This is a genomic window from Enterococcus ureasiticus, assembly GCF_001730285.1.
GTDB lineage: Bacteria > Bacillota > Bacilli > Lactobacillales > Enterococcaceae > Enterococcus_L > Enterococcus_L ureasiticus.
In genome coordinates this window covers 115343-230685 of sequence record NZ_MIJZ01000016.1, presented here as the reverse complement: position 1 = coordinate 230685, position 115343 = coordinate 115343, and the positions used below count along the sequence as shown (strand labels likewise).

Genomic DNA, 115343 nt, shown 5'->3' with positions numbered 1-115343 from the left:
AAGAGATGGAGGTACTTGGTTAACCCTAGATTTAATTGAAGAAGCACAAAATATTGAACGTGAAAAGGTAATCGAGTATTCAAAGTCTCTGAAAATCAATTGTGATATATATACATGGGATCAATTGGAGTCCGTGTTTAACAGGAAAGTATTCAGTTTTAATCTTTAAATAATTTGATTTGAAAATGAGAAACCTTTTAGAATGATATCAATAGGGTGCTGTGCTATCAGGAAACAGGGAGCAACCAATTTCAAGGGTACGCTCTATCCAAAACGAAATTGGAAAACAGGGGAAATAAAAAATGCTTCTTTTAGAAAAGATAATATTTAGGCGATTATTTAAAAAATGAGCTAGGAATTAAAATGTAGGAAATTAAAGTATATTAGAGTATATTTTTATTGCAAAAATACACACAGAGCATCAAGCCTGTTAAAGGAAAAACAGACTTGACGCTCTTTCATTTTTTACAGTCCCATCAAAACAGATAAAAGAACCCCCGTTAAACCCAAACCATCAAGTTGTCTGCCCCTGAATTAATTTTACAGGCAACAGATAATGTTTCTCCAATTTTTTTTCAGGATTTTGTATCCTCTGCAATAAAAGATCAACTAAAATATCCGCATAATCAGCCATTGGTTGAGCGATCGTCGATAATTGGGGAAAATAGTTCTGAACAAATTTTGTCCCATCATAGCCAATGATCTTCAGCTGTTCAGGAACATTTATCTGTAATTGCTGACATTGATTATAGGCAAGAATAGCAGTTAGATCATCTGTACAAAATAAACTATCAATATCTTCCGTCTCTAAAATATGCTTGATCTCTAAGTTTTTTAGCGTTGTTGAGCGAGCCGTCGTTTGAATATGAAAAATTTTAGGGGCTAAGTCATGTTCTTCTAAAAAGTTTAAATACCCGTTTAAACGAAAATTTGTTGGGGAGTTCGATTCGTGTGAACCTGTCAGGATCGCGATTTTTCTGGCTCCTCTAACATATAAGGTCTCAGTCGCTAAATACCCGCCTTGGAAATTATCACTGCCGATAATCGGAATAGTATTGCCTAAAAAGCGGTCAAAAGAAACAATCGGAAGTTCAACATCCTCATATTCTGTGATCCCTAAGTTGTGGGCACCAGCAATAATGCCGTCAACTTTATTTGCTGCAAGCATATTTATATAATGACGTTCTTTTTCCTTATTATTGGCACTATCACACAAAATAACCCGATACCCCAAATCAAAAAGTTTTTGTTCGATTCTTTCCACCAACTCCCCAAAAAAGGGATTCGCAACAGTTGGGAAAATAAGCCCGATTAATTGTGTGTTTTTTCCTTGTAGTGAACGAGCTAAAGAGTTTGGTTGGTAATTAAGCTCTTTCATCGCACGATTTACCTTATCAATTGTTTTTTTGCTTAATGAGCCGTAATTATTAATAACACGGGAAACAGTCGTAGGGGAGACACCAGCTTTTTTTGCTACATCTGTTAGTTTGACGACCATACAATTCCATCCTTTATTGGTTAGTTTTCCGCAGTTGCCAAAATTGTCCTTGATAATCTCCGTCACATGTTAAATGAAATCCTGTGTGACCTGTTCCTGGGAATGCTCGCATGGTTGCTACTTTTTCACCATCGTTGATGAAAAGTTCAACAACGGAAGAATCGACAAATATTTGTAAATTCAATGGTTTTTGTTCGATAGAAAATGATCGTACAACGCCATAATCTTCTCCAAAAGGAACACCAGCATGACTGCGGTCTATTGTCATTTTACCACGTTGGGAATCAAAATGAATCGTTAATCCTTGATTCTGTTCTTTATCTGCATATAAGGTAAGGGTTCCAGTGGATAGAGAATCAAATGATAGGGCTAATTCATAATGATTTGTTGCAGTCTCATGATAAGAATCTTTGCTGTTATCAAAATGTATTCCTTCGTCTATACGTAGTTGTTTCATCTCTGCAACAGGACGTTGATATAATTTTTTATCCTCTACAATCAATTCCTTCACGATGCTCAAACAATGTGCCCATTCTTCTTGGTCAGTGGGATAATCAATTTCCGGCAATCCGATCCAGCTGATCGATAATAAGCGCTCGTCGGGTGCTTTAAATGCTTGTGTAGCGTAAACATCAAAGCCTTCATCTAAGTTTTTCAAGCTAGAAGGGTTTGTTAAGCGGTTTGATTCAGACTGATAAGAATCGCCAATGACATACATATTTGGGTAGATATTTTGGTAAGGGCAAACGTCAGGGTCTAACCCTTGCGGACAAAAAATAAGTAGAGCGAATTCGTCCGTTAAAAGTAAATTTGGGCATTCGATCATAAATCCCATGTCCTGATCAGTAAACCCTAATTCACCGATACAATGCCAAGAAAGTAAGTCAGAACTTTGATAGGTTAGAATTTTGCCTTTTTCTGCTTCATCTTGCGCTCCAATCGTCATTAGATAGCCAGATTTATAACGAAAGACTTGAGGGTCTCTGAATTCAGACGTATAACCAGCTGGAGGTGCAGCAACCAGCGGCTCTTCGACTTTTTTAATGCTACCTGATTGATCCATCCAGGCACCTAATTGATACGAATGACGAGTCCAATCATCATCACGAACGTTACCCGTATAAGCAAGAAATAACTGATCAGACATCGGCAGAGCAGTTCCTGAATAAACGCCATGGCTGTCGTATAAGCTATCTGGGAATACTTTTGTTCCCTCTTCTTTCCAATCAATCAAATTATCAGAGGTCATGTGATACCAAGATTTTATACCGTGAACGGGGCCCATCGGATAAGACTGATAAAAAACATGCCACTGATTATTGAAAAATGAAAAACCGTTTGGGTCGTTTAATAAACCTGTAGCAGGTTGAATATGATAGCCTAAACGCCAGGTTGACGCATCTATTTTTTGTTTTAGTGAGGAAAGGTGCTCGGGCCCCCATTCTTGATAGGGCTGATAACGTTCTTCTCTAGACCAAACTTTTTTTTCGGACATATATATTCTCCTCGTAAGCGTATTCTCACATATAGTGTAACTATTTAGTGTTTGAATGTCAAACGTATAACAATTAATTAGTTTGTTAATATAAGTATTTTTTTGTTTCATTCGTTAAAATTGATAAACGTTTGACAATTAATCAGAATCGTGGCATACTTTGTATGTGAAAAAGCGATTACATTTTTGAAACACAATACAGTTTCTTCTATTATTTTAGTAGCGCTTAAATGACAATTAGGGGGAAAGAAGATGGATTACAAAAAAGTAGCAAAGGAAATCAATGAAGCACTTGGAAAAGACAATATTCAGGCTGCCGCACACTGCGCAACTCGTCTAAGGCTTGTTCTAAAGGATTCAAGTAAAGTGGATCAGAAAGCTTTAGATAATAATGATGCTGTGAAAGGAACGTTTGAAGCTAACGACCAATTCCAAATTATCATAGGTGCTGGCGATGTAAATAATGTATACGATGAACTTATAAAAATCACCAATGTGAAAGAAGCGTCTACTGCTGACTTAAAAGCAGTCGCATCGAATGGTAAAAAAAATAATCCTATTATGGCATTTATTAAGGTATTATCTGATATTTTTGTTCCGATTGTCCCGGCATTAGTCGCCGGTGGATTATTAATGGCATTAAACAATGTCTTGACTGCTCAGGATTTATTTGGTCCTCAATCAGTCGTAGAACTATTTCCGAATGTAAAAGACTTTGCGAGTATCATCAATTTACTGGCGTCCGCCCCGTTTGCATTCCTACCGATCTTAGTCGGTTTTTCTGCTACTAAGCGCTTTGGTGGAAATCCTTATTTGGGAGCTGCGATGGCAATGGCGATGGTTATGCCAGATTTAGTTAATGGCTATGGTGTAGCAAATGCAATCGCAGATGGAAGTATGCCCTATTGGCATATTTTTGGAATGGATGTTGCGCAAGCAGGCTATCAAGGTTCTGTGTTACCAGTATTAGCGGTTTCGTGGATTTTAGCATCTTTAGAAAAATTTTTCCACAAACGTATTCCCAACGCGTTTGATTTTACATTTACACCAATGCTAGCCATTATTATTACTGGTTTTTTAACATTTATCGTTGTGGGTCCGATGATGAGAATTGTATCAGACGGTCTGACGAATGGACTTGTTTGGTTGTATGATACAACAGGAGCACTCGGCTTAGGTGTCTTCGGTCTATTTTACTCACCGATTGTCATCACAGGATTGCATCAAAGTTTCCCAGCCATTGAAACGACACTATTAGCAGACGTAGCACGAACTGGCGGATCATTTATTTTTCCAGTCGCTTCTATGGCCAATGTAGGGCAAGGGGCAGCAACGCTTGCCATCATGTTATTAACGAAAAATAAAAAACAAAAAAGCTTAGCAACGTCAGCAAGTATTTCTGCTATGTTAGGCATTACTGAACCAGCCATTTTCGGGGTCAATTTAAAACTTAAATTTCCATTTATTTGTGGCATGATTGCCTCAGCTGTGGCTTGTCTATTTATCGGCGCTTTCCATGTGCTTTCAGTAGCGATGGGACCAGCAAGTGTGATCGGATTTATTTCAATCGCACCAAAATCAATTTCCTATTTCATGATCGGTATCGTTATCAGTATCTGTGTAGGATTCGTGACAACGTATGCATACGGAAAACGTCATATGGAGGTTTTTATAGGTGATGATGGAACAGCTGGAGAAGTTGCCGTTGAAATCAATGAAGATCCTGAAGCAAGTGTAGCGGCTGTTCAAGATGAGGTATTAGCATCGCCCGTAAGTGGTACTCCTATTTCACTAAAAAAAGTAAATGATCCTGTATTTGCACAAGAAATGATGGGAAAAGGGATTGCAGTGATTCCGGAAGAAGGCACTATTTATGCACCTGCTGATGGAGAATTAACCGTTGTTTATGATTCAAAACATGCGTATGGACTTAGAACAACGAATGGTGCAGAGGTATTGATTCATATCGGAATCGACACAGTTGGATTAAAAGGCGAAGGCTTTGAAACCACTAGAAAATACGGTGAATTAGTAAAAAAAGGAGATATTTTAGGGATAGTTGATTTAGAGAATCTTAAACAAGCTGGTTTAGATAGCACCGTAATGATGATTATTACAAATACGGATGCCTATGCTGCTGTCGAAGCGATTAATCTACCGAAAGTGGATGGAGGCCAAGATCTATTGGCGTTAAGTGCGCATTATGAAAACTAATTGGTGGAAGAAAGCCACGATCTATCAAATTTATCCACGCAGTTTTCAAGATACAAACGCTGATGGCATTGGGGACATAAAAGGGATTATCCAGCGTTTAGATTATCTGGCATTACTAGGAATAGAGGCGATTTGGCTCAGCCCTGTTTACCAATCGCCCAATGAAGATAATGGCTACGATATCAGTGATTACGAAGCGATTGGTTCAGAGTATGGCACCATGGAAGATATGGATAAGTTAATCGCTGAAGCACAGAAAAGAAACATCAAGATTATTATGGATCTGGTCGTGAATCATACGTCATCAGAACATCCGTGGTTTCAGTCCGCACTGCAAAATCCTGCAAGTGAGTATCATGATTTTTATATTTGGAGAAAAGGAAACGAAAGCGAAAAACCCAATGAACTTCAATCAAATTTTGGTGGTTCTGCGTGGACTTTTGTCCCGACGCTCGGGGAATATTATTTTCATTTACATGCGAAAGAACAGCCTGATTTGAATTGGGAAAATCCTGTGATGCGTCAAGAAATTTATCGTATGATGAATTATTGGATTGAAAAAGGTGTTGGCGGTTTTCGTTTAGACGTTATTGATTTGATAGGAAAAGAACCAGATCAGTTGATTACTAAAAACGGACCAAAGCTTCATGAACTTTTACAAGAAATGAATCGAAATACATTTGGAGACTATGACTTAGTTACAGTCGGTGAAACATGGGGCGCAACGCCAGAAATCGCTCAGCTTTATTCTGATGAGAGCCGAGAAGAGTTATCAATGGTTTTTCAATTTGAACACATCAATTTAGATAAGCAAACAGGCAAAAGAAAATGGGATATCAAAAAATTAGATCCTAAAGAATTGCATCAAGTGTTTTCTAAATGGCAAACGGAGTTAGCTGGAAAAGGGTGGAACTCGCTGTTCTGGAATAATCATGATTTACCTCGGATTATCTCTCGTTGGGGCGATGATCAGAAGTATCGCGTGATTAGTGGGAAAATGCTAGCCATCTACCTTTATTTTCTTCAAGGAACACCTTATATTTATCAAGGAGAAGAAATCGGCATGATCAATTATCCGATTAAAACGATTGATGAAGTTGATGATATAGAAAGTCGCAGAATGTATGATGAACGTATCAATTCTGGTTATACGGAAGAAGTGATTATAGCATCAATCAATGCAAAAGGACGGGATAATGCACGTCACCCGATGCAGTGGGATAATTCTGAACAAGCAGGTTTCACAAAAGGGCTTCCTTGGCTTCCAGTAGGGAATTCAAATGAAATCAATGTGGAAGCAGCGTTAAATGATCCAAACTCTTTATTTTATACGTATCAAAAACTGATTCAGCTTCGTAAAGAAATGCCGATTATTATAGAAGGAATATTTGAAAGCATTCCGACTGCGGATGCAACAGTTTTAGCTTATATTCGCGAGTATCAAAGTGAAAGGGTACTCGTTGTCGTCAATTTCTCTGATCAACCAGCACATTTTGCGCTAGGAAGAACACGAGTACTAAAAGAAACGATCATCCATAACTATGAAAAAGAGATTACAGACGAGTTGCTAGCTTATGAAGCGTATGCAGTATCTCTAAAATAAGCAAGAGAGAAAAAGTATATAGCTCAGAAAAATAGACCAACGTCTGCAAGGATAGTAAAAATGTTCTTGTAGATGAAGGCTTATTTTTCTGAGCTATTTGGACTCTGAAACATTATTAGAGACTATTTAGTTAGTTCATCAAGCACAGTCCAATGTTTGTAAAAGCATTGGAAATCGCCTTTTATTCTTGGAACCAGTATGCCGGCATGATTTAATTCACTACCGCTGTATATATTTCCCGTTTCCGTGTCTTTGTAGTGTGCAGATGCGTCTAAATAGTTTGTCTTTACATATTGAACAGGTTGAGCAGGTTGTGCAAGGCCATTGGAGTAAACAAGTAATGCCTCTGTTTCATTTTTAAATAACCACGCTGTAGCATAAGTGGAATCAATTTCTTTGACCCGGTAGAATTGCCCAAATTGCAATAATCTTCGATGCTTTTTATAAAAAGTAATTTGCTCCTTTATTTCTGCCAATGCTTGTGGAGACTGTTTTTCTATTGCTAGTTCATAACCGAAATTCCCACTCATTGCAATTAGGAATCGGCTTTCTAATGGTGTATTTCTGCCAACTTGATGGTTAGGGCTATCAGAAACATGCGCACCCATCATGATAGGTGGGTAAAGATAGCTATATCCGTATTGGATTTGTGTCCGACATAACGCATCTGTATTGTCACTTGTCCATGTTTGAGGCATATAGGCGACCATCCCAGGATCAAATCGTCCACCACCGCTTGAGCAATTTTCGAATAATACATGTGGAAATTGTTTTGTTACTTCGGATAAAATATGATACAGCCCTAAAACATATCGATGACTTACTTCTTTTTGTTGATCATTCGGCAAAATAAAACTGCCAACTTCAGTTAAGTGTCGATTCATATCCCATTTTATATAATCGATTTTATTTGAAGAAAGATAATTGCTTAATACCTGAATAAGATAATCTTGAACTTGGGGTAAACTTAAATTTAAAACAAGTTGTTGTCTTCCTTGTGTTTGAGGATAGTCAGGTACTTGTAAACTCCACTCAGGATGCACTTCAAACAGATGACTTTTCACAGAAATCATTTCTGGTTCAAACCACAAACCAAATTTCATGTTTTGTTGATGTAGAATATCTGCAACATGTTCAATGCCATTGGGCAGTTTGGTTTTATTGACAACCCAATCGCCTAAAGACGTGGTATCATCTTCTCGTTGACCAAACCAACCATCATCTAAAACAAACAATTCAATCCCTAAATCATGTGCCTGTTTTGCTTGGCTAATTAAGTCCTCTTCTGTAAAGTCAAAATAATTTCCTTCCCATGAATTAAGTAAAATTGGTCGTTCCTGTTCTTGCCAATATTCAGGTATTAAATAATTTTGGTACAGTTTATGAAATGTTTGAGACAGTTGGTTAAATCCCTGCTCACTAAAATTTAGCACGACTTCTGGTGTTTGAAAACTAGATTCAGGAATCAATTTCCACTCGAAAGTTTCGGGATTGATTCCCATCTGAATGCGTGTGCTACCATATTGCTCTACCTCGGCTTGGGCAACAAAATTCCCGCTGTAAATAAAATGAAATCCATAAACCTGTCCTTGATCTTCATTTGTATAGCGATCGGCAAGTCCTAAAAACGGATGATGCTGCGGACTGCTCGTTCCTCTGGTCGAACTTATTTTTTGGATACCTGGATGAAGTGGCTGCCGATGAATCGTCGCTTCATTGGTATGTGAACCATTAAGTGTTAATAGATCAAAATCAGAACGTGGCAAGTCTAGCAACATGGAGCCTGCATTTTCCAAATAAATAGGCTGTACTCCATTATTTTGATACTCAACATTGCGCGTAATGACTGGGAGATCATCATATATTGTATAACGAAGAACCATTTCAAGGGATTGGACAGGATCTATAAGGTAGATTTCTAACGTCTGCTGTGTTTCTCCTCGTAGTGAAGGTAACTCTTTTAAAGGAGACTTCCCTTGTAAAATTTCAAAACGATCATACACAAAATCTGTGATTCGAAACCCCTCTGAATTTCGGAACTGATAATTACTCACCCGATAATCCAAACTTCCTTGTGTGCTCGTTTCAAGAGGCAATGTGTTTAAAGAAAATGTTCGTTCTTCACTGATCGGATTTGTAGCAAAACCGCGATCGATATGTTGTAACTGGTTGACTTGATGATAGCTGTTTAAATACGGACCAAAATATCTATGGGTAAGATATTTTTCTTTTTCGATACCTATAATATAACTTATTGTATTGTTGCTTAGATGGAAAATATTTTGCGAATCATCAAAAAAGATAGTCATATAAGTCATTCCTTTTCATTTATTATATACATAGTATCGAGTATAATAGGAATCAACAAGATGAAATAATTTTAAGGAGGGTAATAAATTGCAGAATTTTGTTCGTCAATTCCATTATACAGATGATCACCATTTGCCGATTATTCGTGGAGTTGGTATAGGTGAGGGCAGTAGTACTTATAATTGGGATGCTCGTATTCGAAAAGAACAGCTGATTGTTTTGCAGGTGACATTAACGGGTGAAGGTTTCTTAGAAATGGGCGGGAGAAAAATTGCTCTCAGGGAAAACAACGCTTTTTTTGCTAAAATACCTGGGAACTATCGCTATTTTGGTGAGAAGTGGCGTTTTTTATTTATCGAATTTTCCACTATAATGACGCAATGGCTGGATACATCGATTTCTGTTATAGAATTATCAATGGATTTGATTGAAAGACTTAAAAGCATTGTGATTGATCTAAAAGATCGTGAGTTGAGTGCAGTACAAAATGCTAAAATATCATTTGCGCTTTTTTTGGATATTAAGGAAGCAATTCAGAAAGAAATTCAACAAAAAACGGATGGAATTCAGGCAGTAAAAAAATATATTGATACCCATTATTTTGAAGACATAAGTTTAGATTTCCTATCTGAGAGATACATGATATCAAAGTATACATTGATTCGTCAGTTTGAAGAAGTCTACAAGTCATCCCCCATAAACTATTTAAAACAGGTACGAATTATTCAGTCCCTGTCTTTATTATGGGAAGAAGAAGCAATTGGGCAAGTCGCAAAAAAAGTAGGGTTTTCAACGGGAAATTATTTTAGTAAAGTGTTTAAAAAGGAGATGGGGATGTCTCCAAGTGAGTACAGAAACCAAAAAGAAATTTATTTTCCGCGATAATCCATGAATCGGAAAGAGACTGCTATAAAATTAAGTGGTAGCGAACGATTTTCTTATTTTTTCATAAATAAAGTAATTTTTACCAAAAAGAAATGCAAATTCCCCCAACTTTCGCTATAATAAAGAAAATAACCAAAACAGGAAGTGTAAACGAAACATGAAAAAAACAGACCGACAACGGTTGATCAAGCAATTGATCACAGAAAATGAAATAGAAACTCAAGACGATCTGATTGCTCGTCTTGAACAATCAGGTGTCAAAGCAACCCAAGCGACTGTTTCAAGAGATGTGCGCGAGATGAGTATCGTTAAAACCCACGGCTCTGATGGTCGAGTGAAGTATGCTTTATTCTCTCAACAACAAGCATCAAGCAGTGAAGATAAGCTAAAAGAATCCGTAAAAGATTCAGTGACTCGCATGGAACGTGTTCAATTTATGGTAATCGTCCATACAGATATGGGCGCAGCAGATGTGGTAACAAATTTTTTAGATGAAGTTAGTTATGAAGAAATTGCAGGAACTGTGGCAGGAGTGGATACAATCATTATCATTGCTCGTTCAGAAGGTGACGCAATCGCTGTCGTTGAACGCTTTGAAGCGATGATGGATTAAAATAACCAATCAAAAAATGAAGGGAGATTTGGTTACATGGAATTGAAAGCGTTACAAAACGGGTCGGATATAAGAGGAATAGCAGTAGATCATGAAGAAAAAACAGCGAACTTAACACCAGCGCAAGCCGGGGAAATTGCAGTAGGAATGGTTCATTGGCTTCGTGATAAAAAAAATTTAGCTGAAAAACATCAAGCAGGAAATTTAAAAATCGGCATCGGCCACGACAGTCGTATTTCAGCAGAAAGCCTAAAACAAGCATTGATCGACAGTTTCGTTGAGCAAAACATAGAAGTTTTAGATTTTGGTTTAGCGACAACGCCAGCAATGTTTATGGCAACTCAATTTCCGCAATATGACTGCGATGCAGCGATTATGATCACCGCTAGCCATTTGCCTTATTATTTTAATGGGTTGAAGTTGTTCACTAAATCTGGTGGAGCTGAAAAAGCGGATATTGCCTATATCTTGGCACATGCTGAAAAACCTGCACTTGTAGCCAAAGGAACAGTTACAAAAAACTCGATTTTAGATGATTATTCCGCTGATTTAACAGATAAAATTCGAAAAGGTATGAAAACGACAGAAGAAAAACCTCTAGCTGGTTTTCATATTATAGTAGATGCTGGGAATGGAGCTGGGGGCTTTTTTGCGGGAAAAGTCTTAGCCAAACTTGGAGCAGACATCACAGGTTCACAATTCTTAGAACCTGACGGCATGTTCCCTAATCATATTCCAAACCCTGATAATAAAGAAGCGATGGCAAGTATTCAACAAGCTGTTTTGAAAAATAAAGCGGATTTAGGTGTGATTTTTGATACAGATGTGGATCGCTCGGCGGTGGTGGATGCATCTGGTGAAGTGATCAACCGGAATAATCTGATTGCTGTCTTGGCAATGATTGTTCTGGCTGAATATCCAGGTAGCAGTATTGTGACAAACTCACCAACTTCAAGTCATTTGAAAGATTTTATCGAATCTATTGGCGGCAAACAAGTGCGCTATATTTCTGGTTACCGCAATGTAATCAATAAAATGATTGAGCTAAACGATGAAGGAATCGATACACAATTAGCGATTGAAACAAGCGGACACGCAGCCTTTAAAGAAAACTATTATTTGGATGACGGTGCCTACGTTATCGCTAAAATCTTGATGCTGTTGCCTAAACTAAAAAAAGAAAACGAAACATTAGGTGATTTGATCAGCTCATTAAAACAGCCAACTGAAACCCAAGAATTACGATTTGAAATTCTAGCAGAAAATGTCCGTGATTATGGTGAACAAGTGATTCGGGATTTAAGCGATTTTGTTTTGAGTCAACGAGGCATGAAAATCGATCCTGAAAATCATGAAGGAATTCGAGTGAATGTTTATGATGAGTATGGTAGTGGCTGGTTTTTGTTGCGGATGAGTCTGCATGAGCCCTTGTTAGTCTTACAAGTGGAAAATGATATAATAGGGACGAATCAAAAAGTCTTAGCTGCACTTGCTGGATTTTTTGAAGGATATAAACAGTTAGATTTAGCTATACTTGATGAAGCATTGAAGAAATAATAAAAGCTGGGAAAGAACAAGAAGTTCTCTCCTAGCTTTTTAGCTTACCATAAACTTGGATCAGCAATTGCCACAATCACTTCTCCAGTAAATGGATGGGTCAGATGTAGCTCATAAGCATGAAGCATCAAGCGCCCGATAGGCTTTGGATGATATAAAGGATCACCAACGATTGGATGCCCGATACTTGCCAGATGCACGCGGATTTGATGGGTTCTCCCAGTTTCCAAAACGCAATAAACGGTTGTATGATTTGTCTTTTTCAGATAAGACGCAACATCAACATGAGTAATTGCGACATCACCACGACGCTCATCAATCACTCGTTTTCGGCGGTCATGTCGATCACGTCCAATTTTTTTATGAATGGTCAAAGACTCTTTTAGGTGACCGGAAACCACCGCTTGATAGCGCCGATAAATTTGCTTACTTTCTAGTAATCGACCTAAAATCGGTAATACAAAAGGATTTTTAGCAAATAAAATCGCACCACTTGTCTCTTTGTCTAATCGATGAACTACATACGGGATTTGATTTTTAGGTGCCAAGTAAGCTGCTAAATGATTAAGTAGGGTATCAGTTTCATCCGGTTGATTAGGATGGGTTTTCATTCCAATTGGTTTATTCAAAATAATCAAGTGCTCATCTTCAAATAATACATTAACGTTAGACTCGTCGCCTAAAAGAATCGTAGGTGTTGGATAATCTTCTGATTCAAACTGTAAAGTAATAACATCACCACTTTTTACAAAAAAATGGAATAAAGCATTCTCTCCATTGATCGAAACATTTTTTCGAGTTCGCAAAAAATGTCGTACTTTACGAGGAACTAACCATTCTTGTTCGAGTAATTCTCGGACGGTTTGTTCTTTAAAATTCTTAGGTAATTGGATGGATAATTCCATTTGTTTTCCACCTTTTCAATAGCGTTCTATCTTAGTTTAACAAATGGAAGAATAAGTTCAAGTAGTTAGGTGGAATTAAAGTAGGAGTGCCAAATATAGTGGTGTTGATTTTTTGCTCAGCACTTTTTAGAAAAGTATAAAAAAACATAGCCAAAATAAAATTGGCTATGCTCTAAATCAATGACACATTTTTTTCTTATTGTTCAGTGATTTTAACTGCAAAACTCACATCTACAGTTTTATTGTCTTTATCCAAAATAGTAATATTCGTCATGCGGAAGTCTTTTGTTTGGTTGCGAATGAATCCTTGCATTCTCTCTACATCTTGACGATCTTTTATAGCATGAACACGGAAGCCATAAACTTCAGAGATTTTACCATAAATATCGTTATAGTGCCATGTTGCTCCTTTAGGTATAGTGACAGAAACAGCATAGTCTTCTTCAATGATAGAGATTTTAATATCTACGGTTTTAACTTTTTGATCGTTTGTTTTAACCTTGATATTTTTCAATGTAAAATTCTTCACTTGATATGTTTCAGCTGTATTAAGTTTTTCAAATTCAGCAGCGGGCATATCTAAAATTGAAAAACCTAATGTACTTTTAATGTTATTAAATAAGTCATCACGCGTCCATTTTGTTTTAGTTTTGAATTCTAAAGAGTGTTCTAGCTGTGCAGAATTTGAATTTATTTTTACAGCTAGGTTGATTCGTTGTTTTTTGTTTTGACGATCTGTAACGTCGATATTTTCAAGGGTAAATTCACTTGCTTGTGCGTTTAACAAGCTATGCATTTTTTTGACTTCTTCAACACTTGAAATCCCGGCAATTGTTAAACCATGAGATTCAGACATTGCATTATAGATATCATTAAATGTCCATTTTGCACCATCTTCTAAGGTAATAGTCACTTTTTTAGTTGTTACATTTCCTACTAGATTAGTCGAGATACCTAAATCCTTTTTTTCTTGGGCTGATGCATTTTGAGGGGCAACTGATACAAGTAGGCTCAAACTTAACATTACCAATCCAACACTAATTTTTTTCATTTTTTCCTCCAGTTAAACTTATTTTTTATTAAGTTGTTTTTATGTTACCTTTTGATTATAGTATTGTTCTTTTTAGATTGCAAGGTGTTTTGAGGGAAAAAAGAAATAAAAATGATTTATGTTCAATATATATATACGATAAATACAAACTATTTTTGAACAAAAAAAGACCCACTCTTTGGGGAAGAGTGGGAAAAGGAGTTAAAAATGAAAAAGTGTTTTGTTAGGGTTGTTTGTTGGTATACATATATAATACAAAACAAATATGAATTTTTTGTGTATTAATTTACCCAAAACTGTAAAGCTTTTCTAAAGAAGTGTTTAAGATTCAAACAAAATCCTCTAACTAGTTGTTCTTCATCGAATTGCTTAAGCGATTGGTCCAACTAAAATCGGTTTTTGTGATCGTATCATCACCAAATTGTTTGCCATCCCGATCGATTGCATAAACGAACATACCGCCTTTTTGGCCATCTTTTGGATTCCATTTCGCATAAGAGTATGCGCGACTTGTTTCATAAGGTTCTACAGTATCGTTCCAACGATTATTATCTTGTTCTTCTGGGAAAGAGACACCTGGAAGAAACTGTTGTGGCGTAACCGAAGTCTTGTACGTATTCCATGTATTATCTAAAGAACTAGCTGAGCGCCCGTATGCTTGGATAAATAGATAGTCAACGTAAGAAGCAACTTTTTTGAATAAGGAATGATTATCTTTATTTGTATCATAAATCAACAACTTCCCAGTATTAGAATTCGGACCTAATTTTTTAGATAACGCTTTGAACGTACCCGCAGCCATTTCTTCTTGTTTAGCAGTCAAACTAGACTCCATATCAATATCCAATCCATCCAAATTCCAAGGAGTCAGATAAGTATCAATCAGTTGTTGTGCGTATTTATCATATTCTGCTGTGGTTGGTGTTGTCCCTGTATGAGGAACATTCCAAACTTCTCTAATATCGATCGTCCGAATGACACGAGTTCCTCTAGCATGTAATGTTGGAACGTAAGTGTCTTTCAAGGTATTCCAAAATTTCTGTTGATCTGTCCCAGGATTGACATAATGGAAAACAGAGACAATGTCCACGCTATCTGGGATATCGGTCATCGCAGTGACGTTTTGATCAGGTAATGTAGAATTTGCATCGTGAGGCATCGTAACATCTCGCCATGTACGGTAATAAGCCATCATGATTGGATCTTTTGAGTTTGCTTGTGCTGCATTTGACAGATTGGGTATCAGACTAAAACTTAGTAAAAAGAAAATCGGAATAAGTAAAAATGTTAACTTTTTAGACATAAAAATTCTCCTCTTCTATCTTTTGTAAAACGGTTACATTCCAGAGCAAGTGTAGCATAAAAAAATCCGTAATAACAATTAGAGAGGCTCTAAAAAATGATCTAGGTAGAAGTTTCATGTCTGGGAGTTTTAGTTGAAAATTTTCTCAGAACAAAAAGAGACCCACTCTTTGGGGAAGAGTGGGAAAAAGGAGTTAAAAAATGAAAAAGTGTTTTGTTAGGGTTGTTTGTTGGTATACATATATAATAAAGGGGAAATATGAATTTTTTATGATCAATTTCATGTTAAATTAGCATTTTTTTGCAATGAAAATAAGAAATTATTACTCGAATCAGTATTTAAACCTTTAAAATCGTCTATTTCTTGACAGATTCTTAAACTTTTCTACATAAAAATAAAAGAAAAGCATGGTAGAATAAGCAAAACAAAATCTATGCCCATTATTCATGCTAAAGCCGTATGAATAAGAGCAGCAATTTATGTTAAAATGACTTAGAAACTTTTATATAAAGAGGGAGCACTATGGACTTTAAAACAACTATGGGAAAAATAAAATCTGGTTTCCAAAGCTTCTGGACTTGGATCAAACCATATCTTATTCGTTTTCATCACTGGAGAAAGCGAATTTGGAAGAAATATCAAATCAATAAGATTATTTTGCTTTTAGGGATGGTCGTCATATTAGTGACAAGCATCTATCTATTTACCTTAGCAAAATCAGCGAATGTTGGTGCCTTGAAAAAAGGGTTAGAAGAATCAACAGTCATTTATGATAAAAATGGAGAAGAAGCAGGAAAGCTGTTTGGGCAAAAAGGAACATTTGTCACAATAGATCAAATTTCTCCACACGTCAAAGATGCCCTGATCTCAACTGAGGATAGAAATTTTGAAACCCATCATGGTTATGATATCAAAGGACTTTTACGAGCAGTGGTTGGGAAATTGAGTCTCGGTATGATTGGTGGCGGTGGTGGAGGTAGTACGATTACACAACAACTAGCTAAAAATGCCTATCTTACCCAAGAACAAACAATGACTCGTAAAGCAAGAGAGTTATTTTTAGCCATTGAAATTGAGAAAAAATACGACAAACAGCAAATCTTAGAAATGTATCTCAATAATTCGTATTTCGGTAACGGGGTTTGGGGAATTGAAGATGCGTCACATAAATACTTTGGGGTCAGTGCCAGTGAATTATCAGTGGGTGAAGCAGCAACGTTAGTCGGTATGCTAAAAGGTCCTGGTATCTATAATCCGCTAGACTATATTGAAAATGCCGTTAATCGCCGTAATACGGTTTTACAGTTAATGGTAGATAATGGTAAATTATCTCAAGGAGAAGCCGATGCTCAAGCGGGTGTCGATATGAATAGTATATTGACGGACAATTATTCTGACCAAAATTCGGATTACCGATATCCTTATTATTTTGATGCGGTCATCGACGAAGCAGTTAATAAATATGGCTTAAAAGAAGAAGATTTACTGAATAAAGGGTATAAGATCTACACAGCATTAGATCAAAATTATCAAAAAGCGATGGAACAAACCTATGCCAATGATGCATTATTCCCGCCAAACGCAGAAGATGGTGCAATGGTTCAAAGTGGTTCCGTCGCACTTGATCCAAAGACTGGTGGAGTTCAAGGTGTTGTAGGAGGACGTGGCGAACACGTGTATCGTGGCTTTAACTTTGCGACTCAAACCAAACGTTCACCAGGATCATCATTGAAACCAATTTCGGTGTATACACCGGCATTAGAATCAGGAATGAAACCAAATAGTATATTAGAAGATAAACCGCAAAATTATTATCCAGCTGAAAACTATAGTCGGACAAACAGCGGTGAAGTACCGATGTACCAAGCCTTAGGTGAAAGTTTGAATTTACCTGCTGTTTGGACATTGCATAAAATAGGTTTGGATAAAGGCTTTGAGAAAACAGAGAAATTCGGTATTCCTTTGGCGAAAGAAGACAAGTATTATGGATTAGCACTTGGTGGCTTGAAAACAGGTGTTTCTCCAATGACGATGGCGAATGCATATAGCCCATTTGCAACAGGTGGCTCCCAGTCAGAAGCACATTTGATTACAAAAATCGTTGATTCTACAGGGGCAGTGATTGTAGATAATACCAATGCTAAAACGAAACAAATTATTACAAAAGATACCGCAGATCAAATGACAAGTATGCTTTTAGGTGTATTTAGCTCAGGAACTGGAATCAATGCCGATCCAGCAGGCTATGTCATGGCTGGGAAAACCGGAACGACAGAAACTAACTTTGATACAGATAAAACCAATGACCAATGGGTTGTTGGGTATACGCCAGATGTGGTAGTTGCAACATGGTTAGGCTTTGAACAAACGAGTGAAAGCCATTATCTACAAGGTAGTAGTGCTACACATGCTTCGACCGTTTTCAGTAGCCAAACCCAAGGAATTTTACCTTACACAGCGCAAACACCTTTTACAGTAGCAGATGCCTATGCAACAGGTGGCGTTGTACAACCAGCAAGTGAAGTGCCAACAACTGAAAATGATGATGCCTGGAAAGACAGTGTCAAAGATATCGGTGGTCAAGTCAAGGAAGGCGCTAAAGATATCGGCGGTAAAATCAAAGAAGGCTGGGACAAAACGAAAAATGGACTGAAAGACTTCTTTGGCGGTTTGACAGGAGAATAATCGGTTTGAAAACGAATCAAAGAATGGTACAATCAAAGAGAAGAATTTATAGAAATGAGGGAGATTGAATGAGCAATATTTATGATACAGCCAATCAAGTAGAACGCGAAATACGTGAAATGGAAGAATTTAAAGCCTTAGAACAAGCCTATGCTGAAGTAAAAGCAGATGAAGAAGCGTACAAATTATTTAAAGAATTCCAAACGTTCCAACAAGGATTACAAGAAAAACAAATGCGTGGCGAAGAATTTTCAGAAGAAGATGCTGAAAAAGCACAAGCTTTAGCAACTGAAGTTCAACAAGCAGAAGTGATCAACCAATTGATGCAAAAAGAACAAGCATTTAGCATGATCGTGAACGATTTGAACCGTATTATCATGACACCGATTCGTGATCTGTATAACGATTAAGAACTCTAAAATATAATGAATATAAAAAGTCTTTAGAGATAGTTGAGAAGAAATATCTTTCACTATTTTTAAAGACTTTTTGCATAAGTATACTAATTATATGAAACGGAAACGATTTTCAGTGTTAAAAAACACATGGAATCTTAAAAAATATCCCAAATTCTCCTACTTTAATGATATAGTAATACTAAAAGAAAAAAAGGATTGGGGAACAAAAGGTATGATTGGTATTTATGATTACACAGTAATTCTAACTTATGGAAACGCAGTTTTTTCTATAGTCGGAATGTATTTAGCGTTGACTCAGCATGTTGTTGAAGCGATTTTTTGTTTGGCACTTTCTGGCATTTGTGATATGTTTGATGGTTTTGTTGCGAACATGAAAGAGCGCACAAAAAGTGAGATGTGCTACGGTATTCAAATTGATTCACTTGCTGATTTGATTAGTTTTGGGGTTTTCCCAACAGTTTTAGGCTATGCATCTGGACTTAAACAAGGAATTTATTTGCCATTATTTGTCTTTTATATTTTAGCAGCGTTGATCCGTTTAGCACACTATAATGTGACGGAAATGGAACGAAAAGAACACACTGAAGGATGTCGAGAATATTACGAAGGATTGCCGGTAACGAGTAGTGCAGCATTGATTCCGTTGTTGTTCTTTATTGCAGGTCGTTTCCATATTGCAATTACACTCGTTTACCCAGCAGCATTATTGACCATTGGATTCTTGTTTATTTCAAAGGTGAAAATCAGAAAGGTCGATCCTAGAAAATTAGCTTTCGGAGCCTTTGTAGGTGCGGTCGTTGCTTTTTTTGTTCGGTAAATTTCTCAAAGGGGTAAATAGATGGAGACGCGTTTTAGAACAAAGCTTATCACAGAAAATGATAGCTGGTCATTAAATTTTTTATATAAAAATCCGATTGGACGTTTTATTTTAAAGGGGCTTATCCAACCACCACTTACAAAAGTGGCTGGAGCCTATTTAAATAGCTCTCTTTCAAAAGGAATGATCAATCGATTTATTAAGCAAAATAAACTTCAAATGGACGAATATGAACCTATGACTTATCGTTCTTTCAACCATTTTTTTATGCGAGAAATCAAACCGGAAGCGCGCACACTCTCCGAAGACAAAACATTGTTGAGTGCGCCGTGTGATGGCAAAGTCACAGTCTATCCAATCAGCGCAAATCAAACGTTTAAAGTGAAGCATTCAGAATATGCTCTTTCAGAGTTACTTGATAGCACAAGCCTTGCAAAAGAATGGCAAGGCGGCTGTGCTGTCATTTTTCGTTTAACACCAGATGATTATCATCATTACTATTTTATTGATGAAGGAACTATTCTAGCGCATCAGAAAATAGCAGGTGTGTTTCACACTGTACAGCCGATTGCGATTCATAACGAACCCGTTTTTTCAAGAAATTCAAGAGAAGTAACGGTCATTGAAACGGAAAATTTCGGGAAAATAGCTCAAATCGAAGTCGGTGCCCTAATGGTAGGGAAAATCAAAAATCTAAAAAATTCGGGAAACTGTGAGCGTTTTGAAAAAAAAGGTTGGTTTGAATTTGGTGGTTCAACAGTGATACTACTATTCCAAGAAAATCAAGTCACGATCGACCCAGAAATTTGGCTGAATACCGAAAATAATCTCGAAACAATCGTGAAATTTGGACAAATCGTTGGCGAAAAAATGGAGGGAAGGCATGAATAAAGTAGCATTTTTAATAGTTGGCTTATTATTCCTTTTGAGCAATTTTTACATCGGTAGAAAATTCCTTTCTATACTAGAACAGTTTTCGTTTTTTAAACACCCGCTTATTTTGTGGGGGATCATTGGCTTATTTGCGATTTCATCGATGCTGACGATGCTAATGTTTGATGCGAATGTGGGTGGTTTTGTTGGGAAAATAGGTAGCTACTGGTTATCATTTTGGTTTTTATCTCTGGTTATTTTTGGGTTGACAGATTTGATCTTGAAAATTACAGGTAAAATCACGATACTTCAATCGAAGACAGAACTATTTGTTTGGTTAGGTTCAACGATATTGATTGTTGTGTTATTCTGCTATGGTTCATGGCAAGCACAGCAAATCAGAACGGTGAACTATCAAGTGACGATCGATAAATCAGCTGATAATAAGCAAAAAAAGCTAAAGGCTGTATTGATCAGCGATTTACATTTAGGTTATGTAAATGACGTGAAGAAGCTAGAAAAGATCGTGACTAAAATCAATCAAATGCATCCAGATATTGTGTTTATTTCAGGTGATTTGTTTGATGGGAATTATAAAGCTTTGCAAGATACGTTGGGCATGGAAAAACAATTCAAACGACTTTCCTCTACTTATGGAACGTATATGAGTTGGGGCAATCATGACGCTGGAGAAACTTTTGGTAAGATGAAGGCACTTGTTGAAGCATCAAATATTACGTTGTTGGAAGACCAGATAACGGTTATTGGTGAGGAGATTCTAGTAGTCGGCAGAAAAGACAGCCGACCGATTGGGTCGCAAGATGGCAGTAGAAAAAGCATGCAAGAGCAATTCAAAAAAGTGGGCAACAAACTTCCCAAAATCATCCTAGATCATCAGCCATCAAATATTGATGAATATGAGCAGGCGAATGAATTGATTCTTTCAGGACATACGCATCAAGGTCAAATTTTTCCTTTTAATTTAGTCACAAAAGCGTATTTCACTGTGGATTACGGTTATTATCGTAAAAATGAAAATAGCCCTCAAGTAATTGTTTCTTCTGGCGTTGGCACATGGGGACCACCGATGCGAATCGGAACTCAAAGTGAGATTGTTCAAATTGAAATCTCGACAGAATAAAGTTTAGCAAATAGAGGCTGGAATGAAACTCATAGAGTTGAATTTTAGTTTCTTTCTTTTTATATCGTCAAAAAAATGAAAAACGAACAAATTTTCGTATATTTTTACTGACCGTTTCTAAATAAAATGATATGATTAAAGAAAACAATTAGGGCGGATAGGAGGATCTAATGAAAGTATTGCATACGGCAGATTTACATCTGGATCGGTCTTTTGAAGGCCTCAAAAATAGTCCGAAACAAATCGTTGAAAAACTACAGCAAGCCAATCAAAAAGTCATCACAGCGATTGTTGATATAGCACTAAAAAATCAGGTAGATGCAGTTATTTTTGCAGGAGACACCTTTCACCAAAGTCGAACATCGATCAAAACGCAAGCATATTTTATCGACGAAATGAAGCGTTTAGATCAAGCGGGAATTCCTGTGATCATGACATTTGGTAACCATGATTATTATCTAGCCGAGCGTTATTGGTTTGATTTTCCTGAAAATATGTTTCTTTTTCAGAAAGAACAAGTTGAAACGCATTATTTTATGACGAAGAATCAAGAAAAAGTAGCAGTCACAGGTTTTAGTTATGAGCATCCTTGGATCAATGAGGATAAACTATCAGATTTTCCAACAAAAGATCAGGCGGCGGACTTACATATTGGAATTTATCATGGGGATACGACGAATAATGGTCAGCAGAATTATGCACCATTTTCGTTCAACCAGATGAAAAACAAAGGCTATGATTATTGGGCATTAGGGCATATTCATCAGCCGCAAGTAGTGAGTGCATCGCCTTTGATCGTATATCCAGGAACACCGCAAGGGCATACGAAAAAAGAACGGACGGTTCAAGGTGTGGCGATCGTTTCGATAGAATCAGGGCATGCGACAGTTCGATTTGAACCAGTAGCTCAAATTAATTGGCAAGTGGAGAAGTATTCATTGCGCCAAGCGTTAAGTCTACAAGAAGCATTGACCATTCTTACTGGGCATCTTTTAGAGGGTGAAGTAAATGAAAAACAAGTGGTTTTAAAGGAGGTGCAGTTAACTGATACACAACATCTGGGTGAAGAATTTCGCCTATCCTATGAAAACGGTGAATTACTTCAATATTTGCAAACAACCATATTGCAACAATCAAATCAATCACTGTTTTTATTCCAAGTAGAGGTGCTGAACGACAGTCTTGACAAGAAAGTAATGATTGCCGCTGCACCAGAATTATTAAATCAATTAGAAAAAAACTATTTACAATCAGATATATTTTTGAATACCTTGCAGGAACTTGTTCAAAATCCATTATTTTCTTCAGTTGTACAGATCAATGAAGAGTGGCGTGAGCGTAGTGTTGAACAGGCAGATCAAAAGATCAAAGAAGATTTTGTCATTCAGGAGGATCAATCATGAAACTCATTGCAATAGAACTTGTTGGATTTGGCAAATGGCAGCAACACAAAATTGAATTTTTACCAAAAAACCAATTATTATTTGGCGCAAATGAAGCGGGTAAATCAACGATTTATCAATTTATTCAAGCAATGCTTTTTGGTTTTCCAGCCAAAGGTAAACGGAAAAAAGATTATCAGCCGAAAAATGGTGCAGCCTATGGGGGACGTTTGTGGTTTGCACATCCAGTTTATGGAGAAGTGCAGGTAGAACGTTTTAAAGGTCAAAATAAAGGACGAGCGAAAGTTTATTTTAATGATCAAATTGGGGATGAAGCGCTGTTGGAAAAGATGATCCATCCACTGACCAAAGAGCTATTTCAGTCAGTATTCACTTTCCAGCAGGAACAACTTAGCCAGTTAGAAAAATTAAACGAAGAAGAATTGCAAACCTCTCTGCTTTCTTTGGGGTTATCGGGGAGTCAGCAGCTATTATTAAGCAGAGAAGACTATTTTAAGAGCGCTCAGACCATTTACAAAGGCAAAGGAAGTCAGCCGCCATTAAATCAAAAATTGAACGCATATCAAAGCCTACAACAGCGTATCAACGAAAAAGAACAACAGGAACGTCCTTTCCAACAATTAGTTGTAGAACTAGCAGACACGGAGAGTTTGATTGCAGAAAAACGCCAAACAGCGCAAGAAATCAAGAATCAGCTGGCGCTCGTAGAAAAACAAGTGATGAACTTACCTTTATATGAAGAGCTGCAATCTATCGAACAATCAAAAACGATTGCAGTGATACAGCCAGAAGAGCAAGAGACCTTACTTTCTATTTACCAACAGCACCGTTTTTTGAGCGAAGAACTGACGCGTTTAAATCAAAGTATTGCAGCCCAAAGTGAGACAGAAGATCAAACAGATGACTATCAGTTTTATTTAAAAGAAGAAGAACACATCCAACAATTACTCAATCAACGGTATGATATTGACAAGTTACTTTCTGAAATTAGCTGGATGACCCAATCTTTACAGCAAAATCAACAAGAAATGTTTCCTTTAGAAAAAAAATGGGGCTGGAATTCTGAGACCCCACCGCAACTGTCTTTTGAAGAGCAAGCGGTCAACGAGATGAGAGATGAGATTGTTTCTCGGACGGTCAAATTGCAAACGACTCAGACTGATTTGCAGTTATTAGAAGAAGAAATAGCGACTCGGGAAGAAAATTTAAGTACCTTTGAAACGATTAATAAAGAAATGTTTCGGAAAAACCATCGTCAAACGAAAAAAACAGTTAATTTGGTTTTTTGTGGATTTGCAGGAATCATTCTATTACTGAGTTTCTTTTTACCGGTACCGATTCGGTATGGAACCTTCGTTTTAAGTGCAGGATTCTTGCTTGCATGTTTATTACCGCTATTTTATCAACCAAAAGATGCCTATGAAAATGAAAAACGGCAATGGCAGGAAAAGTTATCTCAATTGGATTACTTGAATGACCAATTAGTAAAAATAAAAGCAGAAATCAAAAAAATCCATAAAGAAGAAAATGAAATGGCACGTTTTATTGCTCAAAAAGTGAAGGAAAACCATTTAGGTCGCATGGATCAAGTCGAATTTTGGCTGACTCATCGTTCAGATATTACTCGCTATTTGATTTTACTTAATACGAATCAAGAGCTTGAACATCAACTGAAAGAAGATCAAAAACGTGTGACTAAATTAGCTGAACAGACTGAACGCTATACAGCAAGGTTGCCGATCGCTGGAACGACCTTAGCTCAAAGAATCCGTGTGATCAGTAGTTTTGCTGACAAAATGGAGAAAGTTCGTTTTGCACAAGAATATCAGGCGGATGCATACTCACGTCAGACGATTCGTGAAGTTAAAGAAAAGCAGCAACAAGTGATTGATCAAGCCAGACCACTGTTGCAACGGTTTCAGATAAATTCTATCAATGAGATTCCAGATAAGGTCCAAAGTTACCAAGAAGGTAAAGCTAATCACAAACGAAAACAGGAACTACAAACAATGTTAGTAGGTTTATACCCTGAATCAAGTGATCCAAAACAACTGCCATCTAAACAAAAAGAACTATCCCAAGCACTCAATGAGATAGAAGAGAGTATCCAACAATTGCAGGAAAAAGAACAAAAAATTCTTTATCAACGTCAACAAATGTTGTCAGATGGTACGCTAGATGAGCTTTATCAAGAACAGGCTGAGCTGAAAACAGAGATCGAAGAACTTGCTTTAGAGTGGTCAGCTCATCAGTTAGCTGGTCAATTGTTGATGGACCTTTTAACAGAATTATCAGAAAAACAATTGCCTAATTTATTGAAAAAAGCGACAGATTATTTTAAACTTTTGACTCAAAACACGTATCGAGGAATTCAGCTACATGAAGACCAATTGATCGTTATTCGTGAAGATCAGCAGCGTTTTATGCTGCATGAGCTATCAACAGGGACAAGAGATCAAGTCATCATGGCGGTTCGTTTTGCTTTTCTTTATTTACAAGAGCAACGTAGTTTATGCCCAATCATAATAGATGACGGCTGGCTTCATTACGATAGTCAAAGAAAAGAGCAATTAGCACAACTATTTGCCGTTTTTTCTGAACATCAACAAGTGATTTGTTTTTCTTCTGACCAAGAAATGGTAAGCTATTATAAAGAGTTAAAACAACCGATTATTGAACTAGAAGGAGCATAAGTATGAAAAAAATTCGTGAGTTAACGGTAGATGAAATGTTTGAATTATTTCTTTTGATCAAAAATGCTGATGTACGCATGGCAAAAAATGGTAAAAAATTTATCGCATTTACTTTTCAAGATACATCAGGCACGATCGATGGGAAATATTGGGATGCTTCAGAAGAAGAAATTAGCCGGTATACAGCTGGAAATGTTATTCTTTTAAATGGAAAAAGGGAAGTATATCAAGGAAATCCTCAAGTGAAAATTATTCATATGCGTGTTGCACGACCAGATGAACCTAGTCAGCCAACCTTATATATGGAACGGGCGCCATTGAAACGAGAAGATATGGTTGAAGAAATCAATCAAACGGTGTTTGAAATCACGAATGCGCATTGGCAACGGATCGTTCGTTACTTATTAACACAATACCAAAAAGAATTTTTTGATTATCCAGCAGCGAAAAGAAATCATCATGCATTTGCAAATGGTTTAGCGTATCATACAGTTTCTATGCTTCGTTTAGGGAAAGCCATCTGTAAAGAATACAATGAACTGAATGCAGCATTACTTTATTCAGGAATTATTTTACACGATTTAGGGAAAGTCAAAGAACTGTCAGGTGCCATGACCACTGAATATACACTTTCAGGAAATCTGATTGGGCACTTAGTTCTTGTAGATGAAGAAATCACAAAGGCTTGTATTGCGTTGAAAATCGATGAGAATGATGAAGATGTGATCGTTTTACGTCATATGGTTTTAGCACATCACGGCTTATTAGAATATGGATCACCTGTTAGACCACGCATCATGGAAGCAGAAGTATTGCATCAAATCGACAATATCGATGCGTCGATCCAAATGATGTTAGGCTCAGTTCGTCAAACAGAACCAGGACAATACACTGATCGTATCTTTGGGTTAGATAATCGTAGTTTTTATGTGCCGAAAGATATTTAAGTGAACTAGGCAGGGGATGAAAATGAATCAATCAGTGATCGATTTATGGACACAATTTAAAAATCAACATGGAATCATGCATGATGAATATGAGGCTTGGTCTTTTGGAAATTCACCTAAAATGGCGGATGAACTGTTAGTTGGCGTTATTAAAGGAGAAAAAACGGGTACGTCTTCGTTACATCTTTTATATGAATTAGGTTTGGAAGAGGAGAAATTGCCAGAAGTTGGAAATTATAGTGTACTTTTGGACGGCAATGATCAAGCACAAGCGATTATTTGTACAAAAGTAGTTGATATTCTTCCCTATTCTCAAATCTCAGAAGTTCATGGCTATCTCGAAGGAGAAGGGAATCGGACATTAAAGTATTGGCGTAGTGTTCACCAACCTTTTTTTGAGCAAGAGTTAGAGGCGTATGGGCTTACTTTTTCTGAGGGTATGTTGATTGTATATGAACTTTTTGAATTAGTTTTTCAAAAATAATGCACAAAAAAAGAGATGACATTCATCTCTTTTTTTGTTGTGCTTATTTAGAAGACTCTTCAGTCTTGCTTGATGATTCTTCTGTTTTACTAGATGAATCTTTAGATTTTTCAGAGTCACTTGATTTAGATTCTTTTTCTTCTTTCTTAGAAGAATCGCTTGATTTAGCTGAATCTTTTGTTTCAACTAAGCCAGCCAATACATCTTTGAAGGCGTCATCTTTGATTTTAACATTTGCTTCAGTTAAAACTTCTGATGTCACTTTTTGAGTGAAGGCTGAGTCATTTTGTTTTGTTGTTTCAGCAATTTTCTTCAACTCTTTTTTGTAAGGAGTCATGTCGTTGCCTTTTTCTTTATTTTTCACCATTTTTACAATAGTGAATGTTGATTGGTAACCAGTTGCATCAGTTGCTTGAATCGGTTCAGAAACTTCACCGTCTTTTAATTTGAATGCAGCTTCTTTTACTGCTGGAGCAATTGTTTCTGTTTGAGAGTCAAATTTCACTTTGCCGCCATCTTTTTTTGTAGCTGTATCAGTTGATTTTTCTTTAGCGATTTTTGTAAAGTCGCCACCATCATCTAATTGTTTTTTGATTTCTTTTGCTTCGTCTTCAGTAGCAACTTGAATCATTTGTGCTTCTACTTCTGGGTGGAATGATTCCCAAGCAGTTTTTAAATCTTCATCTGTAATTTTGATGTGTGCTTTGATTCCAGCTTGGTAAGCTAAGCTTTGTTTGATTTGTTCTTTATAGCTTTTCTCTGTAAGACCAGCTTGTTTCAATTGGTCAACAAAGTTCCCACCTTGGTCTTCAATGGATTTCTTAGATTCGTCAAATTTAGCTTGAACCTCTTTTTCTGAAACATCTTTACCGTATTTTTGATCAAATACTTTAAAAACGATCATTTGTTGAACGAGTTGTTGGCTTTGTTGACTTGATTTAGTTTTGTTGTAAAAGTCTTCAACAGTGATTGTTCCACCTTTCATTGTTGCGATGTCTTGTGAACCGCCTGAACAAGCAGCTAATGCAAAAACACTGAATACGCCTGCTGCAGCTAAGATTAATTTTTTCTTCATTTTCGTAAGCACTCCTAAGTTTGTTTTATTTTTTATTATGTAGAAATTAATTCTCACGGTTATAACTATACCACACTATGTTTGATAAAAGAAATACGTAATCAATAGTTTCAAAAAATTTTCGAATTTAGGACACAATTTCATCTATAAAAATGGAGGATTTTAAGAAATTTAGTCTAAATTACGAGTTTGATTGATGAATTAAATGAGTTAATGAAATTGGAAAATATAATTAATTGAATTAAAACAGATAAAAGAGGATAAAATGCAATAAAATAGTATTTTATCCTCAAAAATCATTAGTCTTCTGAAGGCATCTCAGGTAATTCAGATTGGATTTTTTCAACTTGTTCTTGGATTTGGTCTAAACGTGGCTCTGCTTGAAACATGAAATTTTCAACGTCTTGGTTGATGCCATCAATAAAAGGCTCAATATACATATCAGCAGCAGCTTGCAATGCTTGTGCTGAATCTTTGAACTGATCTAATTTTTCAGTAAAATCCTCTTTTAAATCAGACCAATCTTCTAGTTCATCGACAAATTTTTGACGAGTGGCTTTACCACTTCTTGGGGCAAAAAGTAAACCGCTAGCCGCACCGACGACAGCTCCAAATAAAATTCCTTTAGAAAATTTTCCCATTATTGTTCCACCTGCTTCATGATTTTTTCAGCTATTTCCTGCATTTCTTCAGAAGAATAGCTTTCCTGATTATTTCCAAAATGAATAGAGAAGTCATCTGTTTTTCCGTAACGTGGGATCAAGTGGATATGAGAGTGGAAAACAGATTGATACGCTAATTCTTTATTATTATTGATAATATTTAATCCTTGCATCTGCGGAAATGCTTTTTCTAACGCTCTTGCTACTTTAGGAACACGCGCGAAGACTTCGCCTGCAAGTGCAGGTTCGTACTCAAAAATATCCGTTACATGTTCTTTTGGAACAAGGAGTGTATGACCCTTTGTCACTTGAGTAATGTCTAAAAAGGCATAAACCTTGTCGTCTTCATAAACTTTATAGCTTGGAATTTCTTGATTGATAATTTTACAAAAAATACAATCTGTCATGGTTTCCCTTCTTTCTTTTTGTTGTTTCTTTTACTTTACCATACCTTGAAATTTATTTGGGAGGAAAAGTTCATGAAACCTTCAAAAAGTTCGTGGTATAATAGATTCATGATAAAATAAGTTGGAGGAAATAAAATGAGTTTAGTAATCGAACATTTAACAGGAGGCTACGGCCATGTTCCTGTATTAAAAGATATTAATTTTGAAGTGAAATCAGGCGAAATGGTTGGTTTAATCGGTTTGAACGGTGCTGGTAAAAGTACGACGATCAAAAACGTAATCGGATTATTAACGCCGCAAAAAGGTAAAATCGCTATTGATGGCGAGACGTTAAAACAGCAGCCGGAAAGTTATCGAAAAAAAATCGGTTATATTCCAGAAACGCCTTCTTTATATGAAGAGTTAACTTTGAGAGAACATATTGAAATTACAGCGATGGCTTATGATATCCCAATTGAAGAAGCATTTAAGCGCGCAGATACGTTATTAAAAACATTCCGTTTAGAAAATAAATTAGACTGGTTTCCAGCTAATTTTTCAAAAGGAATGAAACAAAAAGTGATGGTTTTATGTGCCTTTTTGATCGAGCCGAGTTTATATATCATTGATGAACCATTTTTAGGTCTGGATCCCTTGGCAATTCATGCATTACTAGAATTAATGGATGAAATGCGTAATCAAGGAGCTGCAATCTTGATGTCGACGCATATTTTAGCTACAGCTGAGCGATACTGTGATCGTTTTGTCGTTTTACATGACGGGGAAGTTCGGGCCGTGGGTTCAATGGAAGAGCTGCGTGAAGAGTTTAGCTTACCAGGCTCTTCTTTGGATGATATTTATATCGCATTAACAAAAGAAGAAAAGGTGGGTTAATATGTCTGGATTTTTTGGCATTCGTTTAGCGCGCCATTTGAAAAAAATGATGAAGTATATGCGTTATGTGTTTAATGACCATTTTATTTTGGTTTGTGTCTTTTTGTTAGGCGGATTAGGTTTCTATTATTCTCAAGTGTTAAAAACCTTACCAGCAAATTTTGTTTGGGGTAGACCAATCATTGTGATTCTTTGGCTAGCGTTGTTGCAAATTGGCCGTATTGCTACATTGGCTGAGGAGGCAGATAAGGTCTTTATTTTACCGAAAGAACCTGTTATGAATAGTTATTTAAATCGCGCCATTCGCTACTCATTTTGGTTGCCGCTAGTTGCGTTGTTCTTGATGGGTGGTATGTCGATGCCTTTGGTAGTAGTTTCAACAGGCTGGGCTTTTTCAACATTTTTCTATTTTATTGTGATGTTGGGAATTTTAAAGGCGAGTCATTTGCGTTTACAAAAATATGAGCTATATCAAATTTCTTCAAAAGAGCATTATTTGTGGTTTGCATTGTGGTTCGTTACAAGTTTTGTAGTGATTGTTCTTAGTTTATATGTTGTACCTTTAGTTGGTCCTCTTGTCGCCGCGGTACAAGCAGTATTTTTCTATATAGCATTAAATAAAAAAGAGCAAACTGTGTCGTTAGACTGGGAAGGAATGGTTCAAAAAGAAAAAAATCGGATGCATCGAATTTATCAGTTCATTCATTTATTTACAGATGTACCGGAAATTTCCAGCAGTGTGAAACGTCGGAAATTCCTTGATCCATTGTTGGGCAAAATCAAGAAAACAAGTCAAAATACTTACTTATATCTGTATGCTCGTAGTTTTTTAAGAGGCTCTGAGTATAGCGGTTTATTCATTCGCTTAGTATTGGTTGCTGGAGTGATCTTATTTTTCCTAAAAGAATTTTGGATCTCGATGGGTGTCTCTATGTTGTTTGTTTACTTGATCGGCTTTCAATTGATCCCGATTTACACACAGTTTGATTATATGGTGATGACACATCTTTATCCTGTGCCAAATGGACAAAAGAAACAGGCTGTGAGTAAGCTTGTAACGGTGTTATTACTTGTAGCAGCAGTTTTGTTCAGCATCTTTGTTTTGATTGCATTACCTGATCTTAAAGAAGGGCTAATGGTTGTGGCTGCCCTGATTGTTGAAGTTTTATTGTTTGCTAAGTTTTATGTCCCTTATCGTTTGAAGAAAATGGAGGCTTAATCATGCATATTTTATGGAATGATCAAATCGTTGAACGTGAAGAAGTAAAAATCGATATCGAAGATCGCGGCTATCAATATGGCGACGGTTTGTATGAAGTCGTTCGAGTGTATAATGGTCACCTGTATATGGTGGAAGAACATTTAAATCGTTTATGGAGCGGTGCTGAAAAAATCAGAATGCACTTGCCTTTTACAAAAGAAGCGTTGACTGCTAATTTGAAGAAATTAGTTGAAATCGAAGGAATCAAAGAAGGAAAACTTTATTTTCAAGTAACAAGAGGAATCGATTCACCGAGAAATCATGCTTTGCCAGATCCAGAAAAAGTCAAAGGGGTTTTAACGGCCAATATCAGACCGTATGAGCGTCCTGTGAAAAAAATGGAAGAAGGGATCAGCGTTGCTGTAGTTCCTGATACACGTTGGTTGCATTGCGATATCAAGTCGTTGAGTTTAATGGGCAATGTATTGTCATTGGATGAAGCTCGCCGTCAAGGCTTTGATGATGCAGTGCTTGTCCGTGATGATAAAGTAACAGAAGCATCCGCAGCGAATTTCTGGGTAGTCAAAGAGGGCACTGTTTATACCCATCCAGATGGGAATTTGATTTTACCAGGAATCACTAAAAAGAAAATTATCGAGTTAGCAAGAGAACTGGGTATTCCAGTGAAAGAAGAAGCTGTCTGTGAAGAAGAATTATTTACGGCAGATGAATGTTTTGTTTCTGGCTCACTAACTGAAATCGTACCTGTTGTAAAAGTAAATGATCATGTCATCGGAACAGGAAAACCGGGGGAAATTACTGAACAGTTGCGAAATGCTTATATTGCTAGTGTTGATGCAGTATGTGGAACATCAGAAAATTAGGTTGAATATGAAAAGAACAAGAGAGATGCTTGACGTTGAACGCTATGGAAGCTAAAATGGTATTTACTGTAAATAATTAGTAGAAGTTGTTAAGATAGGAGATAATTTCCATGGCATTTCAGTTGGATAAGGAATGGCGCTTGCAGCCAATAAAAGGCGCAACTGGCCAAACTTTCATGGGTATACGTGCGACTGAAAGAGTATTTATTAAACGAAATACTTCTCCTCTTTTGGCTGCATTGTCTAAAGAAGGAATTGCCCCTAAGCTAGTTTGGACGAAAAGAACAGTAACAGGCGATATTTTAACAGCACAAGAATGGCTAGACGGTCAAGTACTTAAAGCTCAAGAAATCGGTCAAAGAAATGACGTTGTGGATGTACTTTATCATTTGCACCATTCACATATGCTAAAAAGCATGCTGGGGAAAATTGGTGGTCAGATCTATTCGCCTGCGATGATGCTTCAAGCGTATGGCGAGAAATTGCCTCAGGAACTTCAAAATAATTCGTATCTTGCTAGAGTGTATAACTATCTGCAGGAAAATATACCAAATTATTCTATTCATAATTATATGGTCGTTCATGGCGATGTGAATCATCGTAATTGGATCGTATCGAATAATTATTTGTATTTAGTTGACTGGGATTCCGTAATGATTGCTGATCCTGCTTTAGATTTAGGCATGTTGCTTGGTCATTATGTTCCTAGGGCAAGCTGGAATAAATGGCTGTTATCTTATGGTATGCGGCCTAGTGAAGAAGCATTGACGCGAATCAAGTGGTATGCGTTATTCAATTTCTTGCAAGAAATTCTCCGACACTATCAATCTGGAGAAAAAAGAGAAATGAATGCAGAGATTTTGAAGCTGAAACAAGCTTTTGGGTATTAAAGTTGTTGAGTATTTGAGTCTCACCGCTTACTTGAATAATAGAGGGCAGCACAAGACGTTGATCGTTTTGTCCTACCCTCTTAAAATTTGTTATAAAGAAAGGAAACATAAAACATGCGAATGAGAAAAAGACCAGGAGCAGCTGAACTTTTGGCTAGTCATCCTGAATTAGTCGTTGATGAACCAGCCAAGTGGCAAGGTCGCTGGGCTGAACGTTTTGGGAATAATCACCCCATTCACATCGAAATTGGCTCTGGTAAAGGACAATTTGTAGTCGGAATGGCAAAAGCTAATCCAGAAATCAATTATATTGGGATCGATATGCAATTAAGCGTTCTTTCGATTGCGTTAGAAAAAGCGTTGGAAGAAGAATTGCCTAACTTGCAATTACTTCATGTCAATGGTGAAGAATTAACGCAATATTTCGGAGAAAATGAAGTGGATCAAATTTACTTGAACTTTTCTGATCCTTGGCCAAAAACTAGACATGAGAAACGTCGTTTGACGTTTAAAACTTTTTTAGCGACAGATGAAAAAATTCTAAAACCGAATGGCGAGATCCATTTTAAAACAGATAATCGTGGCTTATTTGAATATTCATTAAGTAGTTTTTCAAAATATGGTATGATTTTAGAACAAGTTTGGCTGGATTTACATGCTAGTGAGTATCCAGGCAATGTTATGACTGAATACGAAGAAAAATTTTCTGCCAAAGGTCAGCCTATTTACCGTGTTGAAGCAAGGTTTCAAGCTGAAAAGTAAATACACTTTTTTTGATAGGGTTACAAATTTGACTATACTATGATGACCACTTTTTGGTGAGATGAAAAGGAAGTCTATATATTCTGACATTTTCGTTAGGATGTATAGCCTTTTTTTATTTTACGAAAATATGACAGGTACCTACATATTATTATTGACATTTAATGTAGGTATCTTTATAATTCTTTTTTGTAAGGTACCTGTATTAAATTTGAATAATGTATAAAAAATATAGGGGGAGATGATTTTATGTTAGCTTGTTTATTTTTAATCTATGAATTTTGTAAAGAATATAAAATGAGACATACCCACAAAGAAGCATTTTGACTAAAGTAGAAAACTTAAAAGGAAGTGAATAAAATGACATTAGTGGATGGGAAATTAAGAATAGAATTATTTAGCGATGCTGTTATTGCGATCGTCATTACAATTGCAGCTTTAGAGATTCCAATTCCTTATAACGGCGTCTCTAACCAGTTTATCGAAAGTTTAATTACATTTGCAATCAGCTTTTTTATAGTAGCAGGCTATTGGAACGACCATCGGAAACTGTTTGAACAAGTAGGGAAAATCAATGAACGGTTTGTCCTCAGAAATACGTGTTTTCTCTTTTCACTGGTTTTGATTCCAGTATTTACCAAATGGTCGATGGAAGCCGCAGATAAACAAGTACCGATGTTGGCGTATGGTGTATTGTTAATGTTCATCAACGCAACATTCAGCGGATTATTCTTGGCGGGTATCCCTTTAGCAAAAGAGCCGACAGAAGATGTGGGTCACTTTAAACAGCTCTATAAAAATCGCGATCATGTCTATTATGTCGCTATACTTTTAGCAATGGGGATCGGTTATTTTATTCCGCAGCTAGCGTTGCTGTTATTTATCGGGTTACCAATCATTAGTTACTTTTTAAAAACGAATTTTGAAGAAAAATTTGAGGAGCAGCATCGGTTAGAACATCGAAGAAATAATAGACAGAAGAGGAAATCATAAATGTCTGAAAAAAAAGAACGGTTGAACTCACATATTTGTCCTGTGGCTTCAACCGTTCTTTTTATTTTAATCTTTGATTCGTTTTACATCGATCACAGTTCCTGTAAAAGCGTCTGCAGTAAACTCATACTGAACCATAACGCCATCTTCTAAACGTGAAATTCCGCCGTTATAAGTCTTTGAATGTACCGCAAATTTTCGTAATGGTTTTTTCTCAAACTCGATCCAAGATCCTTCGATCGGTCCTTCTTTCAAAAAGGCTTCTTTCACGCTTTCTAAAACCAAATCAGCGTCCAACGTACGTTTTTTTTGATACCATAAAGTTGAAGCGATCCCGCTTAAGATGCCCAGACTCACGCCAAGCGCTAGTCCGCCTTTAAAATAGCTTAATTCATTTTCTTCATTCATGGGGAATAACCTCCGAGTATTTTCAAATGTTTGCCAAAATTCTTCAGCTTTAACTCTATTCTAACACATTGAATGAAAATATCGAAAAACAAAAAACGTGGGCAATTGAAAAAATTTGCGTTATAATGAATGTGAAATCATATGAAAGGAGTATCTGCCGTTTTTGTTTGAAAATAGTGTTATTTTTTAACAAAAAAGAATGGTTGATCTTAAGCTGGATCGCTGGCAGATAATACAACGATGGAAGAAAAAACATTTCAACGCATCAAAGAACTAACAGAATTACAAGGGACAAGCGGATTTGAAGATGATATTCGTGCATATATGAAAAAAAATATGGCACCATTAGTAGACGAGATTCAATATGATGGTTTAGGTGGGATTTTTGGACTTAAAAGAGCCAAAGAACAAGATGCACCGCGTGTTATGGTAGCTGCTCACATGGATGAAGTTGGTTTCATGCTGACGCAAATCAAAGATAATGGATTGTTCCAAGTGGTTCCTTTAGGCGGCTGGAATCCATATGTGGTATCAGCACAACGTTTCACGTTAAAAACAAGTAAAGGCAATTATCCATGTATCTCTTCTTCCGTTCCGCCGCACTTATTACGCGGAACAAGCGGTCAAAAGCAATTAGAAGTGACAGATGTATTATTCGATGCTGGTTTTGAATCAAAAGAAGAAGCGGAAAGCTATGGCGTTCGCCCAGGTGATTCGATCGTTCCGCAAACTGAAACAATCAAGACAGCTAATGGTAAAAATATTATCAGTAAATCATGGGATAACCGCTATGGTTGTACATTAGTGTTAGAAGCATTAGAAGCGTTGCAAAATGAACAATTAGGCCACACGCTGATTGCGGGTGCTAACGTTCAAGAAGAAGTCGGTTTACGTGGTTCTAAACCTTCTGTTCATAAATTTAATCCAGATTTATTCTTTGCAGTCGATTGCTCAGCGGCTGATGATATCCAAACGAAAAAAGGAACATATGGACATCTTGGTGAAGGGACATTGTTGCGCATTTATGATCCTGGTATGATCACATTACCTCGTGTACGAGAATATTTATTAGATACAGCTGCAACACATAACATTCCATACCAATACTTTGTGTCAAAAGGTGGAACCGATGCAGGTGCGGCACATACAACGAATAATGGCGTACCAAGTACAGTAATCGGTGTTTGTGGGCGTTACATCCATACACATCAAACAATGTTCAATATCAAAGACTTTGAAGCAGCCCGTGAAATGTTGATCCAGGTCTTAAAAGGATTAGATAAAACAACAGTTAATACGATCATTTACGGAAAGTAGGGGATAGCTTATGATTATTCCAACATCTTATGAAGAGTTGGCAGGTTACGTTTCAGAAGGAAAAAGTGTTTTCTTTTTCACAGCAGATTGGTGTGGTGATTGCCGTTTTATTAAACCAGTGATGCCTGAAATCGAAGCAGCATTCCCAGAGTTTCGTTTTATTGAAGTGGATCGAGATAAGTTCATGGATCTTGCTTCTGAATGGACTATTTTTGGTATTCCAAGTTTTGTTGTGACGGATCAAGGGAAAGAACTGGGTCGCTTGGTCAACAAGGACCGTAAAACCAAAGAAGAAATCACAACATTTTTAAAAAGTATTAGTTGAGGTTTTAATGGCATCAGCTAGCCTATTCAAGAGAGAAAATAAAACAATCGGGAGATGAGTACTGTGTTAACACAAACCTATAAAAACATTTTAGTTGGTGTAGATGGCAGTGATCAAGGAAATTTAGCCTATCAACAAGCAATTGAAGTAGCTAAAAGAAATAATGGCCGTGTGATCGTCGCTCATGTGATAGAAAATAAAGTCTATATGATGATGGGTTATTCCTCTTTGAATGATGGGTTATTAGATCAAGAGACAGAGAGTGCTAAAGAAATATTGGAAGACTGTAAAGCGTATGCCAAAAGTGCTGATTTTACTCAAGTAGAAACCGTGATAACGTATGGTGTGGCAAAAGAAGTGATGTGTAAAGAGTTGCCAGAAAAATATGATGTTGATTTGATCATGGTCGGTCAATCAGGATTAAATGCGGTAGAGCGTTTAATGATGGGCAGTGTTAGTAGCTACATCATTCGTCATGCACCTTGTGATGTTTTGATCGTCCATCCAGAAACAAAAAAGTAAATAAATAGCACGCGTAAAATAGGTGAAGCAAGGCGTAACCGTTTTGTTTCACTTATTTTTTCTGGTGCAAGTGCTAAAAAAATAGATGAAATTCCATGCAGTGACTCTATTTTTTTGTTAAGATGGATAAGTGATAGAGGGACTGCATGCTTTTAAAAAGCCAGTATAGAAAAAAGATAAAAATGGAGTGGGAAAAAATGATTTTTGCTTACAATAAGGAACATGTCGGTGATGTCCTGATGGTCATCACAGCAGATGATAAAGGTCAAGAAAATCGTGTAGAACGTAAAGGAAATGTGGCACGAGTAAGTGTAGTGGAAGAGGATCAAGTTGTAGCTTGGAATATTTTTGAGGCATCAACGATTTTAGGAGACATTGAAGGCGATGGCCAAGTAGAGTTGACCGAAGAACAATTAACGAAAGTGAATGAAGAACTTGCTAAAGTAGGTTTTTCCGAAACCTTGGCTAAAGAGAGTGAACCAAAAATCGTCATCGGTTTTGTAAAATCTTGTAAAAAACATCCTGATTCAGATCATTTATCGATCACGCAAACAGAAGTGGATAATGGTGACGTATTACAAATCGTTTGTGGTGCGCCAAATATCAAAGCGGGACAAAAAGTTGTTGTTGCAAAACCTGGCGCTATGATGCCAGATGGTCTGATGATTTGGCCAGGAGTTTTACGTGGTGTAGAAAGTTTTGGCATGATTTGTTCAGCAGGTGAATTACGCTTACCTGATGCGCCAGCGAAAAAAGGAATTTTAGAATTGCCTTTTGATGCAGTAATTGGCGAAGCCTTTCCTGTTGGGAAATAAATGTACCTAAATCTATTTATTAGTTGTTAGGGACTGGAAGAAAACACCATGTGTTTTCTTCCAGTCCCTATTCATTTATTCTAATTACACTAAATCTATCTATTAAATGAGAATAGGTTGTTATAAAAACGACTCTTTTAAAAAGTGATACCCTTAGATTTGCAACTTATCATTTTTTTAAATAGAATTAAAGAAATAGAAGAAGTATAAAGCATTTGGAAATGGAGGAGATTTTATGCAGACTCGATTTAAGGGGATGATACTTTTTCTTTCATTCATGACGATTTTTTCTGGTTGTTCGAAACTCAATAATGAACACGATTCGGCATTATCAACAGACATAGAGAAACAGCAAGAAGCTATGACGAATGTAACACCTGCCATTTATAAAACATACGAGCAACAGGCTGAAGCAATCATCGGATATTCAGAATTGTATAATTTAGCTGTCGAATCCCAAGAAGGAAAAAGGGAAAATGGCATGTATGTGATACCAGGGTTACTTAGTACAACAACACTTGAAAATAATCAGATAAAAACAATCGTTGAATGCGATTCTATGACACCACAAGGAGTCACGATGGCAGGCGATTACTTACTTATTTCTTCTTATTGTCATGAACATAAACATAATTCAGTCTTTTATGTGCTGGATAAGAATACACATCAGTATATAAAAACAGTGGTTCTTGAAGGCTATCCCCATGTTGGAGGGGTCACACATGATCCGATTGCAAAAAATGTCTGGGTTTGCGCTCGCCATAAAGATCGAGCAGAAATTGTTGCGATTCCGATGGACAGTATAGAAAACTATGAATTAAAAAATACGCTTCAACCAATCAAGTACACACAACAAGTAGAACTACCACAAGTAAAAAGAGCGTCAGTCATTACGTATTCAAATAAAAATATATATGTCGGCTATTTTGATAGTCAATCAGATGGCAAGTTAGAACAGTACCCTTTAGACGAAAGAGGGAAAATGACAGGGCAATTGGCTTCGGAGCAAGTAATCCACACAACTATGGATATAGATAAAAGCAAAACAAATGAAACAATCGTTAAAGAGTTACAAGGGATTACGTTTGTTGAAGATAAACTAGTTGTTACTCAATCTTATGGTACGTTCAAAAATTCTAAATTACTACTATTTAATTATGATACAAACAAAAAAAGTTTTTTAGATAATGACATAGAGAAAGTGGTTGATATGCCGGCTCATGGAGAACAAGTATCAGCAAGTGAAGGACAAATATATGCGATTTTTGAGTCTGCTGCTAAACCTTATCGAGAAAACGAAAAAGTATGGGTTGATCGAGTTTTAAGGATCGATACCAAAAAATTGCTTCAAGAATAATAAAATCACTAAAAAGAATATTTAGTAAAGAGCGAAACATTCTAAGCTAAAATTAACTAGATGGGAAAGTGAGTGTGTGACAAAATCGTATGATGTGATTGTTATTGAAAGTGGGTTAAGTGGTTTGACGATTGCTTACGGACTAAATAAAAAAGGGTTGAGTGTTGCTATTGTCGAAGCTAACAAGTTTGGTGGAGCGGTTGCAAACTACGGTAGTACTCGAAAAAAGAGTTGGTTGCTTTTGCAGAGCTAAAACTTACTGCACAGCAACTAGCCAAAACAGGTGCGGTAAATGAACTAACGCCCAACTGGCAGTCAGCTATGGCCTATATAGATTCACTCGAGAACACTGAATCACTAGAGCATGAAACAGCATTGCGAAAGGCTGGAATCGATACAATTTATGGAGAAGCAATATTTGTGGATGAGCATCATATTGAAGTAGCTGGCTCTCAATATGAAGGGGAAAAATTTGTGATAGCAACAGATGCAAAAAGTAGAACATTACAAATTGAAGGTAGCGACTATTTAAAAGACAGTACTAATTTTTTGACGCAAAAAGAGTTGCCGAAGAAAGTAATTTTTATTGGGGCTGGGATTATTGCGTTCGCCTTTATAACCATTGCTGAAGCTTTTGATACAGAAGTGACTGTCATTCAGCATGATGAGCGAGCCTTAGCTGCCTTTGACCAAGAACTTGTTTATAAGCTAATTGAGTTAAATAAAAGTCGTGGAATAAACTATCATTTTGATGAACAGCTTATTGCAGTAAAAAAGAATCGAGACAATTATAGTGCTATAACGGCTAAAGGTATCGAGTATCAAGCAGATGCTATTTATTGTGTTGCTGGTAGAATACCAAATATATCTGATTTAGGAATTGAAAGGATCGGGATTGAATCAGATCAACACGGTATTGTCGTCGATGAGTGTCTAACAACCAACATATCAACTATATATGCATGTGGAGATTGTAGTAACACTCCTGTACCAAAACTAGCTACATATGCAGTTTGGGAGGCAGACTATTTAGTCGAACATTTGACCGGAGATGGGCTGAAAAATATAGACTATCCATTATCAGTGATGTCCACCTTTAGTCAACCTAAATTAGCACAAGTAGGCATCTCAATTTCCCACGCCAAAGAATATCAAGGTCTATATAGCGTTGAAACGATTGATATGACTGATTGGCTAGAATATAAAAAAAATAATGACGCTATTGCGTTAGTAAAAGTTGTATATCAGAAAAGTGATAATAGAATAGTTGGTGCAACTAGCTTAAGTAATCAAGCGGATTTGTTTATTAATTATTTTACGATGGCATTGCATGCGGGATGGACTAAATCAGAGCTGAAAAAAATCATTTTTGCTTACCCATCATTAGCGAACGATGTGTTAAGAGCGTATCATTAAAATAATATAGAAAAATCAACGTGAGTGAAGGAAATTCAATCTTTGAGTTTCCTTCACCCTGTTAGTGAGGAGAATAGCACGATGAATACTCGCTATATCAGTCTTGACAATAGTTGACATTCATAGAAAAACTTCTTAAAAGGAATTGCTTTGTTATGATTACGACGGAAAAATTTAAAATCATAATATTGTTATTTTTTTCTGTTTTTTTCCATATAATCAATCGTTGTAGGGATTATTTTTTGAACATATAACCAGATAATCAAAAAAAATATACTAGGAAATACTAAATTTACTACTGTATGAAGAGTAGCGTTTGTAATGAAAATATTTATAATCCCAGTTATGTAGCAACTGCAATAAAAGGTAAGTGCAATATTTTTAAACTTTAAAATTTTTAATTTAGTAGATTCACTTATTTTTTTTTTATACTTTAGTTCATAGTTATCAGTGTTTATCAACAATGTAATCATCGTACCAAAGACACCTATTTTAGCTGTTTTATCTGCTAATAATAAGATATATGCAAGAACAAAAATAATTGGAATATATAAGATGATGTCTTTTAATTCTTCCTTCACTTTATAACCATCCATTCGCTAGCAGATCTTTTTTTATGGTAGTGTATTAATTTTAAAACGAGATTGGGACATACCTCTACGATTTAGACAACTCGAATAAGCGGTAGCAACAGAAGCCACTACCTCAACCTCGTTTTCTGAGATAGGTTATGTTCAACAACTGCTAAACAATGAATTTTTTTCTGAATTGATCTACATAATCAGTATCTAGTTTTAATCCCTCAAGTAAATAATTGTCAAAAGAACCAAAATGCTCTTCTAAAACTTTTTTTGCATGACATAAATACGTTTTATCAACATTTAAAGCAAGTTCCAAAGCGTTTAGTTGCTGTTCAGTAAGTTTGCTTTTCAGTGAGTCAATAATTTGTTTATTTGCTGATTTTCTAGATTCATTTGTTTTTAGATAATCGTCCATGATGCTTTGATCAGAGGCACCAGCTATTTTTAAAATAAGAGCAGCTGCAAATCCAGTACGATCCTTCCCGGCAAAACAATGAAATAGAATAGGTTGATCTTCTTCTAAAATTTCCGTAAGAAACTTACTATAACCAGACAGTGCAGAATTACTGATTACAAGTTCCTCATAGGTTTCAATCATCGCTTTTTCGACATCACTTTGGTTAATATCTAACATTCCTTGTAAAGAAGCGATACTAGATGAATCCTCAGATGCTAATATATCAATATTCTCTATTGTAATGTTGTTCATATCCATATCTGGCTGCTCTGAGATTTCTGTTTTGTTTCTAAAATCATAGACCTTTTTGATTCTACAATCATCCTCTAAAAATTGAATGTCTTTTTTCACTAATCCAACTAACTGACCACTTCGATAGAAATAGCCTTCTTTTAAAGTCCCTGTAGGTACGGTAATGCCACCTATATCTCTTAAATTTGTTATCATAATAAACACCTTTCTACATAATTTGTATATGTAATAATACTCGCGATATTTGCGGATGTAAAATAAATAGACAAATGAAATTGTTAATAGTAGCGACTCTTTATAAAAAATTAATATTCTATTTTTATAGAAGTATATTGAGGATTAATTGTATTTGTAATGTAAATTTTCATTTTATTAAAAATATATTTTTTAAAAAAGAAAATATTAATTGGTGAAAAAACTCCTTTGGTATCAGTTTTTTTTATTATAAAAACAGTTATTTTGAAATTAAATTAAAAATATTATGAAATTAAATATTAATATTGAATAGTTAGTTAATCAGATGATACTCTAAATATCTAGGAAAGAGAAAACTTCATTTCATGATGTGATCATTAAATAACAAGTGTACGGTTTTTATAATTTTTAAAGGTAATGTATAATCTAAACTGTTTGATACAGAATAAGATTTTCGATAACGTTTTAATAGTGAGTAGATTTTAATAAAAGAACATGGATATTCTAGTGAATTAGAAAAAATGTTTAATTTAAAAATTACCTTTGAAATGTTATTGGAAATCAGATACTACTCCATTTATATGCAATTATAAAAAAGAAAGAAGATGAAAAGATGAAGAAATACATATATTTATTGTTGATTTTCTTTAGTTTTATTTGTTTGCCTAAAGTTGCCAAGGCGGAGGCGACTATTTTACCGCCAGAACCAATTAAAAATGTTCGTTTAGATACGAATTTAAAAGGAAATCCAGATGTTAAGCTAGTTAATTTGAATTTATTGAATTCTAGATTATATACGATTGTCGATAATGATAAAAATTTATATTTTTGTTTGGACGAAAGTAAATACTATCCATCAGGTCAAGATTATAAAGTAGATACGAACGAAAAAATATCTGGCTCAGTACTATGGTTGATGCAAACTTTCTACGAAAATCAAGATACACAGAATTCTGTACCAAATGTTGAAGGATATCGTGATGCAAACGAGTTAACTAGATATGCTGCAATACAAGTTGTTATTTGGAAATTGACTGGAGGAAAATTTGATAATAAGTTAATTGAATCAAATCCTTTAATAAAAGATCTATACACCGAAGCGCAAACAAAGACCAATGATGATACCTCGTATCAAGAAGTGATCAACAAAATAAATAACGTTGAAATCAACGCAAAAGAGATTATTCCAAACGGTGACGATGGGACAAATTATAATTACTTATTGCAATTTGAAGACAATATCGATCAAGAAACAGAAAAATTACTTCAAGTAAAAGATGAAGAGATAAATATAGGGGTACAACTCTATAAAAATTCTAAAATAACCGATATTACGAAAGATACTACAATTAATAAAGACTACGATAAGCGAACAATCTCTATAGATATACCGAAAGACCTAATTGATAAAGATAAAGCCGATGATACGGTCATTTATTTTAATATAGATACACTGCTCACGACTAGACATCCCTACTATTTGGTATTTATTTCAAGTGGAGTTCAACCACTCGGTGGATACCAACCAATTGAAAGGACATTAACTACCAGAACCAGTATTGATTTAGATTTATCCGAAACATCTTTTTCAGTCTTGAAAAATTGGGATGATTCAAATAATCAAGATGGCATACGTCCATTGAATTTACCTGTACAATTATATCAGAGCGATAAACCATACACGCATACAAGTAACGAAAGCCTGACACAAGGCAATGAAACTAAATTTGGTGAGGTACAAGAGCTAAATGAAGAAAATGGCTGGGAGTATATCTGGGGGAACTTACCAATAAAAGATAATAATGGAAATCCTCTATATTATACAGCTAGAGAAGAACTTGATTCAAAATATGATTTGAGTATAAATTCGACTGATGAAGGAAAAGCTATCCTTTTAACCAATACGTATAAACCTGAAACAGTTGACCTAAAAGGAGTCAAATCATGGGAAGATGGAAATAATCAAGATGGGATACGCCCCTCATCTATTGTGGTCAATTTATTAGCAGATGGAGAAATAATTCAAACAAAGAATGTTACAGAAAATGAAGGATGGGCATATGAATTTTCCGATTTACCTAAATATAAAGAGGGAAAAAAGATTGACTATACAGTGACAGAAAATTCCGTTCCTAATTATACAGCAATTAGTGATGGGATGAATATTACAAATACCCATATCCCAGAGGTAACAGAAATCAGTGGAACAAAAACATGGGATGACAAGAATGACCAAGACGGTAAACGTCCAACAACGATAACAGTAAACCTTTTAGCCAACGGAGCACCAGTTGACTCAAAAGAAGTAACGGAAAAAGATAACTGGACGTACCATTTTGATAACTTACCCAAGTATAAAGATGGGCAAGAGATCGTTTATACCGTAACAGAAAATGATGTGCCAGAGTATTCGACAAGTATAGAAGGAACAACTATTACGAATCATTATACACCAGGCAAAACCAGTGTAACAGTAACGAAATCGTGGAATGATGGAAACAATCAAGATGGCATACGTCCCGACAGTATCAAAGTCCAATTATATGCGGATGGTGAAAAGTCAGGAGAAGAAGTTACCTTAAATGAAGGCAATAACTGGACAACGACTTGGACTGATTTGGCAGAGAAAAACAATGGACAACCGATCGTCTACACTGTAAAAGAAGTAGGAAATATTAAGGGATACGATGTAACAATCAACGCCGAAAATAGTGGCAACATTATTATTACAAATACGCATATACCTAAAAATGGAATAAAGGGTAATGATCCTGAAACGCCAAGTAAAAATAGCCTTAATAAAGATTATCCAGCAACGGGAGAAAAAAATAGTTGGATTTTCTATGCAATAGGAATACTATTGATAGTAATTGTGGGGTATGTAGGCTTAAAAAAGGTAAAATACCATAAGTGAAATGATTAGAAAAGAATACGGATCGCAAAAATTAATCCTTAAATAAGAGATAATAAAAGCAATATAAAGTTGTATTAAAGGTATAAATTTCAAATGAATGGTATACTTAAGAAAAAATTTGAGGTGAATTTTATGTATAAAAAAATAGTAACAGTAGTTGATGTATTTGGAGAACCAAATGGAGTATTAGCTGAAGTCATTACTATGTCGCAAAGAGAAAATTCTGAACTTCATTTATTAATTAACAAACCTGAAATAGAAGCGCTTGAACAACTGAATTATCTACCATATGATAGTGGAATGTATATGCCTTATGAATATGATATGATTAAAGAGAATGACGAAAACTATCAAAAAGATGTGGATAAGGTTATTTCAAAAGTCAAAGCCGAGGGCGTAGACAAATTAGTGTCTACAATTTATAGTGGCAGTACAAAATCTTTTATCAATAAATATATCGAAAAAAATAGTATGGATTTAATCGTTCTAGGTAGCTATGATGAGTTATTATCTAAAAGAGAACTAGAATCTGTCGCAAAACATGTTATAAAGAATACGACTAGTAATCTACTTATTTTGAGATGATCCCGATATATATTAAATTTAAACGTGAATAAAATAGCTTGAAGAGGTTGGGAAAGAAGTGTTTAACTCCGAGAAATAAGAAGGAATTTACGAAAATTGCTCTTCAAATTTTTGTGAATTTCGGCTTATTTCCGAAGGAATTGCTTCTGCGCCCACCGTTTATTCGGTTACTAAGAGCCTGAAACATAACCTTTTTAGTTATGTCCCAGGCTCTTTTTTAGTGCTCTGCTCTCTTATCTGTACTGATGAGGAGTTTTATCTTTAATTAGTTTCATTAAAAAAGATGTCGGTGATTATTCAGCGACATCAGAACGTGTAGATTCGATATATAGACTTTACTTACATTTGCTAGTCGCCGTTATATTCAGCAAAACTAGGCCCATTTGAACGAACTTTATCTTGTTCTCCTTCTTCTAAAGAGGTAAACAAAGTACTATCATTTAAAAAGGTATTCCAATCTGCATCCATCATGGCATTTAGATCTTCTATAGAACGATGTCCTAAAACCTCAGTATTCAAACCGTCACCTGTAATAAAATGTCCATTTTCATCATGCTTCGCGTTTTTTACTGTATCTAAATCGTATTTTTTACCAAATAATTTATCCCATTCTTCACGTAATTTGTGAGCCATAGTGCATCCCTCTTTCAATATTTTACTGTATCTTTATTCTACAATATTCTTTGAGTTATTCCTCCTATAAAGCTTTATGATTAAAGCAAAAAACTAGGCTGTACTTTTTCATGTCATTGAAAAGAATACAGCCTAGTTTTTAATTAATTGAAATTATGGATTTTGTGAATTGTTTGAGTTAGATGAGTTTTGTTTAAGTGCGGATTGATCGATTGTTAAATCAACATCTACACTTTGTTCTTTCCCATCACGATAGAAGGTAATCTTCATTTTATCGCCGACTTTTTTCTTGTACAGAGCACTTTGTAAATCGGTTACGGAGCTGATATCTTCGCCATCAATTTTAGTGATGACATCATATTTTTCAAGTCCTGCTTTATCAGCTGGAGTGGCAGTTTGAACAGTACGAACGAGCACACCCATTTGAACTGACTCAGGAAGCTTCAAGATTTCTTTTCGTTGTTGTGTGGAAACATTTGTTAATTCTTCCATTGAAATGCCTAAAGCTGGACGAGTCACTTTACCATCTTTTTCTAGTTGATTGATGATATTAACTACATCGTTACTTGGAATCGCAAAGCCCATTCCTTCAACATTTACTTGGCTTTGAGCTTGAACGATTTTAACAGAGTTGATCCCGATTACTTGACCTTCGATGTTGACTAAAGGACCACCAGAGTTACCTGGGTTGATCGCAGCATCTGTTTGGATCGCATTGATATTGATCGCTTGCCCATTGTTTTCATTTTGGATATTTCTGTTTAATGAAGAAATGATCCCTTGTGTTACTGAGTTAGCATAAGCTGAACCCAATGGGGAACCAATAGCTAATGCTGGTTCGCCGATTTTTAGTTTATCAGAGTTCCCAAATTCAGCAATTGAATCCACTTTATCAGAAGAAATTTTGATTACAGCAAGGTCAGTATAAGAATCAGTACCGACTAATTCTCCTTGAACTTTTGTGCCGTCATGTAAAATAACTTCCAACCCTTTTGCTTGGTCTACTACGTGATTATTGGTCACAACATAGGCAGTTTTACCATCTTTTTTATAAATTACCCCACTACCTTCACTTGCAGCTTGTAAATCACTGCCGTCAGATTTTGAGCTGTCCTCTTGGTTGCCATCATTTCCGCCAAAAATACTACCTAAACCTCCGTCATCAGCATTTTGAGTAGGGCTTTGTAGGTTGATGACTGAAACAACAGAATCTTTCACTTTATCGACTGCTTTAGTCACATCGCTCGTTACGTCTAAATTAACATTTGTTACTTTCGTATCGCCTTTGTTATCTTTGACTGAGTTTGTAGTCGTTGGTGAATTAGATGAAGATGGGCTTTGACCCATGATGGCATACGCACCACCAAAAACAAGCGCTCCTCCGAGTAATCCTCCAGCTAAACCAATTCCAAATTTTTTAAATAACCCATTTTGCTTTTTATCTGAATCAGGTGTAACGTCTTTCTTTTGCATACAAGCAACCTCCTAATTAATTATCATTATTTATTATATTTAGTATAGTCTTTCAAGACACCTTTAGTCTACTCAAGAGCTTTGAATTTTTTATGAACAAGTTGGGTAGAAAAACAGATATAAATAATGAAAAAAACAATTCGAGAAATACTTATACACAATAAAGTGTGAAAAACTTTTGAAAAATAGAGGAAAACCCCTGTGAAAAAGTTATCCACAAAATGTGGATAATGTGTATAAGTAAATGGGAATATGTGTTTGTATCTCAAAATACTGTGAAATTAAGGATAATCGGACATGGTTCTGTGGATAAGTCTGTGCATATGTGTATAACTTTGTGGGAAAGTATGTGGAAGAGTCAAAACATTCATGATAAAATTGTTAACAAGTGAAAGAAACAAAATAGGAAGAGACGTGAAATCGATGAAAATAAAAATCATTACTGTGGGTAAGTTGAAAGAGAAATATTTAGTTCAAGGAATCAATGAGTATTTAAAACGCCTGCAAAGCTATGCGAAAGTCGAAATCATTGAAGTAGCGGATGAAAAAGCGCCGGAAAATTTAAGTGAAGCAGAGATGCTTCAGGTTAAAGGCAAAGAAGGCGAGCGGATTTTAGCTAAAATCGGGGATCAAGATTACGTTTTTGTCTTGGCAATCAATGGGAAGCAGTTTAGTAGTGAAGAGTTTTCAAAAGAGATTGAGCAGTTGGGAATCAACGGGAAGAGTCAGTTGGCTTTTGTGATTGGTGGATCACTTGGCTTGAGTGATGAGGTGTTGAAGAGAAGTCAGCAGCAGATGTCGTTTGGTAACTTGACTTATCCACATCAGTTGATGCGGTTGATTTTGGTGGAGCAGATTTATCGAGGGTTTCGGATTATGCGGGGGGAACCGTATCATAAGTAGGGGTATTTTAGGGGGAAGTAAATGAAAAAAATGAAAAAGGAACAACATTCGGTTTCATTAAATTGGTATAAGCGCTATAAAAAACGATTTAGCATACGATATGTTATTGCTTGGATTAGCTTGGTTATAGGGATTCTATTTTCTATACTACTATTTTTATTAGTGTTATTAGCTATATCAGATTATAATGACTCAAAAAAGCAAATAAACGAATTAACGAAAGAACGTTCGGCACTTAGAGAAAAAATTCAGCACTCGGCAACGGATGAACAATTGAAAAATTTTGAACAAACGCAAGCTAGTTTAATAAGTGGATGGTCAAACAATGAAGATAATTACATTGTAGATGTGTACGGACAAGAAATAGCTATTGACCGCAATAATATTTTTGTTTCAGATAATGCAAAGGTACTGAAAAATGATACCAAAAAGAAAATTTATCAGATAAATAAAGAATTTTCTCAGTTTAATGATGGCCAACAATTCATGATTGTAACAATTCAATCGCTACCTGAGTATACGACCATAGAGACTTTTGCATCAGAGGTTTTTAATCAATTAGGAATTGGACAAGCTGATAAGAATAATGGGATTTTGTATGTGATGTCAATTGATGATCGCAAAACTAGAATAGAGGTAGGCTATGGGTTAGAAGCTACAGTATCAGATGCACAGGCTGGTTCAATTCTTGATGATGAAGATACGGTATCTGATTTTAAAGATAAAGCTTATGATCAAGGAGTTAGTCGTATAATAGATCAGTTGTACGCCCAAATTGGTTCTATTACGCCTGAATATGATTTGAAAATAAAGGATGCCAAAGAGCTATTAAGTAATGCGAAAGCTGCAATTATTGTTTTTGTTATCTGTATTTTTATTTGTTTATTAACTGGCGTTTTATTTATGATACAAGCGAAGAAATTAAAGCAACGAATGAATCAATTATCAGACAAAGAGATCTATTACTTGTATCTGTCAGCTCCTATTTTTATTTTCACTATTCGTGGTCTTAAAAAAATGATCAGTACTGGACAGGTCATGTCGAAACATGCAGGTGCTAAACGTAAAGGGACAAATGTCCTAGTAGGAAATCGTTTATATGATTCTAGTGGCTATATAATCACACGAGATTACACTTCATATAGTTCTTCTTCTAGTATAGTGGTGGTTCATCAGGTGATTCATTTGGTGGCGGTTCATCAGGAGGTGGAGGAGCTTCAGGTGGATGGTAAGTGCTATTCTGGGCTTTAATGAATAAATAGCAAGCATCTTCCGAGAAGTGTTAAATAATACTATTTATGATCTAAGTGTGGAATTTACACCTATATAGAAAAATAAACTGCTGTTAAACTAAGGGAGTTCACATGGTATTTCTTGCGCAAATAGGAGAAACTGTTGTAGCAAATTTAAAAGAGCAAGTTTTACCTTACGCAATTGATACCACACTTCTGGTGAAATAACGTTTAGAGTCAATTTTTGGATGAGTAAAATGATAATCTAAGAGAAATTATGACCCAATTTTTTTGATTTTGCCTATATATGTATACTGTACGTTGTATATTCTATAGTGTTTCCCTGTTTATATCAGATGAATTTTATGAGTGGGTCAATGAAAAATCTGGTTTCTAAAATTGACCAAGAAATACCTTTCAAGTGCAGATTAATAAGCTTCTTTTATTTGTCTGTGCTAGCTAGTATAGGTACATGGCAGGAGGCCAATGCTATTTATTTTCGGGAGCTTATTTTTGGTTTGTTATACGTACTGTTGGTTTATTATTAGTTGTTTATCTTGCTCCTATCGAGACTGGGACATCTGGAACTCGGATAAACGATGGGAGCAGAAGCAATCCCTTCGAAAGCAAGTCAGAATTCACAAAAATTTGGAGATTACCAGGTAAGTACCAATCATCATCTGTTCACAACCTCATGGCGATTATTGGTAATTCCCGCGAATTTTGACCTATTTCTTGGAATTTTTAAAGGCGCTTAATCAAGTGTCTTTTTTTGTTACGTTAAAAAACAGTTATCTTCGTGATAGCTGTTTTGTTTTTCAATCATAAGGCATTTCTGTAAACAAGATTTATAAAACAGTCCCTTTCTAAACGGAAAATGTTAACTTTCTTTTTTTTGTTCATCTAATTGAAGTTTTCTTTTTCGAACTTCTCTCGCTAATTGCTCAATAATAAATATTGCTGGGATCTGGGTGGTAACATTAGACTCGTCTATTTTTTCCATAGAAATGTAATAGGGAATACTGATATCTGCTAAGCGTGCAATTGTAGATTTGCTACTGTTTGTTACAGAGATGATTGAGCTATTGGACAAGTTTAGATGGTTTAAATAAGTAATTATCTCTTTGGTTTCTCCAGAAACAGACAAAGCAACAATACACATTTTTTTTGCTAAGGTGTCACTTAAATAATTAATAGGGTAATTATTTGGGTCTTCAATTCTAATGGCCATATTAAACAAAGAAGAAAAAAATAAAGCGCCATATTCTGCCGTGATATTAGACGTACCGATACCAATGAAGATGACTAGCTCTTTTTCGAGTAGTAACTCTACAGCTTCTTCTAATTTGTCTTTGAAAAAAGTGTCTTTAGATCGAACAATAAAGTTAATCAGTTCTTCGTCTAATTCAGTATTATTTGTTTGCAGATCATTTTTATTTAGAGAACTCAAATAGGCTTGTAAGCGAAGTTTGAATTCTGAATATCCAGAAGTTTTGAATTTTTTACAGAATCTTAAAATGCTTGCCGTACTCGTATGAGTGTTGTCAGCCAATTCGCGTATAGACATTTTGTTCATATCATTTAGATGAGAAACAATATATTTGTAAATAGTTGTGTCGGTATCATTTAACGAAGGGGTTTCATTTAAAAATAGCATAGTATCACCTTTCATCGTTTATAAAATTTTTCATAAGTATATTTATATAAACACGTGACACGTTTTGTGTCAAGTTTGTTACGAGTTACTAAACTATTATCAGTGTAACCGTTTTCCTAAAATCTATTTATTTATTCTAAAAAAAAACTATACTAAATAAAAAAACGAAAAGAGGAATTATGATGAAAAAAGGAATAAAAATCGTTACTATCGGTGGTGGATCAAGTTATACACCAGAATTAATTGAAGGGTTTATTAATCGATACCAAGAACTACCCATTTCAGAATTATGGTTAGTAGATATTGAAGCAGGTCGTGAAAAATTAGAGATTGTCGGTGCGTTAGCCAAACGTATGGTAGAAAAAGCTGGTGTCCCAATTAAAATTGAATTAACTTTAGATCGAGAGAAAGCTTTGAAAAATGCCGATTTTGTCACAACACAATTTCGAGTAGGGTTACTTGATGCTCGCGCCAAAGATGAAAAAATTCCATTGAAATACGATACTATTGGACAAGAGACAAATGGACCAGGAGGGCTTTTTAAAGGGTTACGTACCATACCTGTGATTTTAGATATCGTAAAAGATATGGAGAAACTTTGTCCGAATGCGTGGTTAATCAATTTTACCAATCCTGCTGGAATGGTTACAGAAGCAGTATTACGCCACAGTAACATGAAGAACGTTGTTGGATTATGTAATGGACCAATTGGAATAGAACGAGGAATTGCAGAAATTTTAAATGTACCTAGTTCAGAAATTTTCGTAGAGTTTACAGGATTAAATCATATGGTTTTTGCTAAACGAATTTTCCACAACGGAATCGACGTTACTAAAAAAGTTATTTCACTAATGACAGAGAAAGAAGAAAATGCCGTTTCATTAAAAAATATAGCTGATTTTGCGTATGAACCTGAATTTTTCAAAAAATTAAATATGATTCCAATCGGTTATTTACGATATTACTATAAAACAGCACAAATGCTAAATGATCAAAAGAGAGCTTTTGAAGAAGAAGGAACGAGAGCCCAAGTCGTGCAAAAAGTTGAACATGAACTTTTTGAATTATACAAAGATCAAGACTTAGCAATTAAACCACCTCAATTATCAGAACGTGGTGGTGCATATTATAGTGAAGCAGCATGTAATCTTATTAATTCTATTTATAACGATAAACGTGATATTCAAACAGTAAATACACGGAATAATGGTGCAATCTTAGATATCGATTCTAATTCAGCGGTAGAGGTTAATTGCTTGATTACCAAACAAGGTCCGATCCCATTGACAACTGGAGAATTACCTGTTCCTATCAAAGGCATCGTACAACAAATTAAATCATTTGAACGTGTTGCAGCAGAAGCTGCAGTGACTGGTGACTACGATACAGCTTTGTTAGCGATGACAATCAATCCGCTAGTATCAACAGATATAGATGCCAAGAAAATGTTGGATGAGCTACTAGAAGCACATAAAGAATACCTACCAAATTTTTTTTAAGGAGATAAAAAATGAATCTAAATTATTCGATTACAGAAAATTATGACCAACTGAGTAAAGAAACAGCCGATATGATTATTGAATACATTAAAAATAACCCTAGAGGACTCTATTGCTTTGCTGGAGGTGACACTCCTGTAGGTACATTAAAACTAATCGCTGAAGAAGCTAAACTAGGAAACCTTGATTTAAGCCAAGCACATTTTATAGAATTAGATGAGTGGGTAGGGTTAGATCCTTCAGACTCTGGAAGCTGTGCATCGTATCTTACTAAAAATTTATTTACGATTGCCAATATAAAAGAAGAACAGATTCACACATTTAATCCTCTCGCGGAAAACCTGCAAGAAGAATGTGAGAAAGCAAATCAATATATTACTAAATTTGGTGGTTTGTCATTAACTCTTTTAGGTGTAGGCGTTAATGGACATTTAGGATTTAATGAACCAGGTGTTTCTTTTGAAAATAGAGCACATATAATTGATTTGGATCAAACAACTCAAGAAGTTGGAAAAAAATATTTTGCGAAATCCAAAAATATAGATCGATCTAAAGGGATTACATTAGGGATTAAGCAATTGCTAAATTCAGACTGCCTAATTGTCCAAGCGAGCGGGGCACGTAAAAAGGCAGCAATTAAGCAACTACTAAAAGGTGAGATAACAAATCAATGGCCTGTAACAGCAATTTGGAAACATAAAGCGCCTATTGTTATTATAGATAAAGACGTTCTGACTTAGGAAGGGGATAATTATGAACTTTATTGAAACAAAATTGCTTCCAGTTCTGTTAAAAGTAGGGAACAATAAACATTTGATTGCTATTCGTAACGGAATCTCTATGACAATACCTTTTACGATTATTGGTAGTTTCTTTCTGATAATAGGAAATTTCCCTATTAAAGCTTGGACAGATTTAATTGAGCCTTGGAGTAATTTACTAAATGCGCCAGTAAATGTAACCTTTGGTGTGCTAGGTCTTATTTCAGCAATAGGAATTGGGTACCATTTAGGAAAAGAATTAGGAACAGATCCTATTTCCAATTCCTTATTAACAACGATAGGATTTTTATTAGCGACTACAAACAATGATTTAAGTGTAAATATAGATGCCTTAGGTGCTTCAGGAATGTTTACAGCGATTGTTATAGGAATTTTTGTTACACATTCATTCCGCTATTTTGTTAAGAAAAATATTGTAATCAAAATGCCTGAAGGGGTTCCTCCTACAGTAGCAATGTCTTTCACAACGTTAATTCCAGGTGCATTTGTACTGATTGTCATTTGGGTATTACGTTGTTTGTTTGGAATCGATCTAAACGCTTTAATATCGTATCTGTTCCAACCGCTTGTTTCAGGAATGGGAACACTGCCAGGTATGCTCATATATACAACGCTTGTGTGTCTATTATGGATATGTGGTATACATGGAGATAATATATTATCTGGGATTGCGACACCAGTATTTTTAGGTTATTTAGCAGAAAATACACATGCGTTCCAAAATGGCGTGCAAGCACAAAATATAATTGCTGAAGGGTATTGGATTGTATTTATGTGTATAGGAGGGACTGGAGCTACTTTAGGCTTGGTTCTAAACATGATACGCTCCAAAAGTAAAATGTATAAATCTATTGGAGAATTATCATTGCCTTCTGCTATTTTTTGTATCAATGAACCTGTGATTTTTGGCTTACCAATAGTAATGAACCCAATCATGATTATTCCCTTTATTGGGACTCCGGTCATTCTATGTATAGGAACCTATATTTTAATGAGTATGGGTATCATCGGAAAAATAGTCATTCAAGTTCCGTGGACAATACCCCCAGTAATTGGAGCCTATATAGCAACTAATGGAAATATTGGTGCGGCAATTTGGTCAATAATCTCAATCGCGATTTCATATATCATTTACATGCCATTTTTCAAAATGATGGAAACGCAGCAACTTAAAAATGAAGCTGAATCAACCGAATGATCCAAACCTACCCGTCTTTTATAAATAGAACAAAAAAATAAAGAGTATGAGAGTGAGACAAAAGTAAAAAACACTTTTGTTCCACTCTCTAAAATCGAATAAAAGTTGAGAAAAAAGCAGTTACTACACTACGTTCCGATTTCATCACTCTCTAAGGATCAGTGAGACTAAAAATCGAAAGACTTGGTTCTCGGGATTTAACACTTCTATCCCAACCTCTTTCTTTACTTTCAGAAGAAGAAATCGGTAAACTTTATCGTCAGCGAAAAATTGACGTCAAACTAGCTTTCGGACATTTGAAGGCTTGTTTAGGGTTTACTCGTTTCTCTGTTCGAGGGAAACGGCAAATACACAATGAAATTGGATTCGCATTAATGGCAGTCAATTTAAAGAAATATAGGTTGAATACGCTCACAACTAAGGAAAAATTCTTCCAATAATCTAAAAAATAGAAGACTGAAAATCATTTTTTACGATTTTCGGTCTTTTATTTTAAGGTTCTTGTGTAAAGAAAAACAATAAGCCCTTGCATCAAAAAAAGATACAAGGGTCTACTTATGAGGTAACTAAATAGCTCTCTCAGATGATTGCGGTTTAATCAAATTAAACATTAACCCAAATAAAAACTGAAATAGCAACCGCAGTAGCAACTGTAATCATGGCAATCCCTCCTTTCAATAATAGAATATTTCAAACATTTTATATGTAATAATGTGCTATACTTAGACAAAAGGAAGTGAAACTAGAATGAATGTAGAAGAAGCACTTTATTTTTTTAGAAAAAATAGAAATTTAAAGCAAAAAGATATTCTTACCTATACTGATACCTCCGTCTATTCCAAAATAGAGACAGGAAAAAAAGTGTTAAGATTTTCTGAACTAAGAGATATTTTAGAACGCTTCTCTGTTCCACTAGAAGAATTTTCAGAATATTTAGAAGACAGTATGGAACAAAAAAAGTTTCGTAAATTGTTTAGACAATGTGCGAATAGTCCTATAGATGAATCCAATAAAAAGAAGCTACTTAATTACTACAACCAATTAACCTTTTCTAAGGACATGCATCTTAGAGAAATGGCAAATTTTATCGGGATAAAAACATTGTTCTCCAATTTTTGGAAAGAGATTTCTCCTGTAAGCCAAGAAGAGTTAAATCAAATCTATAAACTTCTAATGGAAAAAGAGTATTTTTTTCAGTATGATTACGCTGTATTATCCAATACAATTTTTCTATTTAATGACAATCAAATCAAGCGCCTAGCTAAAAAAGCGTTACCTGTTAAAGATATCGAAGTCAGAAATGTGGAGACAACAGAATTTATTAAAAACATGATCAACAATTTAATCACAACGTTACTACGTAAAAAAGAGTATGAAGAAAGTCGTTATTACTTAAGATTAGCTGCTACAAAAGAAGGCAATCTTACGTTTGATTATAAGTTAGTCATTCAGTACTTGGATAATTTAACAAGCTATTTAATTACTGGCGACGATTGTTATAAAGAAAATATTTATGACTATATCCACTTATTAACGAAGCTTGGAGAGCAAAATTTTGCGAAAAGTATTGAGCGAGAAGTTCGCTCGATACTTTCAGAAAGCAAAGATGTTCCGATCTTTATTCAAGCGGATATGTAACCTACGTGCTACTATAGCAATTATCATTACTTTGGCTAACAATTCGTTTAAGAAATTAGCTATTCTTAAAATAAGATTATAAATATAATGTCCCCTAGCATATGCGCTTTTTGGTGAGGGATGATAGAAGACTTTTCAAAGGGTTTGTACGCCTTTTTGTAGTTTTTACTACGCTATTAGCATACCACATTATTTATATTTGTTTCACTCAAATTATAAATAATGTGAGTTTATCTTTGTAATCTGTCTTATTTCTCGTGATTCGGTCGATAAGACATCTTTAAAGGCACTTTTGAGTGTCTTTTTTTGTTATGCTGAAAAAGGTTAGCATAACAAAGTAAAGCAAACCATTTCAAACGAAGTAATTAGATATAACAGAGTAGAAAGGAATTGCTGAAGTTGATTAAAGACTTAAAAAAAGTTAAAAGATAAGCGTTTATAGTATCACATCTTTGGTTAAATAAAAGAGCACCTAACAAGATGTTTTTGTTAAAGGATATATTTTAGGTGTTCTTTTGTATGCCTGACAATTAGAAAGTGCAGAAATATTATTAAAAAATCTTGTTTGCATATCAACCTGTGATTGTTATTAGTCATTAGGTTTGGTAAAATTTTATATAGATACCGACATTATGTAAAGGAGTAAATACATGTTTTTAACCAGTGAATATCTAGAAAAGAAGCAAAAGTACACCACACTTAAAACAGAATTATCGACTGCTTTAACCGAGCATTCTTCCTATTTAGATCAATTGGAAACCACAATCACTGCAGCGGAAGGAAAGTTTACTAGTGTCTCTACCACAGATGGAATTCCGAACCAAGATACGTTAAATAAAGTCAGCGAGCTGATAGAAGAACTACAGTCATTAAGTAAAAAAGTAAAAAGTCGAAATGACAGTATCTCAGATGGTGTCACTACAGCAGAAACAAAAGCGCAGCACTATGGAGATCTTTATACGGCAGAGAAAAAGCGTGAGGACGACTATCATCAAGAAATAGCGAGACAAACACAAGAGAACATAAGAAGACAACAAGAAGCACTTAAAAATAATAAAATTATCCCAAGATAGTTAGAGTGAGGAGGGCATACACGAATGAGCAATATTGAAATAAAATCAGGTGGGCTTTCTGAAGTGATCAGCAGTGCATCAGAAGCAGAAAGTGCAATGCGTGCTTCTCTAGATGTAGCGAAAGCTCTTGTTTCCAGCAGCAGTGGCTATGATCAGACATGGACAGGTGAATCGAAAGATAGCTATCTGATGTATTTAGGAATCGTCAAACAATACCATGAAGACTTAGCGAAATGCGTGAAGAGTTATAAAAAAGCGGTCACAGAACTACAAAAGGATATTGATTCGTTTGATTCGTCGAAAATGGGCGAGATACGAGGGATTTAGGAGGAAAGTATGACGATTTTTTCTGAAGAAGAGCTAGTAGTATTAGCCGATATGGTGGGACAAGTGGAACTATTTGGTGTGCCACAACTAACGGCCTATCGCTTAAACCACACGACAGTCGTTCCAAAAGGCATCGAGCGGTTAGAAAAGAAAGAGCTGTTAGCAGAAGGAAAGCTAACCCAAAAAGGGTATCTAGTTGCTTCGTTGATTGAGCGCTATGGGCAAGCGGAAACCTATATCTGTTTAGATAAAACGTACTATGTCGCTACAGGTGAGCAAGCGATCGTTTTAAAAAGAGAAGAAGAAGGGTATCGATTGACCATTCAAGAACCAGAAACCCTTTTAGGACAATGGCTTGTAGAGTATTCTATTTTGCGTAGAGAAGGTACAGAAGAGGAAAAGGATTTTCGTTCAAGACGAGCGCGACTAACCTTAGAAGAGGTGCAGAAACAAGGAATTGATGCTGCAGTCGTTATAGGTAGCATTCAGAAGCAGGAGAAGAACTTGGCTAAATCTGAATACGCTTTGTTATTGTCTCAAGGGATTTTGTATCGATTGGACAGTGAGCAATTAAAAAGAGTCAGTCAGTTTTGGGTCAATAAATGGCTAGTCGACCAATTAAAAATTCCTTATGAAGTACCAAAAGATAAAACGGAAGGGCTGGCGAATTGGTTTGGCAGATAAAATCACAGTAGATCCTGGTGAGTTATCAGGTATTACAAGTAAGATTCAAAGTGTTGTTAGTGAATTAGAATCATCCTATAGTTCTTTGCAAACAATTACAGGAAGTGAGTATTATGTGGAAGGAATGGCGCAAGGACAAGTCGCCCTGTTCAATGTTGTAACGGCTCGCATGGAAGAATTGATTTCCCACTACGCTCGATTAGGAGAGTATGTTTCATATGCAGGAGAAACCTTTGTGGAGTTGGATCAATCTGTTAGTAGCGACATAAAGTTAAAAGAGAAATAATAACAAGTAGATGTATTAGTTTTAGGAAATGAGGATAGGTATGAAAGATGTAAAATATAAAGAAGGTGAGTGGCAATCTCTGTCTGAAGGAATCGTACTGTTAACAAGCTCAGGTTTATTCCAATGGATCACAGAAACAGACCGTATCAGTGATGATGCAAAAAGCTCTTGTGACACATACGATGTGGATCACGCTATAGACATAGATACAGCAAGTAATACAAATTATGAAGAAACAGAGCATCGGTTGACCTTGTTACAACAAGCCATTCAGCATATACCAGATACCCTTTCTGGTAGTGTAGATCAGCCATTTTACAATGCTGTGGATTCCTTGATGGAAAAGTTAAGTAACATGAATATCATGGGGTATGAGACAATGGCAAGAGGGGCATTTTCTAACGGCGTAAATAGTGCCGGTGTTGCCATGTCTAAAATGAAAGTGACGTTAGAAGATCTTTTAGGAAATAGTTCTCCCCTGACCGACTATCTTCGTGTAGAATATAATCAGATGAAGCAACAAATCGGTGATGTAAGTTTTGAAGACTATAAGAAGATGGCGTTTGCGGATAGCTCCTTTGATTATTATTCTAGAAACGAAAAAGTAAAAGATCTAGCCGTGACCTTAGTGATAAATGGTGCAGTTCTAGTGATCGGAGGAATGTTGCCATGGCCACTGATGGTTGCGTTAGGACTGACTTCTGGTGGAAAGAATATCAGTGATGCTTGGCGAGGGAAGGATCTATTTACAGGCAAAGAACTGTCTACAGGAGACCGTATCTTACGAGGATTATCCGGAGTTGCGGATGTAGCATTAGCAGGATATGGAACGTATAAAGGGCTTAGACCACGAAAAGGAACAACGAAGGTTGTTGTTTCAGAGAAAGCCAGTGGGGCTAATAATATAAAAAATAATGTGCCAGATTCAACATTAAGGCATGCTGATTTAGGAGATTTCAATAATAATAATCGGTTGATTAATGGTGGTCATGGACAAAGTAATATGGATTATTTGAAAGAGAATAATATAGATTTTAATATTGTTAAAGAATATCCAAATGGTGTTAGAACTGGTAATATTCCAAGTCATAAAAATAAAATGAAACGAACAGGAAATGGTCAGTCATGGTTTCCTAAAGAATGGAATGATTCTAAAATTCGTGATGCTGGTAATCACATCAATAATCTTCCACAGAATAAGAACTTACCTGATGGACAATGGGCATTTGGAGATTATGACGGTGTTAGAGTGGGGGTAATAAAGAAAGATGGCAAAGTGACAACAATAATACCTGATAATTCTAGACAACCATAAAAGAAGGGGAGAATTAAAAATGATTGATTCTGAAAAAATAGAAAATTTAATTAATGAAAGAAAGAAATTATTACCAGATGACCCAAGAATTAGTGAAATATGGGATGAATTGACACAAATATTTTCAGAAGATGAAGAAAACACAATTGAATATTTAAATAATTGTTCTGAAACTCAACTAGAATGGATAAGTGAAGTATTTGAAGATGTATCAGAAAATCTACAAAGTGAAGATTTTATCGATACATTAGAAAAACTACAGAAAAAATTTCCAGATTTAGATTTAGAGATGGATATTTCATATGCTAAGGAAGCATTGGAGAATTAAATCATTAAAATAAAAAAGCACTTTACTATCTGATTGGAGTCGGATAGTAAAGCCTTGACTAGTAAGGAGTAACTCACTAATCAAGTTGCCAATATCTAACACAAGCTAGCTGTATTTATTGTACAAAAATACAAATAATGAATGTTTCTTTGATGTACAGTAATTCAGATAGAGAATGTGAAACTATTGAAACGGTATTAGTGAGGAAACAATCACTGATACCGTTTTTTCGTGTATCAAAAATTGAAGGGGTGAAGAAAAATGATTCAAGCAGAAAATAAACGACCAATCAAAGAAAGTAGTCACCAAGATACTTATGCAGTATAGGATGTACGGGAGTGACTTCAATCATAGCAAGAAGTATTATCTGTAATAGAAATACTTTTTTGAAGACGAAAACAGACCAGTCAACAAACAACAAATCGTCAGAAAATACTATGCTTGTTCACAAGTTTTTATGTTGTTTTATTTGGACTTTAGTCAAACCATACAAAAAATAGAAAATTAAGAAGCAAGAAAAAGGTTTAAAGGTTTTCGATTGCTATTTTGCTAGATTTTGAGGGTGAAGAAAGAGGCTTTTAAAAGAACAAATTTAAAGTCTAAAGCAAACGAAGGGGATATCATGCAAAAAAGCTCGATAAATTAGCCAAAGTGATAGCTATTTTGTGAGTTCCTCGAGCACGGACATGGAGTGCTTAAAGAGTTTATCCATATCATCCAGTCTAAAGATTCAAAATATCAATCAAGTGTAAATGTTATTCAATATGCTCTGATGAAAGGTTTAGAAGCGATGAGGAAGGATGTTAGCAAATAATTATATATAATCAAGATACTTTATCAAATGACGAATAATTAATTTAGTTGAGTAGATGTAAAGTTGAATCATAAAAATAGTGTTCTTTGACGTGCAAGATATGGATTCCTTGATGGAGAAGTTAAGTAATATGAATATCATGGGGTATGAGACAATGGCAAGAGGGTCATTTTCTAATGGCGTAAATAGTGCCGGTGTTGCCATGCCTAAAATGAAAGTGACGTTAGAAGATCTTTTAGGAAATAGTTCTCCCCTGACCGACTATCTTCGTGTAGAATATAATCAGATGAAGCAACAAATCGGTGATGTAAGTTTTGAAGACTATAAGAAGATGGCGTTTGCGGATAGCTCCTTTGATTATTATTCTAGAAACGAAAAAGTAAAAGATCTAGCCGTGACCTTAGTGATAAATGGTGCAGTTCTAGTGATCGGAGGAATGTTGCCATGGCCACTGATGGTTGCGTTAGGACTGACTTCTGGCGGGAAGAATGGCGAGGGAAAGATCTATTTACAGGCAAAGAGCTGTCTACAGGAGATCGTATCTTACGAGGATTATCAGGAGTTGCGGATGTAGCATTAGCGGGCTATGGAACGTATAAAGGGCTTAGACCACGAAAAGGAACAACGAAGGTTGTTGTTTCTGAAAAAAATAGTGGGACTAACATTAGCAAGCCTCCTAGAAATTTAGTAGATAATATGGATGAAATTGCTGATGACATTAGAAATATAAATAAAAAATACTCTAGTGGTTTTGAACAAAATAATTCAATAGAGAATATAATTAATTCTGCTTCCTACTATGAAGATTCATGGGAACAAGCATCGGCGGTAACAAGGAGTATCACAGACCATGCGTTTGTAGATGGGAATAAGCGTACAGCATTTGATACTTTGAATATGCTGTTGGATGATTTAAAATTGAATTCACCATTAAATGATTCACAGAAATGGGACTTGATAAATAAAATAGGAACAGGAGGTTTAAAAGATGTGTCAGAAATTGCAAATATTCTTAAAGGAAAATAAAGCTAATTTTTTAATAAAATATGATTCTGTTAGAGAAAATAATAAGTATACGGTTATGTTATTTGATACTGAAAAAAAAGAAAGAATTGCTGGTGGAGATACCAACTCCATAAGTGAAACAGAACAAAACATATTAAATGACACCAGAAGCGATGTGGATTTTGATGAGATTAATAAGTTATTCTATAAAATCCAAAATTCGCTAAAAAAAGATGTTGAGTATGTATTAATGCTATCTATGAATTACTCTGAAGAATATTTAGATTATATTATATATGTGGATGAATCAGGGAATATTAGTCATAATAAGTTTGATTCTTATAAAGAGTTAGAAGATTTTGTAGGAAAAAGTTATGGATGAGCAACTGATAATTGATATTAATAATTACCTGCAGAAATTAACAGAAGATGTTGTTAAACCTATGTATGGTGTAAGAGAGAAAAGTTCAATACATTTGATTTCTAAATCATTGGATCAAGAAGTTTTTTGGGTAGCACTATATCCTACGATTTTTGATAAAGCAGCTTATTTATGGTATACCATCTTTAATTATCATTGTTTTTATAATGGAAAGGAACGTACTGCTTTAGTAACAGCTTAAATCTATTTGAAAATAAATGGTTACTATCTAGAGATCGATAGTTTTTTTTGATATTTCCTTAAATATTGTGGAGTCACATTTGGAAAAAGAAGAAATTATTTTACCTGATACTAACAAGTTAACGAGAAAACAACGACGAGAAAAAGGAGTCAAAGTAGCTGTCGGGTATACTCGTGTTTCAACCCAAGGACAAGTAGACGATGGTCTGAGTTTAGCAACACAAGCTGAAAAAATAGAAGAAAAAGCTGCATCATTAAGTTTGTCCTATCACATGACGTAGACAGACGGCGGTAATTCTGGCGGAGATATTGAACATCGCTCAGGAATGATTCAATTATTGGAAGATGCTAAGAACGGATTATTTGAAGCTGTAATTATTTATTCTGTTTCCCGTGCAAGTCGTGATTTGGATGATTTTTTGACAATTATCCGTACGTTAGAGCGTTACGACATTGAACTAATAAGTATTTCAGAAGTAATCGGTGCCAGTAATCCAGCAAGAACGATGTCACGAAACTTAATGGCAATTGTGGCACAATTTGAACGTGAACGAACAAGTGAATTAGTGGCTGAAAGTATGAAAACTGTCGCAAAAGAAGGCCGATTTACTGGTGGTCGTATGTTAGCGTATTATTGTGGTGTAGATGATGAAGGACGTAAAACACTGCTTATAGAACCGGAAGGAGCGGCTATCGTTCGGACCATGTTTGCCAAGTATGCATCAGGCGAAGGTTATCGAGCCATTGCGAATTACTTAAATCGACAAGGAGAAAAAACCATTACTGGTAAGTCGTTTACTGCAGGTGGGATAAAAACAATCTTATCGAATCAAAAATATAGTGGCATTATTGAGTACGGAAAATATCAACAATGGAAAAAGAAGCGGAGACGAGGATTGAATCCTACGCCAATTGTACAGAAAGGCATCCACGAACCGATTATTGATGAGGCATTATTTTTAAAAGTGAGGGAACGGTTGGAAATGGAAAAAAAGCAACCTAATTGGAATCATCGTGGTGAAAATGTTTTAACAGGACTACTCACTTGTCCAGTATGTCATGGACCGATGGCCGCATCTAACGTGACTAACACACTAAAAGATGGGACAAAAAAGAGAATTCGGTATTATTCTTGTGCTAACTTTAGGAATAAAGGTGCTTCTGTTTGTGGAGCCAATTCCATCCGAGCTGATTATGCAGAAAAGTTTGTCTCTGACCGATTGCGGGAACTTGTGACGATCCCTGAGTTCCTCCCTGTACTTGTCAAAGAAATGAACCGAAAAATAGAGGAAGAGCTCCAACCATTGGAACAGGAGCTTGCAGTTCTTCTAGTCAATATGACTGACATTGAGAAAAAAGTAGAAGTATATCACCAATTTGAAGAACTAACAGATGAACACCAAGAAGATATCTCCTCTCAAAAAGAAAAGCTAAAAGAACAACTTATTTATAGTAAACAAAGAGAGCATGAAATTCTTTCTGTATTGAATCATCAGCATGAAAAAATTACTGTTGATAATGTATCACAGATATTTACTGCACTCGATCATTTTCTTAATAAAGCAGATAAGGCAATGATTAAGTCAGTTTACCGCACGTTTATTCAGAAGATTACGTTTGATCCATTAACGAAAGACGCTATTCAACTGACAATGACATTTAACGAAGAAATTATCCATCAACTAAATCAACTCTATCAAGAGACTCTATCCAATCAAACGGATGGGGTCTTTTTTGTGTTGAAGCGTCCATTTACTTTGGTGTTGTAAATAAGCACAATAAATCAGTCGTTTTCAGTTCGTTTCATTTTATCCGTAAGAAAAGTCTCGTGTACTTCATCTCCAGCAATTAAGCTACTTTAGCGAGGTAAAAGCGGTGAATCATTGTAGACTTGATAGAAGAAGAGGGTGGATGGGAAAATAGCAATAGATAAAACGTGTGGCGTAACAAAATCCCAGCTATTTCAAATAGCTGGGTTCGTTGTTATGGAGGTGCGTAACTGATAATAATGTATTTCTGAATATCATCAGCAAGTGGTTGTGATTATGTATAGCTTCTTTTAGCTGAATAGATTGAACAATTAAAAGAAAAACTATTGTTCTATAGATATTTATCAATATCATGTATAAGAATTTTTAATCTATAATAAATGAAGTGTTATAAATAGTTCTAAGGAATTTTATAACTTTGTAACATGGATGTGGAACGTAACTATTAATAACTACAAAAAAGCATCAATTTGTTATTTTAAATCGATGCGTTTTTTATATATTGAATTATTTTAAATGGGATTGTTATTTTAGATGATCAATTTCAATCTCAAGTTCATCTAGTATGACTATCTCTTCAGAAAATATTTTGTCGATAAGCTCGATCTTTCCAGAAGGTTCAAAGTTACTATATTCATAAATGGATGCAACTATAATTTGATTTTCTTTAAAATCATCATTCAGAATATCGAAGGTTTCTTCTACATTTTGTTGGTCAACCTCTCTTCCGCTAGGGGAGTCTAGAACTATAGGTAATTTATAACCTAAGTATTTTTGTAATTCGATAATGTAAGCCATTTTAAAAGAAAATACAATTTTGTGTAGAATAGCCCCGCTTAGAGACTGTAAATCTGATGTGAAGATATAGTTCTTTGATTGATTGATATATTGATCAACTCCTAATTTAGAGGCATAGTTTATAATATTTAAATGTAAATTATTTAACGCTTCATTATTAGCAGAGAGTTTTTCTTTAATCTCATCTGTAAGGTATTTCTTTTTCTTTTTCAAAGAAGTCAAGATTTGATCCAATTGCTCGTAAGGAATATTTACTTGGGAAATTAGACGGTCAGCCTTATCAATTTCACTTTGAAGTGAAAAAAGGTTATCACTCTTTTGAATTTCTAAAAGTATCTCTCTAATGTCTTTCTCTACGAAAGATTGTTCCCTTTTTAGTATAGATACACGAGCATTGATATATTTTTGATTATCATTGAAATGAATGATAGTATCTTCTTTCACTGGAATTTCAATACCAGATTTTTTGTCTTTTACAACTAAATCCATTTTCTCTATATAATTTATGAATTGTTTGTTTTCTTTAAGACTATCTTCTAAATCATCAATTTTCGATTTTAATTCATTACTTTTTATTTTCTTTATTTGAAGCTTATTCTCTAATTTTGTAATGTAGTCAGAAGAAAAAATAGAGTCGTCACTTAATTGTGAGAGATGGTTCTTATATTCAATGATATTAAGTATTTGAGAATACTTTTTTATTTCAGTATTTATATTTTCTAGCTCGGTTTTTTGGCTAGACAAATCTCTATCAGATACTCCTTCGAGTAAATCTTCAATTTTGAATTTTATGCTCCCTATAACAGTACCTCTATTAAGTAGTGTCCATCCTTTTTCTTGGTCCATATAAATCGATCCGAGAATGCTTTTTATTACATTCTCATTTTTTGAGTTCCAGATTGTTGATATTACTAAATCTTCATCATTAGGTAGAAGATATTCAAGCAAAGAACCGTCATCATATATTAATGTGATTACATCATTAAATCTTTCTACAGTTGTTAGACCTGTTGAAGTTTGAAGAAAAAGACGAGTTTTAACTTTTTTGAAAGGTAGCCGTTTTGTTTTAGGAATATTGTATCCCATGGAGTAAAATATTAATCTAAGTAGGGTAGATTTTCCAGCACTATTTTTAGTACTATGAATCAATGTTGTATTCTCTAATTTAAACTTTTTTTTGATACCGTTATATTCTAAGTCTAGTTGAGTTAATCTCATAAGCCTACCTCCTTGTCGAGTCTTTCAATCAATTTTATTTTTTTTAATATATTCCATAGTATATACTTTGTAACTGCATTGGAGGTATCAATAGACTCTGAAAAAAAGAGTTTTTCTTCATAATAATCAGCAGTGCTCTCTATAAAATCTTTAGGTGCGGTTCTTCTGTTAGTATATTTTTTACTTCGTATATATTCTCGGTATTGCTGAGTCACATGATTAATAAAAGTAAATTCAATTGATTTCTTTTCAATGAATTCAGCGTAAGTAGTCTCAATGGCATCTTCTTCACCAATATCTAAATCAAATTCCTCAAAAAATTCATCACTTATTGGATCTAAGGCGAAAATAATAATTGGCCAAGTTATATCACTCTTCTCCAGAGCAATAGATTTGGAAGGATTTTTCACAAAATCAAGCTGGTAATTATCGAACACTCTGTTTGATTGGGATTGAGTCAATCCAATACTGGATAATAAAGACATGACATGCTCTTTGACAAATCTATACCTAGTTTGATCGTCATCCCCAAAAAATGGAAGAGTTCGTATTTCAAGACGATCAAAATCAAAGTTTGCAAGGCTTAACTTTTTCTCTTTTGCAACTTGCTTTGCATATTTTTCAATTTTCTGTTTGATTTTATCAGGCATTTCAGTAAATGAATACTTAGTAGGGGTATTGGCAAATAAAGTAGAAAATTGTTTGAAAACAAATGGATTTGCGATATTTGTTCCATATGCTAAAGAAGAATAGCAATTTTTTTGAGATGCATTAATAAGCGTTTTGAGAGCATCTTTCAAATGGGCATTGGAATTACTGGTGCTATAAGGATCAAGTTGAGACTTAGCTTGAATATAAATCATATCTTGATTTTCATAAGCAATTTCTATATCTTCTGTATTACCTTCTACTTTAATACTTTTTAACTTTTTTAAATCTTGAGATACTATAAAAAGTGCTAAACTGCTTTGAAAATCCCAGCCAAATGCAGAGGCTTGAGCATTAGTATCGATGATGTTATGTTCATCTTTTTTATTCTCCATAAAAAACATCCTAAACTTATATTTATTAACTTTATTATAAACTATATTTGCTGTAAAAAGAATTCCTTCTTTGTAATTATTGTATTTTATATGTGATTTAAAGATAAATATAGTTTATTCATTGCCTGATAACTGGTAATATAAGAATGGAATAACTAATTTTTATTTTTAAAAATATTTTAAGGAGGATTATATGAGAAATCATGAGATGCTTGTCGATCTTATTGTTGGAATGTTAAGTAGTTATTTTGATTCTGAAAATATCTATAAACCCAGATTAGTCACTAATCAAATTATTAAAGGTAAAGCCATGAAAAACCATATAGATATTTACTTGGAATTTGTGCAAATGAATAACATTGAAAGAACAGTGATAAATGTTGTTGCTGATAGAGAAGTTACTACAGAAGATGTATTGAAATTAGCAAATACTTTGGATGATTTGGAATTCAAAGCTAAAGGTGTCCTGTATTATGATTCGTGTATATCTGATGAAGCTTTAGCGGTAGCCAAATATAAATTGAAAACTAGTAAATTTATATTGCAAGAGGAAGTAATTAAAAGTATGATTAAACGTTTTGGGATGATCTTACCAGATGAATCAATTATAGGAGACCCCTTTTGGGTAGTAATGGAAACAGGTGGAAATGGTGAAAACACTGGAACTTATTACTCATATGATGGGTTGATTCCCCTTTTTTTATCATATAAACAAGCGAGAGAAGTTGCTGATAAAAATAGTGATCTTAAAGTTTATGGACTAAGTCAAAATCATTTGAAAATTCTCTCTAGCTTTACTGATTCTACGCATCATCAGTTGGCTTTATTAGCTCCTAGATACGGAAGTCTGTTCAGTAAAGAATATGAGACGCTAGTTTATGGACCAGGTAACGAGAATATTCTTAAATGGTATTTTAGAGGAGAAAATCATGTTTAATAAATTTAAAAATAGAGGAAGAACTCTTGAAAATATAATAGAAGAAACTTGCAAAAAGATAGCTGAAGATGAACGAATCAATGCAAAAATTTCTAAAAGGATCCCTTTAATAGGCGCAGATAAAGCAACACATGAATTTGACATTCTTTATGAATATGAACATTTTGGACTACAATACAGAGTCGCAATTGAATGTAAAAGCTGGAATAAGGCTATAAATAAAAGTCAATTAACTGATTTTGCATACAAACTAAAAAGTGTTGGTAACATCAATGGGATATTTTTGTCCGAAACGAAGTTGCAAAAAGGAGCAAAATTAGTTTCAGAGTATGAAGATATTAAGTTTATTAGATATTCTGATTTTAGATCGTTTTCTTTAAGTCAAAATGAAAAATATCTTCTTCCTAACTATAGAAGCATCGGAGATCCATTTTGGATGTTTATAAATAAATCTGGGACTGATTTTCTTGAGCAAAATGTTTTATTTAATAATATACTTTACCTCTTTGAAAGCAAATATTATGCTATGGAATTTCAAAGAAGAGTTTTAAAGCAAATGAATGAAGATATTGAGTTGGTGGGAGTCAGTCAAAGTCATTTAAGAGACATAAAGGTTTCTCAAATAAAATATAAATTTCAAATAGGATTGTTTAATCCTATTCATGAAGAATGGGAAAGAAATCAATTTCATTTTTCTCCCCTTGATACTGAAGAAATAGATTGGTTTATTAGATAGCAATTTTAATAAAAAAGGTAATAATTTTATTTTGATATGCTGAGAGGAACAATGTAAAGTGCTTAAAAAGTGATAAGAGGAACTTTACCATAAATAAGGATAAAAACAAAATATGCCATAATGAAGCATACTAAATGAGTGGCTGTGGTATTAGAGTAAAGAGTATATTGACTTATCCTCTGTTCAATATTTGTAAAGAATATGAATCAAAAATTGATTATAAATTATACAGAATTATAAAATTTATAGCACAATAAAAAATAATAGATTATTTGAGAATAGTGTTAGAAAAGGAGATATGGAGTTGGAGAATAGTATATTTGATCGGATTTATCATAAGCGATTAGACCAAAATTTACTAAATGATTATGATAATGATGAAGCTAAGTTAACAGAAGTAAAACGGTTTATGGGAAAACTATTGTTAAGTAAAAATCTAAACTTTCTTATAGGTTCAGGCTGCTCTATAAATGCAATACCTTTAATGAGCAGTACATTTAAAGAAGTTAAACCTAGTCTAGACAAATCTACTTTAGGAGCATATTTAGAATCAGATGATATTGAAGGATACTTAAATTGGTTGATTAGTGCAATTAATTTTCATAATGGAGCTGAAAAAGATAAATTTCAGCAATCCTTTAACTTATCAATTGACGCATTAGTGGACAGTATGCCAAGTTTTGATTCATATAATCAAAATGAAGATTCAGTTGCTGAGATTTATAGTGCTCTGAAAAACTATCAGCTTTTTTATAATGCAATTTTTACTAAAAGGGATAATAGTCCAATACCATTGGCTCCGATAAATATTTTTACAACTAATTATGATCTTTTTAATGAAAATGCATTAGATAATATTAATATTCACTACAGTTCTGGATTTCAAGGTGGTATAAAAAGAGTTTTTAATCCTTCGATGTTTAATTTAAGATATGTGGATACTGAAAACAAGTTTAAAAAGAAGTGGAACCCTGTCAGACGATTTGCTAAGTTGTACAAACTGCATGGTTCAACAAATTGGATTAGTGAAGGAGATAAAGTCTATTTAACTGACAGAGTGATTAAATCAGCTGATCAAGTTATGATCTATCCAAGCTATGTAAAGCATGACATAACAAATCAAACTCCATATTCAGAGCTTTTTAGAGAGTTAACACTAAATCTACAGAAACCGAATTCAGTATTAATAGTCTTAGGATTTGGGTTTCCCGATGAACATATAAATCAGTTAATCGAGCAAGCCCTTAATAATGAAGACTTTATACTATTGATTTTTGGGGATGATAAAGAAGGAAAAATTAATTCTTTTTACAATAGGAATAAAATGAAACCAAACGTTCATCTTATTGGTGGCGATTATCAAAAGGAACAAAAAAAAGGAAAACTTCATTATTTTGAAAATATTATTCAAGAGTTTTTAATATCAGAATTGAATTTATTGAACAATGAAGATGATGAAAACAAGAATGTAGATTCTGATATTGGAGATGGTGAAAAAAATGAATAATGTTATTGGTACTGTCATTTTAGTAAATCCTTATAAAGTTCAAATTGAAATATTGAATCAAGAAGATATTTCGTATAATGAAGATGGATATTCTTATTTTTATGATGGTGTGAACTCGTATATAACAATTAGAGGAGTAAATGAAATAAAGCAGGTCTATCACATCACTAATATGTTTGAAAAAGATATTCCTGTAGGATTTAGTGATGATTCATTGACTCAAAATAAGTACATATTTGAAGCAGAACCGTTAGGAGAAATACAGAATACTACATTTTCATTTGGAATTAATAGCTATCCATTACTGGGTGACTTAGTGAGCTTAACGAGTGAGGCAGAATTGAAGTTTATTATTGAGAATAAAGATTTGGCGATAACAATAGGAAAAATGGTTCAAAAAAATCTATTTCCTAAAATCAGTGTAGATACTTTGTTTAGCAATCATTGCTGCGTCTTAGGAAATACAGGTTCAGGAAAGTCAACAACCATTAAGACAATATTGAGATCAATACTCGAAAAAACAAAAATAGATATTTTTGATCCTAAAAAAGTAAACTCAATAGTTTTTGATATTCACAATGAATATTTTTCTGATAATGAAATTGATGTACATCATTTAGACATACTAAATGATATATCTATAAATTTAGAGAAGTTAACTAAAGAAGATTGGATAAATTTAGTAGATCCTTCTAATCAAGTACAACTTCCTGTTTTATTGAAGGCGTTAAAGTTAGCTGCATTAATGAATGAAGAAAGTGAGTTCAATTGGATCAAGGCATACGCTGCTTTAGAAATGTATAATAATGTTCAAGTCGATGCGAATGCTAAAAAAACAAAAGTGCAATCTTTATTAAGAAGTCTTAATGATCCTAAACTGAATGAGGCAACATTAATGTTTAATCAATTTGGAGCTGTCCTGGATAACCATCTAGAAGATTTTCAAAATATCATAAAAATGTATGTTGAAACACATTCAAGAACTTCTTATGAAAATGTTAAGCTAAGTATCGATATATATCTTTCAGAAGCTAGATACTCTGTTTCAAAATTAGAAGATTTAGAAATAGCGTTAGAGTTAGTTTTTTTATTGGAAGAAATGAAAGGCAACTCTCAAATAAGATCTTACTGTTCAACATTAGTAACAAGAATTGAAACGTTGAAATATAATTATTCAGAAAATATATTTAGTAATGAATCAAATAAAGTAGAGAAATTTAATTCAATTTTTAAAAATGATTATGCAGTTACAATTTTAAATGTATCTCAATTTGATAATATTGATTTGAAATTTATTTCTTCGTACTTACTTACATATATTATGGATCTTCAAAAAAAACTAGAAATTGATCGAAGAGGAATCTATAATGTGATAATGGATGAAGCGCATAGATATATGAATGATAGCTCTAATAATGGTTTGCCAACTATTTATGAAAGAGTAGCTAAAGAAGGTAGAAAATACGGTGTCTTTTTTTTCATTGCAAGTCAAAGACCTAGTGAATTATCTGGGACAGTTCTTTCTCAATGTAATAATTACTTTATTCATCGTATAAGAAATAACATTGACTTAGAGTTTATAAGGAAATCAATTCCTTTTATTACTGACAATAGTGTAAAAAGAGTTTCTTATTTACCTACAGGAGTTGCGCTATGCTTAGGTGATTCATTTTCAATTCCATTTGAATTAAAAATTATGATAAAAGAAGAAGAGCCTGCAACTAAGGTAATAGCACCATCAATTCAATGGATATCTAATAAACAGAATAAGAATGAAATTAGTCCGTAGCAGATAAAGGGAAATCCAGTAAAAGATATAAACAATATCCAGAGAAAAAAATGTAAGGTTAATGAAAAATTGTAGATCTAGCAACTATACAAAGTTAGGAGAATGAAAAATGAGTAAAAAAAAATTTAAGCTTGAGATAAAATTAGATAGTAATTTATTTCATAGTAAAGAGAAAAAAGATGTAGTTTATTTTACAAAAAATAAAATTGACTTTAAAGATACAATAGAGTTTTTTGAAAATCTAATTATAATAACTGGTGAAAGATCTAGTACAATTAATTTAGAAGAATCCTTAACCACTATAAAAAGTAATTATTATAAAGAAATTAATAAAGCTTTAATTTATACATATTTTTTAAAAGGAAATTTTGTTATTGAGAGTATAGAATTAACTGTAGATAAAAATAAAAAAAGTCTAGATAAGAATAAACTAAATCAACCATTTTCTAAAGAGATATTGCATAATCAAAAATTTGAGGATAAGGAACTCTCTCTCTTATTTATGAATGTAAATGAGTCTGAAAGTTTATTTATTTCGTTAATGTTTTTGACAAAAAGCTTTAATGAACCCAATAGTCGTTTTGATAATTGTTGGAAAAGTTTTAATTGTCTTATTAGACAGTTATCTAAGGAAGAAAAAGATTTTGAGATGTTAAAATATATGCGTTCTTTTGTTATAAAAAATTTTGAAAAGCTTATTAAAACAAAAGAAGTTGCAAAAATGATTGATGAAAAATATCTAGAACAATGTCAGACAGCAGGAATGTTAAAAAATAATTACCCTAAAAAGCCAGAAAAAAGAGCAAATGTAGATGCTATGAAAGACTATCTTCTTCTACGTTATGATGATTATCGTATTTGTAAGTTATTAAAAGAAAAAATGATATGTAAAAAAGAATTTATTAATTTTTTTGATATTGATAATTACAAACAGATTGATAAAGAATTAGAAAAACGGATAATAAAAAAAGAAAAAAATGATGCAGATGTGATTTGTTTTCTAATATTAAAGTACGCGTATTATTTGAGGAATAAATTTTTTCATGCTGAAAAATGGCCTGCTGAATTTTTAATGATTAACAAAGAAAGTCATGAATTGTTAAGAATGTCTGATATTCTAGAAAGTCTAATTTTTGATATAATAAAAAACGAGTTTTTACTTAAAAAATAATTAATTTTAACCAAAGTATTTTCATGAAAAAGATATAGATACTATTATAAGACAACTTAATTATCTTAATAATAAGCAGCATGTGAAAATCTTTAGAATTAATTATAATTCAATATCAATATTAACGTTACTGATTGCGTCAAGCAAACTTACAATATGTAGTTGTCTTATTTATGTAAATAGGAATGAATAATAGTTCTAAACTGAACATCCATGATATTAGAAAATTTATCATAGATATTCAGTTTTTTTGGTAAGCTAACCTTATTGGCCTAGGATACGGACAACTTGGAGTAGGCCTAAAAAACTCATTAACTTACGATACGCAGAACCGTATCATAAATAGGGGGATTTTTTTGATCAAAGTTTCTTTTTACAATAATGAGATGGTATTCTTTTGAAACATAAAATCTTTATATTATGAATACCATTTTTTTAATATTCGACGAAAAAAATAACAAAATGTATTGAATTTATCTCTGGGAACGATTACAATGTTACCATTAAGATGAAAGGGGTAGTAATTATGAAGAAAAAATTGGGGGTTGAAGTATTAGTGATATGTTTCTTAGTTATTTTTTTCTTGTTTCAAGGAGCTAGTCATTCAAATGCTGAAGAACAAATTATTAGTAACAAAGGAGATATATCTATACTGGAGGAATCAGATTCAAATTTACGAGCCATTAAAAGTTCAGAAGCATTTGTCGTTGAGACTCCTCCGACTTTATCAAGAGCAGGAAAAACAGAGTTACCTGATGATATTGGATTTCCAAGAACATCTGAAGGATTTGACTATTCATTTGAAACGATACAACCTGATGTTAATTTAAACAATAGGGCAGCTGTTAATAACAGACAAAGGGTTTCAAATCCTAATATATTTCCATATAGAGCATCTGTTTTAATAATTTGTGATTTTAGATCAAAAAATGGTAAGCTAGTTAGAGGTCATGGCTCAGGAAGTCTAATTGGTTCTAACAAAGTAGTTACAGCGGCCCACGTTGTCTATGATAGAAGTTATGGCTGGGCCGAAACGGTAAGAGTTTATCCTGCTGTAAAAAATAATGCTACTGATTTTGATCTGGCATATGGAAGTATTTTATATACTTTTGGAGGCTATATTCAGTCAACGGGAACTTCAATTGCCGCTCAACAAAGAGATGTTGCAGTAGTAAAATTAAATAGCAATCTTGGTAATAGTACAGGTTGGTTTGGATATACTACTGCAAAAAGTAGTTACTTACGGCTTAACGGGTACGATGGTGATATAGATGACGGTAGAACATTAGTAACTAGATATGGAACAAATACTTGGATTGAGAACAGTATTTTGAAGTATCCCTGGTTAACTGTTGGAGGTTCAAGTGGAGGGGGAGTATACAATCCTAGTAACAATCAATTAGAAGCGAATCATGCATATGGATATTCACAAAATAATATAAAAACTGGTGGCGGCGGTGCAAAAATAAATAATGCTATTTTTGATTTTATGTCTAAGTATTAATTAAGGAGTATGATTTTTGATAAAAAAGAAAATAATTATCATTGCGAGTGCTGTAGCTATTTACTGTGTTTCCATCATATTCTATAATCGAGAACATAATGGAGATGACAATCTAACATCTGACAGTAATGAAATAGAAAAACATACAAATACTGATAGAACCAGTACACAATCAGAAAAAGCATCAGACGATTTTAGAACCACTTTTACAAGTTTGTCTGATGAAAGAGAACCAAACATAATATTTGATAGTAATGAAGCAAAAGAAGTTGAAGACTTTGATTATACTGATAAATATTCAGAGGAAGTATCAGATGATTTTAGAACTACGTTGACAACTTTGTCTGATGAAAGAGAGCCAGATGTAAAAATAAAATAATAAAAGAGTATGTACTAACAACTAATTGAATCATTTATGCTCATTAATATGAACCTATTATTTTAATGGGTGTTTGGTAGGCGTTATTCTTAGTAGTAAGTACTTAAAAGAAAAAATAGTTTTATGTTATTGAGATTCATATTAACTTTACTAGATTATAGCTATGAAGATCAATCATCTTAATCGATGGTTGATTTTTTTTCTTGGCAGACGATACAAATAAGAAGATAAAATTGACTGAATAGGGAGGATTTCTTTTTTGATTATTTAGAAGATACTGATTTTATAGAGGAAAACTTAAAATGGAGTCCTTATCCAAAAGCTACCAAGATGTTAGGAACTCCCGCATGTGATGAATGTTTTCACTACGTCCCAATATTAGGAGTTAGTGGTTCAGAAAAAGTTACATTGATTGAACATTTATTAATCATTATTAATTTTAGGGGACCGATAGCATAGTTTTTAATTATGATCGAATATCATCATATTATAAATTGGAAAACGTGAAGGAATCCTATGTAGTATATAGGAGTTACTTCACGTTCTATTTTGCCTGTTCAACTAAACTAAGGTGCTACGATGATAACAAATGGAACTACTACAGCCAATAATAAAATAGACATACTAATCTCTCCTAACTTAAATTCTGTTACTACCTTAATCATATCAGAATTTCATTTGATTATAAACGGTATTTAAACTTTAAGTATAAAATAGATTGATATGTGGTATAATTTTACAAAAAAGGAGTATATCTTATGAATGTAAATGAAACATTGCTCTTTTTTAGACAAAATATGAAGTTTACACAAAAAGAGGTATTACCTTATCATGATACTTCCGCTTATTCTAGAATTGAAAGCGGTAAACGAGAAATAAAGATGTCTGAACTAACAGCAATTCTTAATAAGCTTTCTATTTCACCAGAAGAGTTTATCTCTCATTCTTCATTGGACGATGATCAAAAAAAGTTTAGACAATTATTTGAATATTGCGCTACTCATCTTGCGAATCAAAGTAAAAAGAAAGAATTACTTCACTACTATAATCAATTGGAAAATATAGAAAAGCAATCATTAAAGGAACGTTCCAATTTTATTGCGATTAAGGTGTTCTTTTCAAATCACTGGTCAGAAGTTGAGCAAGTGACAAAAGAAGGATTAAATGATAGTTTTACTTATTTAAGCAAAAAATCATACTATGTTCAATATGATTATACATTGATGTCAAATATTATTTTTCTTTTAGAGGAGCAACAAGCTGAACTATTAATAAGAAGAGCGATTCCAATAAAAGATGAAGAAAATCGAAATACAGTAACGAAACAATTTGCATATAATTTAATTACTAATCTGATTACCTCCAAACTATATAGTAAGGAATATGGGAAAGTACAAGACTATTTAGTGCTTGCTAAAAAGCAAAACCCAAAAAATAAGAATTATAAGTATCAAATGACTGTTAGTTATTTAGAAAATTTATATTTATATCTAACTAAAGGAGATTATACGTACATCAAGAGTGTCTATGATTACATTCATATCCTTCATACTATTGGAGAAGAACAACTTTCTATAATGACTGAGAAAGAAGTTGAGCAGTTGACACTTGCTAGAACAGATTCACCTATTAATACGATGAAGGTGAATTAGTGTATCTAGCTCAAAAATAATTATATATTATATCTGTGAAGATCAATCATCTTAAATGGTGGTTGGTCTATTTTTGTGTTTTAAGGAGTGAACGAACAAGCACCAAAAGAAATCCAGCTCTATTGCTGGAACTTGATCGACAAAAAATGAAGTGAAGCAGAAACAGAATTAGACTATTTACAAATCTTTGAGTTCAATCCAGATAACCAACGCCAAGCAATTGAAGTGATTCATCGACAAGAAGAACCATTTTTCATTGAGTATCATACCTACACCATAAAGGGAAAGATGTTTGATGTCCTAATTAAAAAGTTATGGGTGATTGATGATCGTAGTGATCTATTCCAGTTGTCCATATAGGAACCATTAATCAGTCACTTGTCTTTCCTAGAGATACCTTTCTATTTGTGTCGGACAGAGTTAACCTTTGTAGAAAGGATTAATAAATAGAAATTAAATTATACTATAATAGAAAAAATAGAACTAAAAATAAAGAGGAAAGGCTAAAAATAGGTTAACTAAAACATAACTATTTGAGGGATAGGAATTTTTTAAATTTAGAAGAGTGATGGTAAGTCGATTTAGAGTACTTATTTTAAGATAAAAACACTGGGAAACTAAATAAAATAAAGGAGAAGATCAGTACAAGACGTTGCAACAAGTTCTTGAAAAGAATTGTGATATAAAAAAGTAAGCGTTACCTATATAATCAAAAGTGTAAAACATGATAGTGCTTACATTTTTTGATTTCAGAGATGAATTGACATAAGAACGGAGGGGAAATATGGAATTGATACAAAGACAATCACTTCTTGCTTCATTACTTATAAAACAGAATGGTTTTCAAACAGTTAAGTACTATGCAAAACAGTTAAACATTTCTGAAAGAACGATACATTCTGATTTAAAGGTTGTAGAGAAGTATCTCTTGCAAGAAGGCTATCGCATAGAAAAAAGACCTGGTATTGGGATTAGTATAAAAAGAAGCGTTGAAGTCCCACAGAAAAAAGATGAGGTGCTGGAACAAAACATATACTCTACAGCAGGTAGGCGAGAAAAAATCATTCAATTACTACTATTTGAAAATCAAACGGTGACTTTTGAATTATTATCAGAGATGTTTTTGATTAGTAGAAGTTCTATCAATAATGATTTTAAGTTTATAAAACAACTGCTAACAACGGGAAATACAATAAAAATTGTTAGTGACTCAAAAGGAACTAGATTGTCTGGACCAGAAAAGGAACTGCAAAAAGCCTATCTTGAGTTTAATCATTATTTAACGGTGGGAAAGAATAATTTATTTGAACCAAATGATGAAAAAAAAGAGGCATTGCTTGCTCAGTACTACGGAGAAGATATCGTTTTAGTGTGTACAAGGGTTCTTTATGGTTATATTAAAAGCGATGTCACCGTAATAGCAGAGCATTATGTTTCAAATGTACTAAATATGATGATTATTTTAGTCTATCGGGTTAAGGAGGGGCATCATGTTGAGGGCCTAGAAGAACCTGAGAATGAAAATGAGCGTGTCTTTTTTGAAAAAAGAGCGCAAGAGATGTTGAATAAGATATCGTTACGACTAAACCTTAAATTTACCCGTAATGACATTGAATATTTATCAACGTATTTAATTTCAAATCGATTTGAACCTTTACCGACGAAAAAAAAATACCATAAGGTTGTTTCTAATATTATTGAAAAGGTGAGTAAGTCCCTCAAAATAGATTTTACTAAAGACCAAAAATTAAAGGAACAGCTAATGCTTCACATCCCTCCGATGATTTATCGGCTAGGAGAAGGTGTTCAAACCAATAACCCTTTTATTTACCAAATAAAGAATGAGTTTACTGTCATGTTTAACTCGATCTGGGTCATTTTAAGTGAATATGAAGAAGAACTGAATGTCACGTTTAACGAGGATGAAATAGGATTTTTAACAATTTATTTTCAGTCAGCAATTGAGCGAGCAAAATTAAGTAAAAAAATTTTGATCGTATGTCCAACTGGAATAGCTACCTCAGAGCTACTTTTAAACCGAATCAAAAATATTTTGCCCTCTTTTGACATGATTGAAGTTGCGTCAATCAAAGAAGTTGAAGCACTTGATTTGGCACAAATCGATTTTATTATCTCCACAGTACAGTTAAACCGACTGAATAAAAAGGTTGTTGTTGTTTCACCGTTGTTGAGTGATCAAGATATAAAGAACATTACAGCAACTTATAATGAACAGTTTATTTTCTTAAAGGAGTTTGAAGAAGGAACACTAAAGGAATTAAATAATCTTAGTCCTTATTTATTGGAAGAATTTATCTTTTGGAATGAGAGCTTCAAGACAAAAAATGAGCTCCTAAAAGAGATGGGTAAGAGACTTAAAGAAGCCGATATTGTAACAGAAAAATTTGTTGAAAGTATGATGAATCGAGAAAGACTGGGTGGAACGGATTTGCCGACAGGGGCAGCTATTCCTCATGGTAATCCTAAGTATGTTAAAGAAACAGTGATTGCGGTTGTGAAAAATAAAAAGTATATCAAATGGAATGAACACTCTGTAAAAATAGTAATGATTGTTTGTATTGCTGAAAAAGACATACAAGAAATAAAAGGAATGTTATCTGCTATCTATCAAATAGTAGAAAGTAAAGAAAGATTGAATCAGTTTACAGAATTTACGAAAAAAGAAGTGTTAAGTCAAAAGATAGGATGTGAGATTCTTGAAGGATAGTGCAAGTGATGTGATTAGGGAAGACATGATTTTATTGCAGACAAAGTTTAAAACGAGGGATGACGCATTACGTGCATTAGTCCAACTGGCAGATGAAACAGGAATAATTTCGGAGAAAGAACTTTTTCTAAAATCTGTATTGAATCGAGAGGAAGAAATGCCTACTGCAATTGGATATCAAATTGCGATTCCACACGGGAAAAGTGAGGCAGTGAGAACCCCTTTTATTGGTTTTTTACAGACAAAAGAGGAATTTGTTTGGACTGAAGGGCACGAAGAACAGGTTAAACTTGTTTTTCTAATCGGTGTACCAGCTGAAAATGAAAACAATATCCATTTGAAATTTATCTCACAGCTCAGTAAAAAGCTTTTAGATGAGGAATTTAGAATGCAATTACTAGAAGAAAGAAATCAAAAAAATGTCTTTAAGCTGCTACGTTCAATTAAAGTAGCAAGCTGAAAATGAATAGGAGGAAATAGGATGAAAGTTGTAGCAGTGACCGCATGTCCAACAGGAGTAGCGCACACATATATGGCGCAAGAAGCAATTGAAAAAGAGTGTAAGAAAAGAGGATATGATGTACAGGTAGAAACGCAAGGTAGTATGGGCATTGAGAATGAGTTGGAGCAAGAGGATGTCAATAAAGCAGATGTGGTTATTTTAGCAGTTGCAATAGGAATTGAGGGAGAAGAACGTTTTGATGAAAAAACAGATGAAGGAAGAGTATTACAAATAGATCCAGCAGACGCAATCAAGCATCCTGTTGAGGTTTTGGACAAGGCTGAAAAATTATTTAAAGCATCTGAATAAATCAAAATATAGGAGATGACTCGGAATGAAAAAGGAAAATAAGTTTTTTAAAGATCTACAAAAGGCTTTTAATACTGGTGTATCATTCATGCTGCCTGCTGTTGTCGTTGGGGGGATTTTCTTGGCAGTGGCATTGGCTACAGGAAAAGCGACAGATTCAGGAATGGAGATCACCAATCCTTTTATGCAAAATCTAAATGACTTAGGTGCTGCGGGATTTGCCATGATGATTCCATTACTTTCAGGATATATCGCGAACTCACTTGCAGGAAAGCCTGCTTTAGCACCTGCAATGATTCTAGGGTTTGTTGCCAATAATCCTATTGGAGAAGGTCAAGTAAAAACAGGTTTCTTGGGTGCCATGATCATGGGTGTATCCGTGGGGTATTTTGTTCGTTGGTGTAAAACGTGGAAGGTTCCAGCAACGATTCGAACAATTATGCCAATTTTGATTGTGCCAGTTCTAACGACATTTGTTTTGGGAATGATTTATATCTATATTATTGCAGTGCCAATCGGTGCTGGGATGGATTGGTTGGTAAAAGTATTAGGAGAAATGCAAGGTGGTAGTGCAATTATTTTAGGGCTAATTATTGGTGCAATGACAGCAATAGATATGGGCGGGCCAATCAATAAAACAGCTACTGCTTTTACTTTGGCATTAATGTCTGAAGGGATTTATGGGCCTAATGGCGCACATAGAATTGCGGTAGCAATTCCTCCTTTGGCAATGGCTATTTCTACTTTTATCGATCGGAAAAAATACACAGCAGAAGATAGGGATCTTGGGATTTCGGCTTTTTTCATGGGACTTATTGGCATCACCGAAGGAGCGATCCCTTTCGCCGTAAAAGATATAAAACGAGTATTGCCAGCAATTATTATTGGTAGTGCAATTGGCGGCGCATTGGGGATGGCCAATGGGGTAGAAGCGTTAGTTCCTCATGGAGGATTAATCATTTTACCCGTTGTTAATGGTAAGCTTTGGTACGTTTTATCAATGCTGATTGGTGTCATGATATCGGTAGCAATTCTACATTTTACAAAACCAAATTTAGATGAAGAAGACAAAGTGAAAAAAGATAAATAGTACAAACTAAAAGAACTGAATTGGAGATGGCAAAATATAATGGGAAAATTACCAATAAAAAAAGTAGTAGAAAGCTTACTAAAACTGCAAAAAACAGGTGAAAGTGCAACACTGTTAGGAATTGGACCTATGTCAAAAAATTGTGTTCAAGCAACACTTGAGCTATCTAAAGAAGATGATTATCCAGTGATGTTTATCGCAAGTCGGAATCAGGTAGATGCAGATGAACTTGGCGGTGGCTATGTCAACGGCTGGAATCAATTTACCTTTGCTAATGCAGTGAAAGAAGTAGCCGAAGAAATTGAATATGACAATTTATATTACATGTGTCGTGATCACGGTGGTCCTTGGCAGCGAGATCAAGAAAGAAATGACCACTTACCGACAGAAAAAGCGATGGAGTTAGGAAGAAAATCCTATGTAGCAGATATTGAAGCAGGTTTTGATCTACTGATGATCGATCCTACAAAAGATCCTTTTGAAGTGGGGAAAGTCATTCCATTAGAAACAGTGTTGAATCGGACTCTAGAATTGATTGAATTTTGTGAAACTGAACGAAAAGCACGTAACTTACCAGAAATTGGTTATGAAGTAGGAACTGAGGAGACAAATGGAGGGTTAACTTCTATAGAAACATACGAAACCTTCATTCTACGATTGAAAGAAGGGCTAGAAAAACGCGGCTTACCAATGCCAACATTTATAGTTGGTCAAACAGGAACACTGACACGAAAAACGGAACAAGTTGGTACGTTCAATTTCAAAAACGCTTATGATTTAGCACAAATGGCAAAAGGTTATGGTGTTGGTTTGAAGGAACATAATGGCGACTATTTAGATGATGTCACCTTGCTAGAGCATATTCCTTCAGAAATTACAGCGACAAATGTTGCACCACAATATGGCACAGAAGAAACACGTGCTTATTTGAACCTTGCAGCAGTAGAAGCGAAGTTAGTGGAAAATGGTCTTATAACAGAGCCATCTAAAACAAGAGAGGTTTTACTTATACATGCAATTAAGAGCGAACGCTGGAGAAAGTGGATGGTTGGTGATCAAAAAGAATTGACAGTTGAAGAAATTATGCAAGATATGGCACTGTCAGATGAAATTCTTGATATCGCTGGACATTATACGTTTAATGATGATGAGGTGAAAAATGAAATAGCAACACTATATGCAAATCTAAAAAAACATAATATTCATGGACAACGTTATGTTATTGACCATATCAAACGCCCGATTAGAGATTATGCGGAATGTTACAATCTAAAAGGGGTAACCACTCGGATCAAACAATTAGGCTAAAAGAATAAGAAAAGTGAAAAAATACTTTTGTATAAGGTAGATTAGTTTCTGGATAAAGCAAAACGTGTCGTGTTTTGTTTTATCCTTTTTAACTATTTCAGAAACATTTTTATAAATAAATTGAGAGTAAACCATAAAAAACAGAAGGGTCGAGTTGTTGTAGATAATGTGTATACAGGAGAAATCCAGAACGTAAAAGAGTTAGGAGGAAGACGTTGTATAATTTTATTTTTGATGTAGATGATACGTTGTATGATCAATTAGAGCCGTTTAAGCAGGCTTTCCAAGAAAATTTTTCACTGAATAAAAAAATTTCTGTAGAATTATTATATCGCTATAGTCGTAAATTTAGTGATGAGGTTTTTGAACTATCGCAACAAGGAAGTATTTCCATGAATGAAATGTATATCTACCGTCTTACAAAGGCATTTAATGAGTTTGATATTTCAATCCAGCCGCAGCAAGCCTTAGATTTTCAAAAAGATTATGCAGCTTTTCAAGAAAAAATCACTTTACTTCCAGATATAGAGAAAACACTGGATTATTGTACAGAGAAGCAACTGACCGTGGGGATTATTACAAATGGCCCCTCTCAGCATCAACGAAATAAAATAAAAAATTTAAACTTGACTCATTGGATAAACCCTAAGAATATTTTTGTTTCTGGTGAGTTGGAAATGGCAAAGCCGGATAAAAGGATTTTTTATTACGTTGAAAATCAGATGAAATTAGAGACACAAAAGACATTTTACATCGGTGATTCATATAGAAATGATGTGCTTGGAGCTAAGAGTGCGGGGTGGAAAACGATTTGGTACAATCGGCGTGGCCACCTTATAAAAAATAAGGTGAGTGAGCCTGATTTCATTGTGGGGAAAGAGGAGGAGATCTACGATTTGGTGAGAAGTTTAGTATCATAATTTTTGGTTGAATAGCTTTTTCTTTTACTATTTTCATTGGAATAGAGTATCCATAGAATGCTCGAATACGATTCTCTTTGAGGGCATGTCTCTTTGTTTCTGATTTCTCAGTCGTTATTTTAAAATCATCAAGTGCTACATTTTTCTATTCGGTAGACGGATGAAATAGTTGCAATAGTTGGTCAATTCGTGGCTAACTATTTTTGTCTAGTTCTAATTCATATTCCCACGGAGCATGACGCAATGCATAAGAAACTTCGTTACTTAGTTTTGCGTAGTTTACTTTTCTGCTCAATTACTTTACTCCGATTGTAATCAATCATTTCTTTCACCGTAAAATCCACCGAAGCCCACAAATCAAAAAAGTTTCCTCTTTGTTCAAAAATTTCGTCTCAGTATCTTTTTTTGATAAAAATAGATAAAAAATGATAATAGTATTGAAGTTTGTGATAATAAATGATAATATCAGTGTGAAGTTAAGAAAGCGGTAACATTTCGAGAGGATGGGAAATCAGAATGAAGAAATTGAATGTAAGAATTGTTGGCATGATTTTAGCGATATTATTTGTATTTGCAGGGTGCTCCAGTAATGAATCGAAAAAAGGTGAAACAGAAAAGAATGAGAACCTAATTATATACACCAATGCAAATTCAGATGGACGTGGAGAATGGTTAGAAGAAAAGGCGAAGGAAAAAGGCTTTGACATTACTTTAGTGACAGGTGGTGGCGCTGATATTACAAGCCGATTGATTGCGGAGAAAAATAATCCCAATGCAGATATTGTGTATGGATTAAATAGTTTATTCTATGAACAATTAAAATCAGAAGATATTTTGACTGAATTTGTTCCAACTTGGGCAAGCGAAAACCCTAAGGATATGAATGATGCAAATGGTTATTATCATGGGATAGTCACACAAGCTTTATTGCTTGCCTACAACGAAGAAAAAATTCCTAAGGATCAAGCACCCAAAAGCTATTTAGACTTAATTGAAAATGCTTCATTTAAAGGGAAATACGAAGCTCCAATAAAGTTAGACCAAGCGACACCTCGTATTATTTTATCTAGTATTTTAGTGCAGTATAAAGATAAAAATGGCGAATTGGGTATTTCTGATAAAGGTTGGAAAGCAGTTGAAACATTTTTGAAAAATGGAGAACGTGTCCCAGAAGGCGACGATTTCTATGCGCTATTAGCTTCAGGCGATATTCCAATTGGGACATTAGTCTCTGGAACGCTCCAAGCAAAAGAAGAGCAATATGGCATACCTGCACAAATCGTAAGTCCTAAAGGGATTGGCTCCCCTTCAGTTATAGAATCAGTAGCTTTGGTGAACGGTAGTAAGAAAACTGAAAAAGCGAAAGAGTTCATTGAATGGTTTGGCAGCGCAGAGGTTCAAGGAGAATTTTCTGAAAAATTTAATGCCATGCCAACAAATGAGAAAGCAGCGAAAAAAGTACCTAAAGATGTGCAAAAATTGTTTGATCAAATTGAAATTCAAGATCTAGATTGGACATTTATCTCTGAAAATATCGATCAGTGGATGGAAAAATTAGAACTAGAAATTCTTTAAGTAATGAAGGATTTATAGTGCATAGATAAAACGTATAAACAACATGTACTTTTGCTAGCTATTTAGATAAAGAACAAACTTCTATGAATAGATGTGACCTTTATTCAGAACGTTTTTCTTGATTGTCAAACCTAAAAAAATGCGAGCTAACTGGTAAAGGTAAACAGTATGGAAGTAAGTGGGACATAACTTTTTGAGTCATATCCCACTTACCTAGAATCCCGATAAAAGGTGGGATCAGAAGCAACTACTGATCACTTCAAACTCTAAGTGTCAGAGACACTTAGAACGGAAGGACTTGGTTCTCGGAGTCAAAAGCTTTTGTCCCTACCTTAAGGGTTATTATTTTTTGGAGGTAAGAAAAATGATTTTTTTTGAAGATGTTCAAATTAAATTCAATGATTTTATTGCAATCGATCAATTGAATCTACGTATTAAAGAAGGTGAGTTTTTTACATTATTAGGACCTTCTGGCTGTGGGAAAACAACCACTTTGCGTAGCTTAGTAGGATTTATCAAACCAAGCAAAGGTAATGTTTATTTAAACGATAAAATTATTACTCATGAGCCTGTAGAAAAGCGAAATATTAGTATGGTCTTTCAAAGTTACGCTTTATTTCCAACCATGACAGTGTATGACAATATTGAATTTGGATTAAAAGTAAAAAAGATCGATAAACAAAAAAGCCGTGAAATGGTCAAGGAAATTGCAAAAAAAGTTGATTTAGACCCTAGCCAATTACAAAAAAATGTGTCTGAATTATCTGGTGGACAACAGCAAAGAGTCGCTATAGCTAGAGCACTTGTATTGCAACCAAATATTTTAGTATTAGATGAACCATTGTCTAATTTAGATGCTCGTTTGCGAGTTCAATTACGAAATGAATTGAAAGAGTTACAGAAAAAATTTGGTATTACAACGATCTATGTCACACATGATCAAGAAGAAGCATTGACGTTATCTGATCGTATTGCAGTTTTTAATAAAGGAAAAGTAGAACAAGTAGGCACGCCAGAAGAGATTTATAATCGGTCGCAAACCGAATTTGTTTGTAATTTCATTGGAGATATCAACAATGTTACGCCTTTAAAACATCACTTTACACCCGAAATTAGTCAACAGGAAAAGTGTTATATACGAATAGAAAAAGTTCATTTAAACCAAAAGGCAAAGACTTGCGATGTTCAATTATCTGGAGAGATTTCTGCTATTGAGTTTTATGGGATTTATACAAAATATACGATTCGCTTAGAAGATGGGACCGCTCTAAAGGTTATTGAAAAAGGCGTACAGTTGGATGAACTTTGTATAGATGCAAAAGTGACAATTGGAATGAATGAAACGGATCTATTAACGTATTCTTAATGGAGGAAAAAGATGAAAAAAAGAATAAATATCCCTTTGCTTTTAATTGTTTTGGGATTAAGTTGGTTTTGCTTGGGATTTTTGATTTTCCCCAATATTAATACAGTCATTCAAACATTTTTTCATGAAGGCTCTTTTTCTTTAGAGCCAGTGGCTAAATTGCTAAAATCACAACGAGCAATGGATAGTTTGAAAAACAGTTTTATATTAGCAGTTACGTTAACTGTAAGTGTGAATTTGATAGGTGTATTCCTAGTTTTGATTATGGAATATTTTGAGATCAAAGGAGCAAAATTTTTAAAATTAGGCTATTATACAACATTGATTTATAGTGGGGTAGTTTTAGTGTCAGGCTACAAATTCATTTATGACAAAAATGGGTTTGTCACAAAATTGATCCAATCAATTGTCCCTAGTTATACAGCTAGTTGGTTTCATGGTTTTTTAGCAGTTGCTTTTGTTATGACGTTTGCCTGTACGTCCAATCATGTTTTATTCTTATCGAATGCAATTAAAAAATTAGATTTTTCAACGATCGAGGCAGCTAAAACAATGGGGGCTTCTAAATTAAGAATTCTATTTCAAATTGTTTTTCCTACATTGAAACCTACGTTGTTTGCATTAACGATTTTAACTTTTTTAACAGGTCTGGCGGCGACTTCAGCACCGATGATTCTAGGTGGTCGCGAATTTGAAACTATCACACCGATGATTTTGACATTTTCAAGAAGTCATTCTTCTAGAAATTTAGCGACAATCTTAGCTCTAATTCTAGGAATCGCAACAATTATTTTATTAAGTTTTATGATGAAGTCTGAGCGAAAAGGTAATTTTATGTCGATTTCAAAAGTTAAAGTTGACTTTCAAAAACAAAAAATCGATCATCCCATTGTTAATATCTTCGTTCATGTGTTTGCGTACGCTATTTTTATTCTGTACGCCGTACCAGTGATTTTGATTATTTTATTTTCTTTTACAGATGCAGCGAGTATTTCAAGCGGAACACTAGCTTTGGATCGTATGACGATTAAAAATTATGCATTAGCATTTTCAAGTTTGAAGGCATTACAACCATACCTTGTTTCTTTAGTTTACGGACTGGTCGCTTCATTCTTAGTTGTAGCACTGTGTCTTCTTTGCTCACGTTTGATCCACCGTTATCCGAATAGTAAACTAATTGTGTTCTTAGAATATATCTTGATGATTCCTTGGTTATTGCCAACGACATTGATTGCAATTGGGTTGAGTATTTCTTTTAATCAACCAACACCTTTTACCTTCAATAGTATTTTAACAGGTACGGTGTGGCTTTTATTGCTAGGCTACATTATTATCAAAATTCCCTTTACGTTGCGTATGACGAAATCTGTTTTTTTTAATATTAATACTGAAATTACAGAGGCCGCTCAAAACTTAGGGGCGAATTCTTTTTATACATTCAGGCGTGTGATTTTACCGATTGTATTACCAGCAACGGCGGGAGTATTTGCCTTGAATTTTATTGCTATTTTGCAAGATTATGATTTAACTGTATTTTTATACCACCCACTGTATGAACCGTTGGGTGTGATGATTCGAAATGCTACAGCTAATCAAACCGTAGCGGATACTAAAGCACTTTCTTTAGTGTATTCTGTAATTATTATGGTGATGTCAACGATTATCATGTATTTAGTTTATAGCGATAGTAGTTTTGTCAAAAAATTATTTAGAACATGGAGAGATCGAAAAAATGAACTCAGTAATGACCTATAACATAAAAAATGACAGCCCAACACCAGAAAAAAAAGATTTATGGGAATATAGGCTACCTAAAATGGTTCAGTTGTTAAACAGGCATCAACCAGAGTTATTAGGACTGCAAGAAGTAACTGCTGAGCAATTAGAAGGCCTAAAAAAAGCGTGTCTGGATTATCATTTTATAGGTAGCCCACGTTCTGATGAAAAAAAATCAGAGTTTAATCCAATAGCATATGCACACAAAATATTTGAATTGATAAAAACGGATACTTTCTGGCTTTCAGAAACACCAAATGAAATGAGAAAAGCGGATGAATGGCAAGCGGATTGCTATCGTATTGCTACGTGGGGAATTCTTGAAAGAAAAGTAGATCGCCGGTCTTTTTTAGTGATCAATACTCATTTTGATCATATGAGTGAACGAGCGCGGGTAGAATCAGCGAAATTACTTAATCAATTTATTAAAGAGCAAACGCTCTCGAATATCATTTTAATGGGTGATTTAAATGCAGACACAAAAGAAGCTTGTTATTCGATTTTATCGGAAAACTTGTACGACGTTATGCCGGTCAGCCCTTATCATGTAGGACCAAATAAGACTTGTACAGGTGTTGACTTTAAACATGATATTCAGTGGGATACTATGATGCAAATTGATTATATATTTTTTAGTTCCGCTCTAAACGTACTTCGTACAGAAGTAGTAACTGACAAAATTGGCGGGCAATACCCGTCCGATCATTTCCCAGTTTTTTGTGAATTCAGTGGCTGAAAAAGATCAGATAAGGAGGCGGAAATGGTTGATTCTCAAGTGATTATCTTACGCTTAATTCTTGCGACGGTTGCTGGTGGTGCTGTTGGCTATGAACGTGCATCGAACAATAGTGTTGCAGGTTTACGCACACATATCTTAGTCGCGGTTTCATTGGCTGGAGTTAGTTTGATTCAAGTATCAATCGTAGATACTGCGATTCATTTTGTCGATGGACAGCCAGAATTGCAAAATTTGTTTAGTGTAGATTTTGGACGTTTAGGTGCTCAGGCAATTGCTGGAGTGGGCTTTTTAGGGGCTGGAACTATTCTACAAATGAAAAATGGCGTAGTTGGATTAACAACAGCTGCATCTATTTGGAGTGTAGCTGTGATGGGGTTAGCCATTGGTATGGGCTATTACTTGATTGGAATAAGCCTAAGTATTATTGTAATATTGACATTAGGAACGATGAATCGTGTGTCTAAAAAATACTTATATAAACCCACTAAAGTTATTATAGATATTGAGTTTTTGCACAATGAGACCCTTGTCACTAAATTGAATCAATTTTTTGGAAATTACCAAGTAGAAATTGAACAATTTGAATGGATTGAACACTGGGATCATGAAAAAAGTAAAGCTCGCTATGTATTGGTTTTGGATAGGTATCATCAGTTAGATGAACTTAAAAGTGAGTTGTACTCATTGAATACACGAATCAGTAGTGTTAAAAGCTATGGGTTATAAAGAACCGTCGAACCTTAGTCAATACTTATAAAGAAAAGAGGTCAATCAACTATGCTTCCTTTTGAGCGCAAAGAAAAAATTAAAGAAGAATTATTAAAAGGGTATATTAACATTAATGAACTTGCCCAGTTGTTAAAGGTTTCAGAAATTACTGTACGCAGAGACTTAAAACAATTGGAAAAAGAAGGCGTCATTGAAGTATTTCATGGAGGGGTCGCAAAACTGATTGATACGACCAGAGAAACTAGCATTTCTAAACGACAAAGCATTTATTCGGAAAATAAAGAGCAAATCGGTATTTTTGCTGCTAGTCTTATTGAAGATGGAGATGTGATATTTTTAGACTCTGGAACAACTACAAAAGCGATTATACCTGAATTAGTGAAGAAAAAAGAGCTGATGATTGTGACGAATGGCTATTTGAATATTGAAGCGTGTATTCAGCATGATCTTCCCGTGACGGTCATTGGCGGAGATTTAAAAATAGAAACTATGGCATTTGTAGGTCCATTGACGAATAAAATGTTGGACAGTTATCATTTTGATAAATGCTTTTTAGGGGCAAATGGAATTGACTATGAATTTGGATTATCTAATGCAGATCCCAACGAATCGATGGTGAAAGAAAAAGCGATTAAGCAGTCTGTCCAAACATATATAGTTTCTGACCATTCAAAATTTGACGCTAAATCTGTATTCAAATTTGCTGAACTCGATGAAGTGAAGATTATTACAGATAGCTGTCCGGAACGTTATCGGTCCTGTTCAACTATTCTATTAATGGAATAAAATTATGATAACGAGGGATTAAAAGTGAATGAATTAGTCTTTGATAAATGGAAAATAGGCACAAAACAACAGGATATAGCTATGTATCAAGAATTGACAACAATATCAAAAGAAGAATTGGTCGCTTGCTTTACTGGAGAGTTGTCTTTTGGAACTGGTGGAATGCGTGGCGTATTAGGTGTCGGACCGAATCGAATGAATCGCTTTACAGTTCGCCAAGCAATCTACGGTTTTGCCAGAACATTACCTAAAAAAGCAAAAGTAGTAATTGGCTATGACACACGAAATATGTCCAAAGAATTTGCACAAGAAGCTGCAGGGGTATTGTTAGCAAACGGGCAAAGAGTTTATTTATTTGATGAATATGCGCCAACGCCAGAAATTGTTTATGCAGTAAAAACATATGTAGCAGATTTTGGTATAGTGATTACTGCTAGCCACAATCCGAAAGAATATAATGGCATAAAACTTTACAATAACCGAGGAAGTCAATTGGTGCCAGAAGAGATCGCACCAATCATTGAGCAAGTCAACCAAGTCAAAGACATTTTCTCGATTCCAGTGAAAAAAAGTATTTCAAAGGAACCCAGTTTATTTATACTAGGTACTGAAGTCGATAAAGCATATATAACTGCCCTACAGAGTGTTTGTTGTCAAGCAGATCAATTGCAGCAAGAAGAATCACTGCCCTTTATTTATACACCACTTCATGGAACTGGTCAGCGTATTTTTAGCAGATTGATGCAGTACATAGGTCAAACTGATTTTCTTATTTGTCAAAAGCAGACAGCAACAGATGGAAGTTTTTTTCATGCACCTGCACCAAATCCCGAAGATGTATCTGTTTTTCAATTAAGCATAGAGTTAGCGAAAAAGCATTCAGCTGAACTTATTTTTGCCACAGATCCAGATGCCGATCGTTTAGGAGTCATGATTAAGGTTGATGGAAAATATCAAAAATTGACTGGAAATCAGGTAGGAATATTGCTTTTAGATTATTTGATCCAGCAAGAAACGCCTTTGGAACTAGCCGAAAAGGTTGTTTTATCGACAATAGTTTCCACCGGAATGGTTCATGCTTTAAGTCAGACGCATGGATTTCATGTGCGGCAGTTTCTGACCGGCTTCAAATACATTGGTCACTGTATCGGAGATGAGATAACTGAAGAAGAGTTTTTCTTTGGCTTTGAAGAAAGTTGCGGGTACTTAATTAAACCAATCGTTCAAGATAAAGATGCGTTTCAGGCGATGCTATTATTATTAGAGATGGCTTATTATTATCGTAGTAAAAATCAAACCTTGTGGACACGGTTAACAGCATTATATCAACAATATGGCTATTATTTAAACGAATTAGAAACGATTGAAGTGAGTGGACAACCAGATTTGACTGCAATTAGCAAGCAATTATCGAAAAAAGATACATTAAAGAAACTTGGTTTTAAAGCATTTGAAGATTATCACCGAGAGATTCAGATAGGAGATCCGGCTTTCTTTCAATCGGATATCCAAACACAAGAGGAATTTTTACGACTTAGTTGCGATGCAGATTCCTGGATTTGTATTCGGTCTTCTGGAACAGAACCAAAACTCAAAATCTATTATGAAATGGTCGCAAAAACACAAACACACGCAACCGAAAAACTGTCTGATTATCAAAAGAAAATACAGCAATTGTTGAAAAGTGAGTTAGACTTTTGAAATGATTAGCGCCTGTATTGTTAAATTTTTATAGTGAAAATCAAAATGAAGAAATAATTTTTTTGTTTTATATCAAACTCTTCTTCCTAAAGTCAAGAAATGCAGTAGTATCATATCAAAAATAGTAGCATTTATGGATGATACACCTATTGATAAAGAAATGAAGCTGAATACAAAAAACATGTAAAAAAGATAATCCTAGTTTTGAAAACATCATCAAAACTAGGATTATCTTCTTTTATAACAGAACTTTATCTAAATTTCTTTCGCTATTCAAGGGATAAAATTAATCTATTGAGACACGAAACGAGTTCTAACATAACTTTCTGGCGAAAAATGTATTTCTGTATATTCAAAAATATTGCCAGTATCTAAGTACGACCAGCTTTGAGTCAGACCTATAGTTGATTTATCCGATAAATTTAAATACTGTTTATCAATATTGTTAGCTTCTACAATTCTATCTACCAATTTTGAGCCGACTATTTTAACACCCAGATCATTTTGTAAATAGTCATAAATAGAACTTGATGCTATTTTTTCGGTTAAATCAGGCATAACTGAGCATAAAAAATGACTATTATCAATCATAGTTGGCTGATTATCGATATTCCTTAAACGTACAACATGAAAATAATCGGTTCCTTCATCAAATGTGGATATCTTTGCGAGCGTTTTTGATACTGTCTTTTTCTCGAAAGATACTATTTTTGTAGATACATTTTGATTTGTAATTTTAGAGGGACGATGACTATTTCCAGAATCGATCAATACATTCGAAATATTTATCTGTTTTAGGACGATATTAGAACTGCCAACCTTACTATACACTAAGCCGTCGCTATTTAATTGTCTGATAGCTTTTCTTACCGTGTTTCTCGAAGCAGAGTAATAGGCTTCAAGCTTTTTTTCAATTGGAAGGATTTGATAATGATCAAATTCTCCTGATTTTATTCGTCTTTTTAAATCAATATAAATGAATGAAGCTTTACTTTGTTGCGCCATCTTATCAATCCTTTAGTTGGGTATAATTGATTATCTCAAAATTCATCTCCTTAATCATACACTTAACTTGCGAACTAGTAAATAAGTCCCATTCTTTTTGTCGATTATTCGTCATACTAGATAGCATGTATAACTCTTTGGTCACATATCCTGGATGACAGACTAATTCTACACTTTTGGAATCACCAACGCTTTCAAATAAATCTTTTAATAGAGCCAGCGAATAGTTTTGATTGTTTGTATTTATTATTTTTTTATCGCACATTAAAATATTTTCACTTTTTAGTAGTCGATTTAAATTTGGACTTTCCAATTTTCGAACAGGAACATCATATTCTAACGCTAGTTTTTCGATTATTCGTACCATGTTACTGTTATCGATTATATTCTTATGATAGGTGATATGAGAAAGGGCGATACCGTTACGAATTAAATAGTTTATTTGTTCATGAAATTCATTTTCGATCATTGAATAATAGTTGTCATGCCCCAAATGTGTATTTAGAAAATCCATTTCCCTTCTGTAATATACTGAGTGACCTATTTCGAGATTTAGATGAATACCCATAGCTAAAAGGTTTCTTTTTTTTGCTAGTTCTAGACTTTCAAGGCTAAAATCTGAAGTAGCGATAAAGTTAGTGTCTGAAATCCCATTCACATCCAGTGCATCTAGAATGCCTTCGCTTACGCCTTTCGTTAAGCCATAATCATCTCCACTTATTATCAAGTATTTTTTCTGGTTATTCACCATTACTATTGTTTTCCTTTAAGTATAAGGAGTCATCAGCTGCTTTAAAGAATGGGTAGTATATTATAGTATCAATAAACAAGAAAAAGAGTTGCAAAATACCTAGTTTCCAACTACCTTCAATTAACCCTACAAAGAAGATTGGAATGGGCATTCCTAAGATGGATGCACCAGATGGTGAAGGAGCAATTCCTGATTTGATAACAAAGTAACCAATAATTAAATTGATAATAGGAGCTAAGATATAAGGAATAGCATACATGGCGTTGAAAACGATTGGTAATCCATAAATTAGTGGTTCATTGATTCCGAATATGCCTGACGGAAGAGACAGTTTGCCTAATGTTTTATACTGATTGCTCTTAGATTTGAAGACCATTAATAAGTTAAGTCCTAAGGTAGCACCGCCACCACCAATAGAAGTACATAAAATCCAAAAGGCAAGCCCAACAATATTTGGTAAAGGATCTCCATTTGTAAAAGCTTCTAAATTTTGTAAATCTAACGGCATAAATACGGTTAGTAAAATTGGCATTAAGACGAGCATTCCATGAATACCAATCATCCAAAGTAGTCTGGATAGAAGAGTGATGATGATTAAAGCAAAAATAGAATTTCCAAGATTTGTTATCGGTACTTGGATCATTTTGAATATAACATTATGAATACTTTCAAAAGAAGTTAAACTAAAAATATATCGAATAATCATAGCTAAAAATATAATAACTGCGGACGGAATCACACTAGCAAAAGACTGACTTACCATAGTAGGAACGGAGCTAGGCATTTTTAATATCATATTTTTTTGAATCATTTTAGTGTAAATGAATCCTACTGAAAAAGCAGTTAGTATGGCAACAAAAAAGCCGGCACTGCCTAACCATTCAAATGAAATAAATGATTTGTCCTCAACTTTGTTCAAAGGTGTTAACACTAAAAATGCAATCAAAGAGATTATGCTAGGTATGATTGCTGGAAGCTTGTGTTTTTGAACATAGGAATAAGTAATGCTTACTACAGCTATCAATGAAATGATACTTGTAGAAAATGTTCCTCCTAATAGAAGAATATCTTTAATACCAGAGTCTGTAACAAAATTTTGATAAGCTGGAATGGGTAAATTGGCAAATAATGAAGAAAAGGCACCGACAATTATAATAGGCAAAATCATCGTTAAACCAGATGTTAGAATCTTTAAAAAGACAAGGCTATCCAGTTTCTCGTTGAATCTTTCAAGGTTCTTAATTAGTTTTCCATCAGCATTAAACATTTTTTTCTCCTCCATTTTCAAAAAAGAGTTAACCCTTTTTGTATGTGTTTTCATTTTAGGTTACCCCGAAAGAGAAGTCAAGCCTGTTTTACTAAAATAATAAAATAAAGATTAGCTTCTAGGTGAATTGAAAGAGAATAGTTAGAACAAAAGCCTTGATTCAGATTTTTGATGACGTAGATGTGTGTGATAAAGTAAAAAGCGCTTTTGTTTCACATCCTACCTACGAATAAACGATGGAATCAGAAGTAACTAATTGCATCAACTTCCTAAGCGTTGAAGGTTCTGTCCTAGCCATGTTTATAGGAATTGATCTAACGAATTGAGCGACTATTTCTTGAAATTCGGGAAGAATTTCTTATTTACCTAGATTAATTTTAAGATTGACGGTAAAATAGCACTAGGACATTTAGTTGTAAGAAAAGGTGAGTGTTGATGAAAAAGTTTGAGTTTATTTATTCGGATATAAAAAATAGAATCGAAATGGGAGAATATTCGGTTGGAACATTTTTACCTAAGGAGAATGATTTAGCTGATTATTATAGTGTTTCGAGAGAAACTTTACGTAAATCTCAAAATAAGCTTGAATATGAAGGATATATAAAAAAAATTCATGGACAAGGTGCAAAAGTGTTAGATTTTTCTAAATTAGCGATTAACACAAGTACGATCACTAGCTTTTCACAATTATCTAATCGGTATAACGGTGAATTGCAAACCAAAGTTTTAAAACATCGTACGGATTATCTTAATCCAGATGATTTCGGCTATGATGATGTGAAAGAGGCACCTGGAATATCATTAGAACGTGTAAGAACTTGGAAGAATGAAGCAGTTCTTTTTGACAAAGACTTTTTTCTGTTGTCAGAAATTGTGGATGATATCCCAGAAGAATACTTGTTGACCTCAGTATATGACTATTTTGAAAAAGTAAAAGGCTTGAAAATAAGCTTTGCACAAAAAGATATTACAATTGAAAAACCGACAAAAGAGGTTCAACTTTTATTAGATCTTGGACAGGATACACACGTTGCAGTTACAAGAAGTAAGGTGTTTTTAGAGAATGCCAATCTTTTCCAAATTCATGAAGCTTATCAAAAAGTAGACACATTCCATATTTTTGATATTGCGCATAGATAACAAAAAAGCCTATAACAAAAATCAAGTGATTTTTGTTATAGGCTTTTAGCTTACTATTTTATCTTCTTACTAGTATCTTCAGTATATCTTTTAGAGAGTAAAAAGGTGACGAACATTGGAATAATAATGGCTATTGCCATAGCAATAAAATAGATGACCCAATATTCTGGAATGATTGAAAGTGGAGCGGGTAATCCTGAAATTCCTATGGAGGTTGCTTTAACTTCTGCTGTAGCAGTAATTGCGCCTGCAATACCAGCACCGATCATGGCTGCAATAAAAGGATATTTGTAACGTAAATTTATACCAAAAATTGCTGGTTCAGTAATACCTAGCCAAGCAGAAATTGCGGCGGTAAGAGCAACACCTTTTTCTTTTTTCTTTGTAATAATGAAAAACATCATTAATGCCGCTGCTCCCTGAGCCAGTGAAGCCATTACTTGTATTGGCCACAACGTTGCAAAACCTAAGGAACCAATCATTTGAAGATTCACGCCTAAAAATAGATGATGCATCCCCGTAACAACTAGTGGCGAAACTAAAGCCCCAAAAACAGCTCCAGCAATTGTTGGTGATATGTTAAACAGCCCCAAAATTCCATCTGTGATCAAATTAGATAAGCTCATAGTAATAGGACCAATGATCGTAAATGTTACAAACCCAGTAAATAAAAGTGTTAATGGTGAAACAAAAATCATCTGAATCATGTCTGGAATTTTTTTAGTTAAAAATTTTTCTGTCGTTGCTAATACATAAGAAGAAACTAGAATCGGTATTACTTGACCCTGATAACCAATCTGTGCAACTTTCCAACCGAAAAGATCCCAATATTGCACTTCTTCAGGGGTACGGGCAAATTGAGCGCCAGACATCAATTTAGGATTTATTAACGTTAATCCTAAAACAATTCCTAAAACTGGATTGCCGCCAAATTTTTTGACCGCAGACCATCCAACAAGTGCAGGTAAAAAAGTAAATGCTGTATTGGCAATCATATTGATCATATTTGCCATTCCAGCCCAACCAGTGTGTACCTCTAAAAATGATTTTTCATAGAAGATGCCAGGATTAGACAGAATATTATTTAAGCCCATCAGCAAACCAGCGGCAACAATAGCAGGTAGTATTGGAATAAAAATATCACCCAGAGTTTTAATTAAACGTTGAAATAAATTCAATTTCTGCGCACTTTGCTCTTTAATTTCTTGAGAGGTACTTTCAGTGATATTCGTTTGCTTTATGAATTCATCGTAAACTTTATTAATCGTTCCAGGACCAATAATTATTTGAAATTGGCCGTTTGCTGAGAAACTTCCCTTAACAATCGAAATTTCTTCAAGCTTTTCAATATCTACTTCATTTTCATCCTTTAATATCAATCGCAATCGTGTAACGCAGTGTGTTGCTGCAGTAACATTTTTAGCTCCTCCAATGGTTTCAATGATTATTTTAACTTGTTCGTTCATATCGGACATAAACATTTTTCTCCTTTCGTTGTATATACAACTAACAAGATGGTATCATTTGGAATAATAAATGTCAACGTTTACAAAAGGTTTTTTTAAAGTGTTTGAAAAAAAAGTAGTTATAGATTATAATTTGATAATAAATAGAAGTATATACAACGGAGGAAGTTATGAAACCAAATATTATTATGATGATTTCACACGATAGTGGAAAAATGTTTCCGAGTTATGGCTATCAAGTTGAGGCGCCAAATTTTGAACGCTTAGCTAATTCAAGTGTCCAGTTTGATAATTACTTTTGCCCATCTCCACAATGCAGTCCTAGTAGAGGAAGCATCCTAACAGGGCTTTATCCTCATAATAATGGATTGATGGGACTAGCGCATTTAGGTTTTTCAATATCTGAAAACATAAAAACGTTACCTATGTTACTTAAAAATGGCGGCTATGAAACTGTATTGATTGGCTTGAGTCATGAAACAATCAATGAGCCTCCCAAAATTGAAGACAGAATTTTTTCATCAACAACCGAATTAGGCTATGAAAATTATATTCCAGTTCAAGGAGATCGTGCTCCTTTTGTTGCAAATCAAGCGATTGATTTTCTGGAAAAACGATCGAAAGATAAGCCGCTTTATCTGAATTTAGGTTTTTTCGAAACGCATCGAGATTTTGATGAATATGTACCGTATGCTGATTCAATAGAAGATGTGGAAGTGTTTAATTTTCTATATGATACAACAGAGACCAGAGAAGATGTTGCACTATTTAATGGTTCATTGAAAGTATTGGATACGGCAGTTGGAGAAATAATGGATTTTGTCGAAAATAGTAGTTATAAAAATAATACTATCATGATTTTTACCACAGATCATGGCGTGCCGTTTCCAGGAGCAAAAGGTACATTAAAAGAAACTGGACTAGGAACGGTGTTGTTGATCAAATTGCCAGGGATAGAGCAACCCAAACTCAAAAAAGCGTTATTATGCAATGTTGATCTTATGCCCACAATATTAGAATTAGCTGGGATAGAAAGACCAACTAACATTGATGGGAAAAGCTTCGCCGATTTATTGACAACATCAAAAGACGAAGGTCGAGAGGAATTCTTTACAGAAATGACATGGCACGATCAATATCGGCCGATGCGTGGAATTCGGACTAAAGAATATAGTTATGTAAGAAACTTTGAAGATGGTCCTAAAGTGTATGTTACTGTGGATGCACACCTTAGCCCTTCTGGAGAAATCATGCGAGACAAATTTTATGTTCCAAATGAGTCAGAAGAACTATATGATCTTTCAAAGGATCCAGAAGAACAACTAAATGTAATTAACGAACCGAGATATGGTGAAATTGCTGAAGCACTTCGCGCTAAAGTAGAAGCCTGGATGCAAACAACAAACGATCCTTTACTAGAAGGTCCAATCAAAGGTCATGGTTCTTCACGTTGGGAAAAGGAAATAGCTGCTGGAAGAGCATATCCTGGAAAAGTAGAATATGAAAAAAGAATGAAAAATAAAGAGAAAGATCTTACATGAACATTGTATGATTGAGTGAACAGATGAAGCACATATCAGTATTAATCAAACCGATATCCTCAATATGTAATCTTCGATGTAAGTATTGTTTTTATGCAAATATAAGTTCCTTACGTGAGGTGAGGTCTTTTGGAAAAATGACTAAAGAAGTTACTGAAAAAATGATCAGTAACATCTATTTAGACTTAGATGATGGCGATGAAGTGACTTTTGCTTTTCAAGGCGGAGAACCTACAATGGCTGGGCTCAACTATTTTCAAAACTTTACAAATCTAGTACAAGCTCAAGATAAAAAAGTGAAGGTTCATTATTCAATTCAAACGAATGGAACAATAGTTACTGAAAAGTGGTGTGTTTTTTTCAAAGAGAATGGCTTCTTAGTTGGGTTGTCTATCGATGGACAACCCCTGTATCACGATTTGAATCGTGTAGATCCAAAAGGAAGAGGAACCTTTCAGAGAGTTTTACAAACGAAAAAATTATTTGATGAATATGGTATTGAGTACAATATTTTGTGCGTTTTAACTAACTCTTTAGCGCAAGAAGCAGAGAAAGTTTTTCAGTTTATTGCAGAACAAAACATAGAATATATTCAATTTATTCCCTGTTTAGCTGATTTAGATGCTGAAAAAAGTAACGATTATGCCTTAACTCCTAAAAGTTTTGCTAGTTTTTATCATCAAATGTTGTGCTTCTGGTTAGATGAGTTAAAAAATGGACACTACATTAGTATTAAAATGTTTGATGATATCATCAATTTATTGGTTAAACGGCAAGTAACCGCTTGTGGTATTTTAGGTAATTGTCGTGTGCAATATGTTATTGAAGCTGACGGAAGTGTGTATCCCTGTGATTTTTATGTGCTAGATGAGTATCGTATGGGCTATATTCAGAAACAAACGTTAAGAGAATTATTTGAACAAGATGTGTCTAAAAAATTTCTATGTAACCGGTCATTGTTACCGAGCGAGTGTTACGACTGCGCTTTTAGGCAAATGTGTGGTGGTGGCTGTAAACGAATGATCGATGTGATGTATGTTGACAGTCAAGGGTATTGTGGTTATAAACAGCTGTTAAAGGAATTTCTACCGAAAATAGACAGTATTTTAGCTTTAATACAGACGGTTCAGAGCTGATAGGAAATAGCTATGTTGCTGTTATAAAGTAACCCATGCAAATGTATTTCAAATAGTTATTTTAGAAAGAAGGAATGATTCATGATACAAATTCCGCAAGGGACATATCACATTGGCACAGATAGCTCGGATGGCTTTCTTGCAGATCGTGAGGGACCGCAACTAGCGATTGATCATCCAGCCTTTCTAATTGATGAGACGACTGTCACCAACCAAGAATTCAAAGTTTTCGCGGATGCTACGAATTATCTTACTGAAGCAGAACAGTTCGGTTGGTCCTTCGTTTTCCACTATTTTCTAAGTGAAGAAACAAAAAAATGTAGCCAATTAGTCCCTAATATGGGGTGGTGGTATGCAGTGAGTGGGGCAGATTGGCTGCACCCAGAAGGGCCAGATTCCGATATTTCAGCTCGCTTGGATCATCCTGTTGTACACGTTTCAAGAAATGACGCAGTTGCTTACTGTCTTTGGGCTAATAAACGCCTACCAACAGAATGCGAGTGGGAAATTGCTGCAAAGGGAGGCAGTCAAAATGAAAAATATCCCTGGGGAGAAGAATTATTAGCTGATGGCAAACATCACTGTAATATTTGGCAAGGAGCGTTCCCAAAAGATAACACCACGGCAGATGGTTTTAATAATACAGCGCCTGCGAAATGGTATGAACCGAATGCTTATGGACTCTATCAACCAATTGGAAATGTTTGGGAATGGTGTAGTAATCCTGCTCGTATTGACTTGAATGAGTTTCAAAAAAAGGATAGTCGATCCTTTTGGGAAAACTATCAAACCATTGATGATGGAACATATGCCACTCGTGGTGGTTCTTTTTTATGTCATCAGTCTTATTGTAAACGATATCGTATCGCTGCTAGAAATGGAAATACAGGAATGTCAGCAGCCAATAATTTAGGATTTCGTTGTGTAAAATAATCTAGTCTTGAGAAATAAGCCAGCATTCACAAAAATTGCTCTTTAAATTTTTGTGAATGCTGGCTTATTTCCAAAGATTGCTTTTTAAATTTTACGAAAAATCCTTAGCGTTTTTTTTGTGCTGGTAAGACTGATAATTTAGACTGTGGGTTAGTAGTCAAGAACGTGTTGTAGCAATGAAAAATAGTTTGTTTTATAAGGATAAAATGATTAAGCTGACAATTCTTGCGTAAACTATTTGCAAAAAACAACCTTTTAAATAAAGGGCTTACATTGTATAGTAAGCTCATAAGCGGGAGAGGGAAATTATGAGACAGGATGCGATTTTACAATATTTATACAAAAATAATTTAATTATTTCGACTGAGCGCCTAATTACTAAATTCAATATTTCTTCAAGAACACTTTCTAATGATATTAAATTACTGAATGATGTGGGACAAAACAATGGTTTCAAGATAATAAGAGTGAGAGGTAAAGGATTTCAATTAGAAATAAACGACAAACAAAAAGTAGAGCGCTACGTGGAAGAAAATAATCCAGTTGGTTTATTAGGAGGAGAAGATCCTGAAAAAAGGGTAGAACTTATTTGTCTGATCTTACTATTCAGTGAAGACTATCTGACATTTAAGAAACTATCAAGCTTGGTAAAAGTCAGCTTTTCAACTATTAAAAGTGATATGAAGCAAGTGGAATTGTTTTTTCAACAGTTTCAGTTGCAACTTGCAACAAAAGCTCATTATGGAACCAAAATTATAGGCATGGAAAAAAATAAAAGACAAGCAATAATGTCTTTAGTAAAAAAGAGAACATACATGCCAAAAATCGAAATAAACCAGTGTGAATTTGTTGATCATTTCGATGAGAAAGAGTTACGCTTTTTTGTTTCGAGTAAGTTGAAAGAATATGATTTAAAAGTAAATGATATTATTTTTGATGATTTAATTTTGAATATAAAGATTCAATGTCTTCGTATCATACAGCAACATGAGCTTGTCAGCGGTAAAGAAAAGAACTATGAAGCACATGGTATTTATAAGCAAATCACGGAACAAGTCATCATATACCTAGAAAATAACTATAAAATATACTTTTCAACAGCTGAAAATAATTATCTGAAGAATTTATTAGAAGAAAAAACTGGTTTTTTAAAAGATGTGGATGTAAATAAGCATTTAGAACAGAAAATCCAAAATGCTTTAGAAGAAATTGACAGAAAATATCATACAAATTTTCAAAAAGATGACGAATTAACAAATGCACTTTTAAGCCATATGGCACCCTTAATGCAACGTCTAAATACAAACCAGCAACTTGAAAATCCAATTATAGAAAGTATTTATACACGCTTTGCCAATGTGTTTAATGTATCTTTAGATTTCATGTCTTCGTTTAATAAAGATTTAGAACAAGAGATTAGTAAAGACGAAATTGGTTATGTGGCAATCTACTTTGCCGCTAGTTTAGAAAAAGAGTCCTCACAAATTGTAGACAACTATCAAAAAATTGCTGTTATTTGTACAACAGGTGGTGGTGCTTCCTATTTATTAAAGGTGAATCTACAACGATTGTTTAGTCACTCGCAAATAGAGACGTTCGCTTTAAATGAACTTGAGAGTATCGATGATAGTTATGATCTTTTGATATCAACGGTACCAACAGTAAAAAAAGTCCATAGCGTTCCATTAATTTTTGTAAAGGATGTATCTACGCAAAGTGAACTATACAAGATTGAAAAAGATCTAAGCTTGCTAAAAGAGTCAAAAAAAGAATCCCTTGATGTCCACCAATATGTACTGGAATTGTTTGATAAACGTTGGTTTTCAATCATCGATGAACAGATTAGCTATTTAGATTTGTTAAAACAGGCAGGGGAAAAACTTGAACAGGCAAATTGGGCGAAACTAGGATTTACTAAAAGTATGTTAAAACGCGAATTGATGATTGATACGATTTATCACCAAGGTATTTCAGGACCTCACCCGATGGAACAAGTGGCAGAAAAAGAAGTAATCTCAGTCTTAATCCCAACAGAAAAAATGATTTATAACAGAAAGAGCGTACGAATTATTTTTTTAATTAATATAAAAAAGAATCATTTAAATTTACACAAAGAAATTAGTCGATTAATGATCAAAATGATGGAAGATCCAGAAATTAATGAGGAATTATCTCGAATCAGAACGTACGAATCATTTATTGTCTATTTAAAAAAATTATTAAAGAAAGGGTTTTTATATGAATGAACAAGAAATGGATATTTTTAAAATAATTTCAAGCGCAGGAGATGCAAGAGGTTCAGCTTTTGAAGCGTTACGACTTGCTAGAAAAGGAGACTTTGAAGCAGCTGCTGAAAAAATGAAAGAAGCAAAGGAGCAAAGCTTAACTGCCCATGAAGTCCAAACTAAACTAATCACGGATGAAATTAACGGAACTCCTAGAGAGAGTGGCTTATTAATGATTCATGCTCAAGATCATCTAATGACAAGTATCTTAGCAAGAGATTTAATTGAAGAAATGATTGAAATGCTAAAAGAAAATAATAAATAAATTTTAGGAGGAAACAAAATGAAAACGTTACTAGTATGTGCAGGTGGTTTTTCAACCACAATGATGATGGAATCTATGAAAAAAGTAGTGAAAGAATCTCAAAAACTTGATGAAAAAGACTATCCAATGGAAGCGATCGGTGTTGATAAATTAGAGCGATACATCGATGACTATGATGTGATTTTAGTAGGGCCTCAACTAAGTCATAAATATAATTTTATTGAAAGTGAAGCAGCAAAAGTAGACAAGCCAACTATTTTATTAACGTCTGATATCTATGGATCAATGGATGGTGCCACAGTAATGAAACAAGCATTAGTTGCCTATCGAAAACATGAGGCTCAAAAATAAAATGTAAAGGAGAAAACAATGGAAAACTCAAAGAAAACCGGGATGTTCGAAAAAGTAGAAGCAACGATTCAAAAAACATTAGTTCCTATTGCAAATAAAGTTGATAATAATGCATATTTAACTGCCATCAAAAAGGGAATGGTTGTTATGACTCCTGTATTATTATTAGGATCAATCGCAGCGATTTTTCCATCGATACCAGAATTCATTCAAACGCAAGGTGTTGTCAATTGGTTTGAGACGTATGGCTATATTTTTAGTATTTTATCAAAAGTTTCATTAGGATTAGTTGGACTTTATGCTGTATTGTCGATTTCTTATTTTCTAAGTGAAAGTTATAAGTTATACACTGTAGGCTCAATGATGTTATCGGCAATTGCCTTTTTAATTGTTTCGATGGATGTGGATGATAACGGAAATATTGTAGCGAGCTATTTAGATTCAAAAGGCTTGTTTACGGCTATTTTTATTGCAATAATTTCAGTGAAAATTTATCAATTTTTTACCGTCCATAAATTGGTTATAAAAATGCCAGAAGGGGTTCCAGATTTTGTTTCTAGCTCATTTGAGCTAATCACCCCTACGGCTGCAATTGGTGTGATATTCATTGTGATACGTGCTGTGACTGATCAATTATCAGGTGGCGTATTATTACCTCAAGTAGTTATGGATGTATTAGCCCCTGCAATTGGTAGCCTGGATTCGTTATGGGTTCTTTATTTTGTACTAGTTTTACGTTTAGTATTTTGGTTTTTCGGTATTCATTCGGCTGTTTTATCTCCTATTTTATCTCCAATCTTAGTTCAGTATTTATCCGAAAATATTGCTGCTCATGAAGCAGGAGAACCTTTAAAACATGTGATTACAGGTGGAGCAATGTCAGCGTTTGCGAACTTTACTGGTTCTGGAGTTACAATCGGCTTAGTGCTTGCTATGTTGTTTAGTAGATCATTGAGGTACAAAAAAGTTGGAGCAGTGGCGATATTGCCGACTTTATTTGGGATCAATGAGCCGGTTTTATTTGGTGTACCGATTATCTTGAATCCTGTGTTAATGATTCCATTTATTTTTGGTGGAGCTTTTGTAGGTATTTTACCAATGATTGCTATGAAGATTGGCTTATTAAACTATCCGATTTTTGATCCGCCATATGTCCCTGTTTTTGTAGAAGGATTTTTAACTGGGTTTGATTGGCGCTCTATTATTATTCAGTTGGTTCAAGTAGGGTTATCCTTTATGCTATATTTGCCGTTCTTTAAAGTACTAGAGAAGCAAGAATTAGATCAGGAAGAGAAAAATAAAGAAGAAAAACATTCGTTCGTTATTTCAGAGGAAGACGAGGCATACTTGACGGATATTGATTTTTAACGGATACACTAAAAATCAAGTAATGAGTGAAGGAGTAATGTATGCGAATAGAAAAAGTAAAAGCACAATTAGAAAAACAAAAACTTGATGGAATTATTATCACCGATAAGATTAATTGGCGCTATTTAACTGGATTTACAGGCTCAAACGGTTGGCTGGTAATTACTGAAAATAGTACCAAATTGTTTGTGGATGGTCGTTACACAGAACAAGCTAGTTTGCAGACAAACAACATTGAGGTCATTGAAGCCTCAAGTTGGTCTGATATAGGTTCAGTTTTGGGTTCAATCGTTAAGAATAAAAGAATCGGCTTTGAACAACAAACGATTTCCTATGAAAAGTTTTTACTATTGAATCAATTGATGCGAACCAATCTAAGTGAGCTGATTCCAACTATGAACTTAGTTGAAACGTTAAGAATGATAAAATCAGAATCAGAAATTGTCGCTCTGAGAAAAGCTGCTGCTATTGCTGATAAAACATTAACAGATATCCTTCCTCTTCTATCAGCAGGCATGACTGAAATTGATGTAGCAAACGAGATTGATTACCGTAGTAAAAAAAATGGGAGTGAAGGCCCAGCTTTTGAAACGATTGTTGCTTCAGGAACTAGAACAGCATTACCTCATGGGCATGCGAGTCAAAAAATCATTAAAGACAATGAACTGATTATGATTGATTTTGGAACTATCTATAAGGGATACTATTCAGATATTACCCGCACAATGGCGTTTGGCTCTGTTGATCAAAAGATTAAGACTATTTATGTAAAACTGTTAGCGGCACAAGAAAAGGCTATTGCAAATCTCCAATTAAATCAGCCACTAGCTGAGATCGATCAATTAGTGAGAAAGGAACTAGCTTCATCTGATTTGGATGCCTTCTTTAGTCATGATTTAGGTCACGGTATAGGGCTATCTTGTCATGAATTTCCAGCAATAGCTAAAACAGAGAAAATGACTCTTCAAAAAAATATGACCTTTACTATAGAACCAGGTGTTTATTTGCCTAATCAGTTTGGCATTAGAATTGAAGATGATATCTTAATTAATGAGAATGGTAAAGCAGAAGTATTAACAAAATTTCCAAAGAATTGGAGTATTATACAATGAAAATAGATGAATTATTACTTGAATTATCCAATTTAGATGCTTTACCGGGTCAAGAACAGTATGTTCAACGCTATTTAAAAGAATCAATTCATAAAGAATCCAGTCAGGATGCATTTGGCAATCTTTATTTTGGCGATCTCCAAACATCGAAAAAGAAGGTTGCCATCTATGCCCATATGGATGAGGTTGGTTTTTGTGTACAACGTATGACTGAAGATGGATTTGTTTACTTTTATCCAATTGGAGGTTGGTGGGGACATGTTATCTTAGGGCAACAAGTTAGAGTTACTTGCCGAAAAAATGGATCAGTATTAGAAGGAGTTGTGGGAACCTTACCTAAGGGAAGTAAGATGGATAAGGAAGTAGTGCCAATCAATGAAATGTATATTGACTTTGGTGCCAGTTCAAAATCAGAATTGGAAGCAGCGGGTCTGCAAATAGGGGATATGATTTTACCGAATACGAAGGCAAATAGAAACTTCAATGGAACTAAAATAATTGGAAAAGCCTTAGATAATCGTGTTGCTTGTGCAGTGATGACAGAGCTGCTCAATCACGTAACTACTGACAAAATTGAAGTGATTGGAGTAGCAACAGTTCAAGAGGAAGCTGGGACAAGAGGCTCTAAGATTGCTGCTAGAGAAGTGGATGCTGATATCAATATTGTTATAGATGTTGCTAATGGAAAAGATACACCAAAAGCCGCTGATTATCAAACAAGGATTCTAGGGGAGGGGACAGGTTTAGTAGTAGCAGACAAGACCGCACTAGCAAATTTAAATTTATTGGATTTTGTAAAAGACATTGCAGAAAAAGAGCGTGTCGCTTATCAATACGATATGTTTAATGGTGGCGGGACAGATGCTGGGTCTGTACAATTGTACAAAGGAAAACCAACGATTGTACTAAGTGTTCCTGTTCGGTATTGTCATTCGTGGAATTCAGTTGTGGATATTTCAGATGTAGTTGGAACAGCTCAATTGATGAAAAAGGTAATACAAGCTCTGAATGATGGGAGAGAAATCATTGACCAATTTTAATAAACAATATTCACGATATGGAACCTACTCAACACAATGGGATTACGTGCAAGATCGTTTTGGGGAAGAAGGCTTATTGCCTTTTTCAATATCTGACATGGATTTCCAAATTCCTTCTGGTACGAGAATGGTATTAGCAGAATCGATAAAAAAAGGATTCTTTGGGTATACTCGTTGGAATCATTTGGACTATAAGAGGAGTATCAGCAATTGGTTTTCGAATCAATTTGATTGTTTTGTGGAGCCTGAATGGTGTATCTATTCACCAAGCGTTATTTACAGCTTATCCCTTTGTTTACAATTATTAACGGATGAGCGAGATAAAATTTTGTCATTAACTCCCTGTTACGATGCTTTTTTTAATTGTATTTCGCAAAATCAACGTCAACTTTTGCCCTTTTCATTAGAAAATTATTTAGGAAAATTTACGATTGATTTCAATCGTTTGGAGCAGGTCATAGTTGAAGAAAAACCAAAAGCGTTCTTATTATGTAATCCTCATAATCCAACAGGACGGGTTTTTACTAAAGAAGAATTAGAAAAAATAATAGATTTATGTAATAGCTATCATTTAGCGATTATCAGTGATGAGATTCATATGGATGTAAGGCGTCCGGAGCAAAAACATTTACCCTTAGTGCTATTTAAAGAAAAAATTAAAACGTCTTATGCTCTCTTATCATCGCCGTCCAAAACGTTTAACACGCCTGGCTTAGGTGGATCATATGTTATTTTGCCGGATGAGGCATTGAGAGAGCAATTTTTATCATTACTGAAGGGAAGAGACGGGGTATCATCGATCTCTTATCCCGCTCTCTTAGCAACAATGGATTGCTATAATAATCAAGAAAAATGGGTGAAAGAGTTAAATAAAGTAATAGATGAAAACTTTGATTGTTTAAAAGAAATGCTTTCACTAGAATCTTGTATTCAGTTTGAAATTCCTGAGGCTACTTATTTAGGTTGGCTAAATTTGCAGGAGGCCACTTTTACAATGGATGAATTGCAAAAGGTATTAGTACAACAAGAAAAGGTAGCGATTATGAAAGGTATCACTTACGGAGTCGAAGGGGCTAACTACTTAAGATTTAATTTGGGTTGCCCAAAGGAAAAAGTAATAGAGGGTGCGCAGCGTCTTATCCGTGCAATCCACTCACTTAATAAAAAGTAAGGTAAGTAATTGAAATGATTGCCAATAGCATTTGAAGCATGTATAAAAAATAGCTAACAGATCCAAAAAACGTATCCAAAAATAATTAAAGAGATACGTTTTTTGTGCTCTGTGAATATACGAATAACACACTTTTATGAAGAATATCATTTTTCATGGGCTTAGTGTAAAATGTAAAGTAAATATGTAAAAATAGGAGATAACAAGCGTGAAAATATTAGGGTTATTTGTGCTACTTGTATTGATAAAAGGAATAGAGTACTTTAAAAGAATGTATACATATAAAAAAAGAATAAAAACATATCAAAAACATAACTGTTTAACTTCTGATGAACTACTATTATTCAAAGAAACAATGTCTATAACAAAAAAACAAATTATACTTTTCGAAACAACGATCAGCAAGTCAAAAGTTTTAATGAAAATTGAGACAAAAGAAAAAGGATTACAATCCTCTAAACTACTATTTGATGAATTAATGAAGCACCCAAAAGAAATGACGGAACTTGAACAGTTCCTCTATATAAAGTTACCAGGCATTGTAGAAGCTACAGAAAAATTCATTCAGATTCAAAATGCTCAACTTTCAACTTCTGAAATTGAAAAGTCGAAAGCACGGGTATTGGAAACGATTAGTTCTATCTCAGCTAGTATCACGGATGAGTATGAAGAAATCATTCAAGAAGATTCAGAAGATATTTACTTAACCAAAAAATTAATTGAGGGAAAATGATGAATAAAAAAGATAAAAATTTCTATGATACGTATGATACTTTATTTTCAAAGCCGCCTTTCTTTAAGCCGAAGAAAGAAAATAACATGCAAAATTACAAAAAGTATATTCCAAAATTAAAGCAAGAAAAGCTGCAAAAGAAAAAGGTTCTTGGAAAGAGTAGTCTTTCACGGAGTAAGGCGAAACCTAAAAAGAATTCTTGGAAGAAAAAATTAGTAGTTTGTGTGGTTCTTTTTTTACCGATTGCGTTTTTTGTTATAAAAGAAAAAAATCTTGCCCCAGTTTTATATTCTGAATATTTAGATGTTACTCCTTTAAAAGAAGCAGGTATTAAAGGAACCGGAGATAAGGATTTTAGCAAGCCGCTTATGTTAAATGTAGACGATCATACTATTTTAACCAATAGAGGTTACGAATTAGAAGTACTTGGGGATTCAGATTTAGAAATTCAAAAGGAAGAGTTATCGGTTTTACCAACAAACAATGAGTACGCGGATTATTTTTCTACAGCTTATATTTCTTTTTATTCAGAGCGACGTTTTCAACGTTCTGTCAGTCTGCGTCTGTCAGAAAATGTAATAAATAGTCTAACTGAAAGCTTCATTAAAAATAAGAGGTCTTTTTCTAAAGCATATCTTGAAAAAGAAATAGGTGATGTACAAAATGGCTATGTTGTAACATATGTTAAGAGTCCTTATCCTGAAATTACGATTTGCCGTTTTTTTATTTTTCCTGATGAAACAGGTATTTGGATAGATTTAAATTCACTTGAAGATGATCACGAGGAACTCACTGAAGAAAAGACGTTAGAGGAATTTAAAGAGATTTTAAGTGATGATTTTGCCTTTATAGAGAAAAATTTTGTGTTTAAAAAGACTGAGTAGAACAGTTGATTTTGTCTATTCTTATGAAGACCCAATTATCCTAATCGATAATTGGTCTTTTTTTGTGGTCCATATTGTTTGGGCTTGTTTGCGAAGGGACGACTTTTTTCTACCATTTATTCGGGTTTTATGTATTTAACAAAAAGAGAGCAGCTGTCCCAATCTCCACTGAATTTATAAAAAGTTTATTTTTAGTTAATAGTCTATTTATTTCTCTCCAGTACTATAGAATATATAGTCATCAATCGACTTCTAAGCGCTACTATTGAAAATAACGGAGCAAGATATGAATAAAAGTATACAAAGATCAATTGGATCGTTCTTGTATAAAAAATAGAAATGGAGAGTGTAGATATGAAAAAGGAAATGAAGAAAAAGCAGATGTATGGGTTTTCACTCACAGCGATGTTACTAGTATTTGTTTTTCTATTCAGTGGGAACAGTGTGTCTGCTGCAGAATACGAGCCAAATCAAGTTTTAGGTTCAACCAATTGGGAAGGAACGTTCGTATACGATGCCAAGGGAAATGATGTAACGAGTCAAAATAGTGGATTTATTGGCAGAGCAAAATATGATGCAACAACTAATCGTTATGAATTTTTTGACAAACAAACGAATGTCAGCCGTGGAGATAAAGGTGTTTTCTTCGTTACTCAAGACGGTAAAAAAAGAGTTTTATTATCAGAGCTAGGCTATCGTGTTGTGGTAGATATGGTCAGATTAGATGAAAATATGTTTACTTATCGTAGAACTGGGGTACAAAAAGACGGATCTCAAGGTAATGTTTTCGTTGAGCATGTCCCATATAGTGGAGAATTGACGTTTACCTCACAACCGCCTGTCTTATCTAAAGAAACAGGAACAATTGTGAAAGATCAACCAGGAAGAACAATTTTAAGTACAACAAAATGGCAAGGAACGAAAGCCTTTGATGAAAACGGAAATGATGTTTCTGACTACAACAGAGGGTATTTAGGTTTAGCTCGTTATGAGAGCAAAACTGGAAGATATGAATTCTTTGATGTACAAGGGAATGCAAGAAATGATTATGGCTATTATGATGTTATTTACGGAAACAAAGAAAGAACGATCATTTCACTTGGCTCAAACTATGGAGCTACGTTGGAACTGACAGAATTAAACAACAACCGTTTTACTTATGCTAGAAATGGAAAAGATGCCCAAGGAAATGATATTACGATTACTGTAGAGCATGAGCCGTATACCGGTGAATTTCCATTAGACTTTACTTTTGCACCAGAAGATGAACTAATTGTACAGCCACCAGCTAGAGTTCCCAATCAAGATGATTTAACTAATAGTAATGCTGTGGTAGAAGTTGAAAGTATTCTGAATTCAGGAACCGTTAAATTTAGTGAAAATGCCAATACTGAAGCAAGTATTATTTTTTCAAAAATAAATACAAAAGATAAACAAACGCTTGTAAATGAAAAAGAAGCTGGCAAAGCAGTAATCAGCATTCTTGATACACGTACAGGCTCAGCTGAACAAAATGAATGGAATGTGCGTACAAAGTTATCTGATGGACCATTTGGGAATAAAGGGTTTCTTTTAAACCAATTAGGAGTTTTATTAACACCATCTACGCAAGAAAGTTCAATTCAAACAGCGGCTAATGTTACGATGAACGACAATGAAGAGCATCAAGCATTTACCGTGGGATATGAGCAAGGAAGTAATGAAAGAAAAGCAGTTACATTGAATCCTCAATTAACTGTAGCAGATACTAATTTACTGCAATCAGGTGTTTATGGCGCGAATATTACATGGACATTAACGCCAAAAGTGTAATCACAAAGTAGAGAAAAAGCACTTACTCAATTTAAGAAAGTTGCTTTTTCTCTTTTCTACATAATTATAGTCGAAATGGAGTGTTGAAGATGAAAAAAAATAGGTGCAGCAAGTGGCTAGTCAGTTTGATTTTATGTTTCCCTTTTTTATTTATTCTTCCTATAAAAGGCGTAGCAAGTAACTCTGGTTTTTATGTAACTCCTGTTATACCTGAAAATCAGTTAGAAAATACAGTTGATTATTTTAATATTGGTGTGCCGGCAGCGATGAACCAGACATTAGAAGTTGTAATTGTCAATGAATCTACGGAACCGAAAAGTGTGCGATTAACCTTACTTGATGGCATGACAACCAAAGATGGAACGATTAGCTATGATAAAGAGCATACATATGATGATAGCCAACGTTATAGACTGTCAAAAATAGCAAAATTAGAACAAAATGAAGCAACCGTGGAACCAAATAGTTCAGCTACGGTAAAGATACAATTAAAATATGATATAAGTGATTTTTATGGCACGATTTTAGGGGCTGTGAATGTCAGTGAAAAAGAGCCTGATAATACACAAGTAGGTGTGAACAATTCTTTTGCTTATAATATTCCAATAAAAATAAGAGTAGCAGAAGAAGGCAAAGAGAATCGATTAAATTATAAAGGTTTAACTTTAAATTCAGAAAAAACAAAACAAACATTGGATTTGACATTCCAAAATCCTGAACCAACGATTCTTAGAAAACTAAATTTGTCTTTTACTGTTTATAAAAAAGATAAACCAGCGGAAAGCCTCTGGAGTAGTGAAATGAAAGAGGTTGAACTTGCCCCAAACAGTTTATTTTCTCCAGAACTTTCTCTGACTGATTCTAAGCTAAAAGCCGGAAAGTATGTTTTAAAAATAGTTGCTAAATCGGATGTAATTGACAGTTCTTGGGAAAGTGATTTTACACTTTCTACCTCAGAGAAGCAAGGAATGAATGGAGGAGTAGAGATTCTTTCTGAAAGTAATCAATGGTGGCTAATTATTAGTGTAGCTATTTTAGTTTTAGGAGGAGCGGGCTATGTATTTTATAAAAAGAAATCTTAAATATCTAGCAATTACAGTATTTATTTGTTGGCTTATAGTTAATTTATTCTTAAAGACGGCCTACGGAGAGTCGATTATAAGTGATGCAACTGTTGAAGTTATCCAAGAAGGGACTTCAGTAATTATAGAAAATAGTGCTAAACCAGACCAACTACCGAAAACAAATGAACAACTAAGTGGGCTATTTACATGGATAGGAATAGTATTAATTATTTTCTGGGTAAAGAGCTTGCGTGATAAATTTAGGACATAAAATATCAATTTGCAAAACGCTGCAAATAGAACCTGCATTCACTATAATCTTGAAAAAGATCAATCACTCTGATCGGTGACGGGTCTTTTTTTGCATAGTCAATAGGAAGTGGAATTTTGGCTAAAAAAAGATATGGATAAATTTCATGGTAATTATAATGTGTGCTACTATATCTTAAAAAGGAGTTTTGTTATGGGATCGCTAGGTTTAGAGTTTGTAACAAAAAAGAGTTGGGATTTGCAAGATATCGATATTCATGTTTCTGGGGATCCCAGAGGCTAGAGTATTCCTGATGAGCTGGTCATTTATGAATGGGATAAAATAGTATCGATAATGGCTCATTTAGATTATGAGTTGATTGATTTTACATGAGCATAAATTTTTAAAAAATGAAATTGAAGTAGGTTACGGAGTGGTTGATACCTTGCCGACTTTTGCTGATGTTTCAGATAGTGAATTA

107 protein-coding genes and 3 pseudogenes (2 of these 110 running past the window's edge) are annotated in these 115343 nt (G+C 34.4%); 89 read left to right on the top strand and 21 right to left on the bottom strand.

From position 1 onward, the window contains the following. Positions 1 to 169 carry the 3' end of an AAA family ATPase gene (locus BCR21_RS15305; protein ID WP_069647424.1) on the top strand. It extends 368 nt beyond the left edge of the window, so 169 of the gene's 537 nt are visible here — the last part of the coding sequence; the start codon falls outside the window, past its left edge; the stop codon is at positions 167 to 169. A gap of 345 nt (positions 170 to 514) precedes the next feature. Here BCR21_RS15305 and BCR21_RS15300 read toward each other — a convergent pair whose 3' ends face one another. After that, the gene (locus BCR21_RS15300; RefSeq protein WP_069647324.1) at positions 515 to 1498 is read right to left on the bottom strand and encodes a LacI family DNA-binding transcriptional regulator; all 984 of its coding nucleotides are present in this window, start codon (positions 1496 to 1498) and stop codon (positions 515 to 517) included. A 13-nt stretch (positions 1499 to 1511) separates the two neighbouring features. Continuing rightward, positions 1512 to 2993 (bottom strand): sucrose-6-phosphate hydrolase, encoded by a 1482-nt coding sequence (locus tag BCR21_RS15295; RefSeq protein WP_069647323.1) that lies wholly within the window; start codon positions 2991 to 2993, stop codon positions 1512 to 1514. 252 nt (positions 2994 to 3245) lie between these two features. Here BCR21_RS15295 and BCR21_RS15290 point away from each other — a divergent pair, with 252 nt between their 5' ends. After that, positions 3246 to 5207, top strand: coding sequence for a sucrose-specific PTS transporter subunit IIBC (locus BCR21_RS15290; RefSeq protein WP_069647322.1), 1962 nt, complete (start codon positions 3246 to 3248; stop codon positions 5205 to 5207). Beyond that, the gene (locus tag BCR21_RS15285; RefSeq protein ID WP_069647321.1) at positions 5197 to 6810 is read left to right on the top strand and encodes a glycoside hydrolase family 13 protein; all 1614 of its coding nucleotides are present in this window, start codon (positions 5197 to 5199) and stop codon (positions 6808 to 6810) included. The genes BCR21_RS15290 and BCR21_RS15285 overlap by 11 nt, the downstream gene beginning before the upstream one ends. Before the next feature lie 122 nt (positions 6811 to 6932). Here BCR21_RS15285 and BCR21_RS15280 read toward each other — a convergent pair whose 3' ends face one another. Next, positions 6933 to 9119 (bottom strand): alpha-galactosidase, encoded by a 2187-nt coding sequence (locus BCR21_RS15280; protein WP_069647320.1) that lies wholly within the window; start codon positions 9117 to 9119, stop codon positions 6933 to 6935. An 88-nt stretch (positions 9120 to 9207) separates the two neighbouring features. Here BCR21_RS15280 and BCR21_RS15275 point away from each other — a divergent pair, with 88 nt between their 5' ends. The 3 genes from BCR21_RS15275 to BCR21_RS15265 all read left to right on the top strand — a co-directional run bounded on the left by BCR21_RS15275 (position 9208) and on the right by BCR21_RS15265 (position 12175). Beyond that, complete coding sequence (locus BCR21_RS15275) at positions 9208 to 10005, top strand: helix-turn-helix domain-containing protein (RefSeq protein WP_069647319.1); 798 nt, start codon at positions 9208 to 9210, stop codon at positions 10003 to 10005. 157 nt (positions 10006 to 10162) lie between these two features. Beyond that, complete coding sequence (gene argR / locus BCR21_RS15270; protein ID WP_069647318.1) at positions 10163 to 10618, top strand: arginine repressor; 456 nt, start codon at positions 10163 to 10165, stop codon at positions 10616 to 10618. Between the two features lie 36 nt (positions 10619 to 10654). Beyond that, positions 10655 to 12175, top strand: coding sequence for a phosphohexomutase domain-containing protein (locus BCR21_RS15265; protein ID WP_069647317.1), 1521 nt, complete (start codon positions 10655 to 10657; stop codon positions 12173 to 12175). Between the two features lie 44 nt (positions 12176 to 12219). Here the strand turns inward: BCR21_RS15265 and BCR21_RS15260 are convergent, their stop codons facing one another. The 3 genes from BCR21_RS15260 to BCR21_RS15250 form a co-directional block, all read right to left on the bottom strand. After that, the gene (locus BCR21_RS15260) at positions 12220 to 13080 is read right to left on the bottom strand and encodes an RluA family pseudouridine synthase (RefSeq protein ID WP_069647316.1); all 861 of its coding nucleotides are present in this window, start codon (positions 13078 to 13080) and stop codon (positions 12220 to 12222) included. 196 nt (positions 13081 to 13276) lie between these two features. Further along, entirely contained in the window at positions 13277 to 14131 is an 855-nt protein-coding gene (locus tag BCR21_RS15255; protein WP_069647315.1) for a hypothetical protein, read from the bottom strand. A gap of 346 nt (positions 14132 to 14477) precedes the next feature. Further along, a complete protein-coding gene (locus tag BCR21_RS15250) occupies positions 14478 to 15434 on the bottom strand; it encodes an endo-beta-N-acetylglucosaminidase family protein (protein WP_069647314.1) in 957 nt (318 codons plus the stop codon). 522 nt (positions 15435 to 15956) lie between these two features. On the opposite strand from BCR21_RS15250, the gene BCR21_RS15245 reads away from it, so the two are divergent. From BCR21_RS15245 to BCR21_RS15205, 9 genes are all read left to right on the top strand, one after another. Further along, a complete protein-coding gene (locus BCR21_RS15245; protein WP_069647313.1) occupies positions 15957 to 18119 on the top strand; it encodes a PBP1A family penicillin-binding protein in 2163 nt (720 codons plus the stop codon). Positions 18120 to 18187: 68 nt separating this feature from the next. Then, entirely contained in the window at positions 18188 to 18529 is a 342-nt protein-coding gene (locus tag BCR21_RS15240; RefSeq protein WP_069647312.1) for a YlbF/YmcA family competence regulator, read from the top strand. Between the two features lie 220 nt (positions 18530 to 18749). Continuing rightward, positions 18750 to 19355 carry a CDP-alcohol phosphatidyltransferase family protein gene (locus BCR21_RS15235; RefSeq protein WP_069647311.1) on the top strand — a complete coding sequence of 202 codons (606 nt, stop codon included), beginning with the start codon at positions 18750 to 18752 and terminating at the stop codon, positions 19353 to 19355. Positions 19356 to 19376: 21 nt separating this feature from the next. Next, positions 19377 to 20246 carry a phosphatidylserine decarboxylase gene (locus tag BCR21_RS15230; RefSeq protein WP_069647310.1) on the top strand — a complete coding sequence of 290 codons (870 nt, stop codon included), beginning with the start codon at positions 19377 to 19379 and terminating at the stop codon, positions 20244 to 20246. Then, the gene (locus tag BCR21_RS15225; RefSeq protein WP_069647309.1) at positions 20239 to 21369 is read left to right on the top strand and encodes a metallophosphoesterase; all 1131 of its coding nucleotides are present in this window, start codon (positions 20239 to 20241) and stop codon (positions 21367 to 21369) included. Before BCR21_RS15230 ends, BCR21_RS15225 begins: the two co-directional genes overlap by 8 nt. Before the next feature lie 170 nt (positions 21370 to 21539). Beyond that, positions 21540 to 22772, top strand: coding sequence for a metallophosphoesterase family protein (locus tag BCR21_RS15220; protein WP_069647308.1), 1233 nt, complete (start codon positions 21540 to 21542; stop codon positions 22770 to 22772). After that, positions 22769 to 25465 carry an ATP-binding protein gene (locus tag BCR21_RS15215; protein ID WP_069647307.1) on the top strand — a complete coding sequence of 899 codons (2697 nt, stop codon included), beginning with the start codon at positions 22769 to 22771 and terminating at the stop codon, positions 25463 to 25465. The genes BCR21_RS15220 and BCR21_RS15215 overlap by 4 nt, the downstream gene beginning before the upstream one ends. A gap of 2 nt (positions 25466 to 25467) precedes the next feature. Beyond that, positions 25468 to 26412, top strand: coding sequence for a 3'-5' exoribonuclease YhaM family protein (locus BCR21_RS15210; RefSeq protein ID WP_069647306.1), 945 nt, complete (start codon positions 25468 to 25470; stop codon positions 26410 to 26412). A gap of 22 nt (positions 26413 to 26434) precedes the next feature. Next, complete coding sequence (locus BCR21_RS15205) at positions 26435 to 26896, top strand: ASCH domain-containing protein (protein WP_084013358.1); 462 nt, start codon at positions 26435 to 26437, stop codon at positions 26894 to 26896. 43 nt (positions 26897 to 26939) lie between these two features. Here the strand turns inward: BCR21_RS15205 and BCR21_RS15200 are convergent, their stop codons facing one another. The 3 genes and pseudogenes from BCR21_RS15200 to BCR21_RS15190 all read right to left on the bottom strand — a co-directional run. After that, positions 26940 to 27971, bottom strand: coding sequence for a peptidylprolyl isomerase (locus BCR21_RS15200; protein ID WP_069647304.1), 1032 nt, complete (start codon positions 27969 to 27971; stop codon positions 26940 to 26942). A gap of 299 nt (positions 27972 to 28270) precedes the next feature. Beyond that, positions 28271 to 28612 (bottom strand): YtxH domain-containing protein, encoded by a 342-nt coding sequence (locus tag BCR21_RS15195; RefSeq protein ID WP_084013357.1) that lies wholly within the window; start codon positions 28610 to 28612, stop codon positions 28271 to 28273. Beyond that, a pseudogene (locus BCR21_RS15190) lies at positions 28612 to 29055 on the bottom strand (HIT family protein); the annotation flags it as partial. The gene BCR21_RS15195 and the pseudogene BCR21_RS15190, both read right to left, overlap by 1 nt. Positions 29056 to 29175: 120 nt before the next feature. Here BCR21_RS15190 and BCR21_RS15185 point away from each other — a divergent pair. The 6 genes from BCR21_RS15185 (at position 29176) to BCR21_RS15160 (ending at position 34643) form a co-directional block, all read left to right on the top strand. Next, entirely contained in the window at positions 29176 to 29913 is a 738-nt protein-coding gene (locus BCR21_RS15185; RefSeq protein ID WP_069647301.1) for an ABC transporter ATP-binding protein, read from the top strand. Between the two features lies 1 nt (position 29914). After that, on the top strand, positions 29915 to 31132 hold the full coding sequence (locus BCR21_RS15180) for an ABC transporter permease (RefSeq protein ID WP_084013356.1): 1218 nt from the start codon (positions 29915 to 29917) through the stop codon (positions 31130 to 31132). Positions 31133 to 31134: 2 nt separating this feature from the next. Continuing rightward, on the top strand, positions 31135 to 31998 hold the full coding sequence (dat, locus tag BCR21_RS15175; protein ID WP_069647300.1) for a D-amino-acid transaminase: 864 nt from the start codon (positions 31135 to 31137) through the stop codon (positions 31996 to 31998). A gap of 110 nt (positions 31999 to 32108) precedes the next feature. After that, entirely contained in the window at positions 32109 to 32888 is a 780-nt protein-coding gene (locus tag BCR21_RS15170; RefSeq protein ID WP_069647299.1) for a phosphotransferase family protein, read from the top strand. A gap of 114 nt (positions 32889 to 33002) precedes the next feature. Beyond that, on the top strand, positions 33003 to 33650 hold the full coding sequence (trmB, locus tag BCR21_RS15165) for a tRNA (guanosine(46)-N7)-methyltransferase TrmB (RefSeq protein WP_069647298.1): 648 nt from the start codon (positions 33003 to 33005) through the stop codon (positions 33648 to 33650). A gap of 360 nt (positions 33651 to 34010) precedes the next feature. Continuing rightward, entirely contained in the window at positions 34011 to 34643 is a 633-nt protein-coding gene (locus BCR21_RS15160; protein ID WP_069647297.1) for a TMEM175 family protein, read from the top strand. A gap of 66 nt (positions 34644 to 34709) precedes the next feature. On the opposite strand, the gene BCR21_RS15155 is transcribed toward BCR21_RS15160, so the two are convergent. After that, a complete protein-coding gene (locus BCR21_RS15155) occupies positions 34710 to 35051 on the bottom strand; it encodes a PepSY domain-containing protein (RefSeq protein WP_069647296.1) in 342 nt (113 codons plus the stop codon). 240 nt (positions 35052 to 35291) lie between these two features. On the opposite strand from BCR21_RS15155, the gene pepA reads away from it, so the two are divergent. The 7 genes from pepA (at position 35292) to BCR21_RS15125 (ending at position 40803) form a co-directional block, all read left to right on the top strand. Next, the gene (gene pepA / locus BCR21_RS15150; protein WP_069647295.1) at positions 35292 to 36368 is read left to right on the top strand and encodes a glutamyl aminopeptidase; all 1077 of its coding nucleotides are present in this window, start codon (positions 35292 to 35294) and stop codon (positions 36366 to 36368) included. A 10-nt stretch (positions 36369 to 36378) separates the two neighbouring features. Then, on the top strand, positions 36379 to 36693 hold the full coding sequence (locus tag BCR21_RS15145; RefSeq protein WP_069647294.1) for a thioredoxin family protein: 315 nt from the start codon (positions 36379 to 36381) through the stop codon (positions 36691 to 36693). Positions 36694 to 36756: 63 nt separating this feature from the next. Then, entirely contained in the window at positions 36757 to 37215 is a 459-nt protein-coding gene (locus BCR21_RS15140; RefSeq protein ID WP_139125676.1) for a universal stress protein, read from the top strand. A 197-nt stretch (positions 37216 to 37412) separates the two neighbouring features. Then, positions 37413 to 38030: a YtpR family tRNA-binding protein gene (ytpR, locus tag BCR21_RS15135; protein ID WP_069647422.1), complete on the top strand. Its 618-nt coding sequence runs from the start codon at positions 37413 to 37415 to the stop codon at positions 38028 to 38030. Between the two features lie 235 nt (positions 38031 to 38265). Then, entirely contained in the window at positions 38266 to 39387 is a 1122-nt protein-coding gene (locus tag BCR21_RS15130) for an FHA domain-containing protein (RefSeq protein WP_069647292.1), read from the top strand. A gap of 76 nt (positions 39388 to 39463) precedes the next feature. Further along, positions 39464 to 39640 (top strand): NAD(P)-binding protein, encoded by a 177-nt coding sequence (locus tag BCR21_RS16920; RefSeq protein WP_139125675.1) that lies wholly within the window; start codon positions 39464 to 39466, stop codon positions 39638 to 39640. After that, a complete protein-coding gene (locus tag BCR21_RS15125) occupies positions 39619 to 40803 on the top strand; it encodes an FAD-dependent oxidoreductase (RefSeq protein ID WP_084013355.1) in 1185 nt (394 codons plus the stop codon). Before BCR21_RS16920 ends, BCR21_RS15125 begins: the two co-directional genes overlap by 22 nt. 191 nt (positions 40804 to 40994) lie before the next feature. Here BCR21_RS15125 and BCR21_RS15120 read toward each other — a convergent pair whose 3' ends face one another. Both BCR21_RS15120 and BCR21_RS15115 read right to left on the bottom strand, forming a co-directional pair. Then, complete coding sequence (locus BCR21_RS15120) at positions 40995 to 41384, bottom strand: hypothetical protein (RefSeq protein ID WP_084013354.1); 390 nt, start codon at positions 41382 to 41384, stop codon at positions 40995 to 40997. A 163-nt stretch (positions 41385 to 41547) separates the two neighbouring features. Continuing rightward, a complete protein-coding gene (locus BCR21_RS15115) occupies positions 41548 to 42288 on the bottom strand; it encodes a tyrosine-protein phosphatase (protein WP_069647290.1) in 741 nt (246 codons plus the stop codon). Between the two features lie 613 nt (positions 42289 to 42901). Between BCR21_RS15115 and BCR21_RS15110 the strand changes: the two genes are divergently transcribed. Further along, a complete protein-coding gene (locus BCR21_RS15110; RefSeq protein WP_069647289.1) occupies positions 42902 to 45202 on the top strand; it encodes a Cna B-type domain-containing protein in 2301 nt (766 codons plus the stop codon). Between the two features lie 132 nt (positions 45203 to 45334). Then, positions 45335 to 45787: a universal stress protein gene (locus tag BCR21_RS15105; protein ID WP_069647288.1), complete on the top strand. Its 453-nt coding sequence runs from the start codon at positions 45335 to 45337 to the stop codon at positions 45785 to 45787. A gap of 348 nt (positions 45788 to 46135) precedes the next feature. On the opposite strand, the gene BCR21_RS15100 is transcribed toward BCR21_RS15105, so the two are convergent. After that, positions 46136 to 46420 carry a hypothetical protein gene (locus BCR21_RS15100; RefSeq protein WP_069647287.1) on the bottom strand — a complete coding sequence of 95 codons (285 nt, stop codon included), beginning with the start codon at positions 46418 to 46420 and terminating at the stop codon, positions 46136 to 46138. A 153-nt stretch (positions 46421 to 46573) separates the two neighbouring features. Further along, positions 46574 to 47893 (bottom strand): S1C family serine protease, encoded by a 1320-nt coding sequence (locus BCR21_RS15095; protein WP_069647286.1) that lies wholly within the window; start codon positions 47891 to 47893, stop codon positions 46574 to 46576. A gap of 423 nt (positions 47894 to 48316) precedes the next feature. On the opposite strand from BCR21_RS15095, the gene rlmH reads away from it, so the two are divergent. Beyond that, positions 48317 to 48796: a 23S rRNA (pseudouridine(1915)-N(3))-methyltransferase RlmH gene (rlmH, locus tag BCR21_RS15090; RefSeq protein WP_069647421.1), complete on the top strand. Its 480-nt coding sequence runs from the start codon at positions 48317 to 48319 to the stop codon at positions 48794 to 48796. A gap of 21 nt (positions 48797 to 48817) precedes the next feature. Next, complete coding sequence (locus BCR21_RS15085; RefSeq protein ID WP_069647285.1) at positions 48818 to 50047, top strand: TPM domain-containing protein; 1230 nt, start codon at positions 48818 to 48820, stop codon at positions 50045 to 50047. Positions 50048 to 50908: 861 nt separating this feature from the next. Here the strand turns inward: BCR21_RS15085 and BCR21_RS15080 are convergent. Next, entirely contained in the window at positions 50909 to 51685 is a 777-nt protein-coding gene (locus tag BCR21_RS15080) for a MurR/RpiR family transcriptional regulator (RefSeq protein ID WP_069647284.1), read from the bottom strand. Between the two features lie 182 nt (positions 51686 to 51867). Here BCR21_RS15080 and BCR21_RS15075 point away from each other — a divergent pair, with 182 nt between their 5' ends. The 18 genes and pseudogenes from BCR21_RS15075 to BCR21_RS15005 all read left to right on the top strand — a co-directional run bounded on the left by BCR21_RS15075 (position 51868) and on the right by BCR21_RS15005 (position 65025). Further along, the gene (locus BCR21_RS15075) at positions 51868 to 53184 is read left to right on the top strand and encodes a 6-phospho-beta-glucosidase (protein ID WP_069647283.1); all 1317 of its coding nucleotides are present in this window, start codon (positions 51868 to 51870) and stop codon (positions 53182 to 53184) included. 11 nt (positions 53185 to 53195) lie between these two features. Next, entirely contained in the window at positions 53196 to 53924 is a 729-nt protein-coding gene (locus BCR21_RS15070; RefSeq protein ID WP_069647282.1) for a glucosamine-6-phosphate deaminase, read from the top strand. 13 nt (positions 53925 to 53937) lie between these two features. Next, positions 53938 to 55164, top strand: coding sequence for a PTS sugar transporter subunit IIC (locus tag BCR21_RS15065; protein ID WP_069647281.1), 1227 nt, complete (start codon positions 53938 to 53940; stop codon positions 55162 to 55164). A gap of 227 nt (positions 55165 to 55391) precedes the next feature. Further along, positions 55392 to 55604: pseudogene (locus BCR21_RS16750) on the top strand (transposase); the annotation flags it as partial. A gap of 307 nt (positions 55605 to 55911) precedes the next feature. Next, complete coding sequence (locus BCR21_RS15060) at positions 55912 to 56802, top strand: helix-turn-helix domain-containing protein (protein ID WP_069647280.1); 891 nt, start codon at positions 55912 to 55914, stop codon at positions 56800 to 56802. A 650-nt stretch (positions 56803 to 57452) separates the two neighbouring features. Further along, positions 57453 to 57875: a hypothetical protein gene (locus tag BCR21_RS15055; protein WP_069647279.1), complete on the top strand. Its 423-nt coding sequence runs from the start codon at positions 57453 to 57455 to the stop codon at positions 57873 to 57875. A 24-nt stretch (positions 57876 to 57899) separates the two neighbouring features. Beyond that, on the top strand, positions 57900 to 58202 hold the full coding sequence (locus BCR21_RS15050; RefSeq protein ID WP_069647278.1) for a hypothetical protein: 303 nt from the start codon (positions 57900 to 57902) through the stop codon (positions 58200 to 58202). Between the two features lie 9 nt (positions 58203 to 58211). Beyond that, the gene (locus BCR21_RS15045) at positions 58212 to 58886 is read left to right on the top strand and encodes a DUF5081 family protein (protein ID WP_069647277.1); all 675 of its coding nucleotides are present in this window, start codon (positions 58212 to 58214) and stop codon (positions 58884 to 58886) included. Further along, positions 58876 to 59172 carry a hypothetical protein gene (locus BCR21_RS15040; protein WP_069647276.1) on the top strand — a complete coding sequence of 99 codons (297 nt, stop codon included), beginning with the start codon at positions 58876 to 58878 and terminating at the stop codon, positions 59170 to 59172. Before BCR21_RS15045 ends, BCR21_RS15040 begins: the two co-directional genes overlap by 11 nt. A 40-nt stretch (positions 59173 to 59212) precedes the next feature. Then, positions 59213 to 60487, top strand: coding sequence for an EndoU domain-containing protein (locus tag BCR21_RS15035; RefSeq protein WP_069647275.1), 1275 nt, complete (start codon positions 59213 to 59215; stop codon positions 60485 to 60487). Between the two features lie 19 nt (positions 60488 to 60506). Continuing rightward, complete coding sequence (locus tag BCR21_RS17230) at positions 60507 to 60815, top strand: hypothetical protein (protein ID WP_069647274.1); 309 nt, start codon at positions 60507 to 60509, stop codon at positions 60813 to 60815. A gap of 926 nt (positions 60816 to 61741) precedes the next feature. After that, the gene (locus BCR21_RS17225; RefSeq protein ID WP_240488103.1) at positions 61742 to 62203 is read left to right on the top strand and encodes a hypothetical protein; all 462 of its coding nucleotides are present in this window, start codon (positions 61742 to 61744) and stop codon (positions 62201 to 62203) included. After that, positions 62152 to 62655 carry a type II toxin-antitoxin system death-on-curing family toxin gene (locus tag BCR21_RS16915; protein ID WP_240488108.1) on the top strand — a complete coding sequence of 168 codons (504 nt, stop codon included), beginning with the start codon at positions 62152 to 62154 and terminating at the stop codon, positions 62653 to 62655. The genes BCR21_RS17225 and BCR21_RS16915 overlap by 52 nt, the downstream gene beginning before the upstream one ends. Continuing rightward, positions 62618 to 63016 (top strand): hypothetical protein, encoded by a 399-nt coding sequence (locus BCR21_RS15015; RefSeq protein ID WP_069647271.1) that lies wholly within the window; start codon positions 62618 to 62620, stop codon positions 63014 to 63016. Before BCR21_RS16915 ends, BCR21_RS15015 begins: the two co-directional genes overlap by 38 nt. Next, positions 63009 to 63257, top strand: coding sequence for a Fic family protein (locus BCR21_RS15010; RefSeq protein ID WP_069647270.1), 249 nt, complete (start codon positions 63009 to 63011; stop codon positions 63255 to 63257). The genes BCR21_RS15015 and BCR21_RS15010 overlap by 8 nt, the downstream gene beginning before the upstream one ends. A 79-nt stretch (positions 63258 to 63336) precedes the next feature. Beyond that, on the top strand, positions 63337 to 63537 hold the full coding sequence (locus BCR21_RS16740) for a hypothetical protein (RefSeq protein WP_084013350.1): 201 nt from the start codon (positions 63337 to 63339) through the stop codon (positions 63535 to 63537). A 15-nt stretch (positions 63538 to 63552) separates the two neighbouring features. Next, positions 63553 to 63849: pseudogene (locus BCR21_RS17290) on the top strand (recombinase family protein); the annotation flags it as partial. After that, on the top strand, positions 63835 to 65025 hold the full coding sequence (locus BCR21_RS15005) for a recombinase family protein (RefSeq protein WP_338031247.1): 1191 nt from the start codon (positions 63835 to 63837) through the stop codon (positions 65023 to 65025). The pseudogene BCR21_RS17290 and the gene BCR21_RS15005, both read left to right, overlap by 15 nt. A gap of 525 nt (positions 65026 to 65550) precedes the next feature. Here BCR21_RS15005 and BCR21_RS15000 read toward each other — a convergent pair. Further along, positions 65551 to 67041 (bottom strand): V-type ATP synthase subunit I domain-containing protein, encoded by a 1491-nt coding sequence (locus BCR21_RS15000; protein WP_069647269.1) that lies wholly within the window; start codon positions 67039 to 67041, stop codon positions 65551 to 65553. Next, positions 67038 to 68084, bottom strand: a complete 1047-nt coding sequence (locus BCR21_RS14995; protein WP_069647268.1) for a hypothetical protein — start codon at positions 68082 to 68084, stop codon at positions 67038 to 67040. The genes BCR21_RS15000 and BCR21_RS14995 overlap by 4 nt, the downstream gene beginning before the upstream one ends. 193 nt (positions 68085 to 68277) lie before the next feature. On the opposite strand from BCR21_RS14995, the gene BCR21_RS14990 reads away from it, so the two are divergent. The 22 genes from BCR21_RS14990 to BCR21_RS14890 all read left to right on the top strand — a co-directional run bounded on the left by BCR21_RS14990 (position 68278) and on the right by BCR21_RS14890 (position 93288). Beyond that, on the top strand, positions 68278 to 69021 hold the full coding sequence (locus BCR21_RS14990; RefSeq protein ID WP_069647267.1) for a hypothetical protein: 744 nt from the start codon (positions 68278 to 68280) through the stop codon (positions 69019 to 69021). Further along, positions 69014 to 69757 carry a restriction endonuclease gene (locus BCR21_RS14985; RefSeq protein WP_069647266.1) on the top strand — a complete coding sequence of 248 codons (744 nt, stop codon included), beginning with the start codon at positions 69014 to 69016 and terminating at the stop codon, positions 69755 to 69757. The genes BCR21_RS14990 and BCR21_RS14985 overlap by 8 nt, the downstream gene beginning before the upstream one ends. Positions 69758 to 70061: 304 nt before the next feature. Next, entirely contained in the window at positions 70062 to 71264 is a 1203-nt protein-coding gene (locus tag BCR21_RS14980) for an SIR2 family protein (RefSeq protein ID WP_069647265.1), read from the top strand. Next, positions 71257 to 73053 carry an ATP-binding protein gene (locus tag BCR21_RS14975; protein ID WP_069647264.1) on the top strand — a complete coding sequence of 599 codons (1797 nt, stop codon included), beginning with the start codon at positions 71257 to 71259 and terminating at the stop codon, positions 73051 to 73053. Before BCR21_RS14980 ends, BCR21_RS14975 begins: the two co-directional genes overlap by 8 nt. Positions 73054 to 73162: 109 nt before the next feature. Continuing rightward, complete coding sequence (locus BCR21_RS14970) at positions 73163 to 74224, top strand: hypothetical protein (protein WP_069647263.1); 1062 nt, start codon at positions 73163 to 73165, stop codon at positions 74222 to 74224. 526 nt (positions 74225 to 74750) lie between these two features. Beyond that, positions 74751 to 75728, top strand: coding sequence for a trypsin-like serine peptidase (locus BCR21_RS14965; protein WP_069647262.1), 978 nt, complete (start codon positions 74751 to 74753; stop codon positions 75726 to 75728). 16 nt (positions 75729 to 75744) lie between these two features. Further along, complete coding sequence (locus BCR21_RS14960; RefSeq protein WP_069647261.1) at positions 75745 to 76107, top strand: hypothetical protein; 363 nt, start codon at positions 75745 to 75747, stop codon at positions 76105 to 76107. A gap of 237 nt (positions 76108 to 76344) precedes the next feature. Then, on the top strand, positions 76345 to 76566 hold the full coding sequence (locus BCR21_RS17370; RefSeq protein ID WP_084013344.1) for a T6SS immunity protein Tdi1 domain-containing protein: 222 nt from the start codon (positions 76345 to 76347) through the stop codon (positions 76564 to 76566). 299 nt (positions 76567 to 76865) lie between these two features. After that, positions 76866 to 77759 (top strand): helix-turn-helix domain-containing protein, encoded by an 894-nt coding sequence (locus tag BCR21_RS14955; protein ID WP_069647260.1) that lies wholly within the window; start codon positions 76866 to 76868, stop codon positions 77757 to 77759. Between the two features lie 784 nt (positions 77760 to 78543). Continuing rightward, the gene (locus BCR21_RS14950; RefSeq protein ID WP_069647259.1) at positions 78544 to 80487 is read left to right on the top strand and encodes a BglG family transcription antiterminator; all 1944 of its coding nucleotides are present in this window, start codon (positions 78544 to 78546) and stop codon (positions 80485 to 80487) included. Then, positions 80477 to 80947: a PTS sugar transporter subunit IIA gene (locus BCR21_RS14945; RefSeq protein ID WP_084013343.1), complete on the top strand. Its 471-nt coding sequence runs from the start codon at positions 80477 to 80479 to the stop codon at positions 80945 to 80947. The genes BCR21_RS14950 and BCR21_RS14945 overlap by 11 nt, the downstream gene beginning before the upstream one ends. Positions 80948 to 80968: 21 nt before the next feature. After that, entirely contained in the window at positions 80969 to 81298 is a 330-nt protein-coding gene (locus BCR21_RS14940; RefSeq protein ID WP_069647258.1) for a PTS fructose transporter subunit IIB, read from the top strand. A gap of 25 nt (positions 81299 to 81323) precedes the next feature. Next, the gene (locus BCR21_RS14935) at positions 81324 to 82388 is read left to right on the top strand and encodes a PTS fructose transporter subunit IIC (protein ID WP_069647257.1); all 1065 of its coding nucleotides are present in this window, start codon (positions 81324 to 81326) and stop codon (positions 82386 to 82388) included. Positions 82389 to 82427: 39 nt separating this feature from the next. After that, positions 82428 to 83696, top strand: coding sequence for a class II D-tagatose-bisphosphate aldolase non-catalytic subunit (locus tag BCR21_RS14930; RefSeq protein ID WP_069647256.1), 1269 nt, complete (start codon positions 82428 to 82430; stop codon positions 83694 to 83696). 215 nt (positions 83697 to 83911) lie between these two features. Further along, complete coding sequence (locus BCR21_RS14925; protein WP_069647255.1) at positions 83912 to 84616, top strand: HAD family hydrolase; 705 nt, start codon at positions 83912 to 83914, stop codon at positions 84614 to 84616. Between the two features lie 516 nt (positions 84617 to 85132). Next, positions 85133 to 86191 (top strand): extracellular solute-binding protein, encoded by a 1059-nt coding sequence (locus BCR21_RS14920; protein ID WP_084013342.1) that lies wholly within the window; start codon positions 85133 to 85135, stop codon positions 86189 to 86191. 364 nt (positions 86192 to 86555) lie between these two features. Further along, a complete protein-coding gene (locus BCR21_RS14915; protein WP_069647253.1) occupies positions 86556 to 87557 on the top strand; it encodes an ABC transporter ATP-binding protein in 1002 nt (333 codons plus the stop codon). Between the two features lie 12 nt (positions 87558 to 87569). Continuing rightward, positions 87570 to 89312 (top strand): ABC transporter permease, encoded by a 1743-nt coding sequence (locus BCR21_RS14910; RefSeq protein WP_069647252.1) that lies wholly within the window; start codon positions 87570 to 87572, stop codon positions 89310 to 89312. Then, positions 89290 to 90069 (top strand): endonuclease/exonuclease/phosphatase family protein, encoded by a 780-nt coding sequence (locus BCR21_RS14905; RefSeq protein WP_069647251.1) that lies wholly within the window; start codon positions 89290 to 89292, stop codon positions 90067 to 90069. The genes BCR21_RS14910 and BCR21_RS14905 overlap by 23 nt, the downstream gene beginning before the upstream one ends. Before the next feature lie 24 nt (positions 90070 to 90093). Then, the gene (locus tag BCR21_RS14900; protein WP_069647250.1) at positions 90094 to 90798 is read left to right on the top strand and encodes an MgtC/SapB family protein; all 705 of its coding nucleotides are present in this window, start codon (positions 90094 to 90096) and stop codon (positions 90796 to 90798) included. Positions 90799 to 90849: 51 nt separating this feature from the next. Further along, on the top strand, positions 90850 to 91587 hold the full coding sequence (locus tag BCR21_RS14895; RefSeq protein WP_069647249.1) for a DeoR/GlpR family DNA-binding transcription regulator: 738 nt from the start codon (positions 90850 to 90852) through the stop codon (positions 91585 to 91587). 24 nt (positions 91588 to 91611) lie between these two features. Then, positions 91612 to 93288, top strand: a complete 1677-nt coding sequence (locus tag BCR21_RS14890) for a phospho-sugar mutase (protein WP_069647248.1) — start codon at positions 91612 to 91614, stop codon at positions 93286 to 93288. A gap of 291 nt (positions 93289 to 93579) precedes the next feature. Here the strand turns inward: BCR21_RS14890 and BCR21_RS14885 are convergent, their stop codons facing one another. From BCR21_RS14885 to BCR21_RS14875, 3 genes are read right to left on the bottom strand one after another with little or no spacing between them, the layout of a single operon-like run. After that, positions 93580 to 94293, bottom strand: a complete 714-nt coding sequence (locus BCR21_RS14885; protein ID WP_069647247.1) for a GntR family transcriptional regulator — start codon at positions 94291 to 94293, stop codon at positions 93580 to 93582. Between the two features lie 4 nt (positions 94294 to 94297). Continuing rightward, positions 94298 to 95044 (bottom strand): ChbG/HpnK family deacetylase, encoded by a 747-nt coding sequence (locus tag BCR21_RS14880; protein ID WP_069647246.1) that lies wholly within the window; start codon positions 95042 to 95044, stop codon positions 94298 to 94300. Further along, complete coding sequence (locus BCR21_RS14875; RefSeq protein WP_084013341.1) at positions 95034 to 96365, bottom strand: PTS sugar transporter subunit IIC; 1332 nt, start codon at positions 96363 to 96365, stop codon at positions 95034 to 95036. The genes BCR21_RS14880 and BCR21_RS14875 overlap by 11 nt, the downstream gene beginning before the upstream one ends. A 381-nt stretch (positions 96366 to 96746) precedes the next feature. On the opposite strand from BCR21_RS14875, the gene BCR21_RS14870 reads away from it, so the two are divergent. Next, positions 96747 to 97451, top strand: a complete 705-nt coding sequence (locus BCR21_RS14870; protein ID WP_069647244.1) for a UTRA domain-containing protein — start codon at positions 96747 to 96749, stop codon at positions 97449 to 97451. 53 nt (positions 97452 to 97504) lie between these two features. Here BCR21_RS14870 and treB read toward each other — a convergent pair whose 3' ends face one another. Next, entirely contained in the window at positions 97505 to 98926 is a 1422-nt protein-coding gene (treB, locus tag BCR21_RS14865) for a PTS trehalose transporter subunit IIBC (RefSeq protein WP_069647243.1), read from the bottom strand. 161 nt (positions 98927 to 99087) lie between these two features. On the opposite strand from treB, the gene BCR21_RS14860 reads away from it, so the two are divergent. The 16 genes from BCR21_RS14860 to BCR21_RS17215 form a co-directional block, all read left to right on the top strand. After that, positions 99088 to 100458 (top strand): sulfatase family protein, encoded by a 1371-nt coding sequence (locus BCR21_RS14860; protein ID WP_069647242.1) that lies wholly within the window; start codon positions 99088 to 99090, stop codon positions 100456 to 100458. A 23-nt stretch (positions 100459 to 100481) separates the two neighbouring features. Next, a complete protein-coding gene (locus BCR21_RS14855) occupies positions 100482 to 101594 on the top strand; it encodes a radical SAM/SPASM domain-containing protein (RefSeq protein ID WP_069647241.1) in 1113 nt (370 codons plus the stop codon). An 81-nt stretch (positions 101595 to 101675) separates the two neighbouring features. Beyond that, positions 101676 to 102527: a formylglycine-generating enzyme family protein gene (locus tag BCR21_RS14850; RefSeq protein WP_069647240.1), complete on the top strand. Its 852-nt coding sequence runs from the start codon at positions 101676 to 101678 to the stop codon at positions 102525 to 102527. Positions 102528 to 102835: 308 nt separating this feature from the next. Further along, complete coding sequence (locus tag BCR21_RS14845) at positions 102836 to 104773, top strand: BglG family transcription antiterminator (protein WP_069647239.1); 1938 nt, start codon at positions 102836 to 102838, stop codon at positions 104771 to 104773. Beyond that, positions 104766 to 105077, top strand: coding sequence for a PTS lactose/cellobiose transporter subunit IIA (locus tag BCR21_RS14840; protein WP_069647238.1), 312 nt, complete (start codon positions 104766 to 104768; stop codon positions 105075 to 105077). Before BCR21_RS14845 ends, BCR21_RS14840 begins: the two co-directional genes overlap by 8 nt. An 18-nt stretch (positions 105078 to 105095) precedes the next feature. Continuing rightward, complete coding sequence (locus BCR21_RS14835) at positions 105096 to 105428, top strand: PTS sugar transporter subunit IIB (RefSeq protein ID WP_069647237.1); 333 nt, start codon at positions 105096 to 105098, stop codon at positions 105426 to 105428. Between the two features lie 18 nt (positions 105429 to 105446). Further along, on the top strand, positions 105447 to 106796 hold the full coding sequence (locus tag BCR21_RS14830) for a PTS sugar transporter subunit IIC (protein WP_084013340.1): 1350 nt from the start codon (positions 105447 to 105449) through the stop codon (positions 106794 to 106796). 41 nt (positions 106797 to 106837) lie between these two features. After that, a complete protein-coding gene (locus tag BCR21_RS14825) occupies positions 106838 to 107908 on the top strand; it encodes a M24 family metallopeptidase (protein ID WP_069647236.1) in 1071 nt (356 codons plus the stop codon). Then, positions 107905 to 108948 (top strand): M42 family metallopeptidase, encoded by a 1044-nt coding sequence (locus BCR21_RS14820; RefSeq protein ID WP_069647235.1) that lies wholly within the window; start codon positions 107905 to 107907, stop codon positions 108946 to 108948. Before BCR21_RS14825 ends, BCR21_RS14820 begins: the two co-directional genes overlap by 4 nt. Beyond that, positions 108935 to 110119 (top strand): MalY/PatB family protein, encoded by a 1185-nt coding sequence (locus tag BCR21_RS14815; RefSeq protein WP_069647234.1) that lies wholly within the window; start codon positions 108935 to 108937, stop codon positions 110117 to 110119. Before BCR21_RS14820 ends, BCR21_RS14815 begins: the two co-directional genes overlap by 14 nt. A 208-nt stretch (positions 110120 to 110327) precedes the next feature. Continuing rightward, positions 110328 to 110852, top strand: a complete 525-nt coding sequence (locus tag BCR21_RS14810; protein WP_167351796.1) for a 5-bromo-4-chloroindolyl phosphate hydrolysis family protein — start codon at positions 110328 to 110330, stop codon at positions 110850 to 110852. Next, entirely contained in the window at positions 110852 to 111736 is an 885-nt protein-coding gene (locus BCR21_RS14805) for a hypothetical protein (RefSeq protein WP_069647233.1), read from the top strand. Before BCR21_RS14810 ends, BCR21_RS14805 begins: the two co-directional genes overlap by 1 nt. Before the next feature lie 354 nt (positions 111737 to 112090). Next, positions 112091 to 113548: a DUF4822 domain-containing protein gene (locus tag BCR21_RS14800; RefSeq protein WP_069647232.1), complete on the top strand. Its 1458-nt coding sequence runs from the start codon at positions 112091 to 112093 to the stop codon at positions 113546 to 113548. Positions 113549 to 113637: 89 nt separating this feature from the next. Then, positions 113638 to 114630 carry a DUF916 domain-containing protein gene (locus tag BCR21_RS14795; protein ID WP_069647231.1) on the top strand — a complete coding sequence of 331 codons (993 nt, stop codon included), beginning with the start codon at positions 113638 to 113640 and terminating at the stop codon, positions 114628 to 114630. Then, the gene (locus tag BCR21_RS14790) at positions 114605 to 114883 is read left to right on the top strand and encodes an LPXTG cell wall anchor domain-containing protein (RefSeq protein WP_069647230.1); all 279 of its coding nucleotides are present in this window, start codon (positions 114605 to 114607) and stop codon (positions 114881 to 114883) included. Before BCR21_RS14795 ends, BCR21_RS14790 begins: the two co-directional genes overlap by 26 nt. A 412-nt stretch (positions 114884 to 115295) precedes the next feature. After that, a protein-coding gene (locus BCR21_RS17215) for a hypothetical protein (protein WP_139125672.1) crosses the window boundary here: on the top strand, positions 115296 to 115343 show its 5' end (the start). It continues 156 nt past the right edge of the window; 48 of the gene's 204 nt are visible here — the first part of the coding sequence; it begins with the start codon at positions 115296 to 115298; its stop codon lies beyond the right edge, outside the window.

Excerpts from the sequence above, each read along its gene's own strand:
- BCR21_RS15300 (WP_069647324.1), bottom strand. The coding sequence starts at position 1,498 with ATGGTCGTCAAACTAACAGATGTAGCAAAAAAAGCTGGTGTCTCCCCT.
- BCR21_RS15295 (WP_069647323.1), bottom strand. The coding sequence starts at position 2,993 with ATGTCCGAAAAAAAAGTTTGGTCTAGAGAAGAACGTTATCAGCCCTAT.
- BCR21_RS15290 (WP_069647322.1), top strand. The coding sequence starts at position 3,246 with ATGGATTACAAAAAAGTAGCAAAGGAAATCAATGAAGCACTTGGAAAA.
- BCR21_RS15285 (WP_069647321.1), top strand. The coding sequence starts at position 5,197 with ATGAAAACTAATTGGTGGAAGAAAGCCACGATCTATCAAATTTATCCA.
- BCR21_RS15280 (WP_069647320.1), bottom strand. The coding sequence starts at position 9,119 with ATGACTATCTTTTTTGATGATTCGCAAAATATTTTCCATCTAAGCAAC.
- argR (WP_069647318.1), top strand. The coding sequence starts at position 10,163 with ATGAAAAAAACAGACCGACAACGGTTGATCAAGCAATTGATCACAGAA.
- BCR21_RS15265 (WP_069647317.1), top strand. The coding sequence starts at position 10,655 with ATGGAATTGAAAGCGTTACAAAACGGGTCGGATATAAGAGGAATAGCA.
- BCR21_RS15260 (WP_069647316.1), bottom strand. The coding sequence starts at position 13,080 with ATGGAATTATCCATCCAATTACCTAAGAATTTTAAAGAACAAACCGTC.
- BCR21_RS15255 (WP_069647315.1), bottom strand. The coding sequence starts at position 14,131 with ATGAAAAAAATTAGTGTTGGATTGGTAATGTTAAGTTTGAGCCTACTT.
- BCR21_RS15250 (WP_069647314.1), bottom strand. The coding sequence starts at position 15,434 with ATGTCTAAAAAGTTAACATTTTTACTTATTCCGATTTTCTTTTTACTA.
- BCR21_RS15245 (WP_069647313.1), top strand. The coding sequence starts at position 15,957 with ATGGACTTTAAAACAACTATGGGAAAAATAAAATCTGGTTTCCAAAGC.
- BCR21_RS15240 (WP_069647312.1), top strand. The coding sequence starts at position 18,188 with ATGAGCAATATTTATGATACAGCCAATCAAGTAGAACGCGAAATACGT.
- BCR21_RS15235 (WP_069647311.1), top strand. The coding sequence starts at position 18,750 with ATGATTGGTATTTATGATTACACAGTAATTCTAACTTATGGAAACGCA.
- BCR21_RS15230 (WP_069647310.1), top strand. The coding sequence starts at position 19,377 with ATGGAGACGCGTTTTAGAACAAAGCTTATCACAGAAAATGATAGCTGG.
- BCR21_RS15225 (WP_069647309.1), top strand. The coding sequence starts at position 20,239 with ATGAATAAAGTAGCATTTTTAATAGTTGGCTTATTATTCCTTTTGAGC.
- BCR21_RS15220 (WP_069647308.1), top strand. The coding sequence starts at position 21,540 with ATGAAAGTATTGCATACGGCAGATTTACATCTGGATCGGTCTTTTGAA.
- BCR21_RS15215 (WP_069647307.1), top strand. The coding sequence starts at position 22,769 with ATGAAACTCATTGCAATAGAACTTGTTGGATTTGGCAAATGGCAGCAA.
- BCR21_RS15210 (WP_069647306.1), top strand. The coding sequence starts at position 25,468 with ATGAAAAAAATTCGTGAGTTAACGGTAGATGAAATGTTTGAATTATTT.
- BCR21_RS15205 (WP_084013358.1), top strand. The coding sequence starts at position 26,435 with ATGAATCAATCAGTGATCGATTTATGGACACAATTTAAAAATCAACAT.
- BCR21_RS15200 (WP_069647304.1), bottom strand. The coding sequence starts at position 27,971 with ATGAAGAAAAAATTAATCTTAGCTGCAGCAGGCGTATTCAGTGTTTTT.
- BCR21_RS15195 (WP_084013357.1), bottom strand. The coding sequence starts at position 28,612 with ATGGGAAAATTTTCTAAAGGAATTTTATTTGGAGCTGTCGTCGGTGCG.
- BCR21_RS15185 (WP_069647301.1), top strand. The coding sequence starts at position 29,176 with ATGAGTTTAGTAATCGAACATTTAACAGGAGGCTACGGCCATGTTCCT.
- BCR21_RS15180 (WP_084013356.1), top strand. The coding sequence starts at position 29,915 with ATGTCTGGATTTTTTGGCATTCGTTTAGCGCGCCATTTGAAAAAAATG.
- dat (WP_069647300.1), top strand. The coding sequence starts at position 31,135 with ATGCATATTTTATGGAATGATCAAATCGTTGAACGTGAAGAAGTAAAA.
- BCR21_RS15170 (WP_069647299.1), top strand. The coding sequence starts at position 32,109 with ATGGCATTTCAGTTGGATAAGGAATGGCGCTTGCAGCCAATAAAAGGC.
- trmB (WP_069647298.1), top strand. The coding sequence starts at position 33,003 with ATGCGAATGAGAAAAAGACCAGGAGCAGCTGAACTTTTGGCTAGTCAT.
- BCR21_RS15160 (WP_069647297.1), top strand. The coding sequence starts at position 34,011 with ATGACATTAGTGGATGGGAAATTAAGAATAGAATTATTTAGCGATGCT.
- BCR21_RS15155 (WP_069647296.1), bottom strand. The coding sequence starts at position 35,051 with ATGAATGAAGAAAATGAATTAAGCTATTTTAAAGGCGGACTAGCGCTT.
- pepA (WP_069647295.1), top strand. The coding sequence starts at position 35,292 with ATGGAAGAAAAAACATTTCAACGCATCAAAGAACTAACAGAATTACAA.
- BCR21_RS15145 (WP_069647294.1), top strand. The coding sequence starts at position 36,379 with ATGATTATTCCAACATCTTATGAAGAGTTGGCAGGTTACGTTTCAGAA.
- ytpR (WP_069647422.1), top strand. The coding sequence starts at position 37,413 with ATGATTTTTGCTTACAATAAGGAACATGTCGGTGATGTCCTGATGGTC.
- BCR21_RS15130 (WP_069647292.1), top strand. The coding sequence starts at position 38,266 with ATGCAGACTCGATTTAAGGGGATGATACTTTTTCTTTCATTCATGACG.
- BCR21_RS15115 (WP_069647290.1), bottom strand. The coding sequence starts at position 42,288 with ATGATAACAAATTTAAGAGATATAGGTGGCATTACCGTACCTACAGGG.
- BCR21_RS15110 (WP_069647289.1), top strand. The coding sequence starts at position 42,902 with ATGAAGAAATACATATATTTATTGTTGATTTTCTTTAGTTTTATTTGT.
- BCR21_RS15105 (WP_069647288.1), top strand. The coding sequence starts at position 45,335 with ATGTATAAAAAAATAGTAACAGTAGTTGATGTATTTGGAGAACCAAAT.
- BCR21_RS15100 (WP_069647287.1), bottom strand. The coding sequence starts at position 46,420 with ATGGCTCACAAATTACGTGAAGAATGGGATAAATTATTTGGTAAAAAA.
- BCR21_RS15095 (WP_069647286.1), bottom strand. The coding sequence starts at position 47,893 with ATGCAAAAGAAAGACGTTACACCTGATTCAGATAAAAAGCAAAATGGG.
- rlmH (WP_069647421.1), top strand. The coding sequence starts at position 48,317 with ATGAAAATAAAAATCATTACTGTGGGTAAGTTGAAAGAGAAATATTTA.
- BCR21_RS15085 (WP_069647285.1), top strand. The coding sequence starts at position 48,818 with ATGAAAAAAATGAAAAAGGAACAACATTCGGTTTCATTAAATTGGTAT.
- BCR21_RS15080 (WP_069647284.1), bottom strand. The coding sequence starts at position 51,685 with ATGCTATTTTTAAATGAAACCCCTTCGTTAAATGATACCGACACAACT.
- BCR21_RS15075 (WP_069647283.1), top strand. The coding sequence starts at position 51,868 with ATGAAAAAAGGAATAAAAATCGTTACTATCGGTGGTGGATCAAGTTAT.
- BCR21_RS15070 (WP_069647282.1), top strand. The coding sequence starts at position 53,196 with ATGAATCTAAATTATTCGATTACAGAAAATTATGACCAACTGAGTAAA.
- BCR21_RS15065 (WP_069647281.1), top strand. The coding sequence starts at position 53,938 with ATGAACTTTATTGAAACAAAATTGCTTCCAGTTCTGTTAAAAGTAGGG.
- BCR21_RS15060 (WP_069647280.1), top strand. The coding sequence starts at position 55,912 with ATGAATGTAGAAGAAGCACTTTATTTTTTTAGAAAAAATAGAAATTTA.
- BCR21_RS15055 (WP_069647279.1), top strand. The coding sequence starts at position 57,453 with ATGTTTTTAACCAGTGAATATCTAGAAAAGAAGCAAAAGTACACCACA.
- BCR21_RS15050 (WP_069647278.1), top strand. The coding sequence starts at position 57,900 with ATGAGCAATATTGAAATAAAATCAGGTGGGCTTTCTGAAGTGATCAGC.
- BCR21_RS15045 (WP_069647277.1), top strand. The coding sequence starts at position 58,212 with ATGACGATTTTTTCTGAAGAAGAGCTAGTAGTATTAGCCGATATGGTG.
- BCR21_RS15035 (WP_069647275.1), top strand. The coding sequence starts at position 59,213 with ATGAAAGATGTAAAATATAAAGAAGGTGAGTGGCAATCTCTGTCTGAA.
- BCR21_RS17230 (WP_069647274.1), top strand. The coding sequence starts at position 60,507 with ATGATTGATTCTGAAAAAATAGAAAATTTAATTAATGAAAGAAAGAAA.
- BCR21_RS17225 (WP_240488103.1), top strand. The coding sequence starts at position 61,742 with ATGGAGAAGTTAAGTAATATGAATATCATGGGGTATGAGACAATGGCA.
- BCR21_RS15015 (WP_069647271.1), top strand. The coding sequence starts at position 62,618 with ATGTGTCAGAAATTGCAAATATTCTTAAAGGAAAATAAAGCTAATTTT.
- BCR21_RS15010 (WP_069647270.1), top strand. The coding sequence starts at position 63,009 with ATGGATGAGCAACTGATAATTGATATTAATAATTACCTGCAGAAATTA.
- BCR21_RS15005 (WP_338031247.1), top strand. The coding sequence starts at position 63,835 with ATGAAAACTGTCGCAAAAGAAGGCCGATTTACTGGTGGTCGTATGTTA.
- BCR21_RS15000 (WP_069647269.1), bottom strand. The coding sequence starts at position 67,041 with ATGAGATTAACTCAACTAGACTTAGAATATAACGGTATCAAAAAAAAG.
- BCR21_RS14995 (WP_069647268.1), bottom strand. The coding sequence starts at position 68,084 with ATGGAGAATAAAAAAGATGAACATAACATCATCGATACTAATGCTCAA.
- BCR21_RS14990 (WP_069647267.1), top strand. The coding sequence starts at position 68,278 with ATGAGAAATCATGAGATGCTTGTCGATCTTATTGTTGGAATGTTAAGT.
- BCR21_RS14985 (WP_069647266.1), top strand. The coding sequence starts at position 69,014 with ATGTTTAATAAATTTAAAAATAGAGGAAGAACTCTTGAAAATATAATA.
- BCR21_RS14975 (WP_069647264.1), top strand. The coding sequence starts at position 71,257 with ATGAATAATGTTATTGGTACTGTCATTTTAGTAAATCCTTATAAAGTT.
- BCR21_RS14970 (WP_069647263.1), top strand. The coding sequence starts at position 73,163 with ATGAGTAAAAAAAAATTTAAGCTTGAGATAAAATTAGATAGTAATTTA.
- BCR21_RS14965 (WP_069647262.1), top strand. The coding sequence starts at position 74,751 with ATGAAGAAAAAATTGGGGGTTGAAGTATTAGTGATATGTTTCTTAGTT.
- BCR21_RS14955 (WP_069647260.1), top strand. The coding sequence starts at position 76,866 with ATGAATGTAAATGAAACATTGCTCTTTTTTAGACAAAATATGAAGTTT.
- BCR21_RS14950 (WP_069647259.1), top strand. The coding sequence starts at position 78,544 with ATGGAATTGATACAAAGACAATCACTTCTTGCTTCATTACTTATAAAA.
- BCR21_RS14940 (WP_069647258.1), top strand. The coding sequence starts at position 80,969 with ATGAAAGTTGTAGCAGTGACCGCATGTCCAACAGGAGTAGCGCACACA.
- BCR21_RS14935 (WP_069647257.1), top strand. The coding sequence starts at position 81,324 with ATGAAAAAGGAAAATAAGTTTTTTAAAGATCTACAAAAGGCTTTTAAT.
- BCR21_RS14930 (WP_069647256.1), top strand. The coding sequence starts at position 82,428 with ATGGGAAAATTACCAATAAAAAAAGTAGTAGAAAGCTTACTAAAACTG.
- BCR21_RS14920 (WP_084013342.1), top strand. The coding sequence starts at position 85,133 with ATGAAGAAATTGAATGTAAGAATTGTTGGCATGATTTTAGCGATATTA.
- BCR21_RS14915 (WP_069647253.1), top strand. The coding sequence starts at position 86,556 with ATGATTTTTTTTGAAGATGTTCAAATTAAATTCAATGATTTTATTGCA.
- BCR21_RS14910 (WP_069647252.1), top strand. The coding sequence starts at position 87,570 with ATGAAAAAAAGAATAAATATCCCTTTGCTTTTAATTGTTTTGGGATTA.
- BCR21_RS14905 (WP_069647251.1), top strand. The coding sequence starts at position 89,290 with ATGAACTCAGTAATGACCTATAACATAAAAAATGACAGCCCAACACCA.
- BCR21_RS14900 (WP_069647250.1), top strand. The coding sequence starts at position 90,094 with ATGGTTGATTCTCAAGTGATTATCTTACGCTTAATTCTTGCGACGGTT.
- BCR21_RS14895 (WP_069647249.1), top strand. The coding sequence starts at position 90,850 with ATGCTTCCTTTTGAGCGCAAAGAAAAAATTAAAGAAGAATTATTAAAA.
- BCR21_RS14885 (WP_069647247.1), bottom strand. The coding sequence starts at position 94,293 with ATGGCGCAACAAAGTAAAGCTTCATTCATTTATATTGATTTAAAAAGA.
- BCR21_RS14880 (WP_069647246.1), bottom strand. The coding sequence starts at position 95,044 with ATGGTGAATAACCAGAAAAAATACTTGATAATAAGTGGAGATGATTAT.
- BCR21_RS14875 (WP_084013341.1), bottom strand. The coding sequence starts at position 96,365 with ATGAAAACACATACAAAAAGGGTTAACTCTTTTTTGAAAATGGAGGAG.
- BCR21_RS14870 (WP_069647244.1), top strand. The coding sequence starts at position 96,747 with ATGAAAAAGTTTGAGTTTATTTATTCGGATATAAAAAATAGAATCGAA.
- treB (WP_069647243.1), bottom strand. The coding sequence starts at position 98,926 with ATGTCCGATATGAACGAACAAGTTAAAATAATCATTGAAACCATTGGA.
- BCR21_RS14860 (WP_069647242.1), top strand. The coding sequence starts at position 99,088 with ATGAAACCAAATATTATTATGATGATTTCACACGATAGTGGAAAAATG.
- BCR21_RS14855 (WP_069647241.1), top strand. The coding sequence starts at position 100,482 with ATGAAGCACATATCAGTATTAATCAAACCGATATCCTCAATATGTAAT.
- BCR21_RS14850 (WP_069647240.1), top strand. The coding sequence starts at position 101,676 with ATGATACAAATTCCGCAAGGGACATATCACATTGGCACAGATAGCTCG.
- BCR21_RS14845 (WP_069647239.1), top strand. The coding sequence starts at position 102,836 with ATGAGACAGGATGCGATTTTACAATATTTATACAAAAATAATTTAATT.
- BCR21_RS14840 (WP_069647238.1), top strand. The coding sequence starts at position 104,766 with ATGAATGAACAAGAAATGGATATTTTTAAAATAATTTCAAGCGCAGGA.
- BCR21_RS14835 (WP_069647237.1), top strand. The coding sequence starts at position 105,096 with ATGAAAACGTTACTAGTATGTGCAGGTGGTTTTTCAACCACAATGATG.
- BCR21_RS14830 (WP_084013340.1), top strand. The coding sequence starts at position 105,447 with ATGGAAAACTCAAAGAAAACCGGGATGTTCGAAAAAGTAGAAGCAACG.
- BCR21_RS14825 (WP_069647236.1), top strand. The coding sequence starts at position 106,838 with ATGCGAATAGAAAAAGTAAAAGCACAATTAGAAAAACAAAAACTTGAT.
- BCR21_RS14820 (WP_069647235.1), top strand. The coding sequence starts at position 107,905 with ATGAAAATAGATGAATTATTACTTGAATTATCCAATTTAGATGCTTTA.
- BCR21_RS14805 (WP_069647233.1), top strand. The coding sequence starts at position 110,852 with ATGAATAAAAAAGATAAAAATTTCTATGATACGTATGATACTTTATTT.
- BCR21_RS14800 (WP_069647232.1), top strand. The coding sequence starts at position 112,091 with ATGAAAAAGGAAATGAAGAAAAAGCAGATGTATGGGTTTTCACTCACA.
- BCR21_RS14795 (WP_069647231.1), top strand. The coding sequence starts at position 113,638 with ATGAAAAAAAATAGGTGCAGCAAGTGGCTAGTCAGTTTGATTTTATGT.
- BCR21_RS14790 (WP_069647230.1), top strand. The coding sequence starts at position 114,605 with ATGTATTTTATAAAAAGAAATCTTAAATATCTAGCAATTACAGTATTT.